This is a genomic window from Microlunatus speluncae (genome assembly GCF_009299835.1).
Lineage (GTDB): Bacteria > Actinomycetota > Actinomycetes > Propionibacteriales > Propionibacteriaceae > Microlunatus > Microlunatus speluncae.
The window spans coordinates 1-115343 of sequence record NZ_VKCZ01000010.1 but is presented as its reverse complement, the minus strand read 5'-3'; the positions used below and the strand labels follow the sequence as shown (position 1 = coordinate 115343).

The window sequence follows — 115343 nt, the reverse complement described above, 5'->3', positions numbered from 1 at the left end:
TTGACGATCTCCCGGATCGTCGGCACCGAGTTCTTGTGCTGGGTCAGCCCCATCGCCCAGCAGACGATGATCGACTTCGCGTTCAGCACCAGCTCCGCGGCGTCGCGAAGCTGATCACGGGTGAGGCCGGTGGCTCGCTCCACCTGGGCCCAGTCCAGGTCGTCCAGCGCCGCCGCGTACGCCTCGAACCCGTCGGTATGGCGCTCGATGAAGTCATGATCGACGACCTTGCGGCCGGATCGTTCGGCCTCCAGCACCAGTTTGCCCAGCGCCTGGAAGAAGGCGAGGTCGCCGTTCAGCCGGATCTGCGCGAAGTGGTCGGCGAGCTGGGTGCCGCGTCCGATCACCCCGCTGGGCCGCTGCGGGTTCTTGAACCGGAGCAGGCCGGCCTCGGGCAGCGGGTTGATCGCCATGATCGTCGTGCCGTCCCGTTTGGCCTGCTCCAGCGCGGTCAGCATCCGCGGATGGTTGGTGCCCGGGTTCTGGCCGGCGATGATGATCAGGTCGGCCTGACCAAGATCATCGAGCGTGACCGTGCCCTTGCCGATGCCGATGGTCTGGCCCAGCGCCGAGCCGCTCGACTCGTGGCACATGTTGGAGCAGTCCGGCAGGTTGTTGGTGCCGTAGCTGCGGACGAACAGCTGATAGCAGAACGCGGCCTCGTTGCTGGTCCGGCCCGAGGTGTAGAAGATCGCCTGGTCCGGGTCATCCAGCCCACGCAGCCGGTCGGCGATCAGGTCCAGTGCGCCCTCGTACGAGATCGGCCGGTAGTGATCGGCGTCGGCCGGCTTGTACATCGGCGTGGTCAGCCGGCCCTGCGCACCGAGCCAATGATCGGATCGCCCGGCCAGGTCGGGAATCGAATGCGCGGCGAAGAACTCCGGCGTGACCCGGCGCAGCGTCGCCTCCTCCGCCACCGCCTTGGCCCCGTTCTCGCAGAACTCGACCTGGTGCGTGTGGTGCGGCTCGGGCCAGGCACAACCCGGGCAGTCGAACCCGTCCGGCTGGTTCACCCGGAGCAGGGTCAGCGCACTGCGCCGGATCCCCATCTCCTGCTGGCTCATCCGCAGCGCCGCGACGACGCCGGGCACCCCGGCGGCCCAGGTCTTGGGTTTCTTGATCGTCAGATCCGCGTCGCCGGGATCGGAGGCCGGGGCCTTCTTCACCATGGCTTCACGCTACTTCGCCCCGGCTAGCAGGTCACGTCCAGCCCGTCGCCGCCGAACACCGCCAGCCGGCGTTCCTTGTACGCGGCGCGTTCCTCCCGGGACCGCCAGATCGCCTCGGCCGGCGCGTAGTGGAACTGCAGCGCCCACCGCCGCCGGTCCGACGCGTTGCGCGGCGTGCCGTGATGCAGCAGGCCGTCGAAGATCAGGCAGCCGGCCGGCTGGAGCGGCACCGCGATCACCCGCCGCCGGTCCACGTCGGTGTCGCAGAGCTGGAAGTCGCGCCGATTGAAGTGCGGCACCGGACCGGCCCGATGACTGCCCGGGATCACGTGCATGCAGCCGTTGTCGGGATCGGTGCCGTCCAGCGCGATCCACAACCCGACCACCGGGGCGCCCGGCCGGACGTCGAAGTAGGCCACGTCCTGGTGCCACGGCTTCTCCCGGCCGATCCCCGGTGGCTTCAGCAGCGCCTGGTCGGCGAACAGCTCCGGCTCCGCGCCGAGCAGCTCCGCGGCCAGGCCGAGGATCGCCGGATCGTGCGCGATCGCGTGCAGCCGCGGTTCATGATCAACGTAGTAGACCAGCTTGCGCACCGAGCGGCGCCGCTGCTCGAGATCCAGCTCGGGCAGCCGGGCCCGGACACTGCCCTCCCACTGGATCCCGCGGAAGCCCGGTGCTCCACCGCTGATCAACCGATCGATCCCGGCGACCGCCCCCGTCACCCGGTCCTCGCTGATCAAGGTGTCGACGGCGAGGAACCCGTCCGCGCCGTACTGCCGGCGAAGCTCGGCCGACACCGAGGTCAGCGGCCCGGCCACGGTCTCCGCCGACCCCTCCGGCCGATACAGCTCCGGGTCGTAGTCGCCACCATGGGGATCGATCTGCTCCGCGAGCTCCGCGACCATCGTCTGCTCCTTGATCGGGTTCGACCGCCAGTCTCCCCTGATTCCGTACCGCGGTCGACCCGTGCCAGCTGATGAATCACAGTTATTGGTGTCCGTTCCCTGAGCTTGTCGAAGGGCAAGGTGATTGGGCCTGCCCTTCGACGGGCTCAGGGAACGGGACGAACTAGCTGTGCAGGGGTAGCGAGGTCAGGCCGCGGAGGACGAAGGTCGGGCGGCGGCGGGGCTCACCGGCCGGGCGGAGGTCACCCAACCGCTCCAGCAGCAGCCGGAACATGATCTCCGCCTCCAACCGGGCCAGCGCGGCGCCGAGGCAGTGGTGCGGGCCGGCCGCGAAGGACAGGTGCTTGCGGGCGTTGGCTCGGGTGACGTCGAGCCGGTCGGGGTCGGTGAAGACCTCCGGATCCCGGTTGGCGCCGGCCAGCATCAGCGAGACCGGCCGGCCGGCCGGCAGCACGGTGCCGTCGATCTCGATGTCGATGGTCGGCACCCGTGAGCTGAGCTGGATCGGCGGATCGAACCGGAGCAGTTCCTCGACCGCCCCCGGGATCAACTCATGATCATCCCGGAGCAGTCGAAGCTGATCTTGGTTCTGGATCAGGGCCAGGGCACCGTTGCCGATCAGGTTGACCGTGGTCTCGAATCCGGCGAACAGCAGCAGCATGCAGGTGGCCAGCAGCTCATTGGTGGTCAGCCGCTCACCCTCCTCCTCGACCGCGATCAGGCCCGACACCAGGTCATCGCCGGGGCTCTGACGGCGGGCCGCGACCAGGTCGACGAAGTAGCCCTGCAAAGCCTCGAGCGACGCGTTCGCCGCCCGCTGCCGAGCGGCCGGCGCCATCGCGTCCAGGTCGGCGGCAAGATCACTGCCCCACTGCCGGAACCGTTCGTGATCAGGCTGCGGAATGGCCAGGATCTCGCAGATCGCCAGCACCGGGAAGACCCCGGCGACGTCGCGCATCAGGTCGAACGAGTCCGCGGTGCGGGCCCGGTCGACCAGCCCGGCGGCGATCTCGGTCAGCCGCGGTCGCAGCGCGCCGATCGAGGCCGGGGTGAACACCTTGCTCACCAGCTTCCGCAACCGGGTGTGATCGGGCGGGTTCTTGCTGATCATGGAATCCGGCCCGGTCGGATCGACCAGCCCGTCCCGCGAGGGGCTGCCGAACAACCACTGCTGGACCTTTCCGGTCCCGGCGGTGATCTCGCGCCGCATGCTGGTGCCGGTCACCGTCGACGGATGGCGGAGCAGCGGGCCGCAGATCGCGTACCGCAGACTGATCGCTCCCATCGCGGTCTCGACCACGGGCCCCTGCTCGCGCAGCCGGCGATAGGTCGGGTACGGATCGGTGATCATCTTCGGGCTCATCAGCTGGCCGAGCACGTCGCCCCGAGCGCGTAGCCCCGCCATCGCCGCGGCCCGGACCGCGTCCCGCACGCCACCCTCGACCGTCTGCCGGACCGACATGATGATCACTCCCTCGCGCCGCGACCCAACTGATCAGGACCCATCCTCAGTATCGCTGGAGCGGCGTCGCCGGGTGGACCGGGGGGTTGTGGTTGGCTGGAGTTCGACCTGCGTGAGAGGAGAAGTGATGGCCGACTTCATCGCCGCCATCGACCAGGGCACCACTAGCACCCGGTGCATGGTCTTCGACCGCGACGGCCACGAGGCGGGGCGGCACCAGCTCGAGCACGAGCAGCTCCTGCCCCGGGCCGGTTGGGTCGAGCACGACCCGGTGGAGATCTGGCAGCGGACCGGCGAGGTGGTGCAGGGCGCGTTGCGGGCGGCCGGGATCGAGGCGGCCGACGTCGCCGCGCTGGGCCTGACCAACCAGCGCGAGACCACCGTGCTGTGGAATCGGAGCACCGGCCGGCCGGTCCACAACGCGATCGTCTGGCAGGACACCCGGACCGACCGGATCGCGGCGGCGCTGGAGCAGGACGGTCGCGGCGAGACCATCCGGCGCAAGGCCGGCATCCCGCCCGCCACCTACTTCGCCGCCGGCAAGGCCCAGTGGATCCTGGAGAACGTCGACGGCGTGCGGGCGGACGCCGAGGCGGGCGAGGTGCTGTTCGGCACCATCGACACCTGGCTGTTGTGGAATCTCACCGGCGGAACCGACGGCGGTGTCCACGTCACCGACGTCACCAACGCCAGCCGGACCATGCTGATGGACCTGGAGACGCTGGACTGGGACGACGAACTCCTCTCCTTCTTCGACATCCCGCGGAGCATGCTGCCGGCGATCGCCTCGTCCTCGCCCTCGGAGCCGTACGGCAGCACCCGCGCCGACGGCCCGTTCGGCGCCGAGATCGAGATCCGCGGCATCCTCGGTGATCAACAGGCGGCGATGGTCGGCCAGGTCTGCCTGGAGGCGGGTGAGGCCAAGAACACGTACGGCACCGGCAACTTCCTGCTGCTGAACACCGGCGAGGAGCTGGTCCGCTCCGAGAGCGGCCTGCTGTCCACGGTCTGTTATCGGTTCGGCGAGGACAAGCCGGTGTACGCGCTGGAGGGCTCGATCGCCGTCACCGGCTCGGCCGTGCAGTGGCTGCGTGATCAACTCGGCCTGATCTCCTCGGCCGAGGAGAGCGAGACGCTGGCCCGGCAGGTGCCGGACAACGGCGGGGTCTACTTCGTGCCGGCCTTCTCCGGGCTGTTCGCCCCCTACTGGCGCTCCGACGCCCGCGGCGCGATCGTCGGGCTGTCCCGGTTCAACACCCGGGCGCATATCGCGCGGGCGGCGCTGGAGGCGATCTGTTATCAGAGCCGCGACGTGGTCGAAGCGATGGAGGCCGACTCCGGCGTCCACCTCGACGTGCTCAAGGTGGACGGCGGGATCACCGCCAACGAGCTGTGCATGCAGTTGCAGGCCGACATCCTCGGCGTCGAGGTGAGCAAGCCGGTGGTGGCCGAGACCACCGCCCTCGGCGCGGCGTACGCGGCCGGGCTGAGCTCCGGCTTCTGGTCCGGCACCGACGAACTGCGCGAGCAGTGGCGGGAGGACAGGCGCTGGCGGCCCGAGCAGGCCGAGGACGATCGCCAGGCCGGCTACGCCACCTGGAAGAAGGCGGTCGACCGCACCCTGGACTGGGTCGATCTCTCATGATCACGCCGGACCTGACCGACGGCCTGGTGCCGCGGGTGATCATTCCGCCCGACCCCGATCGCAGCCTCGCGCTGGAACTGGTCCGGGCGACCGAGGCGGCGGCGATCGCTTCGGCCCGGTGGATGGGCCGAGACGACGAGCACCGGGTCGACCGGGCCGCCGTGGACGCGATCCGGCCGGTGCTGGACTCGGTCCGGATGAACGGCGTGGTGGTGATCGGCGAGGGCGAGAAGGATGCCTCGCCGCGGCTGCACAGCGGCGAACGGGTCGGCGACGGCACCGGGCCCGAGGTGGACATCGCCGTCGATCCGATCGACGGCAGCATGCTCACGGCCAAGAGCCTTCCCGATGCGATCAGTGCCCTGGCGGTGGCGCCGCGGGGCGCCCTGTTCGACCCGGGACCGGCGGTCTACATGCAGAAACTGGTGGTGCCGGCCGCCGCCGCCGGCCAGGTCGACCTGGACGCGCCGATCGCCGACACCCTGGCCACCGTCGCCGCGGCCCTCGGCCGGGACATCGCCGAGCTCACCGTCGCCGTGCTCGACCGGCCCCGACACGAGAAGTTGATCACCGAGATCCGGCAGGCCGGGGCCCGGATCCGGTTCCTGCTCGACGGCGACGTGGCCGCCGCGATCATGGCGGTCTCCCCCGGCTGCGGGGTCGACCTGCTGGTCGGCACCGGCGGCACGCCGGAGGGTGTTCTCGCCGCCTGCGCGCTGCGCTGCCTCGGCGGCCAGTTGCTCGGCCGGCTGGTGGCCCGCGACGCCAAGGAGAAGAAGGCGCTGCGGAAGGCCGGCCACGACCTCGACGCGATCCTCGACACCGAGACCCTGGTCCGCGGCGGCAACGTGTTCTTCGCCGCCACCGGCGTGACCGACGGCCCGCTGCTCGACGGCGTCCGGTACGACGACAACCGGGTGATCACCCAATCGCTGTCGATGCGATCCCGGTCCGGCACGGTCCGACTGATCGAGGGCCGGCACGACCCGGCCCGCTCCGCCCTGATCAACAATTAGCATGATCAACAACCGATCGGAGTACAGGTGACCTCGGTGACGGCACCGCTCAATCCGGAGACCCGGCGTGAGTCGCTGGCCCGGCTGGCGACCGACGAGTTGGACGTGCTGGTGATCGGTGCCGGAGTGACCGGGGCCGGCACCGCGCTGGACGCGGTCACCCGCGGGCTGCGGGTCGGGCTGGTCGAGGCCCGCGACTTCGCGGCGGGCACGTCGAGCCGCTCCAGCAAGCTCTTCCACGGCGGGCTGCGCTATCTGGAGCAGCTGAACTTCGGGCTGGTGTTCGAGGCCCTGAAGGAGCGGTCGCTGGCGCTGAACCGGCTGGCCCCGCACCTGGCCAAGCCGGTCAAGTTCATCTATCCCTTGCAGAAGAAGGTGGTCGACCGCGGCTACGCCGGGCTCGGCATCGGCGTCTACGACCTGATGGGTGCCGGCCGGGGCGTGCCGCACCATCTGCGGCACCTGTCCCGGCGGAAGACGCTGGAGCTGTTCCCGTCGGCCGACCGGGAGGCGCTGGTCGGCTCGATCTCGTTCTACGAGGGCCAGGTCGACGACGCCCGGCACACGATGATGCTGGCCCGGACGGCCGCGCACTACGGCGCCCTGGTCGCCAGCAGCACCCGGGTGATCGGCTTCCTCCGGGAGGAGGACCGGGTGGCCGGGGTCAAGGTTCGTGATCTTGAGGGCGGCGAGACGTTCGAGATCCGGGCCCGGCAGACGATCAACGCGGCCGGGGTCTGGATCGACGAGATCCAGCAGCTGCTCGGCGGCCGCGGCCAGTTCCAGGTCCGGGCCTCCAAGGGCGTGCATCTGGTCGTGCCGCGGAACCGGATCAACTCGGCCACCGGATTGATCACCCGGACCGAGAAGAGCCTGCTGTTCATCATCCCGTGGGGCGGGCACTGGATCATCGGCACCACCGACACCGACTGGGACCTGGACAAGGCGCACCCGGCGGCCAGCCAGGCCGACATCGACTACCTGCTGGAGCACGCCAACACGCTGCTGGCCGACAAGCTGGTCCGCGACGACGTGGTCGGCGTCTACGCCGGGCTGCGGCCGCTGCTGGCCGGCGAATCGGACTCCACCAGCAAGCTGTCCCGCGAGCATGCGGTGGCGTCCCCGGTGCGCGGATTGATCATGGTCGCCGGCGGCAAGTACACCACCTATCGGATCATGGCCAAGGACGCGGTCGACGCCGCCGTTCATGATCTTGTCCCGCCCGGCAGCAACAGCACGGTGCCCAAGTCCTGCACCGAGAACGTACCGCTGCTCGGCGCCGACGGGTTCGCCGCGCTCTGGAACGGCCGGGCGATCCTGGCTGAGCGGGCCAAGCTGCGCGTCGGCCAACTGGAGCACCTGTTGAACCGGTACGGGTCGCTGGTCGGCGAACTGACCGACCTGATCGAGAAGAATCCCGAGCTGGGCCGGCCGCTGGAGCACGCGCCGGACTATCTCAAGGCCGAGGTGGTCTACGCCGCCTCGCACGAGGGCGCCCTGCACCTGGACGACATCCTGGCCCGGCGGACCCGGATCTCGATCGAGACCTGGGACCGCGGCGACGCGGCCGCCGCCGAGGTGGCCGACCTGGTCGCCCACGTCCTCGGCTGGGACCGCGCCATCATCGACCGCGAAGTTGATCACTACCGCAAGCGGGTCGCCGCCGAACGCGAATCCCAGCACCAGCCCGACGACCTCTCCGCCGACGCCGCCCGCCTCGGCGCCCCCGACGTCCGCCTCGGCGGCACCCCCTGAACACCCCGACTTGTCAGACTCTGACCACGCTATGACGTGGTGAGAGTCTGACAAGTCGGGGTTGGTTCAGTAGCGTCGGGGGTATGGGACGGCAGCCGGTGGGTTTGAGGGCAGCTCGTGACTTTCTGATTCAGCATCGGGAGGACTACGCGACCGCGTACGGCGGGTTCAGTTGGCCGGACCTGCCCGTCTTCAACTTCGCCACCGACTGGTTCGACGGGCTGGCCGAGGAGAACCCGGACGGCACCGCGCTGTGGGTGATCGACGGTGATCGGGAGCGGCGGTTGAGCTTCGCCGAGCTGGCCGATCGCTCGGTCGCGGTGGCCCACCTGCTGGCCGAGCTCGGGCTGCGGCGCGGTGATCGACTGCTGCTGGTGCTGGGCAACGTGGCACCGCTGTGGGAGATCATGCTCGGCGCGATCCGGCTCGGCGCGGTGATCATCCCGGCGGCCCAGCAACTGTCCGCGACCGACCTGGCCGACCGGATCGACCGCGGCGGCGCGCGACTGCTGGTCGCCCAGGCCGCGGACGCCGAGCGACTCGAGGGGCTGAACCCGGAGTTGGGCCGGATCCTGGTCGACGGCCCCGGTCCCGAGGGTGCCGCCGACGGCTGGATCGATTACGCCCGGGCCGAGGAGTCCCGCGGCGCCGACCGGCAGCTGCCCGGCGCCAGCAAGAGCGGCGATCCGCTGCTGCTCTACTTCACCTCCGGCACCACGGCCCAGCCCAAGCTGGTCCAGCACACTCAGCTGTCGTACCCGGTCGGGCATCTGTCGACCATGTTCTGGATCGGCCTCAAGCCGGGCGACGTGCACCTCAACGCCGCCTCGCCCGGCTGGGCCAAGCACGCCTGGAGCAGCCTGTTCGCGCCGTGGCTGGCCGGTGCCACGATCGTTGTCTACAACTACGCCCGGTTCGATCCGGACGATCTGATGCGGGTGCTGGAACGGACCCGGGCCAGCACCCTGTGCGCGCCGCCGACCGTGTGGCGGATGCTGGTCCAGGCCGATCTCGCCTCGGCCCGGCACGAGCTGCGGGAGTGCGTCTCCGCCGGCGAACCACTGAACCCCGAGGTGATCGAGAAGGTCCGGCAGGCCTGGCACCTCACCATCCGCGACGGCTACGGCCAGACCGAGACCACGGCCCAGGTCGGCAACTCCCCCGGCCAGCCGCTGAAGCCGGGATCGATGGGCCGGCCGCTGCCCGGCTACACGATCCGGCTGGTCGACCCGGTCAGCGGCGAGGCGAACGACCGCGAGGGCGAGCTGTGCCTGGAGTTGACCGGCACCGCCCGCAGCGGCTGCGACCGGGATCCAGGGCCGGCGCCGGAACGGCCGCTGCCACTGATGACCGGCTATCAGCACCGGGCCGGCGAATACGACCCTGAGCTGAACGACGGAGCCTTCGCCGGCGGCGTCTATCACACCGGCGACGTGGTCGAGCGGGACGAGGACGGCTACCTCACCTTCATCGGCCGGGCCGACGACGTGTTCAAGGCCAGCGGCTACCGGATCAGCCCGTTCGAGTTGGAGTCGGTGCTGATCGAGCACCCGGCCGTCGTCGAGGCGGCGGTGGTCCCGTCCCCCGATCCGGTCCGGGGCGCCGTCCCGAAGGCGTACGTCAGCCTGGCCGCCGGCCAGCAGCCGGACGCCGACACCGCCCGCTCGATCCTGGCCCACGTGCGCGACCACGCGGCGCCGTACCAGCGGATCCGCAAACTCGAGTTCGCCGAACTGCCGAAGACGATCAGCGGCAAGATCCGTCGGGTCGAGCTGCGCACCGCCGAGGAGCGGCAGTCCGAGCGGCCCGCCGGCGAGTTCCGCGACTCCGACTTCGTCTTCTGAGTCGTCGATACTGTTCGGATGGCCGACCACGACACCGCCGGCTCAGTGCTCACGGGGTATCTCGGGGAGCAGTGCGACCGGGTGATCACGCTGACCACTGCCGGGCTCGCCGATGCCGAGACCGTGCACGACACCCGGATCGCGCTGCGCCGGCTGCGGAGCACGCTGCGCAGCTTCGCCGACCTGTTCGTGACCGAGGAAGCGGCCAAGCTCGACCGGGAGGCGCAGTGGCTCGCCGGCCTGTTGGGCGAGTTGCGTGATCGCGACGTCCTGGCGGACCGGATCGCCGACCACGCCGACCTGGCACCCGAGCTGTCGGCCAAGCAGGTGCGGCCGGTGCTGCGGGAGCTGGCCGACCAGCGCGACGCCGCCCGCCGGACCGCGATCGAGGCGTTGCGCTCCGACCGCTACGCCGACCTGATCGCGGTGATCACCTGGTGGCGCGACCGGCCGCCGCTGACCGCCGAGGCCGATCAGCCCGCCGGTGTGATCGCCGACCGGGTGCGCCGGGCCGGCCGCCAGGAACGCCGCCGGGTCCGCCAGGCGATCAAGACCGGGGCCCACGACGAGGACCTGCACCGGGCCCGGAAGGCGGCGAAACGCCACCGCTACGCGCTCGAGCTCGAGGCCTTGGCCGGAACGGCCAAGGGCGAGCGGTCGAAGAAGAAGCGCCAGAAACGGAAGCGGCGGGCCAAGCGCAGCAGGAAGCTGCAGCGCTTGCTCGGCCGGCATCAGGACGCCGTGGTGGCCGCCCGGTTCCTGGTCTCGGGCCTGACCGCCGACCCCGGCGCCAAGCAGGCCGAGGCCCGCCGGCGGCTGCTCCGCCGGGAACGCGCCATCGCCGAGAAGCTCCGTCCCCGGCTGCGCGCCGACCACGGCTGACCCCGGCCGTTCCCCGGCCCGAGCCGATCACCTGTTCGTATTTGCGTGCCGGTCCCCGGCGCCGACGACCCGACCGGGCAGAATGCACGGTGGATGACTTTCCGCCCCGCCCGCCCAGCAGCAAGGACCTCGAACAGCCCCATGGCCCGCAAGACCACAGCCCCGCCCGACGACGACTTCACCGAACGGATCGTCGACATCGACGTCTCCCGGGAGATGCAGAACAGCTTCCTGGAGTACGCGTACTCGGTGATCTATGCCCGGGCGCTGCCGGACGCGCGGGACGGGCTGAAACCGGTGCAGCGGCGGACTCTGTACGCGATGGACGAGATGCGGGTCCGACCGGATCGGCCGCACGTGAAGTGTGCCCGGGTGGTCGGCGAGGTGATGGGTAAGTACCACCCACACGGCGACACGGCGATCTACGACTCGCTGGTCCGCACCGCCCAACCGTGGAACATGCGGCTGCCGCTGACCGACGGGCACGGCAACTTCGGCTCGCTGGACGCCGGGCCGGCGGCGATGCGTTACACCGAGTGCCGGATGGCGCCGGCGGCGCTGGCCATGACCATCGGGTTGGACGAGGAAACGGTCGACTTCAAGCCCAACTACGACGGCAAGGACGTCGAGCCGTCGGTGTTGCCGGCCGCCTTCCCCAACCTGTTGGTCAACGGGTCCACCGGGATCGCGGTCGGGATGGCGACCAACATCCCGCCGCACAATCTGATCGAGGTGGTGCAGGCGCTGCGGCACCTGATCAAGCACCCGGACGCCGACCTGGACGCGCTGATGCGCTTCATCCCCGGCCCCGATCTGCCGTCCGGTGGCAAGATCATCGGGCTGGACGGGATCCGCGACGCGTACGCGACCGGGAAGGGGCCGTTCCGGATCCGGGCCACCGCCCGGGTGGAGCAGGTGCATCCGCGGCGCAAGGGCATCGTGATCACCGAGTTGCCGTACCTGATCGGCCCGGAGAAGATCATCGAGCAGATCAAGCAGCTGGTCACCAGCAAGCGGCTGCAGGGCATCGCCGACGTGATCGACCTGTCCGACATGGACAATCCGACCCGGCTGGTGATCGAGGTCAAGAACGGATTCAACCCGGACGCGGTGCTGGAGAAGCTGTACAAGCTGACCAAGCTCGAGGACTCGTACTCGATCAACGCCGTGGCGCTGGTCGATGGGCAGCCCCGGACGATGCCGCTGCGGGATCTGCTGACCGTCTATCTGGATCACCGGTTCGACGTCGTCCGGCGCCGCACCCGATATCGGCTGAATGAGGCCAACGACCGGCTGCACCTGGTCCAAGGCCTGTTGACGGCGATCCTCGACATCGACGACGTGATCGCGATCATCCGGGCGGCCGACGACGCGGCGGCGGCGCGAGTCCGGTTGATGGAGGTCTTCGAGCTCTCCGAGATCCAGGCCAACTACATCCTGGACATGCCGCTGCGGCGGCTGACCAAGTTCTCCCGGATCGAGCTGGAGAGCCAACGCGACGAGCTGCAGCAGACCATCACCGAGCTGACCGCCATCCTGGAGAACGAAGATCAACTCCGGAGCCTGGTCGGCAACGAGCTGGCCGAGGTCGCCAAGCAGCACGGCACCCCGCGGCGGACGATCCTGCTGGCCTCCGACGGGGTCGCGGCGACCGCGACCACCGAGCCGCTCGAGGTGGCCGACGACCCGTGCTGGATCCTGCTCTCCTCGGCCGGGCTGCTGGCCCGGACCGATCATGCCGATCCGCTCCCCTGGGCCACGGCGCGGGCCAACCACGACGTGATCACCTCGCGGATCACCACCACGGCCCGCAGCGAGTTCGGCGTGATCACCTCGACCGGCCGGTTGATCAAGCTGAACGCGCTCGACCTGCCCACCGTCCCGACCACCGCCACCGCGCCCAATCTGCAGGGCGGCGTGCCGTTGACCGCCCTGATCACGCTGGCCGACGGCGAGACCGTGCTCGGCCTGACCACGCTGGCCGAGGACTCGCTCGGGCTGGCGCTCGGCACCGCGCGCGGGGTGGTGAAACGGGTCAACCCGGAGGTGCTGGCCAGGGACTCCTGGGAGGTGATCCGGCTCGAGCCGGGCGACCGGGTGATCGGCGCGCTGGAACTGACCAGCAACGAGGTCGAGCTGACCTTCATCACCGCCGACGCACAGTTGCTGCACTTCCCCGCGAGTTCGGTCCGGCCGCAGGGACGGTCCGGCGGCGGCATCGCCGGGGTCAAGCTCGCCCTGGGCGTCAACGCGGTGTACTTCGGCGCCGTGCCGGGCGGCGATGCCGTGGTGGTCACCGTCGCCGGCAGTTCCGGGGCGCTGCCCGGCACCGACGCGGGCACGCTCAAGGTCACCCCGTTCAGCGAGTATCCGGGCAAGGGCCGCGCCACCGGCGGCGTCCGTTGCCATCGGTTCCTGAAGGGTGAGGACGCGCTGCTGTTGGGTTGGGCCGGGCCGGCCCCGGCGATCGCCGCGGCGGCCAGCGGGTCGCCGATCGACCTGCCGGAGGCGGACGGCCGGCGGGACGGCTCCGGCGCTCCGGCCGGCCAGCCGATCATCGCGGTCGCCCCGGCCGGGCGCTGATCCGCCGGCCGGCGGCCTTGCCAGCCGCCGACCGCGGGGATTCAATGACCTGAGAAGGTCCACGACTCCGGGGGACAGAGCGTCGATCCACCAGGAGGCAGCGATGAGCACCGAGTCGATCGAAACCCAGGTCTCCAGCTCACCGCCCCGCCTCGGCGGCTGGGCGATCGTCCTCGGGGCGCTGACCGTGTTGCTCGGCATCCTGGTGCTGGTCTGGCCCGGGCAGACGCTGCTGATCGTGGCCCTGCTGTTCGGCCTGCAACTGCTGTTCGTCGGCGGGTTCCGGGTCATGGTGGCCGTGACCGCGCGGTCCGCACCGGGCTGGTGGCGCTGGGTGATCGGCGTCCTGGGCGGCCTGACCGCGCTGGCCGGGCTGCTGTGCTTCTTCCGGCCCGGCACGTCGCTGCTGGTGATCGCGATCCTGATCGCGGTCGGCTGGCTGGCCGACGGGATCACGTCGATCGTCTCCGGCGTGGTCGACCAGTGGACGCGGACGCACCGGTTCGCCCAGATCGCGCTCGGCGTGATCAGTGTCGCGGCCGCCGTCGTCGTGCTGATCTGGCCGGGCAGCAGCCTGCTGCTGATGGCCGCGGTCGGCGGCATCATCCTGATCGTGCTCGGCGTCGCCATCCTCGCCGTCGCGCTGTTGGTGCGATTCGCCGCGAACCGAGCCCGGACCGATGAATCGGCCGGCTGAATCCAGCCACCGGTCCCCCGCCGGATCCGTCCGGTCCGGGCCGTACAGTGCAGCTGTGGACCATCGCTTCGACGACCTGCTCCGGGCCAACGCCGAGTTCCAACGCCAGTTCGCCGACGGCGGCTTCGACGGCATCGCGCAGGCCGGCGTGCTGATGATCACCTGCATGGATTCCCGGATCATCCCGCTGCAGATGATCGGGCTGCGGATCGGCGACGCCAAGATCCTGCGCACCCCCGGCGCCCACCTGACCGCGGACGCCCTGATCGGCGTCATCGTCGGCGTGCACCAGCTCCAGGTCCGCCGGATCCTGATCGTCCCGCACACCCGCTGCGCCATGGCCAGCGGCACCGACGCCGACATCGCCGCCAAGATCAAGGCCGACTCCGGCGTGGACGTCGGCGACCTCAAGATCGGCGCCACCCCGGATCAGGAGGGCAAGCTGATCGAGGACGTCAACCAGCTCCGCGACCATCCCCTGATCACCGGCCGCGCCGACGTCGGCGGCTTCCTCTACGACGTGGACACCGGCGCCCTCAAACAACTCCTCTAACCCGGAGTTGTCAGAACTAGAGCACGCTATAGCGTTCCCTAGTTCTGACAACTCGGGGGTGAGCCCCTCCCCAGTCCCGGGTGTGCTGTCTCGGTAGATGTGAGACACAGGTGTCTAGGTTGTTGTGAGACACGGTAGGGCCCACCGGGATGCTCTGGCGCTCAGGGGGTATCGGTTGACGTCGGGGTCGCCACCCAGCCCTGTCCTCGCCGGGGCGAGGACAGGTTGATGATGGTGTTCTCCATCGGGTTTGCCGTTCGGTGAAGGGGTTAGGCTGCGGCGGGGATGATCTTGACTTGGCCGTGGTGGGTGAGGTGTTGGTGTCCCAGGGGTTGCCCGGTGGCTGCGTAGATGGTGGCGTGGGTGCCGTCGATGAGAGCGGTGACGATTTCACCGGCTCGGCCGCGGCCGATGCTGATCTTGGTGATCCCGATCGTGATGCGGCCGTTCTCGCTGATCTTGAGGACACGGACGTCGGCGTCTTGTTGAACGGGAAGCCGGCCGGGGCCGCCGTGGTCGCATAAGTCGAGCCAGGTCTGCCATGGTGGCTGGTTCCAGGCGCTGTGGCGGCGTTGGGTGTTGTAGTAGAGCTGGTAGCGGTCACACAGGGCTTGCAGCTCGGCCTGGGTGGCCGGCAGGGGCTGGTCGGCGAGCCAGTCTTTGAAGGTGCGGTGGTGGCGTTCGACCTTGCCACAGGTCTGTGGATGGTAAGGACTGGAATGGATCAGTCGGGCACCCGCCTCGGTCACGGTCCGGGTGAAGCGAGAGATGCCGCCGCGGCGATGCCGCTGGGTGAACGCGGAACCGTTATCGGACAACACCAACCCGGGCACGCCGTAGTCGCTGAACGCTCGCCCGATCGCTACGACCGCGCCGGCCGCGGTCTCGGCATCAGTGACATGGCTGGCGACCAGCAGCCGGGAGCAGTCGTCAAGGACCTCAAACACTGTCGCTTCTCGATCGCCGGCTAGATGCACGATCGTGGCGTCGATCTGGTAGCAGTCCCGGGGACGTGCGTAGACGAACCGGCGAAACGACGATTTCGGCCGTTTCTGGGGCTGCGGCTCGATCAGCTCGTTCCGGGTCAGGATTGTGTTGATCGTGGCCCGTGACGGCACCCGCCAACCCCGCGCGGCCCAGTCCAGCTCGGCGGCAACCCGGCCCAGTTCGTAACCGATCATCTCCGCCCCGGCCGTCGGATCAGCCCTACGAAGCCGGACCACCTCGGCCTCGACCTCGGCCGGGGTCTGATGCGGACACGAGTCCGGTCGCCGTGACCTGGCCGTCCAGCGACCCTCCACCTCGATCCGCTTCTTATGCCGATAGGCCGTCGCACGAGGAATCTTGTTGATCTTGCACCACCGCTGGAAATCACCGCCGAACACGTCAGCGTCGCTGGTCAGGGCCGCAATCAACGCAGCGTCCAGAAGCTTCATCCGAGCATCCGATCTCGCCATGGATCAAATCCACGACGCAGTCAGGTGCCCACACTCCGAAGCCCAGCGGCGTGTCTCACATCTGGCTAGACATCCCGTGTCTCAGATGTCCCCAGACTGGACATCCCCAGTCCCGGGCGGGATGCTCCCCACTAAAGCTTGTGATCAGGCGTCGATAGTGGCTGCGTCCAGAGCGTAGGCCCCGTCGATGATGAACTCCTTGCGCGGCGCCACGTCGTTGCCCATCAGCATCTCGAAGGTCGTCTCGGCCAGGATGGCGTCGTCCACGGTGATCCGGCGCAGGGTCCGGTGCCGCGGGCTCATCGTCGTCTCGGACAGCTGGCTGGCGTCCATCTCCCCCAGGCCCTTGTAGCGCTGCGGCTCGCCGAACCGGATGCCCTTCTTGGTCAGCTCGGCGGCCTTGCGCTGATATTCCGCGTCGGAGTACGTGTAGATGTACTTCTCCTGGCCCTTCTTCGGATTGCTCAGCTCGAACCGGTGCAACGGCGGGACCGCGGTGTAGACCCGGCCCGCGTCGATCATCGGCCGCATGTAGCGGAAGAACAGGGTGGCCAGCAGGCAGCGGATGTGAGCGCCGTCGGCGTCCGCGTCGGCCATGAAGATGATCTTGCCGTAGCGAGCCGCCTCGGGGTCGAAGTTGCGGCCGGAGCCGGCGCCGACCACCTGGATGATCGAGGCGCACTCGGTGTTCTTCAGCATGTCGCCGACCGAGGCCTTCTGCACGTTGAGGATCTTGCCCCGGATCGGCAGCAGCGCCTGGGTGTCGCCGTTCCGGGCCCGCTGCGCCGTGCCCAGCGCGGAATCACCCTCGACGATGAACAGCTCGGTCCCGTCGACGTCGTTGCTGCGGCAGTCCTTCAGCTTCGGCGGCAGCGTCGAGGACTCCAGCGCGTTCTTCCGCCGCTGCGCCTCCCGGTGCTGCCGTGCCGCGACCCGGGACCGGGACGACGAGACAACCTTCTCCAGCACCGCCCGCGACTGCGCCTTGGCCTCCCGCTTGGTCGAGGTGAGGAACTCCTTCAGCTCGGCGGCGACCGTCTTGGCGGCCAGCGCGGTGACCGGCGGGGTGCCCAGCACCTCCTTGGTCTGGCCCTCGAACTGCGGCTCGGCCAGCCGCACCGTGACGACCGCGGTCATCCCCTCCAGCACGTCGTCCTTGACGATCTCGTCGCCGTTCTTCAGCAGCCGGGTGCCGCGCAGCACCTCGCTGAAGGTCTTGGTCAGCGCCCGCTCGAAGCCGGCCACGTGAGTGCCGCCCTTGGGCGTGTGGATGATGTTGACGTACGACTGCAAGACCGTCGAGTAGCCCTCGCCCCAGCGGACGGCGACGTCGATGTCGAGGTCTCGTTCGACATCGGTCGGGGTCATCGCACCGTCGTCGTCGAGCATCGGCACGGTCTCGGTGAACCGGCTCTGCCCCTGCAACCGGACCACGTCGGTGATCGCCCGGTCCGGCGCCAGGAACTCGCAGAACTCGGTGATCCCGCCGTCGTGCTTGAACTTTTCCACCGCGGCCTCGCCACTGCGGGCGTCGGTGACGGTGAGCGACAGGCCGGGCACCAGGAAGCTGGTCTGCCGGGCCCGCGCGTGCAGGTCGTCGATCGACAGTTGCGCGTCCTTGAGGAAGATCGTCCGATCCGGCCAGTACGTCACCCGGGTGCCGGTGGCCCCCCGCTTCGCCTTGCCGATCTTCGTCAGTCCGCCGCCGGGCGTGAACTTCGCGTCCGGGCCCGGCCCGTCGAAGCTGCCCGGCACCCCGCGCCGGAAGGACATCCCCCAGACCGCCGAGCTGCGATCGACCTCGACGTCGAGCCGGCTGGACAGCGCGTTGACCACCGAGGAGCCGACGCCGTGCAGGCCACCGGTCGCGTTGTACGAGCCGCCGCCGAACTTGCCACCGGCGTGCAGCTTGGTGAACACCACCTCGACCCCGGACAAACCGGTCCGCGGCTCGATGTCGACCGGGATGCCGGCCCCGCGATCGGCGACGAACACACTGCCGTCGGCGCCCAATGTGACCGAGATCTCGGTCCCGGATCCGGCCAGGGCCTCGTCGACGGAGTTGTCGATGATCTCCCAGACGCAGTGCATCAGCCCGCGGGTATCGGTCGAACCGATGTACATCGCGGGCCGCTTCCGGACCGCCTCCAGACCCTCCAGCACCAGCAGGTGTCGGGCCTCGTAATCACGGCTTTCCGTTGCAGACTTGGCGGAAGTGGGCTTTGCGGCTGCTGACACGTGGTGAGCTTACCGGCGCCCACCGACGGTTCCCGGGAGGCGCCAGCGGAGTCCCCCGATCCGGCCCCGGCGAGGGGTTCCTGCGCGTCGCTTAGGCCGATCCTGAGGGGATCGTTACTCGACTTTCACGATCATGAGACGAAATGGGGAACATTCCACCCCCGGAAGGATGTTCACTAGATATCGACGCCCGTACTGGTCGACTCGGGATGGCCTGCCACCTGGGGGAACCGGATTTGTTGAGAAAGAGAGGCCATCGTGACCACTTCCGTGATCGAGGACCAAGCCCTCAACGCTGCAGACCGCTGCGACCGCTGCGGCGCCCAGGCCTACGTCCGTGTGACCATGGCAGGAGGCTTTGACCTCCTGTTCTGCAATCACCACAGCAAGGAGCACGCGGACAAGCTGAAGCAGGTCGCCTTGCAGATCCACGACGAGTCGGAGCGCCTCACGTAAGCGGCCGGCGACAGACCCCACGACGGCGAACGGCCCCCGATCCTCAGATCGGGGGCCGTTCCGTCTGATCCGGTCGGATCAGTCGAGATAGTCGCGGAGCACCTGGGACCGGGACGGGTGCCGCAGCTTGCTCATCGTCTTGGACTCGATCTGCCGGATCCGCTCCCGGGTCACCCCGTAGACCTTGCCGATCTCGTCCAGCGTCTTCGGCTGGCCGTCGGTCAGGCCGAAGCGCATCGACACCACGCCGGCCTCCCGCTCGCTCAGCGTGTCCAGCACGTCGTGCAACTGCTCCTGCAGCAGGGTGAAGCTGACCGCGTCGGCCGGGACGACCGCCTCGGAGTCCTCGATCAGGTCACCGAACTCGGAGTCGCCGTCCTCGCCCAGCGGAGTGTGCAGGGAGATCGGCTCGCGGCCGTACTTCTGGACCTCGACGACCTTCTCCGGCGTCATGTCCAGCTCGGCGGCCAACTCTTCCGGGGTGGGCTCGCGGCCGAGGTCCTGCAGCATCTGCCGCTGCACCCGGGCCAGCTTGTTGATCACTTCCACCATGTGGACCGGGATCCGGATGGTCCGGGCCTGGTCGGCCATGGCGCGGGTGATCGCCTGCCGGATCCACCAGGTGGCGTACGTGGAGAACTTGTAGCCCTTGGTGTAGTCGAACTTCTCGACGGCCCGGATCAGGCCGAGGTTGCCTTCCTGGATCAGGTCCAGGAACAGCATGCCGCGGCCGGTGTACCGCTTGGCCAGCGAGACGACCAGCCGCAGGTTGGCCTCGAGCAGGTGGTTCTTGGCGCGGCGGCCGTCCTCGCCGATCCACTCCATGTCGTCCCGCTGCGCCGGCTTGACCTTGGCCGCGGTGTCGTTGATCTTCTCGTCGGCGAACAGGCCGGCCTCGATCCGCTTCGCGAGCTCGACCTCCTGCTCGGCGTTCAGCAGCGCGACCTTGCCGATCTGCTTCAGGTAGTCCTTGACCGGGTCCGCGGTGGCCCCGGCCGTGACGACCTGCTGCTCCGGCTCGTCCGCGTCGTCGGCGTCGGAGAGGCTGAAGCCCTGGTCCTCGGTCAGTTCCTTCTCCAGGGTCGCCTCCTTACGCGGCTCGAAGGTGGACTCGTCGACCTGGTCCAGGGCCCGGCGCTTGTCGTCGACCGTGAGCTTCTTGCCCACCGTCAACACGACGTCGTCGCCGTCGACCTCGACCAGCAGGTCGGCCGCGAGCTCCTCCTCGGAGACCTCGGAGTCGTCATCGTCGTCGTCCGAATTCTTGGCCGACCCCTTCTTGGCGGTGGTCTTCGCCGGTGCCTTCTTCGCCGCCTTCTTGGCAGCGGAACTGGCGTCGGAATCGTCGTCCGGCTCGTCGGAGACGGCCTTCAGCTTCGCCTTCTTGGCTGCGGCCTTCTTCGCCGGCGGCCGACCGGGGCCCCGCTTGGCGGGCTCCTCGGCCTTGGCCACCGCAGCGGAGACCTGACTCGCCCGTGACGTCCCGGCAGCGGCGACGCTGGGGGACGACTGAAGGGGAGCTTCGGCGGTGCTGGATTCGGACGGGATTCCCAAGGACCCTGCGTTGGGAGACACAGCGTTGGGAGTTGAAGAGGATGACACTAAGAACCTCTCGGGCGTACCGGATCGTATCTAGGGCAGGCGCGGCCCGTCGGAAGTCAAGAGCCGTTCCTGAACGTATTCTTACACGCTCACCCAAAAACGCTGAATCGCCCACGGCGGTGATCACGATCGCGGGCGCGTGATCATGCCCCGAAGTCGATCACCGCGCGGACCGGGCTCAGCTGTCGCGGCCGATGGGCTCGGCCTTCACCGCCAGCACCGGGCAGGACGCATCCAGCAGCACCCGCTGGGCGTTGCTGCCGAGCAACAGTTTGCCGACCGGAGAGCGGCGGCGCAGCCCGATCACGATGAAGTCGGCCTTCGACGACTCGGCGGCGCTGATCACCTCGTCCGCCGGGTCGAGCTCGTCCGGAGCCTGCCGGATCTCGTACGGCAGCGCGGCCGCGTCCAACTCCTCGGTGAGCGTCGCGAGCTCTTCCGCCGGCGAGGTGTGCACGACGATCAGCCGCGCGTCCCGCCGTCGGGCCTCGACGATCGCGGTCCGCAGGGCGGCCATCCCCTCGGGCTTCGCCGAATAGCCGACCACGATCGTCGACGCCGCAGCGTCCCCCGCCTGAGCTTCGGTGTCGTTCATCCGCTCACTGCCTCCCAGGTGTGGACCGGTTCGTTGCTGTGCATCAGTTCGAGGTATCGGGCGAGCATCGTGCGCAGGGCCGTTTCCCGATCGCTACCGGACGCTTCCAGCCCGGCCACCTCCGCAGTCTGCCACGTCGCGCCATTGGCCGCACGGACGCACCGCCGCTCGATCACCTGGAGCAGCCGATCGGTCTCGTCGTCGTTCACCCGCCACAGCCGCAACCCCTCCTCGGCCAGCGGCAGCAGCTTGCGCAGCACCAGTTCGACCACCGAGACCCGGCCGATGCCGGGCCAGTAGACCTCGGCCTCGATCCCTCCCCGCACCCCGGCGGCGAAGTTCTCCCGCGCCGCCTGGAACGACATCGCCGACCAGACCGGCCGGTCGGCGTCGGCCAGGGCCCGGACCAGGCCCGCGAAGAAGGCGGCGTTGGCCATGGTGTCCAGCACGGTCGGGCCGGCCGGCAGCACCCGGTTCTCCACCCGCAGGTGCGGCACTCCGCCGGCGATGTCGTACACCGGGCGGTTCCAGCGATAGACGGTGCCGTTGTGCAGCCTGAGCTCCTCCAGCTTCGGCACTCCCCCGGCCGCCAGCACCTCGGCCGCGTCCTCGTCGCTGCAGATCGGCAGCAGCGCCGGGAAATAGCGGGTGTTCTCCTCGAACAGGTCGAAGATCGAGGTGATCCAGCGCTCGCCGAACCAGACCCGGGGCCGGACGCCCTGGGCCTTGAGCTCGTCGCTGCGGGTGTCGGTGCTCTGTTCGAACAGCGGGATCCGCGACTCGGCCACCAGCCGGCGGCCGAACAGGAACGGAGAGTTCGCACCGACCGCGACCTGGATCCCGGCGATCGCCTGGGCCGCGTTCCAGTACGCGGCGAAGTCCTCCGGGCTGACCTGCAGGTGCACCTGGGTCGAGGTGCACGCGGCCTCCGGCATGATCGTGTCGGAATACATCCGGAGCCGTTCCGCCCCGTCGATGTCGATCTCCATGTCCTCGCCCCGGGCCGCGAGGATCTCCTCCTCCAGCAGCGAATAGCGCGGGTTCTCGCTCAGGTTCTCCCGGGTCGCGTGCTCCGGCCGCAGCGTCGGCAGGATGCCGATCATCGCCAGCCCCATGCCGGCCGCGTTCGCCTCCGACTGGGCGTGGTTCAGGGCGGCCCGGACCGAGTCCTCGAACGAGGTCAGCCCGCGCCCGGTCAGCTGCCGCGGCGGCACGTTGATCTCGATGTTGAACCGGCCCAGCTCGGTCTGGAACTGTTCGTCGGCGATCGCCGCCAGCGCGTCGGCGTTGCGCATCGCCGGGTCCAGCTCGCCGTCGACCAGGTTGAGCTCGATCTCCAGCCCGGCCATCGGCTGGTCTGCCTCGAACCGAGCCTCGGTCAGCATCCGGGCCAGCACGTCGAGCCCGGTCCGCACCCGGGTGCGATACCGGGTCCGGTCCGCGCGGGTGAACTCGCGCCGCTCGACCTCCTCGCCCATGGCTCAATCGTCACCCACCCGGGCGCCGATGTCAGCCCTGCCACGCTCCTTGGCCCTACGGTGGGCAACTGTGACGAACGCCTATTACCTCGACCTCGGCGACGGCCGCTACCGGCCGACCGGGCACACCCAGGGCGCCTGGCGTGACGACGAGCAGCACATGGCCCCGGTGTCCGGGCTGCTGGCGCACGTGATCGAGACGCACGCGCCGCGGCCGGACCTGCAGCTGTGCCGGCTGACGTACGAGATCCTCGGGGTGATCGGCGCCGCGGAGTTCCAGACCGAGGTCCGGGTGATCAGGCCCGGCCGCACCATCGAGCTGGTCGAGGCGACGCTGACCGTCGGCGGCCGGACCGCGGTCCGGGCGACCGCGTGGCGACTGGCCGTCTCCGACACCGCCGACGTCGCCGGCGGCGAGCCCGACCCGCTGCCCGGCCCGGACGGGATCCCGGAGTGGGACGCGGCGACGCGGTGGAACGGCGGGTTCATCGACGGCCTGGAGTTCCGGGTGCTGCCCGGTTCCGAGCCCGGTCGGGCCCGGGCCTGGCTGCACACCGGCACCGCCCTGGTCGACGGCGTCGAGGTCTCTCAGCTGGCCGGGTTCATCGGGCTGCTGGACACCGCCAACGGCATCGCCGGCCGGCTGCCGCCGACGGAGTGGCTGTATCCGAACACCGACCTCAGCATCCATCTGTTCCGGACGCCGCGGTTCACCGCCGGCGACGGCTGGGTCGGCTTCGACGCGCAGGCGGTGACCGGCGCGACCGGGATCGGCCTCACCACCGCCACCGTGTACGACCTCGACGGCCCGGTCGGCCGGACCGAGCAGATCCTCACCGTGCGGCGACTGGCCCGCTGACTCCGAGGGCCGCGGCGTACTCCGCGCCACGACGCCGCTCGGCGCCCTCGGTGAGCCGCCACAGCCGGACCCACGCCGACCAGCGGGCCGGCCGCTCGACCCGACCGGTGGCGGCCAGCTCGGCCCGGTCCAGCAGGTCCTCGAGGACCGCGTCGTGCAGCGCCTCGACGCAGAGCGGGAACAGGATCCGCATCAGCCCGCGCGGCTCGGCCAGCACGACGTGCCGGATCCGGCAGCGGTCGGCGCCGAGGGGCTCGACGGTGAACTCGTGCCAGCCGTCGAACCCGACGCCGGGCCGGAACTCGAACCGGACCCGCTGCCCCGGCTGGTGCTCGATCACCCGGTAGCGGACCGATCCGTGACCGCCGTCGGCGCCGACCTGCAGCGGCCGGTCCAAGATCATCGGCGCCCATTCCGGCCCCGGCCAGAGCCGATCGTCCGGCCCGCCCAGCCGATCCAGCAGCGCCCCCACCTCGGTGGCTGAGGCGTTGATCGTGCGTTCGTGCACATTGCTGGCCATGTTCTCTCCGTACGGTTGCGTATGTTTGTCCATACGGTAGCGTACGGACGTGACCGAACGGAAGTCGCGGACCGCGACGGAGAGCAAGCCCCGGCTGACCGCCGACGACTGGGCCGAGGCCGCGCTGGAGGTGATGGCCGCGGGCGGGCTGGACGCCGTTGCCGTCGAGCCGCTGGCCCAGCGGCTGGGCACGACCAAGGGCAGCTTCTACTGGCACTTCGCCAACCGGAAGGCGCTGCTGGTCGCCGCGCTGGAGGCGTGGGAGCGGCTGCACACGGCCGCCGTGATCACCGCGGTCGAGGCCGAGGCCGAGCCGGCCCAGCGGCTGCGCCGGCTGTTCCGGCTGGTGCTACTGGACAGCCGGGAGGACCGGATCGAGATCGCCCTGCTGGCCTCGGCCCGGGATCCGCTGGTCGCGCCGGTGATGCAGCGGGTGACCCGGGCCCGGGTCGGCTACGTGGCCGAGCAGTACCGGGCCCTGGGTTGCCCGGACGAGGAGGCGGAGCAACGCGCGCTGCTGGCGGTCGGCGTCTATCTGGGCCATCTGCAGCTGGAGCACGCGGCCCCCGGGATCCTGCCGGCCGAGGAGGGCGCCTGGCAGCGCCACCTGGCGCGGGTCGAGACCGCCCTCGGGCTCGACCGCACGAGTGGCGGTGGCGAACAGTAGGGTCGGCGGTTATGACCGACCAGCTCGCCCGCGCCGCCACCGCCCCCGTCGCCGCCCCTCGCCCGATCATCCGTTCGCATCACGGCGACGACTTCGCCGATCCGTACGAATGGCTGCGGGACAAGGAGAATCCCGAGGTGATCTCCTACCTCGAGGCGGAGAACGAATACACCGAATCGCGGACCGAGCACCTGGCCGAGCTGCGCGAGGCGATCTTCACCGACATCAAGTCGCGGACCAAGGAGACCGACCTCAGCGTCCCGTCGCTGCGCCGGCACACCGACGGCACCGGGCAGGTCTCGGGCTACTGGTACTACACCCGCACCGTCGAGGGCTCCGAGTACGCGATCCACTGCCGGGTCGCGGCCGTCGATCCGGCCACCCCGCCGGACCCGGAGCGGCCGATCGACGGCGAGCAGGTGCTGCTGGACGGCAACCTCGAAGCGGGCGACGCCGAGTTCTTCTCGGTCGGCGCCTTCTCGGTCTCCCCCGACGGCACGCTGCTGGCGTACTCCACCGACCTCAGCGGTGACGAGCGGTTCACGATCAAGATCAAGAATCTGACCACCGGCGAGTTGCTGGCCGACCAGATCGAGGACACGGTCTACGGCGTCCGCTGGGCCGGCGCGGAGCATCTCTTCTACACCAAGGCCGATGCGGCCTGGCGGCCGTACCTGGTCCGCCGGCACCGGCTCGGCACCGACCCGGCCGCCGACGTCGACGTGTTCAGCGAGCCGGACGAGAAGTACTGGGTGGGGGTCGAGTCCAGCCGGGACGACCGGTGGATCCTGATCGGCGTCGGCAGCAAGCTGACCACCGAATACCTGATCCTCGACGCCACCACTCCGGAGGCCACACCGCGCTCGCTCGCGCCGCGGCGGCAGGGCGTGGAATACAACGTCGAGGTCGCCGGCGACCGGCTGCTGATCCTGCACAACGACCCCGAGCGCGACGGCGGCGCCGACTTCGCCCTGGCCGAGGCCCCGCTGGACGCGACCGAGCCGGGCCAGTGGCGGACGGTGCTGGCGCACGAGCCGGGCGTCCGGCTGACCGACGTGTCGGCCTATGCCGGCCACGTCGTGCTCGGGCTGCGCCGGGACGGGCTGACCGGGCTGCGGCTGCTCCCCCGCGACGACTCCGGCGCGCTCGGCGCCGGCTCCGACATCGAGCTGGACGAGCCGCTCTACACCATCGACCACGTGCCCGGCCGCGATTACGACACGGCCACCGTGCGCTACACGTTCACCTCGCTGGTCACCCCGGACTCGGTGGTCGACCTCGACGTCGCCAGCGGCGAGCGGACGCTGCGGAAGCGGGTCGAGGTGCTGGACCACCCCGAGCACGGCCGCTACCGGTCCGAGGACTACGTCCAGGTCCGCGAATGGGCGACCGCCGCGGACGGCACCGAGATCCCGATCTCGATCGTGCACAGGGCCGGGCTGGAGCTGGACGGCTCGGCCCCGGCGCTGATCTACGGCTACGGCTCGTACGAGATCTCGATCGACCCGTCGTTCCGGGTCTCCCAGCTGTCCCTGCTGGAGCGCGGCTTCGTCTACGCGATCGCCCACGTCCGCGGCGGCGGCGAGCTCGGCCGGGCCTGGTACGAGAACGGCAAGGAGCTGACCAAGAAGAACACCTTCACCGATTTCGTCGCCTGCGCCGAACACCTGATCAGCCGCGGCTACACCAGCCCGGAGCGGCTCGCCGCCCGCGGTGGCAGCGCCGGTGGCCTGCTGATGGGCGCGGTGGCCAACCTCGCGCCGCGGACGTTCCGGGCCATCCACGCCGCGGTCCCGTTCGTCGACGCGCTGACCACGATCCTCGATCCGGAACTGCCGCTGACCGTGACCGAGTGGGAGGAGTGGGGCGACCCGCTGCACGACCCCGAGGTCTACGCCTACATGCGCTCCTACAGTCCGTACGAGAACGTCAGCGCCCAGGCCTACCCGGCGATCCTGGCCACCACCAGCCTGAACGACACCCGGGTCTTCTACGTCGAGCCGGCCAAATGGGTCGCGGCACTGCGCCGGGTGGCCGGCAACGCCGCCGACCGGCCGATCCTGCTGAAGACGGAGATGACCGCCGGCCACGGCGGGGTCAGCGGCCGCTACAACTCCTGGCGCGAGCTGGCTTTCGAATACGCCTGGCTGATCGATCAGGTCTCGTAAGAATTACTGCGGTATCGGGGTTTCACCGGTACCGGTCTCAGGGGATCTTCAGGGCTCCCGAGGAATCCTTTCGCCCCTCCATGGCGTTGAGTCCTGTGTACGGCTGTAAGTGACGCCGGCCCGGACTTAAGAAAGGGGCCACTGTGGTAGCTCAAGCAAACCGATCCCGTGTTTCCGAAGGCATCGATGGCAAGGACGCGGTCGGACTGTATCTGGATGGAATCGCCAAGACCCCGCTGTTGACCGCCGAAGAGGAGGTGCAGCTGGCGAAGTCCATCGAGCTCGGTCTCTACGCCGAGCGGATCCTTTCCGGCGACGTGACCGACTCCGAACGCGGCAAGAAGCGCGCCAAGGCCTCGACCGAGGAGCTGGAATTCCTCGTCGAGGAAGGACGACGCGCCCTGCAGCGCTTCATCACCGCCAACCTCCGGCTGGTGGTTTCGGTGGCCCGCAAGTACGGCCGATCCCAGATGCCGCTGCTTGACCTGGTCCAGGAGGGCAACACCGGCCTGATCCGCGCGGTGGAGAAGTTCGACTACACCAAGGGCTTCAAGTTCTCCACCTACGGCACCTGGTGGGTGCGGCAGTCGATCAGCCGCGGCATCGCCCAGCAGGGCCGGATCGTCCGCCTCCCGGTGCACGTCGCCGAACAGGTCAACCAGGTCGGCGCGGTGCGCCGCACGCTGGAGCGCCGGCTCGGCCGGGATCCGGAGATCGTGGAGATCGCCGACGAGATGGGCATCGACCCGGACCGGGTGGTCGACCTGATGCGGTACGGCCGCGAGCACGTCAGCCTCGACGCCCCGGTCGAAGAGGGCGGCGACACCGCTCTCGGTGACCTGATCGCCCGCGAGCCGATGCCCGGCCCGGACGAGGTCTATCTGGATGCCGAGGAGCATGCCCGGCTGGAGGCGCTGCTCGACCAGCTGGACGATCGCTCCGCCGACGTGGTCCGTCGTCGTTACGGTCTGCTCGACGGCCGCCAGGCCAAGCTCGCCGACATCGGCGCGGTCTGGGGCATCACCGCCGAACGGGTCCGCCAGATCGAACGGCACGCGATCGCCAAGCTGCGCGGAAAGTCCGTGCTAGCCGCCTGACCTGCTCTCCCTGCCCCACGAGCGAACGGCCCCCGACCGCCAGGTCGGGGGCCGTTCGCCGTTATCCACACCCCACTCCACCAAGTTGTCAGAACTGAGAAGCCCTATAGCGCAACTGGGTTCTGACAAGTCGGCGGAAAGGTCAGCGGGCGGGGCGGATGAGGCCTTCCTGGGCCACGTTGGCGACCAGTTGGCCGTCCTGGAACAGGCGGCCGGTGGAGAGACCACGGGCGTTCGACGCCGAGGGTGAGATCTGGTCGTAGAGCAGCCATTGGTCGGCCCGCAGGGCGCGCAGGAACCACATCGCGTGGTCGAGCGAGGCCGCCTGCACCTGCGGCCCGCCGATGAAGACGTCGTGCGGCACGGTCGCGGCGGCCAGCAGGGTCAGATCGCTGGCGTACGCGAGCGCGGCCTGATGGATCCGCGGATCGTCCGGCAGCCGGCCGTCGACCCGGACCCAGACCCGGGCCCGCGCCGGGTGCCGCGGATCGGACAGCGCCCCGCCCGGCCGGGAGTCGCCGGCAAACCGGACGTCCAGGGCGCCGTATTCACGCTGCCAGATCGCCGGCTCCCGCCCGGTCAGCCCGGCCAGGATGTCGACGTAGCGCGGGCAGTCGTCCGGAGCGGGTACGTCCTCCGGCGTCGGGTCCTGATGGTCGAAGCCGTCCTCGGTGATCTGGTACGACGCCGAGAGGTAGAAGATCGTCTTCCCACCCTGCCGGGCGACCACCCGGCGGGAGGAGAAGGAGCGACCGTCCCGGACCTGCTCGACGTCGTACACGATCGGGATGTCGGTCCGCCCCGGTACCAGGAAGTAGCCGTGCATCGAGTGCAGCGTCCGCGTGGCCTCGACCGTCCGGGCCGCCGCACTCAACGCCTGGGCCAGCACCTGACCGCCGAACGCGCGCTGCATCAGGGTGTCCGGCTGCCGGGCCCGATACAGCCCGATCTCGATCTCCTCGAGCTCCAGCAGCTCGACCAACTCACCTATCGACTTCGGCACCCCTGCACCCTAATTCCGCCGACCCGTCACTAATGCACGCGGTTCAGCGGCGTGTCGGTGCAGAACTGACGTCTCGGCGAAACAGGCCGGTGGCGATCACGGCGGCTGCGACCAGCACCCCGGCGACCGGGAAGACCAAAGCGGCGCGATAGCCGGCCAGCTGGGCCGCCGGTTCGGTCGGATGGATCCCGGCGACGGCGATGCTGATCATGGTCGCGGCCGCGACACCGAGAGCGGCGCCGAACTGGAACGACGTGTTCACCAGTCCGCCGGCCAACCCCTGCTCCCGTTCGGCGACGTCATCGGTGGCCAGGATCGTCAGCGGCCCGTACGCGAACGAGAACGAGACCGCCAGCAGCAGCAACGCCGGGATCATGGTGCCGTAGCTGCGGTCGAACTCCAGCGGCAGCAGCAACCCGTAGCCGACCGCGCCGAGCAACAGGCCGGTGATGATCACCGGCGGATGACCGAACCGGGCCACCAGCCGCGGCGTCACGAGCGGCGCGATCAGTGCGTCCAGGCCGAGCACAACCAGGGCCAGCCCGGTCTGCAGCGGCGACCAGTCCCGCAGTTCCTGCAGGTAGAGCACGAAGACGAACTGGAACGCGGTGAACGAGGCCAGCATCAGCAACGCCGCCACGTTGGACCGCAGCACCGTCGCCGATCGCAGGATGCCGAATCTGATCAAGGGGGCCCGGGTCCGGCGTTCGATGATCACGAAGGCGACCCCGAGCGCCGCGGCCAGGCCGAAGGTGAGCAGGCTGGTGGCGGCGTCGACCTCGTGGATCCGGACCAGGCCGAAGATCACGATCACCATGGTGCCGGTCAGCGTCGCGGCGCCGGGCAGGTCGAAGGTGCGCAGCCCGGCGCCGGCCGGGCCGGCGTCCTGCCGCGGGATCGCCCGCACGGCGACGACGAGCAGCAGGGCGGTCATGATCACCGGCGCGAAGAAGACCCAGCGCCAGTGCACGGCGGTGAGCACTCCGCCGACCACCATGCCCAGCGAGAAGCCCGCGGCCGCCATTCCCGCGTAGACCAGCAGGGCCTGGTTGCGCCGCGGCCCCTGCTCGAAGGTCGTGGTGATGATCGACAACCCGGCCGGCGTCATGAACGCCGCGGCGACCCCGGTGACGAACCGGGCCAGGATCAGCATCCAGCCCTCGGTGGCGATGCCGCCCAGGCCGGAGAAGATCAGGAACACCGTCGTCCAGAGCAGAAACATCCGCCGCCGGCCGAACAGGTCCGCGGCCCGGCCGCCGAGCAGCACGAAGCCGGCGTAGCCGACGACGAAGGCACTGACCACCCACTGCAGAGCGGAGGTGGACAGGCCGAGGTCGGCCCTGATCGAGGGCAGGGCGACGCCCATCATCGACAGGTCCAGGCCCTCGAGGAAGATCGATCCGGACAGGACGAGGACGACGGCCCGGCCGGCGCCGGTGGCCGGAGCCGCCGTCCGGGTCGGGGGTGACATGGTCAAAGCAGACTCCTGGGAGGGTGGTGTCAGAACGGGTCGGTTACCTCTTGTTACCGACCCAACGATCCGTCACTATTGGGACTTGTGGAAGTAGGCACTGTGAAGTCACCGAGTGACGCCGGAGATACCGAGGAGTGCGGCGACCCGTTCCAGTGGGACACCCGGGAGGACTGCGACGTCCGGCAGATCCTCGATCGGATCGCCGACAAGTGGTCGCTGCTGGTGATCGCGCTGCTGGACGGCCGGACGCTGCGGTTCACCGAACTGAAGCGCACCATCGACGGCGTCAGCCAGCGGATGCTGACGGTCACCCTGCGCCAGCTGGAGCGCGACGGGTTGGTCAAGCGGACCGTGCATCCGGTGGTGCCACCCCGGGTGGACTACGAGCTGACCCCGCTCGGGATGTCGCTGCACGACACCATCCAGGCCCTGGTCACCTGGACCGAGACCCATCAGAGCGAGGTGGCCGCGGCCCGGACCTCCTATGACGCGCGGGCGGACTCCGAGCTCACCAACGCGCCCTGAGACGGCCCGATCGACCCGTCACAACTGCTGCGACACGCCGCCAAAACGGCCGCGGATGTGACGGGTCGGCGGTTATTCGGAGTTCTTGTCCCGCTCGGCGAGGAAGCGCTCGAACTCGGCGGCGATCTCGTCCGCGGTCGGCACCTGGTCGATGCCCTGGGCGGTGAGGGTGTCGTACTGCTGTTCGAGGTTGGCGACCAGTTCCTGCACCTCGGTCGAGCCGGCGACCTCCTCGGCGATGTCGGTCATCGTCGATGCCGAAGCCGTCTCCAGCTCCTCGGTCGGCACGGCGAGCCCGGTCACCTGGTTCACCGACCGGGCCAGCGCGACCGCGGCGCCGGGGAAGGCGGACTGGGCCAGGTAGTGCGGCACGTGGGCGGCGAAGCCCATCGCCTTCTTGTCCCGCTGCCCCAGCCGGAACTCGAGCAGCCCGGTGAAACTGGCCGGCACCTCGACCCGGTCGATCCAACTGCGGTAGCCGGTGACCAGTTCCGGGTCGGTGGCGTGGGCGGTCATCGTGATCGGCCGGGTGTGCGGCACCGCCATCGGGATGCCGTGCAGAGACACCGTGAGCCGGACGTCGAACTGGTCGATCAGTCCGACCACGGCCGCGGCCAGCCGTTCCCACTGCACGTCCGGCTCCGGGCCGGACAGCAGCAGGAAGACCTCACCCTGCTCGTCGATCACCCGATACAGCTTCAGCTCCACGTCGGCGTACGACTTCCAGGTGTTGGTGTCGAACACCATCGCCGGCCGCCGGCTCCGGTAGTCGTGCAGTTGATCATGATCGAACTCGGCCAGCAGCTCATGATCGAGTTGCTCCAGCAGGTGGGCCGAATAGAGCCGGCCGGCCTGGCCGGCGTCGACGAAACCGTCCAGTTGATGGATCAGCACCGGCCGGTGCCCGGCGAGCTTGGCCACCACGTCATCGGTGAGGGTGTACAGCTCCCGTGGATCCATCATGCGGCCCAATCTACCCGTGGGCCGCCCGTCGCCGATCAGCCGCTCACCGGCTGTCGCAACGCGTCGCCCGCGCGCTCGATCGCGCGCTGAATCCGCTTCGCCGACACCGTGCCGGCGGTGCCCAACCGCTGGGCGAACAGGCTGACCCGGAGCTCCTCCAGCTGCCAGCCGATCTCGGCGATCTCCTCCGGCAGCGGGCCCGGCGGCGCGGCGGCGCAGAGCGCGGCGTAGGCGTCCTCGCAGTCCAGGATGGTCGCCAGCCCGGCAACATCTCGGCCCGGGTTCGCGAGCACGCCCTCGATCCGCAGACCGGCCGCCCGCAGGTAGCGCGGCAGTTGCACCAGGTGCCGGTACGGGGTCGCGGCCAGGAACCCGGCGAAGATCAGGTTCTGCAGCTGCTCGGTCAGGTCGTCCGCGGCGGCCGGGCTGACCCGCCGGACCCGGTCCAGCCCGGCCCTGGCCTGCTGCCAGAGCCGGATGCTCTCCGCCGCGCCGGCGACCACGTCCCGGGTCAGCTCCGCGGTGTCGACCCGGACCAGGTCGCACAGGGTCTGGAAGGCGGCCGGCGTCCGGGTGTCGGCGCCGTTCAGGCGATCGATCAGCTCCCCCACCGCGGCCAGCCGGGCATCGACCAACAGGTCCGGCACCCCGGCGTACGGGCCGGCGCCGAGGGCCAGCTTGTCGGCGTTGGACAGCTGGCCGACCACCCAGCGGGTCTGGTCGGGGAGGTTCAGCAGCACCAGCCGGCGCAGCCCGGACCGGTGGCTGTGCCGTTGCCGCAGCGGCGTGTCCAACACGGTCACCGCCACGGCGTCGCCGGCGTCGGCCAGGGCCGGATAGCCGACCGCGCCGGAGCCGCCGACCTGCAGCCGGGTCGGGATGTCGCCGAAGGCCCAGGTCGTCGCCGGCGGGCTGAGCTGGTCCGCCGCCGCCTGGCGCAGGGTCTTGGTCACCTGGCCGACCAGGCGATCCCGCAGCTCGGCCAGCTCCTTCCCCTCGGCCACGGTACGGTCACCGTCGATGATCAGGAACGTCACCTCGACGTGACCGGGCACCGGGCCGGTGCGCCAGTCGCCGGGCTTGATCAACTCGCCGGTCAGGCCGCGAATGGCCCGCGCCAGCGCGTCGGTCAAGGAGCCGGTGCGCTCGTCGGGATGGACGTCGAGCCAGGCCAGCGCCCGGTCGGCGTACTCCCGGGCCGGCACCAGGGTGCGCCGTACCGCCTTCGGCAGTGACCGGAGCAGCTCGGTCGCCAGCTCGGCCCGGACGCCGGGCACCTGCCAGCTGAACGGGGCCGGGTCGGCCTGGTTCAGCAGCGCCAGCGGGATCTCGACCGTCACCCCGTCCCGGTCCGCACCGGGCTCGAAGCGATAGCGGACGGCGAATTCATGATCACCCACCGGCCAGACGTCCGGGAACGCGTCCGGATCGGTGCCGCGGTCGTCCATGATCAGATCCGTCAGGGTGAGCGTCAGCAGCTCCGGGGTCTCGGACTGGGCGTCGCGCCACCAGCGGTCGAAGTGCGCGCCGGAGACGACCTCGGCCGGGATCCGCGCGTCGTAGAAGTCGAAGATCACCTGGTCGTCGACGACGATGTCGCGGCGCCGGGTCCGCTCCTCCAGTTCCTCGGCCTCGCCCCGGGTCGCCGCGTTGTCGGCGAAGAACCGGTGCCGGGTCCGCCAGTCCCCCTCGACCAGCGCCGACCGGATGAAGATCTCCCGCGCCTCGATCGGATTGATCTTGCCGTAGCCGACCGGCCGGCCGGCGATGATCGGGATCCCGTACAGGCTGACGGTCTCGGCCGCGACCACCGAGCCGGCCCGGGCCGACCAGTGCGGCTCGGCGTAGCTCCGTTTGAGCAGGTGCTCGCCGACCTCCTCGACCAGCTCGGCGGTGATCGGCGCGACGGTCCGGGCCCAGAGCCGGGTGGTCTCGACGATCTCGGCCGCCATCACCAGCGGCGGCTGGACCTTGGCCACGCTGGAGCCGGGGTTGATGGCGAACCGGGTGCCGCGGGCGCCGAGATACTCCCGCGGTCCGCGCTGTCGGCGCGCTCGGCCGCGCTCGGGCTGGCCCCGGGACGGCTTGACGTCCGGCTCGGCCAGGCCGACGTGGGACAGCAGCCCGGACAGCACCGCGGTGTGGATCGTGTCGACCGAGGCAGGGCCGGAGCTGCGACCGAGGTCGAGATCGCGGACGATCTGGCGCAGCTGGCCGTGCAGGTCCTGCCATTCCCGGATCCGCAGGAAGTGCAGATACTCGTCCCGGCAGAGCCGCCGGAACGCGTTGCCGGACAGCTCTTTCTGCCGGTCCTTGAGGTAGTCCCAGAGCCGCAGGTACGCCACGAAGTCGCTGCCGTCCGGCTGGTTCTCGGCGTCCTCGGCCGCTGTCTCCAGCGGGGCCCAGAACCGGCGGTGCAGCGCGGCCGCCTTCTCCTGCGCGTCGGCCGGCCGTTCCCGCGGATCCTGGATCGACAGCCCAGCGACGATGATCAACATCTCGGTCAGGCAGCCGTACCGTTCGCCGGCCAGCAGCATCCGGCCCATCCGCGGGTCCAGCGGCACCGCGGCCAGCCGGCGGCCGATCTTGGTCAGCCGCGGCCGGTCCTGGGATCCCTTGCCGGACAGGGCTCCCAGCTCGTCCAGCAGCCGGATCCCGTCGGTGATCTGGGCCGCGTCCGGCGGTTCGACGAAGGGGAAGGAGCGGATCTCGCCGAGGTCGGCCGCGGTCAGCTGCAAGATCACCGAGGCCAGGTTGGTGCGCAGGATCTCGGGCTCGGTGAACTCCGGCCGGCCGAGGTAGTCCTCCTCCTCGTACAGCCGGATGCAGATGCCGGGCGCGACCCGGCCGCAGCGGCCGGCCCGCTGATCGGCCGAGGCGCGGGAGATCGGCTCGATCGGCAGCCGCTGCACCTTGGTCCGGGCCGAATAGCGCGAGATCCGGGCCAGGCCGGTGTCGATCACGTACCGGATCCCGGGCACGGTCAGCGACGTCTCCGCCACGTTGGTGGCGAGCACGATCCGGCGGCCGGTGTGGGAAGAGAAGACCTTGTGCTGTTCGGCTGCCGACAGCCTGGCGTACAAGGGCAGCACCTCGGTGAACCGCAGCCCGAGCCCGTTGATCGACTCGGCCGCGTCGCGGATCTCCCGCTCGCCGGAGAAGAAGATCAAGATGTCGCCGCTGCCCTCGGCGGACAGTTCCTTGACCGCGGTGGCGACGGCCGACGACTGGTCGACATCGGGGTCCTCCAGCAGCGGCCGGTAGCGGACCTCGACCGGATAGGTGCGGCCGGACACCTCGACGATCGGCGCCGGATTTCCTTGTCCGTCAGCGAAGTGGGCGGCGAACCGCTCGGTGTCGATGGTCGCCGAGGTGATGATCACCTTCAGCTCCGGCCGCTTCGGCAGCAGCGTCTTCAGGTAGCCGAGCAGGAAGTCGATGTTGAGGCTGCGCTCGTGCGCCTCGTCGATGATGATCGTGTCGTACTTGCGCAGTTGGCGATCATGGGCGATCTCGGCCAGCAGCACGCCGTCGGTCATCACCTTGATCCGGGTGTCCCTGGATGCCTTGCGGGTGAACCGGACCTGGTAGCCGACCAGTTCGCCGAGCTCGACCTGAAGCTCTTCGGCGATCCGTTCCGCGACCGTACGGGCGGCGATCCGGCGCGGCTGGGTGTGCCCGATCTGCCGACGGCCGAGCCGCAGGCAGATCTTCGGCAACTGGGTCGTCTTGCCCGATCCGGTCTCCCCCGCGACGACCACGACCTGGTGATCGCGGACGGCGGCGGCGATCTCGTCGACCCGGTCGCTGATCGGGAGTTCCGGCGGGAACTCGATCCGCGGGTCGCACATTCCGGCCATCCTAATGTTCCCGGTCCGGGCCGACGAACCGGTTTTCGCGCTGGCCCGGGCCGGGGTCAGTCCGCCGCCATCCAGCCCACGGCGTCGACGCGGAGCCCGGACGGGACGACCACCCGCAGCGCCGACTCCAGTGCGGCCACCCGGTCCTCGCCCAGCGACTCGGCCCACTCCGCCCGCAACTCGTCGAAGATCACCGCCGAGCGGCGCAGCAGGTCGAGGCCGAGCGGGGTGAGCCGGACGACCTTGGCCCGGGCGTCGGATTCATCGGCCGCCCGTTCGACGTACCCGAGGCCCGCCAGCCGGTCCACCGTCTTGCCGGCGGCCTGCTTGGACACTCCGAGCCGCCGCCCCAGCTCCGACGCGGTCACCCCACCGGTCCCGATCGCCTGCAGGGCGAACCCGTGGGACGGCCGCGCCTCCGGATGTCCCTGCCGGGCCAGCTCCTCGTGCAACCGGTCGATCAGCGTGCGGAAGCCGCCGAACAGCAGCAGCGGCAGCTCGTAGCCGGGGTTCATGGTCCTCATTGTCAAACTAGACAACTTGATTTACGGTTTGGTCAATCACGTTGTCTATCTTAGGGGATCCGCATGTTCGCCGATCACACGACCGAAACCGCACCCGAAGCCGCCCGTCGCAGCATGGCCGCGACCGAGAAACATCTCGGCTACCTGCCGGCCGCGGTGGCCCGGTTCGCCACCGCCCCCCAACTCCTGAACGGATTCCTCCAGCTCAGCGGGATGTTCGAGGCCACCAGCCTGGATCCGCTGGCGCGCGAAACCTTGATCATGACGATGGCGACCCGCAACCGCTGCCACCTCTGCGTGGCCATGCACACGGCCAAGCTGGTCCAGCTCGGCGCGGACCCGGCCCTGGTCACCGCCCTGCGCACCGACGAGCCGCTGCCGGACGGCCGGCTGGCCGCCCTGCGGGAGTTCACGATCACCGTGCTGGAGACCGCGGGCGACGTGCCGGACGAAGCCCTGGACGCCTTCGTGGCCGCCGGCTTCACCGCGCAGCAGGCACTCGAAGTGGTGCTCGGGATCGGGGCCTACACGATGTCCACGCTGGCGAACCGGCTGACCAAAGCGCCGGTCGACGACTCCCTGGCCGCGCACGCCTGGACGCCGGCCGGGTGATCGGCGATCAGCCGCAGACGGAGTCCACCGAGCGGGCCAGGGCCCGAGCGTGCAGGGCATCCAGGTCGCGCTCGTGGCTGACCCGCAGGTCGGCCAGCAGCAGGCCGACGCCGCAGAGCAGGGAACCGCGTTCGGCCTCGGCGCGGGCGATCGAGGAGACGATGCCGACGTTGAGCCGGTTGATCTCCTCCCGGATCACGTTCAGGTCCGGCCGTTCGGTCGGTGCCCGGTCCGGATGGGCGTCCCAGTAGCGGAACAGGCCGCGCTGGACCACCTTGCTGGCCTCGATCTGATCCTTGAAGATCGCCACCACCTCCGCCGGGTCGGCACCGTATTCACGGGCCAGGTCGGCGGCCGCGTCGAGCACCACCTGCTCCCGCGCCGGATCGTCGATCGGCTTGTCCGTGCCGTACTTCGAGGCGGCGACCAGATCGCCGACCAGCACCCGCTGCGCGGACAGATCGACGATCGCCCGCAGGCCCGTCGCGATCTTGGTCGCTGACTCGGTACGGGCCGGCGGCTCGGTCGGCTGGGCCTGGGCGGGGGCCGCGGTGACCAGCGACGCGGCGAGCACGGTGGCCGCCGCCACCCCCGCCGCGGTAAGGCGTCGAAGCACGATTTCCTCCTGCAGCTGAGATTCGGATCGCCCGCCATGCTTCCACGCGGCTGCCCCGACCCCGCGACGCGTTGGCGAGTATTCGCCAGTGCACCAACCCGCGAAGGGTCAGCCAGCTCGGAGCCGGCACTTCGGTCGTACGATCACTGCATGGGCAGCGCCGGCCGCTGGATCGCGGGGGCGCTGCTGGCCGAGGTCATGACGGTCGGCCTGCTGGCGGCCGGATCCGTCGGACAGTGCAACGACCCGCCGGCGGGCGGGATCGCAACGGCCGCCTGCACCGGCCGGACCAAACCGGCGGCCGCCTACGACGTCGCGGTCGTCCTGCTCGGGCTCGCGATCCTCACCTACTGCATTGTCCGGGCCGTGCGCTCGAGTCGCGACGACCGCCCCGACCCTTGATCATCCCGCGACTCCGGGCCGGCGAGGTCCGGACGCAGGAAGCCGACGGCGGCCGCGACGACCGCGGGATCGCGCAGGATCCGGTGATGCCCCAGGCCTTCGGTGCCGATCAGTTCCGTGGCCGGCCACTGCTCGGCAAACCGGCGACCCTCGACGAAGGGGGTCTCCCGGTCGTCGCGGTCGTGAATGATCAAGGTCGGCGGCCGCGGCACCCAGGCCGGCACGGTCAGCCCGTTCAGATCGGTCAGCGGCCGGCCGGCCAGCCGGTGCAGCTGGACCAGGAACGAGACCGCGGAACGCCGTCCGAGCCCGAGCTGCTGCCGGAACCGGTCGACGACCAGCATCGGATCGGAGTTCGGCGCGATCAGCACCAGCCGGTCGGCCGAGAGGCCGTCACGCAGCGCGAGCACGGTGGTGGCACTGCCGAGGGAGTGGGCGATGATTCCCGCCGCCGGGCCGTGCTCCGCGATCACCGCCCGGAGCGCCTCGGCGAACTCGATCGCGCTGGCCTGGTTCCGCCCCAGCTGCCCCGGGCCGGACCCCCCGTGGGCCGGCGCGTCGAAGCCGATCACCCGGAAGCCGGCCGCCAGCAGCGGCTCGACGAAGGCCCCCAGTTGCCCGCGCCAGCCGCCCCACCCGTGCACCAGATAGATCGTCGGGGCGGCCTCGGCTCCGTCGGGCGAGCCGGGCGGCGACCAGGTCTCGACCCGGATCCGGTGTCCCGGCGTCGGAGTCACCTCGGACTCCACGCCGGGCCCCGGGCGGTTGTCCTGCTTCCGGCCGGCGTCACTCGGCGGTGTGCACCAGAGCCGCAACGCGAAGCGACCCGCGGCCCGGGGCGCCACCCGTTCCCCCAACCGCAGTGCCTTCCGGATCACCCGAAGCCGGGCCGGGTCCTTTATTCGTACGATCGTGCTTTTTTCTGGTGATGCTGCGGTCATGGTCCTGACTCACTTCCTGGATTGGTTACGCCGGCGGCGCGGCGTCGGCGAGTAGACGTTCGAAGGCGTGGTCGGCGCGCGGCCGGGCGGCCGGATCGGCGAGCAGTTGGGCACCGAGGTAGAGGGCGAGCATGATGCCGTACAGGTCGGTGGCGATCTGCTCGGGATCGACCCCGGATCCGAAATGCCCCTCGGCGATCGCGGTCCGGGCGATCTGGGCGATGGTGTCCTGGAGGTCGCGGTGCGCCTGCACCAGCTCGTCCCGGACGATCCCTTCCTGCTGGTCGAACTCGTTGGCCGCCTTGACGAACAGGCAGCACCCGGGCCGGCCCTCGCTGCCCCACGTCGACCAGTGCTCGAACAGGACGCGGAGCCGTGGGATCCCCCGTGGTGAGGTCAGTGCCGGCCGGACCACGGTCGCGATGAAGTCGGTCCGAGCCTCGTCCAGCACGGCCAACTGCAGCGCTTCCTTGGACCGGAAGTGCGCATACAGGCCGCTCTTCGACAGCCCGGTGATCGTCGCCAGGCTGCCGATGGTCAGCCCACCGAGACCGATCCGGTACGCGGTCTCCACGCCGCGCCGAAGGATCAGTCGACGAGTCTCATCACCCTTCGCCATGGCCATAATCTAGCACGGTCGTGCTATCCGGCAACTGGCGAACCTGGCTGGCCCTTCGACAGGCTCAGGGAACGATGCCGATCAGAAGCGGGCGGGCTCGGAGTAGCTGCCCCAGACCTCGCGCAGCACGCCGCAGATCTCGCCCAGGGTGGCCTCGGCACGGGCGGCGGCGAGCATGGGCTCGATCAGGTTGCCGGTGCCGGCGGCCTGTCGCTTCAGCTCGGCCAGGGTCTCGGTCACCCGGGCGGCGTCGCGGGCGGCGCGGCGTTGGGCCAGCACCAGCCGCTGCTGTTCCTCCACCTCGTGGCCGACGCGGAGCACGTCCACGGCACCGGTCACGGATTCGAGGTGGCTGTTCACACCGACGATCTTCTTGTCCCCCTTCTCCACCGCGGACTGGTACTGGAACGACGACTCGGCGATCTCGCCGGTGAACCAGCCGTCCTCGATGCCCCGCAGCAGCCCGGCGGTGACGGCGCCGATCGGGTGATCCTTGGGCCCGCGGCCGAGCTCGATGATCCGCTCGAAGATCTGCTCGGCCTCGGCCTCCATCCGGTCGGTCAGCGCCTCGACGTACCAGGAGCCGCCGAGCGGGTCGACCACGTTGGTGACCCCGATCTCCTCGGCCAGCACCTGCTGGGTCCGCAGCGCGATCTCGGCCGACTGCTCGGTCGGCAGCGCCAGCGTCTCGTCCAGCGCGTTGGTGTGCAGCGAGTTGGTCCCGCCGAGCACCGCGGCCAGCGCCTCGACGGCGGTCCGGACCACGTTGTTGTACGGCTGCTGCGCAGTCAGCGACACCCCGGCGGTCTGGGTGTGGAACCGCAGCCACTGGGCCTTGGCCGTCGTCGCGCCGTAGCGGTCGCGCAGCCAGCGGGCCCAGATCCGGCGGGCGGCGCGGAACTTCGCGATCTCCTCGAAGAAGTCCAGGTGGGCGTCGAAGAAGAAGCTCAGGCCCGGCGCGAACAGGTCGATGTCGAGACCGCGGGACAGCCCGAGCTCGACGTAGCCGAAGCCGTCGGCCAGCGTGAACGCCAGCTCCTGCACGGCCGTCGAGCCGGCCTCCCGGATGTGGTAGCCGGACACGCTGAGCGGCTTGTACGCCGGCATCCCGGCCGAGGTGTATTCGAGCAGATCGCCGATCAGCCGCAGATGTGGCTCCGGCGAGAACAGCCACTCCTTCTGCGCGATGTACTCCTTGAAGATGTCGGTCTGCAGCGTGCCGTCCAGCACCGCCGGGTCGACCCCCTGCCGCTCCGCGGCGACCACATACATGCAGAAGATCGGCACGGCCGGCCCGGAGATCGTCATCGACGTCGTCACCGCACCGAGGTCGATCCCGTCGAACAGCACCTCGAGGTCGGCGGCGGAGTCGATCGCCACGCCGCAGTGGCCGACCTCGCCGAGACTCTCCGGCTCGTCGGAGTCGCGGCCCATCAGGGTCGGCATGTCGAAGGCCACACTCAGCCCGCCGCCGCCCCGGGCCAAGATCATCTTGTACCGCTCGTTGGTCTGCCGGGCCGTGCCGAAACCGGCGAACTGACGGATCGTCCACGGCCGGCCGCGATAGCCGGTCGGATACAGCCCGCGGGTGTACGGGAACTCCCCCGGCCAGCCGATCCGGTCCAGCCGGTCGTCGCCGGCCTCGTCCTCGGGCCCGTACACCGGATCGACCTCGGCCCCGGACAGGGTGCTGAAGTCGGCGTCGCGCACCCGGCCGGCGCGCTCGGCCTCGGCGTAGGCCTCCCGCCAACGCTGGTATCCGGGACGCTGCTCCGCTGTGCTCATGATCGGATACTAGGACGCCCTACTAAATTCCACCACCGACCCGGCCGGTCGCTCCGCCACCCACCGTTCGTACGACAGCCACTCGGAGTTAACCGTCGCGACGGTTAACTCTCCTAGCGTCCCGGCACGTGGCCGACACCTCGATGATCGAGAACCCGGAATCCGCGACGCCGCGAGTCGTCGCGATCATCCCCGCCCGTGGCGGTTCCAAGGGGGTGCCGGGCAAGAACCTGCGCCGCGTCGGCGGCGTTCCGCTGGTCGCCCGCGCGGTCACCGCCTGCCGGCGGTCCCGGTTGATCGACGCCGTCTTCGTCAGCACCGACGACCCGGAGATCGCCGAGATCAGCCGGGCGGCCGGGGCCCAGGTGATCGAGCGGCCGCCGACCATCGCCGGCGACCTGGCCAGCTCGGAGTCGGCGCTGCTGCACGCGATCGAGGAGCTCTCGGCCACGGGCCACGCGCCCGAGGTGCTGGTCTTCGTCCAGTGCACCAGCCCGTTCATCCAGCCCGAGGACCTCGACGACGGCGTCTCGCTGGTGCTGGACGACGTCTGCGACAGCGCGTTCTCCGGCGTCGCCACCTACGACTTCATCTGGCGCGACGGCGAGCCGGCGGGGCGGCCCGGCGGCGGCGCGATGGTCGGCCAGAACCACGACGCCGCGGTCCGGCCGCGGCGCCAGGACCGGCGCCCGGACTTCCGGGAGACCGGCGCGTTCTACATCATGCGGGTGTCCGGCTTCCGCGCCCACCAGCACCGCTTCTTCGGCCGCACCCAGGTGGTCGAGGTGCCGGAGCTGACCGCGATGGAGATCGACACCCCGCAGGAGTTGATCATGGCCGAGTCGCTGGCCAGTCTGGTCGATCCGCCGACCACGGAGCTGGTCGGCGTGCGGGCGTTGATCACCGACTTCGACGGCGTCCACACCGCTGACACCGCCTACGTCGACCAGGACGGCCACGAGACCGTCCGGGTCAGCCGCAGCGACGGCTACGGAGTGGCCGAATTGCGCCGGATCGGCCTACCGTTCCTGATCTTGTCCAAGGAGCGCAATCCGGTGGTCGCGGCGCGGGCGGCCAAGCTCGGCGTGGAACACCTGCAGGGCATCGACGACAAGATCGGCGCTCTGACGACCTGGCTGGCCGAGCACGGCATCGACAGCCGCGACGTCGTCTATCTCGGCAACGACGTCAACGATCTAGGTCCGATGTCCCTGGTCGGCTGGCCGGCCGCGGTCGCCGACGCGCACCCACAGGTCCGGGCGGCGGCGAGGGTGATCTTGAACCGCTCCGGCGGCAACGGAGCGGTTCGCGAGCTGTGCGACCGGATCCTGGCCGGCCGGGCGATGCACGACCTCATCAACGACGAACTGATCAGCGGCGACGGTGCCGGACGCGGGCCAGCCGGCGCACCCGGCGGATCACCGGCCAGGTCCGGGCAGGCAGTTCCAGCCGGAGCCGCCGCTTCAGCCGGGACGAACGGGAACCGACCGGCATAGACACCGACTGGGCCAGGCCGTGCAGTTCGCGGATGGCCAGCAGGTCGTCCAGCCGGTCCAGCCAGTCGGACTCGGCCTCGGGATGGAAGTAGTTCTCCATCAGCCATTCCTTGTTCGGCGTCCGGAAGTCGCCCCGCACCAGGTCGTCCAGCGTGCCCAGGCAACCCGACTCGGCGTAGACGATGTTGATCATGGCGTGGTTGACGCCGAAGTCGTTCAAGATCAACACCCCGACCCCGGCGGCCATCGCCTCCAGCGCCGCCGTCGAGGAGACGGTGACCAGCCCGCCGGCCTGCTCCAGCGCGGCCCGCATCGACCCCTGGTTGAACTTCACCCGGCCCTTCGCCAGCTGGCCGGACTTGACCAACTGCTTCCACAAGGTCGGATACGGGAACTGTTCGTTGTGGGTCTGCTGCTCGCCGGCGGCCGCCCGGAGCTTGACCACCGGGCGGACCTCGCCCGGCACCTCGGCCAGCGCCCGCAGGATCCGCCGCCGCTGCTCCGCCTTCTGCGGCACGATCGCCTGCCCGGCGAAGATCACCGGGCCCTCGGCCGCCGCCTCGTCGACGGGCTCGGCCGACGGCTCGGCGTCGACCAGGAACGGCAGCCGGGTCAGCGCCACCCGGAGGCCGGGGGCCATGGTCTGCGCCAGCACGCTGAACTCGCGCCGCTCCCGCCGGGAGTGCACGATCATCAGGTCGCAGCCGGCCCGGTAGCGCACCGCCCGGGCGCTCGGCGGGATGCTGATCCCCGGCAGCCCGGTGATCAACACCGGGCGGCGGCGGGATTCCGACAGGCTGCGCTGCGCCGACAGCTGACCGACGGTCGGCCCGGTGCAGCCGAGCAGCAACGCGTCGGGGTGCTCGTAGGCGATCTTGGCGATCAGCTCCCGGCGGGACATCACCGCGACCGGCTGATCGGTCACCGTCGAGATCTGCTTGGCCGACGGCTGGGCCGGATTACGAACGACGACCGTCTCGCAGATCCAGCCGGCCGGCATCCGGCTGGTCGTGGCGTGCGTCCATTTCAGGTACGAATCGGAGTCGGCAACCGCAATCATCCGCGGCATGGCGCCTCAGAAATCTCCGGCCGCCGCGCGCGGCGACGTCAGCAGCTCGGTCAGTTGGTCACACTCGGACTCCGACATCGCGCCGAGGGCGAACCGCGCCCCGACGATCGCGTCGGTGGCCCGCTGCAGCACGTCCCGACCCGCCGGGGTGATCGCGGCCAGCACGGCCCGGCCGTCCTCCGGATGCCGGTTCCGGGTGATGAAGCCCGAGTTCTCCAGCCGCTTCACCAGCGGCGTGACGGAAGTGGCGTGCACCTGCAGCCGCTCGCCGATCTTGCCCAGCGGCAACGCGCCGCGCCGGGAGAAGGCCAACAGCACCAGCACCTCGTACCGGGCGAAGGTCAGGTTCAGCGGTCGCAGCAACTCGTCCAACTCGGTCAGCACCAACTGGTGCACCCGCATCAACGACGTGACGGCGCGCATCCGGTGCGTCTCGTCCCAACGCCGCGACCACTGATCGGCCGCGGCCTTGATCGGATCGAAGGGCAGCCGGTGCCGGTCCCCGCGGTCGCCGTCCGGGACCGGTGCGGCGACCAACCGGGGCCGCCCGGCGAGCTCGGGGTGCGCCGGCCCGCTCGGACTGTGGGCCCCGGGATCCTCGTCCGCGCCGGCCCGGCGATCATCGCCGGCCGGAGCGGCCTTCGGAGCCTGGGTCACGTCTCGTCCTCCGTGCTCGTCTGCATGCTGGCCCGCAGACCGGACCGCTGGATCACGGTTTGGATCGTAGCGTCCCGCTCGTCCGGACGTCCCACCCACCGGATGTCCCGCAGTCCCTGGTCCTGGGCCGCCGACTCGAAGACGAGATGTCCGTAGCCGAAGATCCGGCCGATCACCGGTTTCTCCACCGTGATGTCCAGGATTCGGGCCATCGGCATGGTGGCCCGGTTCTGCGTGAACACACCGTGCACCCGGAACACCCGCATCGTGGTGATCACGAACCGGTCCATGTGGGCACAGAGGATCCGCCAGCCCGCCTGGACCGCGATCACCAGCGCCACGATCATCAGTAAGGCACCGACCATCGGCCCGGTGAAGATGGAGATGCAGGCCAGGATGACGGCGATCAGCACCCGCACCACCGGAAAGGCCACCGCCATCCAGTGCCGCCGAACTTCGTCGACGATCTGCTCCCCGTCGGCAACCAGCAGGTATCGCTCGACGTGCGGGTCGATCAGCCGACTGAGGGCTCCGAACACTAAGTCACCCGGCGAGTGCGCTGAAGAACGTGAAGAAGGAGTTCACCGCGTTGGCCACGGCATCGATCCCGCCCCGCACCGCCGAGGCCGCATCGTTCGGCCGGCCGATCAGGTAGAACGCGACGAACGCGACGACCATGACCAGCAGAATTCGCTTGATCCACTTCATACAGACCAACACCTTTGCGTCGACGCGGGGTCCCACTCATTTCAGGACATGGTCCCCACCCATTGTTACCTCAGTCGCCCCGAAACGCAGCCCTGCCGCGCCGACTTTCCTGCCGCCGAGACCGCCTCGGACACGCCTGCCTGGCCGCACCCAGCGTCGGTCACTTCCGCGCAGCCAACAGTTTATCCGCCGCAGCGTACGGGTCCAGTCTTCCGTCTCGTACGCTAGCCGCCAGTTCCGACAATCGGTCCGATCCGTCATCGCCCGGCCGGCCCAACCGGCCCCGCAAAGTCGCCAGGGCCAGGGCCGACACCTCGGCCGCGGCCCGCCGCAACCGATGCCCGGACCAACGGCCGGTGCGCTCCGCCTCGGCCCGGAACCGGTCCAGCTCACCGAGCAACTCCGCGGTTCCCGCACCCGAGGTCGCGACAGTCCGCACGATCGGCGGCTTCCAGTCGTCCGGTCCGGGCTCGGCCAAGGCGATCATCGACCGCAACTCCCGGGTGACCGCCTGAGCGCCGTCCCGATCGGCCTTGTTGACCACGAAGATGTCGCCGATCTCCAGCACGCCGGCCTTGGCCGCCTGCACTCCGTCGCCCATCCCCGGTGCCAGCAGGACCAGGCAGACATCGGCGATCTCGGCCACCTCGACCTCGGACTGGCCGACCCCGACCGTCTCGACCAGCACGGTGTCGTAGCCCGCGGCGTCGTAGGCCCGCAGCGCCTGCGGGGCCGCGGCCGAGAGCCCGCCGAGGTGACCGCGGCTGGCCATCGACCGGATGAACACGTCCGGGTCGAGCGCATGGCGTTGCATCCGGACCCGGTCGCCGAGCAGCGCGCCGCCGGAGAACGGCGACGACGGGTCAACGGCCAGCACGCCGACCCGGTCACCGCGGTCCCGCAGTGCGCCGATCAGCTCGGTGGTGACCGACGACTTGCCGACCCCGGGCGGCCCGGTCAGCCCGATCACGTACGCGTGCCCGGTGGCCGGGGCCAACGCCGCGGCCAGCCGCGGCAGCTCCGGATCGCCGTCCTCGACGGCCGACAAGATCCGCGCCAGCAACCGCCGGTCGCCGCTCCGCAGCCGCTCCAGGATGGTCCCCGGATCGATCACCCGGGGACCGTGAGCAGCAGGGCGTCGCCCTGGCCGCCGCCACCGCAGAGTCCGGCGGCGCCGGTGCCGCCGCCGCGGCGGGCCAGCTCCAGCATCAGATGCAGCACCAGCCGGGCGCCGGAGGCACCGATCGGATGGCCCAGCGCGATCGCACCGCCGTTGACGTTGAGCCGCTCCTCGATCCGGGAGTCGGTCAGCCCGAGGTCGCGGGCGCTGGCCACGGCGACCGCGGCGAAGGCCTCGTTGATCTCCATCAGATCCAGCGTGGCCGGGTCGATGCCCTGCCGGTCGCAGGCGCGGCGGATCGCGTTCGCCGGCTGCAGTTGTAAGGAGGAGTCGGGCCCGGCCACCTGCCCGTACGCGCCGATCTCGGCCAGCACCCGCCAGCCGTGCTGTCGGGCCAGCTCGGCATCGGCGACGACCACCGCGGCGGCACCGTCGGAGATCTGGCTCGAACTGCCGGCGGTGATCGTCCCGTCGGCCCCGAAGGCCGGCGGCAACGCGGCCAGGGACTCCGCCGTCACGCCCTCGCGGATCCCCTCGTCGGCCGCGATCAGGGCCGGCGCGCCACGGCGCTGCGGCACCTCGAACGGGGCGATCTCCTCGGCCAGCACGCCGGACTTCGTCGCGGTCAGCGCCCGCTGATGGGACCGCGCCGCGAACGCGTCCTGATCGGCCCGGCTGACCAGGGCCGAGCCCGTGTTGCAGGACTCGGTCAGCGCACCCATGGCCTGGTCGGTGAACGCGTCCCACAGCCCGTCGTGCGCCATGTGGTCGAGCAGGGTCGCGGAGCCGTACTTCACGCCGGTCCGCGACGTCGGCAGCAGGTGCGGGGCACGAGACATCGACTCCATGCCACCGGCGACCACCACCTTGCTCTCGCCGGATCTGATCATCAGGTCGGCCAACGCGATCGCGTTCAGCCCGGACAGGCAGACCTTGTTGACGGTCAGGGCCGGCACGTCCATCGCGATGCCGCCGGCGACGGCCGCCTGCCGGGCCCCGATCTGGCCGACCCCGGCCTGCAGCACCTGGCCGAAGATCACCGAGTCGACGAGGGCCGGCTCGACGCCGGCCCGCCGCAGCGCGGCGGCGATCGCGTGCCCGCCGAGTGCCGTCGCGGGCTGATCCCGCAGTCCGCCGAGCAGGCGCCCGATCGGTGTACGTGCCCCGCCAACGATCACCGAACCCACGACCGGCCTCCCGCCCGACTCCGCTGTAGCCCCAAGGCTCTGCCGAGATTCAGTCTGGCACTGTTGTCGCCATGTCGGGCAATTCTCTCCCCCGCGGTCCGATCGCGGACCTGCTGCTGGCCGTCGACCATGTCGGGATCGCCGTACCGGATCTCGAGGCGGGGATCGCCTTCTATCGCGACACGCTGGGCCTCGAGCTGCGGCATCGCGAGGACAATACGGAGCAGCGGGTGACCGAGGTGATGCTCGCGCCCGCCGGCCGGCCCGACTCCACCCAGCTGCAGTTGCTGGCGCCGCTCGGTGACGACTCGCCGATCGCCAAGTTCCTCGACCGGGCCGGGCCGGGGCTGCAACACCTGGCCCTGCGGGTCACCGACGCGCGTACCGCCGGCGATCGGCTGCGCACCGCGGGACTGCGGCTGCTCTACGACCTGCCCCGCCGCGGCACCGCCGATTCCTTGATCAACTTTGTTCATCCGCGGGACACCGGCGGGGTGTTGATCGAGCTCGTGCAGCCCGTCGGACAGAACTGAACGGACGGCGCGGCCGCCGGTCGTCTTGGGCGTGACCGCCGATGAGGCTACGGTAATGGTCACGCACTTGTGTCCGCGGGACATTTGGGCGCCCCACATCAGCATGCACGGAGAGGATCCGATGTGGCCTCGGAAGAAACCGGCCTGAATCTGTTCGACGATACGGCTAGTGCGGTCGGCAACTTTCCATCTGCCATTCGCGGCTACGACCGGACCGCGGTCGACGATTACGTACGCACGCTCGAAGCGACCGTCGTCAACGCGCGTCGTCAGGCTCGGGACCTCGAGGATCAGGTCGCGGCGATGGGCGACCAGCTGTCCGAGGCGAACAACCGGCCGGCTGCGGACAACGTCGACTACGCCAACCTCGGCGGGCGGGCGACCGACATCCTGCGGCTGGCCGAAGAGCAGTCGCGCGAGATGGTCGATCGCGCCGGCATCGACGCCGACCGGATCCGTGAGGTGGCCCGGCGCGAGGCGGACGGGATCCGGCAGACCGCCGCCCGCGAGGGCAGCAATCTCAAGACCACCGGCAAGTCGGAGATCGAGCAGTTGCGGACCCGGGGCCGGGAGGAAGCCAAGTCGCAGGTCGACAAGGCCGCCGCCGAGGCCGCCAACATCGTCGCCGCCGCCCGCCGGGAGGCCGAGGCGCATCGGCGCCAGGCCGACCAGGAGGCGCAGACCGTCCGGCAGAAGGCGTATCTGGACACCGAGACGCTGCGCCGTCAGGCCGAGCGCGAGGTGGCCGAGACCCGGCAGCAGATCGCGACCGAGCGGGAAGCCGCGATCAACCAGCTGAAGAGCACCCACGAGGAGCACGTCGGCAAGACCACGTCGCTGCTCGCCGAGGCCACCGAGCACAACAAGGAGGCCACGGCCCGGCTGGAGAAGGACATCCGCGAGGCGGAACGGATCCGGTCCGCGGCCCTGGCCGAGGCCGAGCGGCTCCGGGTGGAGGCCGTCGCCAACGCCGAGGAGCGGATCGAGGCGGCGAAGAAGCAGGCCGCGGCGATCAACGAGCGCACCCAGCAGGAGTTCTCCTGGCGGAAACAGCAGTTGAAGCGGGAGACCGACCTGCTCGGCCAGCGCAAGCAGGCCGTGCTGAACCAGTTGGCCAGCCTGTCCGCCCTGGCGGAGCAGACAGCGCAGACGTTCCCGGACCTGGAGGAGCTCGAGGGATTCGAGGCCGAGCACGGCGACACCACGCTGCTGCGGCCGTCGAACCTGCCGCCGTCGCTGCCCGGCGAGGCGGGTCACGAGGACGACGACAACACCATCGACGGTTCCGTGGCCGAGACACCGGCGGACCGGTCCGGTTCCGACCCGGCGGGCCCGGGTCGGAGGCAGGAGCTCGACACCGAGACCACGCTGGTCCAGGCAGCGATCCGCGATGACGCCCCGGCCGGCTCGCCGGCCTCCGCCACGGGTTCGGCTTCGTCCGCCCCGGCCGCATCGGCGGGTTCGCCGGCCGCCTCTCCGGAGCAGTCCGCCGGATCGGCCACCTCGCCCAGCCGGCCGGAGGGTGAGAGCACGCTGATCCGGGAGGAGCGGGCCCGATCGGCCAGCTCCGGATCCGAGCCGGCGAACGGCAACAACTCGGGCCAGCAGGGCCAGCAGGGACGTCCGGGCGGCGCGCCGCAGGGCGGCCAGCAGCCGGGCCGGCCGCAGCAGCACGGTCAGCAGGGTGGACAGCAACGCGGTCCGCAGGGCGGCCAGCAGGGTGGCGGCTATCAGGGTGGCCAGCAGGGCCGGCCGCAGGGTGGACCGCAGAACCGGCCCCAGGGTGGGCAGCAGGGTGGCCAGGCGCCGCAGGGTGGTGGTCACCAGGGTGATCACACCGTGCTCGCCCCGCCGCCGGCGCGGCCCGCGGGCACCGAGCATCTGCCGCAGCAGTCCCAGCCGGGTGCGGGCGCCTACCCCGAACAGACAGGCGGGAGCGGCCAGTCGCCGCAACCGTACCGTGGCTGATACCGACGACTCACCGCCTGCCGAACCATCGAAACCGCCCCGGCGTCCAGCCTCCGCTGACGCGCCGGCGGCGGCTTCGGCTTCCGTGACGGCCGAGGCGTCGGTCGGGCCCGACCCGATCGCCGAACCGCAACGCCGGTTCCTGTTCCAGATGCCGCCGTTCTGGATCGGCTTCTCCGGCACGCTCGGGGCGCTGATCGCGTTCGCGCTGGCCAACATCGTGCTCCAGGCGCGGTCGGTGTTGATCTTGATCGTGGTGGCGATGTTCATCGCCCTCGGCCTGAACCCGATCGTCGAGCTGCTCCGCCGCCGGGTGCAGCGGCGCTGGGTGGCCGTCCTGATCGTGGTCGTCGGGCTGTTGATCGTGCTCGGCCTGGCCGGCTTCGCGATCGTGCCGGTCTTCACCCAGCAGTTGACCAACCTGGTCGTCCAGGCTCCGACGATCTTGAGCGACCTGTTGCGGAATCCGCAGATCGCCGCCTTCGACGCGCAGTTCCAGTTGATCTCCAACCTGACCCAGTTCCTCAGCTCCGGGGCCTGGATCAACCAGCTCTTCGGCGGCATCCTCGGCGCCGGTCAGATCGTGGTCGGCGCGGTGTTCTCCGGCTTCACGTTGTTGATCTTGACGCTGTGGTTCCTGGCCTCGCTGCCGGCGATCAAGGCCGGCATCTACCGGCTCGCCCCGGCGTCGAAGCGGGACCGGGTGGCCGAGCTCGGCGACATGGTGTCGGACCGGATCGGCTCGTACCTGTCGGGACTGTTCGTCGTCGTCAGTTGCGCCGGGATCAGCTCCTTCGTCTTCCTCTGGATCGTCGGCATCTGGGTGCCCGAGCTGCGCAACTTCGCGCTGGCGCTGGCCGTGCTGGTCGCGCTGTTCGACTTCATCCCGATGGTCGGGGCGCCGATCGCCGCCGTGATCGTCTGCGTGATCGCGTTCGTCCAGTCGCCGATCAGCGGGATCGCCGCGGTGATCTACTACTTGATCTATCTGCAGTTCGAGAGCTACGTGCTGCAGCCGCGGGTGATGAAACGGTCGGTGAACGTGCCCGGCGCGTTGGTGGTGATCGCGGCGCTCGTCGGCGGTACGCTGCTCGGCGTGGTCGGAGCGTTGATCGCGGTGCCGACGGCGGCCGCAATCCTGTTGCTGCTGCACGAGGTCGCCCAGCCGCGGCTCGACACGTCCTGACCCACAGCCACACCCCCACCGACTTCCCCACCCAGGTTTCCCCACCCGCTCAGCAGGTCCACCGACAGCCCACCGGCGTCGGGAGGGGCTTTTCGTACCGATTCCGGGCCAACGTCGGCCGAATCGAGACGAAATCGCAAGAAAAAGGCCGCAGAGACTCGTCAGATCGGCGAAGGCTCCGTAGCATAAGGCGGGCTCGGGGAAATTAGCGCCACTTTGGCGTACGTCCATTTAGGAACCACAAGCCCCGAGGATTCGAGTGAGTGCATTCGCCCAAACCACCACTACCCCGCAGTTCCCGCTCGTGCGCAAGGGATACGACCCGGCGGCGGTGTCGAGTCAGCTAGAGAAGCTGCAGGCCAAGATCGAGGAACTGTCCGGATCTTCCGATCGGCTCAGCCAGCAGGTCACCGACCTCACCGAGGAGAACGGCCAGCTCCGCAAGGCGCTGGACGAGACCTCGCGCGGCGGGGAGGCCAACTTCACCAACCTCGGCGGTCGCGCCGGTGACATCCTGCGCATTGCCGAGGAGCAGGCCAAGGACGTCACCGAGCGGGCCACCCAGGAGTCCGAGGATTCCCTGCAGAAGGCTCGGGCCGAGATCGAGATGCTGAATCAGCATGCGGCCGAGGAGCGCGCCGAGCTGAAGGCGTCCGGGACCGCGGAGATCGAGCGGTTGCGGCAGCAGGCCGCGTCCGACGCGGACAAGCTGTTGAGCAAGACCCGCGGCGAGACCGAGCAGCTGATGACGGCCGCCCGGTTGCAGGCCGAAGCGGTGACCACCGAGGCCGATCGCAAGTCGCGCGCCCTGGTGCAGTCCTCGGAGATCAAGGCGAAGTCCATCGTCGCCTCGGCCGAGAAGGAGGTCGCGGATCTGCGGCAGGAGGTCGCCGGTGAGCGCGACAATCTGCTGACCGAGCTGCGCACCACCCAGCAGGAGTCGGAGTCGAAGCTCTCGAAGCTGCTCTCCGAAGCCACCGAGCACCACCGCGCCTCGTCGGAGCACCTGGCTGCCGAGGCCGAGAACGCCGCCAAGATCCGGTCCGACTCGCTGTCCGAGGCGGAGCAGATCAAGGTCGCGGCCGTGGCCGAGGCCGACCAGCTGGTCGCCCAGGCTCAGCACCAGGCCGCAACGATCGACGAGCGCGCCCGGCAGGAGTTCGCCTGGCGGAAGCGTCAGATGCGGAGCGAGTACGAGCTGCTCGGCCGCCGCAAGCAGGAGATGCTCAGCCAGCTGGCCTCGCTCAGCGCCCTCGCGCTGGAGACGGCCGAGAAGCTGCCTGAGGTGCCCGAGCTCGACTTCACCGACTTGGAGCGTTCGGAGTCCAAGACGGCGGACCTGTCGTGAGCCCGGTCAACTTCTGACCCTTTGATCCGTCCGGCCCCGGGTTCACCCCTGGGGCCGGGCGGATCAAGTCTGTCCGGGGGCGGCGGCTCAGAAGAGCCGCTCGGTCGGGTCGTCCAGGCCGCGCAGCAGGTCGTAGTCGACGGTGACGCAGCCGATGCCACGATCGGTGGCGACGACCTTGGCCTGGGGCTTGATCAACTGCGCTGCGAACACGCCGCGGACATCGCCCAGCAGTGGGTCCCGGCGGAGCAACTCGAGATAGCGGGTCAACTGCTCGACCCCGTCGATCTCCCCGCGGCGCTTGACCTCGACCGCGACGTAACCGCCGTCGGCATCGCGGCAGAGCAGGTCGACCGGCCCGATCGCCGTCGGGTATTCCCGCCGGACCAGGGTCCACCCCGCACCGAAGGTCTCCGGGTGTTCCGCCAGCAGTGCCTGCAGGTGGGCCTCCACCCCGTCCTTCTGCAGCCCGGGATCCACGCCCAGCTCATGACTGGAGTCGTGCAGCACCTCGGCCAGCGCGATCCGCAGGGTCTCGCCGTCGCCGCTCTTCACCTCCCAGATCGCCGCCAGCGACTCCAGGCCCGGCACCGCCTCGTCCCCGTCGTCCGCGGACGTGCCGGGGAGTTCGGTCAGACTGCACGGCGGACTCATCCAGTTCAGCGGCTTGTAGGCCCGGTCGTCGGCGTGGATGGACACCGAGCCGTCCGCTTTGACCAAGATCAGCCGGGTGGCCATCGGCAGATGGGCCGTCAACCGGCCCGCGTAGTCGACCTGGCACCGCGCAATCACCAAACGCACCCGGACACCGTACCGGCGGGGACGCCTGCCGACGCAGACGCACCGCCGTGGCCGCATGATCATCCCGGCGCCGGGCCGGGATCAGCTCGGCGTCGCCGTCGGAGTGGGCAGGCTCAGGACGGACGCCTCCGCCACGCCGGCGAGTTCGCGGACCGCCGCGGCCGCCGAGTCGGCCTCGGCCCGATCGAAGAACCGGGCCCGGAACGTGTCCGCCATGTCGTCGGGGCTGACGCCCTCGAGCAGGTCCGGCCGGTCCCGGTAGAGCTCACGGAACCGCTGGTAGTTCTGCTCCCGGGTCGCGAAGGTCACCGGGCCGACTCCGGGGGCCGTCTGCAGTCGCTCCTCGATCGCGTCCCGGCCCGCCTCCGTCAGGTCATCGTCGAGCTGCACCAGGACGTCGTTCGGCAGCGGCGGCGGCGAGGTCGGCACCGGTTGTGGTGGGCCGGAGCAACCAGCCACGGCCAGGACCGTGGCCAGCAGCACAACGAGCAGGAGTCGTCGCATGGTGCCGGAGTATAGGACTGCGGTCGACACGGTCCCGGCCGGCGGCGGCCGGTCTGGCAGACTTCAGAGGTGCGGTCGTCCACCCTTCCCAAGCCTGCTTCGCCCGGCGTTTGACCATGGCCCGACGACCCAGCAAACATCTGCGACCGGCCCGGCCGCTGAGCAGCCAGCATGCGCAGGCCGAACACAAGGGCGACGGCCGGTGGATCGTCCGGACGATCGCCGGCGGCCAGGCGACCAAGCCCTACCGCTGCCCCGGCTGTGATCAGCTGATCCCGCCCGGCACCGCGCATCTGGTGGTCTGGCCGGACGATGCCGGCTGGCTCGCCGAGTCGCCGCTGGAGGCCCGGCGGCACTGGCACACCAGCTGCTGGCGGCGACGCCGATGACCGCGGAACTGAACGCCCTCGTCGTCGGCGCGAACGGACCGCCGGTCGTCTTCTGTCACGGCCTGTTCGGCCAGGGCAAGAACTGGACCTCGGTGGCCAGGGCGCTCGCCGGTGATCATCGCTGCCTGCTGCTCGACATGCCGAACCACGGCCGGTCCCCGTGGACCGACCGGATCGGCTATCCCGATCTCGCCGACCAGGTCGCCGACCGGATCGCCGGCCTCACCGGCGACGAGCCCGTCACCGTCGTCGGGCACTCGATGGGCGGCAAGATCGCGATGATGCTGGCGCTGCGGCATCCGGACCTGGTGCGCCGGCTCTGCGTCGTCGACGTCTCCCCCGCGCCGGTGCGGCTGGACGGCGAAAGCCCGTTCGCCCAGTACGTCCGCGGCATGCGCTCGCTCGACCTCGACCGGCTGCCGGATCGCGCCGCGGCCGATCGCGGGCTGGAACCGTACGTCTCCGATCCGGTGATCCGCGGCTTCCTGCTGCAGAATCTGCGCCGGGACGGCGACGCCTGGCGCTGGCAGATGAACCTGCACGTGCTCGGCGACCGGCTCGACCAGGTCGGCTCCTGGCCCACCCCGTCGGAGCCGCCCTACCGTGGGCCGGTGCTCTGGCTGGCCGGGGAACGGTCGGACTACATCACCGATGCCGATCGGGAGCCGATGCGCGCGCTCTTCCCGGCGGTGCGCAAGGTGGTGATCAAGAACGCCGGCCACTGGGTGCACTCGGAGCAGCCGGAAGCGTTCCTGTCCACCCTGCGCGTCTTCCTCGCCGCATCCTGACCACCCGGCGATGATGGTCCGATGAACCTCATCCCCCTGGACGTCGCACCGCAGCCCCAGGTCCAACTCGGTCCGATCGTGATCATCATCGTGCTCGCGGTGATCGCCGCCGTCGTGGCCCTGCTGCTGGTCCGTTACCTCCGCCGCCGGTGATCAGGCCGAGCCGGCGAGCAGATCCATGATCAGCCGCAACACCACCATGCCGGCCAGCACCGAGAGCGCGTTCGCGCCCAGCGACACCAGCCAGGCCCACTCCGGCCGGGCCCGGCTGCCCGGGCGCTGCGGCCCGAGTCGCCGCCGGATCAACAGGGCGACGACCAGACCCTCGACGGCCACGACGGCGAGCTCGAAGATCACCAGCAGGCCCGGCGCCGCCCCGCTCGCCAGCCACAGCAGCGGATGGGTGATCAGGTTCAGCAGGAACACCAGGCCGATCGCCGGCACCGGTCGCAACGCGGCCCGGGCACCCCGGCGCAGCCAGCCCAGTGATGCCCAGCCGAGCAGGTAGGCGGGCAGTTCGATGAGGAAGGTCAGCACGAACGCGGGCAGGAACCAGCCCCACCAGGCCAGCACCGACTCCCAGTCCACGGCCGTCCCCTTTCTCGGGTCCCCCGCTCTGTCCCACAGTGTGCCGGACGCCGGCTCGCCGGAGGCGCCCGCCGGGCGGGCCCCGAACGGATTTCTGCTGGCCGGTCTGATGGTGCTGGCCGCGGCGGGCGCGCTGACCCTGGCGGTCCGAGCGCCGCTGTCGGTGACCGTGCTCGGGTTGATCGCGTTCGGCGTGCTGCACAACGTGCTGGAGCTCCGCTACGTGGCCGGCCGGTTCGCCGCGATCCTGACCGGCCGGTTCCTGATCCTGCTGTTGATCTTGATCAGCGGCATCGTCGCCTGCCGGCTGCTGGCCGGCTATCTGCCGGTGATCGCCAAGTACGCCGAGGTCGGGCTCGGCTATCTGGTCCTCGGCGTCGGCTGCTGGTACGGGCTCCGTGGCTGGCGACTGGCGGTTGCCCTGCTGGTCCTGGCGATGGCCGCGGTCGGATCGTTCGGCTGGCCCGCGTACCACTTCGTGATGCTCACCCACCTGCACAACCTGGTGCCGCTGGTGTTCCTCTGGGAGTGGGCCCGGCGCCTCCCCCGGCCGGCGGCGCGCAGCTTCTTCCGGGCGTCACAGGTGCTCTGGATCATCGTGCTGCCCGGGCTGATCCTGGCCGGCGCCGCCGATCTGGTGATCAACAACGACCCGGGCGTGGTGGCCGCGTTCGTCGGCGACGGCCGGCAGGTGATCGCGGCCAGCGCGCCGCCGGACGTGTCGATCATGGTCGGGCTGCGGTTGCTGGTCGTGTTCGCCTTCCTGCAGACCATGCACTACGTGGTCTGGGTCGGCTTCTTGCCCCGGTTCGCGCCGGACGCCGCCGCGGCCTTCGACTCCCGGGTGCCGTGGCTGCGTGGCTGGCGTACCTGGGCCATCGGCGCGGCCGGCGGCGCGTTCCTGGCCGTGCTGTTCCTCTCCGACTACTTCACCGGCAAGGCCCTTTACGGCGCGCTGGCCAGCTATCACGCCTACCTGGAGTTCCCGGTGTTGCTGGCTCTCCTGATGACCCCTCGCAAAGTGTCTTGATGTCAAGATAGTCTGTCCGCATGCTGCATCACGTCCTGCTGGCCAGCCCGCCCGGATCCGAGGCCGCCTCGCGCGCGTACTTCGGCGACCTGCTCGGGCTGACCGAGATTCCCAAGCCTCCCGCCCTCGCCGCCCGCGGCGGCTGCTGGTTCCGCGGCGCCGGCTACGAGCTGCACCTCGGCATCGAGGAGGACTTCCGGCCGGCCCGCAAGGCCCACCCGGCGATCCGGGTCGGCGACCTGGACGCGGTCGCCGCGCGATTGCACGAGGCCGGTCATCCGGTCCGGATCGACGATGAGTTGCCCGGTTTCCAACGGTTCTACGCCGACGACCCGCACGGCAACCGGCTCGAGTTCGTCCAGCCGGACGAGCCGGCCGGGGAGCTCGGCGACGGCGTGACCGTGCGCCGGGCCCGCGCCGCTGACGTGCCGGCGGTGATCGAGTTGCTCCGCGACGACCCGCTCGGCCGGCAACGCGAGACCGGCACTCCGGACGCCTACCGCGCCGCCTTCGCCGCGATCGACGCCGATCCCAACCAACTGCTCGCCGTGGTCGAGGCGGAGGGCATGATCATCGGCACCTGCCAGCTCACCTTCATCGCCGGGCTGTCCCGGCACGGCACGCTGCGGATGATCATCGAGGCGGTCCGGATCGCCGCCGGGCAACGGAGTCGCGGCCTCGGCGGCCGGCTGCTCGGCTGGACCCTCGACCGGGCCCGGGAGCGCGGCGCCGGCCTGGTCCAGCTGACCACCGACAAGTCACGGACCGACGCGCACCGGTTCTACGCCCGGCACGGTTTCGTCGCCAGCCACGAGGGGATGAAGCTCGTCCTGGAACCGGCGCCGGTCAGTCCTTGACCTTGATCACCCGCGAGATCGCGGCCGGGTTGTTCGGCTTCCCGCCGCCGTACGGATTGGTCCCGTCCTGCCCCTCGGCCGCGATCCGCTGCACCACCGCGACCGAGGCCGGATCCATCCGGCCGAAGATCGTGTACTTCTGCGGCAGCGCGTCCAGGCCGGTCGAATCGTTGAAGACCAGGAAGAACTGGGAGCCGTTGGTGTTCGGGCCACCGTTCGCCATCGCCACCACGCCGCTGACGTAGGACTCGGTGCCGTCGGTCTCGTCGGCGAACTCGTACCCGGGGCTGCCGTTGCCGGAGCCGGTCGGGTCGCCGCACTGCAGCACGTAGATCCCGGAGTCGACCAGGCGCGGGCACGACGTGCCGTTGAAGAATCCCTGCAGGGCCAGCGATTCGAACGAGTTCACGGTGCACGGAGCCTTGGCCCGGTCGAGCGTCAGGTTCACCTCGCCCTCGTTGGTGGCGATCGAGAACACCGGCTGACCGGCGTTGGCGATCCCGGTGCTCTTCGGTGGCTGCACCGGCTTGGAGGGTTGGCCGCTCGCCGTGTATTCACACGTCTCCGGCCCCTGCGGCACCGTCGTCACTCCGGTGCCGGGCGGCCGCGGCCCGGGCTGGGTCGGCGCGGCCGACGGCGGCGCCGATCCCGAACCGGTGGGGACCGGGCTGGACGGCGGGTTCGGGCCGACCGGCGCCGAGCTCGACGGCGCCGGCGTGGACGGAGCGGGACTGGCCGACGCCGATCCCGAGGGAGTCGCCGGGCCGGCAGGCGTATCCACCGGCGGCGCGGCGGTGTCGGTGCTGAGCGGATCGTCGACCGGGATGGTGCCGCAGCCGGCCAGCAGCAGCACCGCGACCGCCAGCACGATCCGGCGCAGGACGGGATTCACGTGCATACCTTGCCATGCCCACCTGTGGTCGCCGAGACCGACGCGCACCGGTCGCGCCTCGGCGAGACGATGGAGGAGGATGCGGCCATGCCCCGGGTCCGCCTGCTCGACACCGAACTCCCCCTCGTGGCCGCCCCGATGGCCGGCGGCGCCGGCACCCCGGCCCTGGCCACGACCGTCGCCGAGGCCGGCGCGTTCCCGTTCCTGGCCGCCGGCTACCGGACCGCGGCGGACGTCCGGGAGGAGGTCGCCGCGACGCGTATCCGGACCTGCACCAACTGACCCGCGAGCTCCGCCGCGCCGCCGCCCGGGCCGGCGACACCGACCGGCTGCACCTGTGGGCCGGCACCGGCTTCCGGAGCGCCCGGACCGGACCGGCCGCCGACCTCGTCCGGGAACTGGTCAGCGGGCTATGACCCGGCCCGTGGACCCGCACGTGCGCGACCGGCCCCGTCCTCGTAGGGTTTGATCATGGATCAGACGCTGTCGAAGACGACGGGGTGGAGGATGGCGCGATCATGGTCCGGCTGACCCGGATCTACACCCGGACCGGCGACGGCGGGCAGACCCGCCTGGTCGACTTCTCCGAGACCGCCAAGACCGATCTCCGGGTGGCCGCCTATGGCGACGTCGACGAGGCCAACTCGGCCATCGGCGTGGCCCTGGCCGGCGGCGACCTGCCGGCCCGGGCGGTCGAGGTGCTCGGCCTGATCCAGAACGAACTGTTCGACGTCGGCGCCGACCTGGCCAACCCGGTGCCGCCGCCGGGCGCCACCCTCGGGCCGGGTCAGCATCATCCGCTGCGGATCACCCAGGAGTCCGTGGACCGGCTGGAGGCCTGGTGCGACGAGTTCGCCGCCGCCTCGCCGAAGCTGGAGTCGTTCGTGCTGCCCGGCGGCAAGCTGGGCGCCGCCTACCTGCATGTGGCCCGGACGGTGACCCGGCGGGCCGAGCGGACCGGCTGGGCCGCCCGCGAGAGTGAGGGCGAGCGGTTGAACCCGCTGCCGCTGACGTACCTGAACCGGCTGTCCGACCTGTTGTTCATCCTCACCCGCTACATCAACGGCGCCGAGCACGAGGTGCTCTGGGTCCCCGGCTCGGGCCGCCCTCGACCAACCGAGTCGGACCATGATCAACCGAATCCTCAAGATCAGGAGTGACGACGATGACCGCATCCACTCTGCGTGAAGCGACCGGCAAGGCGACGCCGAAGCAGTCCCGGCCGGTGACCCTCTTCACCGGGCAGTGGGCCGACGTCCCGTTCGACGAGATGTGCCGGCTGGCTTCGGAATGGGGCTACGACGGGCTCGAGCTCGCCTGTTGGGGTGAGCATCTCGATGTCGGGAAGGCGGCCGAGGACGACGCGTACCTGAAGTCGATCAAGGACACCCTGGAGCAGTACGGCCTCGGCTGTTGGGCGATCTCCAACCACCTCAACGGCCAGGCGGTCTGCGAGGCGATCATCGATGATCGCCACCAGGCGACAGTCAACCCACGGGTCTGGGTCGACGGCGATCCGGAAGGGGTCCGGCAGCGTGCCGCCGAGGAGATGAAGCTCACCGCGCGGGCCGCCGCCCGGCTGGGTGTGGAAACCGTGATCGGCTTCACCGGCTCGTCGATCTGGCACTACGTGGCGATGTTTCCTCCGGTCGGCGACGACGTGATCAAGGCCGGCTACCGCGACTTCGCCGACCGCTGGAATCCGATCCTGGACGTCTTCGACGAGCAGGGCGTCCGGTTCGCGCACGAGGTGCACCCGTCGGAGATCGCCTACGACTACTGGTCGACCGTCGCCACGTTGGAGGCGATCGGTCACCGGCCCGCCTTCGGGCTCAACTTCGACCCGTCGCACATGATCTGGCAGGGACTGGACTACGTCGCCTTCCTCTGGGACTTCAAGGACCGGATCTATCACTTCCACTGCAAGGACGCGAAGGTCCGCCAGACCGACGGCCGCAACGGCATCCTCGGCTCGCACCTGCCCTGGGCCGATCAGCGGCGCGGCTGGGACTTCATCTCCACCGGCCGCGGCGACGCCCGGTGGGAGGACATCTTCCGGATGCTCAACACGATCGGCTACGACCGTTCGGTTTCGATCGAGTGGGAGGACGCCGGGATGGACCGGCTCGCCGGTGCCCCGGAAGCCCTGACCTTCATCCGCGGGCTGAACGCGATCACGCCGCCGACCGCCGCCTTCGACGCCGCGTTCACCTCCGGGAGCGACGCGACCTGAGCTCCGGTTCGCCGGCCGGCGGTGAGCCGATCATGGTGGCCGGATCGATGGACAGCCGCGGTGTTCCGGGACACACTGTGCCCAGGTGAATTTTCGACCTGTCCGCTCGATCTCAAGGAGGAATCGTGCCCGGACGCACCCGCATCCTCGGCCGGCTGAGTGCCCTCGCCCTCGCCGCCCTACTCACCCTGTCCCTCGGCTCCGGTCCGGCCGCCGCCGCGCCCGACGAGCGACCGGCCGGTCCGGCGGCCGGCTGCACGGTCGATCCCACGCGACCGAAGCACGACTTCCGGGCGATGTGGATCGCCTCGGTGGTCAACATCGACTGGCCGTCGAAGACCGGCCTCTCCCCCGCGGCCCAGCAGCAGGAACTGATCGACTGGTTCGACCTCGCGGTCCGCTCCCGGCACAACGCGGTGATCCTGCAGGTCCGGCCCACCGCGGACGCCTTCTGGCCCGGCGCGAAGGAGCCGTGGTCGCGCTACCTCACCGGCACCCAGGGCGGTGATCCCGGCTACGACCCGCTGGCCTTCGCCGTCACCGAGGCGCACCGCCGCGGCCTGCAGTTGCATGCCTGGTTCAATCCGTACCGGATCAGCATGGACACCAAGATCGATGATCTTGCTCCGACCCACCCGGCCCGGCTGCATCCCGACTGGGTGGTGCCGTACGGCGGCAAGCTCTACTACAACCCGGGCATCCCGGCGGCCCGGAAGTTCTCGGTCGACGCGATCATGGACGCGGTCAGCCGCTATGACATCGACGGCGTGCACTTCGACGACTACTTCTATCCGTATCCGGTGGCCGGTCAGACCTTCGACGACGCCGCCGAATACGCCGAGCACGGCAACGGGCTGAGCCTGGCCGACTGGCGCCGCAGCAACATCGATTCCTTGATCACCGAGCTCGGCGCGGCGATCAAGCGGGCCAAGCCGTGGGTCGCGTTCGGCGTCTCACCGTTCGCGATCTGGCGCAACGCCAGCACTGATCCTGAAGGGTCCGACACCGCCGGCGGCGTGCAGACCTACGACGACCTCTATGCCGACACCCGGCGCTGGGTGCGGGAGGAATGGATCGACTACGTGGTGCCGCAGGTCTACTGGTCCCGCGGCTTCACCGTCGCCGACTACGAGAAGGTCACCTCCTGGTGGGCCGATCAGGTCCGCGGCACGACGACCAACCTCTACATCGGGCAGGCCACCTACAAGGTCGCCCTGAACGCCGACCCGAACTGGGCCAAGCCGGGCGAGCTGTCCAGCCACCTGCAGTTCAACACCGATCACCCCGAGGTGAAGGGCAACATCTACTTCTCGGCCAAGGACGTGAAGGCCGACCGCCTCGGCGGCACCACGCTGCTGAACCAGACCTGGTATTCCCGACCGGCGCTGGTGCCGGAATCGCCGTCGCTGAAGGTCCGCCCGGCCCTGCCGGTGCGCTCGCTCGAGGCCGGACCGGTCGCGGGCGGGGTCGAGCTCAGCTGGTCCTCGACCCGCGCGCACCAGTTCGCGATCTACCGGTTCGACGCCGGGACGGTGCCGGACCGCTGTGCCCTGGCCGACGCCGAGCACCTGGTTGCCGTGATCCAGGCCGACGGGACATCTGACCATCGCTGGACCGATCCGGACGGCACGGCCGGCGCCACCTACCTGGTGTCGGCGGTCAATCGGGCCGGCGACGAGTCACCGGCCCGTCGCACGATCGGCTGACGCTGGCGGCGAGCTCGAGGGCCTTAACACGCTGTTCACAGAGGAGGAACGGGCCCGCAACAGCCGGTTGACACTGTCGACACCGGCCGCCAGAACAACCTGGGTGGCCGACCCGAGGGGGCAGACGGTTGACCTACAAGGCCGAATACATCTGGATCGACGGCACCGAGCCGAGCGCGCGGCTTCGGTCGAAGACGAAGGTCCTCGCCGACGGCGCCGAGCCGCCGGAGTGGGGCTTCGACGGTTCGAGCACCAACCAGGCGCCCGGTGACAACTCCGACTGCGTGCTCAGACCGGTCTTCTCGTGTCCCGACCCGATCCGCGGCGGCGACCACGTCCTCGTGTTGTGCGAGGTCTACCTCGTCGACGGCACGCCGCACCCGACCAACAACCGGGCGAAGCTCCGTCCGGTCGCCGAACGCCACGCCGAGCAGGATTCCTGGTTCGGCATCGAGCAGGAGTACACGTTCTTCCAGGAGGGTCGCCCGCTCGGCTTCCCGGCCGTCGGTTTCCCCGCTCCGCAGGGCCCGTACTACTGCGGCGTCGGCGCCGACGAGGTCTTCGGTCGCGAGATCGTCGAGAAGCATCTCGACGCCTGCATCGAGGCCGGGCTGACCATCTCCGGCATCAACGCCGAGGTCATGCCCGGCCAGTGGGAATTCCAGATCGGCCCGGCGGGACCGGTCGAGGTCGCCGACCACCTGTGGCTGGCCCGCTGGCTGCTCTACCGGATCGCCGAGGAGTACGACGTCGCCGCAACCCTGGACGCCAAGCCCGCCAAGGGCGACTGGAACGGCGCCGGTGCGCACACCAACTTCTCCACCCGGGCGATGCGCGAGGGCTACGACGCGATCATCACCGCCTGCGAGTCCCTCGGCGCCCCGGGCAAGGTCGAGGAGCACATCGCCGGCTACGGTCACGGCATCGAGGAGCGCCTGACCGGTGATCACGAGACCGCCCCGCACGACGTCTACAGTTACGGCGTCTCCGACCGTGGCGCTTCGGTCCGCATCCCCTGGCAGGTGGAGGTCGACAAGTTGGGCTACATCGAGGACCGCCGGCCCAACGCCAACATCGATCCCTACAACGTCACCCGCCTGCTGGTGAACACCTGCTGCACCGCCCTGGAACGAGCCGGTCAGGTCTGACCACTCGGCCCGAGCCGCGCCGGTCGGCTCCGGTACTGGGCGCGGCCGCGTCAGTACTGTGACCGGATGACCAAGGCGATAGCGGACCCGGCGCACGGCGAGGCGGCGCCGGATCGTCCGCCCAAGCCGCTCGGGGTGCGCGGGGCCATCGGCCGCGCGCATCGCACCACCTGGCGGGATCCGCTGTTCTATCTGCTGACCCTGCTCGCGATCGAGGGCTTGGTCGTCGTGGTCGCGATCCCGATCCTCCGGCTGATCTACGGCCTGGTGCTCGTGCAGACCGGGCTCGGCAGCATCGCCTACGACGAGTTCGCCACTGTGATCCGCAATCCGCTCGCCGACCTGACCCTGCTGCTGGTCGCGGTGATCGCGACGGCCGTCGTCCTGATCGGGTTCGCCGTGATCTTCATCCTGGCCGACCACCATCAGGCGGGACGGTCGATCACGCCGCGGCAGCTGTTGCTCCGGCTCCGGGCCACCGGCCGGAAACTCCTGCACCCACAGGGTTTCCTGGTCGTGGTCTATCTGCTGCTCGTCCTTCCCCTGGGCCAGTTCGGCCTCACCGCCACGCTGACGGGCAAGATCGGCGTGCCGCCGTTCGTCAGCGAGGAGCTGTCCAAGACACCGTCGGGCAGCCTGCTCTACTCGGCCGTGATGTTGATCTTCTTCTATCTCGCGGTCCGGCTGTTGTTCGTGCTGCCGGTCCTGTGCACGACCGAGGCGAGCGTCTGGGGGTCCTTCGCGACCAGCTGGCGCCTCACTCGGTGGCGGAGTCTGCGGTTGGTCCTGCTGATCGGGCTGATCTCGGTGCCGTCGACCGTGCTGCTGCTGATCTTGGCCGGATTGGTGACCGTGCCGACGCTGATCACCGACGAGGCGGCGCCCGATCTGTCGCCGATCATGGCCGGCACCGGACTGTCCGTCTGGCAGATCGGTCTGTTCGTCGTGACCTCGCTGGTGGCCGTCATGGTCGCGCAGTGCCTGACCGCCCTGAAACGGGACTGGCTGCCGCGGCTGGCCGACCGACTCCGGCCCGACGACTTCGAGGACGGAGCCACCGGCACCCCGCGCCGCAGGCGGGTGCTGTGGGGTCTCGCCGCGGCGGTCACCGTGATCGCCCTGTTGATCACCACGGTGATCAACATCGGCACGCTGACCGCGTTCGACGCCGCCAAGGTGACCCAGGTCCTGGCCCATCGCGGGTGGGTCGACGGCGGAGTGGAGAACACGCTGCCGGCGCTGCGGGCGGCAAAGCGCTCCGGCGCCGACCGGGTCGAGTTCGACGTCCTGCAGACCAAGGACGGCCGGTTCGTGGTCATGCACGACACGAATCTGCGCCGACTCGCCGGGATCGACCGGGAGGTCAAGGATCTGACCCAGGACGAGTTGACCCGGATCACCGTGCGGCACGGTGATCAGGAAGCCAAGATTCCCTCGCTGGAGCAGTGGATCGAGACCTCGAAGGAGCTCGAGTTGCCGCAGTTGCTCGAGGTCAAGCTGCACGGAGCCGAGACCCCCGACCTGGTGCCGCGGCTGCTCGCGGTGCTCGACGCCTATCGGGTGACCGACTGGTACACGTACCACTCGATCAGCCGTGACGTGGTGACCCGACTCGAGGCGGCCCGGCCGACGCTGGTCGTCGGCTTCATCGTGCCGATCAACTTCGGCGGGATCCCCAAGGTCAAATGCGACTTCATCGTCATCGAGGAGGCGTCCTACGACGAGGACTTCCTGCACCAGGCCCAGGACGCGGGCTACAAGATCCTGGTCTGGACCGTCGAGTCGGAGGACAAGATGCGCACCTACCTGATCGACGGCGTCGACGGCATCATCACCGACCACCCCGACCTCGGCGCCGAGCAGGAGCGGGACATCGCCGATGACCGCGGCCTCGCCCTGAGACTGCTGGACCGGGTGCAACGAGGCCTCGGCAGCGTCTGAATGCTGGTTCGTCCCCTGAGCTGAGCCGGGCTGGGTCGGGCCGGGCGCAGTCGACGAGGCCGTTCGTTCCCTGAGCCGGTCGAAGGGCAAGCCAGACGGTGCCACACCGGCTCCGGCCCGACCGCCGAACGACGGGCCAAGGACGGGCGCGTCTTGGCGTTGCCTGGGGCTCCGGCCAACGCACCAAGTGCCGACCTCAAGATCGCAGACCGCTCCGGACTGGACAGCTCTCCGCCTGCGGCGCCAACGACACGACCCGGACTGGCCCGTTTCTCCACCTGTGGCGACAAACGACCAGCCGACCCTGCCCCGACTGGACTAATTCTCTACCTGTGACGACTTCCGCACCCCCGACCCGCACCCGCAGGAAGCACCCGTCTCGCTCATCCGAACCTCCGCAGCGCGTTCGCCGGGCAGGGTCAGAGCGGGATGAAGTGGCCGTCCTCGACCAGGGCACGGTAGTTCCACTCATTGCGTTCCTCGGCGGTGTAGTTCCAGAAGGTCCAGGCGACGGCGCCGGCGTAGCCCTGCTGCTGGGCCTCGGCGTAGTCGCGGCGTAGGGCCGTGATCTGGTCCGGGCCGAGGCCGGCGATGGTCCGGCCGGGGAGGGCGACGCTCCACTCCCCCACGATCACCGGATGCCGGCGGCTCAGCCACTTGATCAACTTCGCCCGGCTGTGCCGGGCCTTGCGCAGATGGTGCGGGATCGAGTTGCGCTGATCCCAGGGGTAGAAGCACTGGTAGAGGTGGCAGTCCATGATCACCGGGTAGTCCGGCACCGGTCGGATGGCGCCACGGGTGAGCCAGGGCACGAAGCCGTCGGAGAAGATGATCCGGGTGCCCGGCCGCAGGATCGTGATCAAGCTGGCGTAGGCCCGCCGGTAGAACTTGATCAAGGTCCAGAGTCGCGGGTCCATCGGCTCGTTGAGCAGCTCGATCCCCCACAGGTGATCGGCCGCGGCGTAGCGCCGGGCCAACCGCTCCAACACGTCGACGGTACGATCCCGGAAGTCCTGCCGGGCATACCAGTTCCGCTTGCCGCTGAGCCCACTGTGATCACGACCGTTCTGCGAGCCCGGGGCGCCGTGCAGGTCGAGCAGCACCAGCAGCCCGTACTTGGCCGCCATCTCCATCGCCCAGTCGAGTTCCTTGATCGCCCCGAGCAGCTCCGGCTCGTCGGCCGACCGGTCCTCCTCGCCGAACACCCAGTGGCCGACCGGGATCCGGACCAGGTCCAGGCCGTGCTCCGCGATCCAGGCGAAGTCCGCTTCCTTCAGGAACTCGGCCCGGTGCCGGCGCAGCTTCTCCGCCGCTCCCGGGGTGCGCATGAACCCGTACTCGTCCTCGGCGTCGGTGCCGGCGAACAGCGACGGCGTCAGCCATTTCTCCAACAACAACCAGCCGCCGAGGTTCACCCCGCGCAAGGGACCATCTGCCATGGGATCACCGTAGATCACTAGGCTTGGGCAGATGCAGCCGCTCACCGTCGTCAGCTACAACCTGCGCACCAGCCGGGCCTTCGATGATCATCCGTGGTCGGTCCGGCGCGAGCCGCTGGCCACGTTGATCCGGGAGCTGGCGCCGACCGTGCTCGGCACCCAGGAGGCCGATCCGGAGACGCTGGACGATCTGGCCGGGCTGCTGCCGCGCAACTACCGCTACCTGGCCGAGGGCCGGCAGGGCCGGATGTCGGACGAGACCAGCGCGATCTTCTACGACAGCGCCCGGCTGACCGTGCTCGACGTCGCGCACCGCTGGCTGTCCGACACCCCGGAGGTGCCGGGCTCGGCCAGCTGGGGCAACGAGCTGACCCGGATGATCACCCGGGCCCGATTCGTCGACTCGGTCCTCGGCGTGACCTTCGTGATGATCAACGTCCATCTCGATCACCGCAGCGAGGAGTCCCGGGTCAAGTCCGCCTACTGGCTGGCGGAGCAGCTCACGGCGATCACCGAGCCGGTCATCCTGACCGGCGACTTCAACGTCGGCACGGCGACCCCGGCCTACCAGGTGCTGATCAACAGCGGGCTGCGGGACGCGATCGGTGAGGTCCAGGTCGGCGGACCGGCGATCGGCACCTTCGGCAACTACCGGCGGCCGGAGCCGGGCAGCGCGCAGATCGACTGGATCCTGGTCGGGCCGGGAGTCGGCGTCGTCGACGCCGAGATCGTCGACCGCACCGTCAACGACCGCTACCCGTCGGACCATCTCCCGATCCGCGCCGCCCTCACCCTCTAAAACCCCGAGTTGTCAGAACTGAGAAGCCCCCTGGCACAACTCACTTCTGACAAGTCGGTTAATACATGGCGGTGCCGGGCGGGGCGGCTTCGAGCCAGGAGAGGAAGCCGGTCAGCGAGCCGGAACTCATCGCCAGCTCCCACACCTCGGCCGAGTCATGGGCGCCGACGGCGACCCGGACGACGCGCTGCCCGTCGTAGAGGGCGACGGACTCGGCCGGCTCCGGGTCGCGAGTGTCGATCACCCGGGAGTCGGCGCGGCGGAAGGTCATCCGCGGCAGCGGCGAGAACGAGAAGAAGCGGAACCACTCGACCCGATCGTGGTTGTAGCGAGCGACTCCGAGCACCCAGTTGGAGCTCGGAGTCTGCTCGGCGATCGGGCGGAGCCGCATGCTGCATTCGAAGGCTCCGCCCTGGCGCGTCACGACCCGCTGCCGGAGGGCCAGGGTGACCAACGGAACGACCACGGCCAACAAGATCACGAGTGCGACGACGACGACGCCGATCCAGCCTGCCATCGTCGTCTAGGGGCCCTGTCTCTCGTGATCCGATCCGGCAACCCCACGCCCGGTTTAGTTGAACCGGGCACGATCGGGGCGGAAGTCCTCAGCGTACCTTGTGCGCGGCCCTGACCTGGGCGCTGGCCCGCATGACGTGCTGACGTACTTCCTCGGTGTCTTCGCCGGCGTCCAACCGAGCCTGAGCATCGGCCAGCTCACGCTCGGCCTGGTCGATGCTGATCTCGTCGGCCATCCGGGCGTACTCGCTGAGGATCGACACCCGGCCCTGGGCGACGGACAGGAATCCGCCGTCCACGGCCACGACCTCACGGCTGGCATCCTCGGTGACGATCTCGACGCCGCCCGGCGCCAGGACGGCCAGCACCGGCGCATGGCCCGGCAGGATGCCCATGTCGCCGTCCACCGTCTTGGCGATGATCAGCGTGCTGGTCCCGGACCAGACCACCTCGTCGGCCGAGACGACCTCGACCTGGAGCGGTTCGGCCATGATCAGTTGTCTTCCTTCTGCAGCTCGGACCAGCGGCGCTCGACATCTTCCATGCCACCGACGTTGAAGAACGCCTGCTCGGCGATGTGGTCGACGTCGCCGTTGCAGATCATCTGGAACGACTCGATGATCTCGTTCAGCGGCACGGTGGAGCCCGGCACGTTGGTGAACTTCTCAGCCATGTAGGTGTTCTGGCTGAGGAACTGCTGGATCCGGCGGGCCCGGGCGACGACGATCTTGTCCTCCTCGGACAACTCGTCGACACCCATGATCGCGATGATGTCCTGCAGTTCCTTGTTGCGCTGCAGGATCTGCTTCACCTGGGTGGCCACGTCGTAGTGCGTCTGGCCGACGTACTGCGGATCCAGGATCCGGCTGGTCGACGTCAGCGGATCGATCGCCGGGTACAGACCGCGGGCCGCGATCTCCCGGGACAGCTCCGTGGTCGCGTCGAGGTGCGCGAAGGTGGTGGCCGGCGCCGGGTCGGTGTAATCGTCCGCGGGGACGTAGATCGCCTGCATCGAGGTGATCGAGTGGCCCCGGGTCGAGGTGATCCGCTCCTGCAGCTGGCCCATCTCGTCGGCCAGGTTGGGCTGGTAGCCCACCGCGGACGGCATCCGGCCGAGCAGCGTCGACACCTCGGAGCCGGCCTGGGTGAACCGGAAGATGTTGTCGATGAAGAGCAACACGTCCTGGTTCTGCACGTCCCGGAAGTATTCGGCCATGGTCAGCGCCGACAGCGCGACCCGCAGCCGGGTGCCAGGCGGCTCGTCCATCTGGCCGAAGACGAGGGCGGTGTCCTTGAAGACCCCCATCTCCTCCATCTCGTTGATCAGGTCGTTGCCCTCACGGGTCCGCTCCCCGACCCCGGCGAACACCGAGGTGCCGGAGTGCAGCTGCGCGATCCGGTAGATCATCTCCTGGATCATGACGGTCTTGCCCACGCCCGCGCCGCCGAACAGGCCGATCTTGCCGCCCTGCACGTACGGGGTCAGCAGGTCGATCGACTTGATGCCGGTCTCCAGCATCTCGGTCTTCGACTCGAGCTGATCGAACTTCGGCGCGGACCGGTGGATCGGCCAGCGCTCGGTGATCTCCAGCGAGGCCGGATCGACGTCCAGCACCTCGCCGGTCACGTTCCAGACGTGGCCCTTGGTGACCTCGCCGACCGGCACCGAGATCGGGGCGCCGGTGTCGCGCACCTCGGCACCCCGCTGCATGCCGTCGGTCGGCTTCAGCGCGATGGCCCGGACCAGGTTGTCGCCGATGTGCAGCGCGACCTCGAGGGTCATCGTCCGGGTCTCGTTGTTGACCGTGGTGTCGACCAACAGGGCGTTGTAGATGTCCGGCATCTGGTCGGCTGGGAACTCCACGTCCACCACCGCACCGATCACCCGGGCGACGCGCCCGACGCCGGCCGGGGCGGATTCCTTCTTTTCCTCAACTGTGGCGGTCATGCCTACCTCGATCTGCTCGTCTCACTGAGATTCTTGTTCAGGGTCTGGGATGTTCGGGCTGGTCAGTCGGCTTCGGCGTTCGCGTCGGCCAAGGCGCCGGCACCGCCGACGATTTCGCTGATCTCCTGGGTGATGCCGGCCTGGCGGGCCTGGTTGGCCTCCCGGGTGAACCGCTCGATCAGGTCCTCGGCGTTGTCGGTCGCCGCCTTCATCGCCCGCTGGCGACTGGCCAGCTCGGAAGCGGCCGACTGCAGCAGGCAGTACTGGATCCGGCTCGCCACGTACAGCGGCAGCAACTCGTCCAGCACGGTCTCGGCGTTCGGCTCGAACTCGTACAGCGGCAGCAGTTCCTCCGACGACGGTGGCTCCTCGCCTTCCACCACCTCGAGCGGCAGCATCCGGATCACCTCCGGCCGCTGCGTCACCATCGAGACGAACCGGGTGTAGACGACATGGATCTCGTCCACCCCACCCTCCTCGTACGGCGTGAGGAAGGAGCCGATCAGCGTATCCGCGATCGCCCGCGCGTCGGAGTAGCTGGGCGCCTCGGAGAACCCGGTCCACTGCTCCGCGACCTCGCGCCGCCGGAAGCCGTAGTAGGCGGCCGCCTTGCGCCCGGTCAGGTACGGCACGACCTCGCGCCCCTCGTCGGTGAGCAGCCGGGTCAGCGACTCGCCCTCCCGAATGGCGTTGGTCGAGTAGGCGCCGGCCTGACCGCGGTCGGCGGTGATCAACAGCATCGCCGCCCGGCGCGGATTGTCCGACTCGGTGGTGAGCGGGTGATCGTTGTTGGAGAAGGTCGCCACCGCCGACACGGCCCGGGTCAGCTCCCGGGCGTACGGCGCCGCCGACTGGGCCCGCTGCCGGGCCTTGATGATCCGCGACGCGGCGATCAACTCCATCGCCTTGGTGATCTTCTTGATGTTCGACACCGAGGCGCGGCGCTGGCGCAGTTCGCGCAGGCTAGCTGGCATCGATGATCACCTCTTCTGCTTGACGATCTGCTCTTGCTCGACCTCGTCCTCTTCGAGCGCTTCGTGCTCCTCGCGGCCGGCCAACAGCTTGCCGTCGGAGGTCTGGAAGCCCTGCTTGAAGTCGTCGATCGACTTGGTCAGCGCGGCCGCGGTGTCGTCGTCGAAGAGCTTCGTCTCGCGGATCGTGCCGAGCGTGTCGGAGTTGTGCCGCAGGTGCTCCAGCAGCTCCTGCTCGAACCGCAGCACGTCGTCGACCGGGACCTCGTCGAACTTGCCGGTGGTGCCGGCCCAGACGCTGACCACCTGCTCCTCCACCGGGTACGGGCTGAACTGCGGCTGCCGCAGCAGCTCGGTCAGCCGCTCACCGCGGGCCAGCTGGCGCCGGGTGGTGGCATCGAGGTCGGAGGCGAACATGGCGAACGCCTGCATGTCGCGGAACTGGGCCAGGTCGACCTTGATCGAACCGGACACGGTCTTCATCGCCTTGACCATGGCGGCCGTGCCGACGCGGGACACCGAGATGCCGACGTCGATGGCCGGGCGCTGGTTCGCGTTGAACAGGTCGGACTGCAGGAAGATCTGTCCGTCGGTGATCGAGATGACGTTGGTCGGGATGTAGGCCGACACGTCGTTGGCCTTGGTCTCGATGATCGGCAGGCCGGTCATCGAGCCGCCACCGAGCTCGTCGGACAGCTTCGCGCAGCGCTCCAGCAGCCGGGAGTGCAGGTAGAAGACGTCACCGGGGTACGCCTCGCGGCCCGGCGGGCGACGCAGCAGCAGCGACATGGCGCGGTACGCCTCGGCCTGCTTGGTCAGGTCGTCGAAGACGATCAGCACGTGCTTGCCGGCATACATCCAGTGCTGGCCGATGGCCGAGCCGGTGTACGGGGCGATGTACTTGAAGCCGGCCGGGTCGGACGCCGGCGCGGACACGATGGTCGTGTATTCCAGCGCGCCGGCCTCTTCCAGCTGGGCCCGGATCGCGGCCACGGTCGAAGCCTTCTGGCCGATCGCGACGTAGATGCAGCGGACCTGGGCCTGCGGGTCTCCGCTGGTCCAGTTGTCCTTCTGGTTGATGATCGTGTCGATCGCGATGGCGGTCTTGCCGGTCTTCCGGTCGCCGATGATCAACTGCCGCTGGCCACGGCCGATCGGGGTCAGCGCGTCGATCGCCTTCAGCCCGGTCTGCAGCGGCTGACGGACCTCCTGGCGGTGCATCACGCCGGCCGCCTGCAGCTCCAGCGGACGCCGCTCGTCCAGGTCGGTGAGCTCGCCGAGACCGTCGATCGGGTTGCCCAGCGCGTCGACGACGCGGCCCAGGTAGCCGTCACCGACCGGCACGGAGAGGATGTTGCCAGTGCGCTTGACCGGCTGGCCCTCCTCGATGCCCTCGGAGTCACCCATCACCACGACGCCGATCTCGCGCACGTCGAGGTTCAGTGCGATGCCCAGCGTGCCGTTCTCGAACTCGAGCAGTTCGTTGGCCATCGCCGAGGGCAGCCCCTCGACCCGGGCGATTCCGTCACCGGAGGTGGCCACGGTGCCGACCTCTTCGCGGCTCGCGGTCTCGGGCTGGTAGTCGCGGACGTAGCGGTCCAGCGCGTCCCGGATCTCCTCCGGGCGAATCGTGAGTTCTGCCATCGTTCCTGCTCTCGTTGAGATCTCTAGCCTGTATCAGTGATCTTGGTCCGCCGCGATCAGCCGCACGGGTTCAGTCAGCGTCAATCAATCGAAAAGCCGTCGAGCCTGGTCGAGCCGGCCGGCCACGGTGCCCTCGATCACTTCGTCGCCGAGTTCCACCCGGAGACCGCCGAGTACGTCGGCGTCGACGATGACCTGGACCGAGATCTCCCGACCCACCTGCCGGCTCAGAGCCTGCCGCAGCCGCTCCAGTTGCTCCGGTTCGAGTGGCCGGGCCACCCGGACCGTCGCGAGCAGCCGGCTGCGTTCTGCTGCCGCCAAGGATATGTAGCCGGCGATCGTGTTGGCGAACGTACGCTGCCGCGCCGCGACCGCCCGCCGGGCCAAGGCGACGGACGCGTCGTTGGCCTTGCCGGACAACAAGTCGGAGACCAGTTGTTGCCGGCGATCCAGCGGCACCGAACGGTCGGACAGGGTCGCCCGCAGCTCGCCGTTGGAGTCGACCAGCCGGCCGAACCGGAACAACTCGTCCTCGGTCTCTTCCAGGCCCGAGGCGCCGATCGCGCGCAGCTGCGCCCGGACGGCCTGCCGCTCCACCGCCGCGGTGAACGTCCGGCCGCCGGCCCAGCGGAACCGCACCGCGGCCGCCAGCATCTCGACCGCGCCCGGCCCGATCTTGCCTTCGAACAGGGCCCGGACGATCCCGGCCCGGGCCTCCGCCGCGGTGCCCGGATCGGTCAGCGCCCGCCGCAACGCCGGCTGCGCGTCCAGCGCATCCACCGCCGCGAACAGGTCGGGGCCGACCGCTCCGTCCAGCTCGATCCCGTTCAGGGCCGAGTCGAGCGCACCCAGTCGATCCTCGGCGCGAGAACTCATCGCGATGCTCCGGTCTCCGTCGGTTGTCCGTCCTGCTGCTCCAGGTCGGTCAGGAACCGCTCGACGGTCCGCCGAGCGCGGTCGTCGTCCTCAAGCGATTCGCCGACGATCCGGCCGGCCAGGGTGGTGGCCAGACCGCCGACCTCACGCCGCAGCTCGCCCAGCAACTGGGTCCGCTCCGCCGCGAGCTGTGCCTCGGCCGTGGTCTTGATCCGGGCAGCTTCGGCCTGGGCCTGCTCCCGCATCTCGGCCAGGATCTGGGCACCCTGCGTCTTGGCGTCCTCGCGGATCTTCGCGGCTTCGCCCCGGGCCTCGGTCAGTTGGGCCTGGTACTTCTCCAGTGCGGCCTGGGCCTCGGCCTGAGCCTTCTCCGCCTTCTCGATGCCGCCCTGGATGGCCTCGGTCCGTTCGGCGAAGGTCGCCTCGAACCGCGGCACCACGAACTTGGCGATGATGAAGGTCAGGATCCCGGCGAAGACGACGGCGGCGATGATCTCAGAGAGGTGCGGCGCCAGCGGGCTCGGCGTCGTCTCCAGCGGAGCGAGCACCACTGAGATGGTCGGCACCATCGGGATCACAGTCCGCCGAAGACGAACGCGAGCGCGATGCCGATGATGGCCAGAGCCTCGGTCACGGCGAAGCCGATCCAGGCGGTGCTCATCATGGCGCCACGGGCCTCAGGCTGGCGGGCGATGCCGGAGATCACGGCGGCGAAGATCAATCCCACGCCGATGCCCGGGCCGATCGCCCCGAGCCCGTAACCGACCACGCCGAGCGAGCCGGTGAGTTCCATTGGGGTCATTGAACTGCTTCCTTTCGGTATCTCTGCTACTGCAGAGTTTCGGGTCAGTGCTCCTCGGCCGTGGCCGAGGAGATGTACTGGGCGGTCAAGACGGTGAAGATGAAGGCCTGCAGGGCCTGGACGAACAGCTCCAGGCCGAAGATCGCCATGCTGAAGATCAGCGAGACGCCACCGGCGATCTTGTTCACGATCGGTCCGGCCTCGAGCAGCAGGTACTCACCGCCCAGGACGAACACCATCACCAACAGGTGACCGGCGAACATGTTGGCGAACAAACGCAGAGACAGCGTGATCGGCCGGATGATGATGTTGGACAAGAACTCCAACGGAATGATCAACGGCCACATGAACCACGGCACGCCGGACGGCAACACGGTGTTCTTGAAGTAGCGCACCGGACCGTGCTTCATGATCCCGACGGTGTTGTACGTGATCCAGACCAAACCGGCCAGACCGTACGCCCAGCCGACGTGCGCCGTGGTCGGCATCAGGGTCAGCGGGAAGACGCCGAACAGGTTGTTCACCAGCAGGAAGGAGAACAACGCGATCAGGAACGGCAGGTACTTCTTGAAGTCGTGGCCGATCATGTCGCGGGCGATGCCGTTGCGGACGAAGTTGTAGACCCATTCGCCGACGAACTGGCCCTTGGTCGGAACGATCTTGTTCTTCCGGGCCATCACGATCCAGAAGATCGCGATCGCGATCACCGCGATGATCGCCTGGAGCATGAACTTGTCCAGCAGCGGGAAGCCGTTGAAGATCGGAGGCAGGTTGAAGTCTGCCGGCCCGGGCGCGTGGTAACCCTCTGTCGCGGCGCCGGTGTCCAGCGGGATCCAGACCGGTACTAGTCCGCCCACCGGTCCTCCTTTCCTGTCCTGGGGAGTCTGTTCAGTTCGGGTCGCGCGAGGTCTCGGCCGCGTCCGGGCGATCCGGCCCGGGGTCGCGCGAGTCCTCGCTCGCTGGCGGATCGATCCGTCCGTACTTCCGGATGATCACGTAGACGCCGAGGGCGGCACCGAGAATGATGCCGATCGGCAGCAGGAAGTTGGTCTTCAACAGGTAGTCGCCCAGCCAGCCGAGCCCGCCCCACACCACGACGCCCGAGATCAGGTACGACAGCACCCGCATCGCCTGATCCATGCCGCGCATGTCGGCCGGCGTCGGCCGCAGCGCCTCGCGGCGTCGCGAGACCGCGTCCCGGGCCCGGTCGGACCCCGATTCCGGTGGATTTTGGGCAGGCATGGCGGCTCACACGGTAGCAGTGGGGGCGGTGGCGGCTCACTTGTCCTCCCCGCTCGGCTCGGGCGCCTGGTACTCGGTGTCGTACGCGGTGATCCGGAGCCGGGAGAAGACGAAGATCTCGACCGCCAGCCAGCCCGCGACGACGGCGATCGTGGTGACGAAGAAGGCCATCGGGCTGAGCGAGGGCCAGTTCTCGCGGTTGTTGCTGTAGGACATCAGGATCAGCCCGAGGACGATCACTCGGGTGCTGTAGCTGACCAGCGACACGATCATCAGGATCTTGGCCGCGGTGTCGGCGAACATCACCATCACGAACTGGCCGGCGGCGTAGAAGAACAGCACGATCGCCGCGGCGATGAGAGCGGTCAGCAGCCCTCGGCCCTGCTCGGTGATGCCGAAGATGATCAAGCAGATGACGGCCGCACTGACGCCGCCGATCAGGCCGCCGATCAGGAGTTTGCGCGCTCGGACAACGTGAATGCTCGGCCCGGTGCCCACAGCCGAGTCGGCTGTCGAGGGAGAGTGTTCAGTCGTCATATCGGCGGCTGTCCTAATCTGCGGCCCACAGCCATCCGCTGGGGCCTTAGTCGGGCGATCTCCGGGCCTGGAGTGCTACTCCGGCCGGCCGATCGTCTCGGCGTTTCACTGCTTGTGAAAAATAGCACAAGGTCTCCTCCGACCTCCAATCGGGGGCCGGTCAATTGGCGACGCGACGGCCCTTCACCGGCCGGCCCAAAGTGGCCAGCAGGAGCACCAGCGCCAGGCCGACCAGGCCCACGGCGACCAGCACCGAAATCCGGTCCTGGACCAGGCCCAGCCCGATCATCCCGAAAGAAACCAGGGCTGACCAGCCGTACATCAGCATCACCGCGCCGCGCTGGCTGTGACCGCGCTCCAGCAGCCGGTGATGCAGGTGCTGCTTGTCGGCGGCGAACCACCACTTCCCGTTATACGTCCGGCGGACGTAGGCCAGCACCAGGTCGAGCAGTGGTAACGCCAGGATCGCCACCGGCAGCACCAGCGGCAGCACGGTCGGCAGCAGGCCGCGATCGCTCGCCATCTGCGACGGGTCGATCTGGCCTGTCAGGCTGACCGTCGAGGTGGCCAGCAGCAGCCCGAGCAGCAGCGCCCCGGAGTCGCCCATGAACATCTTGGCCGGGAAGAAGTTGTGCGGCAGGAAGCCCAGGCAGGCCCCGGCGACGGCGACCGTGATCAGGCTCGCCGTGGTCGCCCGGGTCAGCTCCTGGTTCACGGTCAGCAGATAGCAGTACGCGAAGAAGGCGAACGCGCCGATGCCGACCACGCCGGTGGCCAGGCCGTCCAGGCCGTCGACGAAGTTGACCGCGTTGGAGCAGAGCACGATGAAGAAGACGGTGATCGCGATCGAGGCCGAGCTGTCCAGCGCGATCGTCTGACCGGGCAGCGGGATCCAGAGCATCTTCACACCGAGCGCGACCACCACCCCGGCGGCGACGATCTGGCCGGCGAACTTGGCCAGCGCGGACAGCTCGAACACGTCGTCCAGCACGCCGACCAGGCAGATGATCGCGGCCGCGATCAAGATCGCGCGGGAGTCCTGGATGACCAGCTCCTGAGCGCCCAGGAACGGCAACTGCCAGGCCACCACGACCGCGACGACGAGCCCGATCAGCATGGCCAGACCGCCGAAGTACGGCATCTCGATCGTGTGCACATCCCGGTCGCGCACCTTGGCCAGCGCGCCCAGCCGCAGCGCGAGCTTGCGGCACAGGCCGCTGACCAGATAGGTCGAGGCGGCCGCGATCAGCAGCACCAACAGGTATTCGCGCACCCGGCGCCCCGCTCAGGGCTGTCGGTCGGGATCGGCAGGCTTGGGATCCACGGGATTCACGGGCTCGGGATCCGTCGGTACGGGATCCGCGGGCTCCGGATCTGTCGGCTCGGGATCCGTCGGTACGGGTCCCGTCGGCTCGGGTTCCGTCGGCTCGGGAGCGACCTCGTCCTCGATCAGCCGTTCCACGTCGTCGCTGGTCTCCGGGACGTCGGTCTCCGCCGCGGCGGCCGGATCCTCGCCGAGGTTCAAACCGTCGGGCTCCGCTCCCGCACCCTCGGTCTCGTCGGCCGCCGCCTCCTCCGGGGCGGCGGTCAGGTCGACCAGGTCCGGGCAGGTCTCGCGCAGCACCTCCACGCTGAGCGCCCCCAGCCGGAGCAGCTCACCATGATCATTCTGGGAGAAGTCGACCATCGACGAGGGCGCACCGTCGGCGTTCCGCACCGGGCCGCCGTCCAGGTAGACCGAGACCCGGTTGCCGAAGTATTCGATCGCCTCGTCACAGGTCAGCGCCGCCGACCGGCCACTCAGGTTGGCGGAGCTGACCGCCATCGGACCGGTCTGCCGGAGCAGCTCGCGGGTCAGTTCGTAGTCCGGCACCCGGAGCCCGATCGTCCCGTTGGTCTCGCCCAGATCGATCCGCAGTGATTCGCGGGCCTTGACGATCACCGTCAACGGTCCTGGCCAGTGCTTCTCGGTCAGTTGGCCGGCCGACTCCGGTACGTCCTCGGCCAGGGCCCGGATCAGCGCCGGATCGCCGATCAGCACCGGCGGCGGCATGTCCCGGCCTCGCTCCTTGGTGTCCAGCAGTCGCTGCACCGCGTCCGCCTCGAAGGCGTCGGCTCCGATCCCGTACACCGTGTCGGTGGGCAGCACGATGCATTCGCCGTTCTCGATCGCGGTCCGGGCCGCTTCGGCCGCCTCGGCCAGCACCGCCGGATCCGAGCCGGTGATGTCGAACCGCTGGTACGCGGGCAGAGCCTCGACCTTGTCGGCGTCGGCGTCGGCGTCGTCCGCACCGCCGTCCGTCTCGGAGCTGTCCGATTCGACGTTGTCCGGCTCCGCCTTGCCCGTCTCAGCGCTGTCCGTCTCCGCGTTGTCCGTCTCGGCGCTGACCGTCTCGGTCCCGGCCGTCTCGGTCCCGGCCGTCTCGGTCCCGGCCGTCTCGGTGTCGCCGGCTCCGCCGTCAGTCGAGTCGGTGACCGGCACCGTGTCCTCGCCCCGAGCCGCCTCGTCGGCCGTCGCGGTCGCCTCGGCATCCGTGTCGCCGGTCGCCGTGCCGGACCGCTCCGTCACGGCCGCCTTCCCCGCCAGCTGCTCCCGGATCCAGTTCTCGGTCTCGGCCCGCTGCTCGTCCTCGGTCGGCCCGGTTGCCGCGGATCCGGCGGTCTCGTTGGGCTCCCGGCTGGTCAGCGGCTCATCTGCCGCCACATCGGCGCCCTGCTGACGGCGTACCTCGTTCACTCGGACCATCCTGCCAGAGGGGTGTCGGTCGACCGGCTGCGCACGGCCGTTGTGAAGCGCGACCGTCCGGTGAGGTCACGATGATCGCGGACGGCGTCGAAATCGCCGCGGCCGGCGAAGAGCCGGACCACCGCGTCGCCCTGCAGATCGGAGTGTTCGGTGGCGACCCGGCCGCCGGGCCGGAGCAGCCGCGCCGCGGTGGTGGCGACGACCCGGATCGCGTCCAGTCCGTCGGCGCCGGAGAACAGCGCCAGCTCCGGATCATGATCACGAGCCTCCGGCTCGACCGACTCGTAGGCGTCCAACGGGATGTACGGCGGGTTGCTGATCACCAGGTCGCAGCGGCCGTCCCAGTCCCCCGGCAGAGACCCCATGTCACCCTCGATCAGCTCGACCCCGGTGCCGGCCAGATTGCCGGCCGCCCACTCGGCGGCCCGATGATCACGTTCGATCGCGATCATGGTGCAGCCCGGGGCCTCGCCGGCGATCGCCTTCGAGATCGCTCCTGATCCCGTACCCAGCTCGATCACCAACGGCATTTGACCGTCGGCCAGCAAGGTCCGCAGGCCGTCGATCGCCCAGCCGGTCATCACCTCGGTCTCCGGCCGCGGCACGAAGACTCCGGGACCCACGGCCAGCTCGACGTGCCGGAAGTAGGCCCGGCCGGTGAGGTGCTGCAGCGGCGTCCGCTGTGCCCGGCGCCGGACCAGCTCGGTGAACGCGCTGACGTGATCATCATCGAGTTGATCAAGGAGCGGCAGCCGGCTCGGCTCGACGCCGACCGCATGGGCGAGCAGCTGCCGGGCGTCCGCGTCCGGGCTGCCGACGCCGGCCTGCCGCAACCGGGCGACCGCCTCGATGATCAACTCCCGGACCCCGGCTCCCATGATCACGTTGCCGCTCATTCTGTCCCGACGGCGGCCAGCCGCTCGGCCGTGTCGGCCTCCTGCAGCGCCGTGATCACCGGCTCCAGAGCGCCGTTCAGCACCTGGTCGAGGTTGTAGGCCTTGAAGCCGATCCGGTGATCGGCGATCCGGTTCTCCGGGAAGTTGTAGGTGCGGATCCGCTCCGACCGGTCGACCGTGCGGACCTGGCTGCGCCGGGCCGCGGAGGCGGCGTTGGCGGCCTGTTCCTCGGCCAGCGCGATCAGCCGGGCCCGGAGCATCCGCATCGCCTGTTCCCGGTTCTGCAGTTGGGATCGCTCGTTCTGGCAGGAGACCACGGTGCCGGTGGGCAGGTGGGTGATCCGGACCGCCGAGTCGGTGGTGTTGACCCCTTGGCCGCCGGGGCCGGACGAGCGGTAGACGTCGATCCGAAGATCATCATCGTTGATCTCGATCTCGGTCTCCTCCACCTCCGGCATCACCAGCACACCGGCGGCCGAGGTGTGCACCCGGCCCTGCGATTCGGTCACCGGGACCCGCTGCACCCGGTGCACGCCACCCTCGAACTTCAGCACGCCGTACGGCATCTCGTCGGGCGAGCCGGCCTTCGCCGCCTTCACCGCAACGGTCACCGACTTGTAGCCGCCGAGGGCGGTCTCCTGGCTGTCCAGCACCTCGACCTTCCAGCCGCGCACCTCTGCGTACCGGCTGTACATCTTGAGCAGGTCGCCGGCGAACAACGCCGATTCGTCGCCGCCCTCGCCGGACTTGATCTCGATCAAGGCGTCGGCGGAATCGTTGGGATCGCGCGGCGCCAGCAGCCGGGTCAGTCGTTCGGTCAGCCCCGTCAACCGACCCTCGAGTTCCTCGGCCTCGGCCGCGAAGGCACTGTCGTCGCCGGCGAGCTCCAGGGCCGCCTCGCGATCCGCCGTCAGCCGGTCGTGCTCGGCCAGCGCCCCGACGATCGGCATCAGTTCGGCGTAGCGCCGGCCGAGCCGGCGGGCCAGGGCCGCGTCGGAGTGGGTCGCCGGGTCGCCCAGTTGTGCCTCGAGCTCGGCGAACTCCTGCCGCAACGGCTGGGCTGACTCGAACATCACGGGCACCTTCTGCGAGACGACGGCGGGCGGACAGACAACGGGCGCCGGAAAGCGGGGATCTCCCCCGCCTCCCGGCGCCCGGCTGTCGCTACTTGGACTTCTTGGCGTACCGCTTCTCGAACCGGGCCACGCGGCCACCGGTGTCGAGGATCTTCTGCTTGCCCGTGTAGAACGGGTGGCAGGCCGAGCAGACCTCGGCGCGCAGCACGCCTTCCGGCGCGGTGCTTCGGGTGGTGAACGTATTGCCGCAGGTACAGGTGACCTGGGTCTCGCCGTAGGCGGGGTGAATGTCAGCCTTCATGTCTCTCCTCGGATTCGCGGGCACCGGGTCGCCACGCGAAATCTGGGCGTGAACCGGCACCACCGGGCAAGTCTGCCGCAACTCATACGGCCGACCAAATTTGGTACGCCCCTTCAAGGCGCCCGACCACCGGGATATTCCCGCGGTCAACTTTCGTGGAATCACTCCGACACTAATTCACTGGCGGCCGGTCGGTGCCCTTCCCTAGACTCGCACCCGTTGCAAGAAGGAGGTGCACCCAACCCATGTCGATCAAGGACCTTCCATCGACTCGCTGGTCGGCCGTTCCCGGCTGCCCCGCGCCGGTTCATCCCGGCGCTGCCGCGGGTGCCTCCGCCGGATCCGGCTGTTGATTCCGCCGGGCTGCTGACAGCCCACCGCGGGGTCGCGATCCACCTTCGCTGATCCGGCTCGATCACCATCCCCCGGTCTGCGGACCTCGCGCGCGCTCGCCGGCGCCACCCCGATCCCGCACCACCTCACTCTGCCCTGCCCACAACGCAGGGCCGCGACAGACCTGCCCTCGAAAGGAGGACGACATGAACAGGTACGACAACGACCCCCGCGAAGCTGCGATCTGGATCCCCGGATCGATGGTGATCTCGCGCCCCGAGTCGGGTCACCCGGTCGGCTTCGCGGCCGAACAGCTGCTCATCCTGCACACCCTGGAGGAGGTCCGGCGGAAGCGCCGGCGCCGGACCGGCATCCTCGGCCGGCTCAAGCTGATCACCCGGAACGCGTGACGATCGCACCCCGGATCGACCCCGGCCGACGGAAGCAGAAAATTTCCGCGGCCGGCCGGAATAGTCGCTGCGGTTCCTTCGTTGGCCAGATTGGAGTCGGACCGAGGTCCGACCGGGCGACGGGACTCAACCGTCGTCGGCCCGAGACGATCGCCGGTTAAGGCCGGGCGAGCGAGCGGGGCCCACCACCCAAGATCACATTGCTGTGACCGGACCAGCCTGTCCGGGAGCGCCGCCCTGCGGCTCTGCCCTCAGGCACCGGTCCGGACCGCCATGCCTAGACCCCTCGAAGGGAGGGAATCACGATGAGTTTGTCCCAGTACGATCCGCGAGACGTCGCGCTCTGGACCCCCGGCTCGGTCACGGTCACGCGACCGGGTCTCGGCCGGTTCGGTCGCCCCAGTGAGGAGCAGCTGCTGCTCCAGTCGCTGGAAGGTCGCCGGGCGACCCGTCGGCGCCGGCCCCGGCCGCTCGCTCGGCTGCGGCTGAGCGCGAAGAGCGCCTGACCGAACACCTGAGAAACGCACTCGATCCCCGGCCCACGGCCGGGGATCGAGTCGTTTTCGCTTGCTTGGTTGGAGCCTGACGGATCAGTCGTCGTCCGAACCGGCGGTGACGGCGTTGCGGCCGCCGGCGCCGGGCACGGTCCGGGTGATCGCGACCAGGAACTCCTGGTTGCTCGCCGTCTTGCGCATCCGGTCGAGCAGCGTCTCCAGACCCTGCACACCTTCCAGGCCGGACAGGGCTCGGCGGAGCCGCCAGATCACGTTCAGCTCCTCCTTGCTCATCAGCAACTCTTCGCGACGGGTGCTGGAGGCGTCGACGTCGATCGCGGGGAAGATCCGCTTGTCGGCGAACTCCCGGCGCAGCCGGAGCTCCATGTTGCCGGTGCCCTTGAACTCCTCGAAGATCACCTCGTCCATCTTCGACCCGGTCTCGATCAGGGCCGTGGCGAGGATGGTCAGCGAGCCGCCGTTCTCGATGTTGCGGGCGGCACCGAAGAACCGCTTCGGCGGGTAGAGCGCGTTGGAGTCGATACCACCGGACAGGATGCGTCCGGAGGCCGGCGCCGCGGTGTTGTAGGCGCGGCCCAGGCGGGTGATGCCGTCCAGCAGGATCACCACGTCCTTGCCGAGCTCGACCAACCGCTTGGCCCGCTCGACCGCGAGCTCCGCGACGGTGGTGTGATCATCGGCCGGCCGGTCGAACGTGGACGAGATCACCTCACCCTGAACGGTCCGCTCGAAGTCGGTGACCTCCTCCGGACGCTCGTCCACCAGCACCACCATCAGGTGCACTTCCGGGTTGTTGGTGGAGATCGCGTTGGCGATGGCCTGCATGATCAAGGTCTTGCCGGCCTTGGGCGGCGAGACGATCAAGCCACGCTGGCCCTTGCCGATCGGCGAGACGATGTCGATCAACCGGGTGCTCAGCTTCGTCCCGGTGGTCTCCAGCCGCAGTCGGTCCTGCGGATAGAGCGGGGTCAGCTTGCTGAACTCGACCCGGTTCTTCGACTCCTCCGGATCAGCGCCGTTGACCGTGGACAGCTTCACCAGCGGGTTGAACTTCTCCTTCCGCTCCCCATCCTTCGGGGTACGGATCTCGCCGGTGATGATGTCGCCCTTACGCAGCCCGAAGCGCTTCACCATGGAGAGCGAGACGTAGGCGTCGTCGGGCCCGGGCAGGTAGCCCGTGGTCCGGACGAAGGCATAGTTGTCGAGCACGTCGAGGATGCCCTTGGCCTCGACCAGGACGTCGTCCTCGGACACGACCGGCTCGTCGAACCGCTCCGTCCCGAGCTGGCCGGTGCGACGCCGGCCCTGACGATCCCGGCTGCGCCGGCGGCGACCGCGCCGGCCGCCGTTCTCGTCGTCGAAGTCGTTGCCGCGCTGCTGCTGCTGGTTGTTGTTGTTGTTCTGACGCCGGCCGCGGCGACCCTCGTCACCGTCGGAGCGGTCGTTGTCGCCGTCGGAGCCGCGCTGCCGGGATTCCGACTCGCCGTCGCGTCGCGCGGACGCGTCCCGGCGCTCGGAGCCATTGCGTCGTTCGGATCCGTCGCGGCGGTCGGTGGATTCGCCACCGTCCCGCTCATCGGAGCCGTCACGCTGGGCCCGGCGCTCGACCTGGGCCTTGATCTCCTGCTGCACCCGGGCCTGGACCTCGGGATCGACGGCCGGCCGGTCCGCGGCTTCCGCGGCGCGGGTGCCGTTGCTGCTGGGGGCCTCGACGGCCGCGTCGAGCGTCGGCTGGGCCGACTCGGCCGGACGTTCCGGCGCCCGACCGGCATCGGCCCGCACCGAATCGGTGCGCACCGCATCGGCCCGGTTCTCGCGACGGCCGGAGGTCCGCGGCTGCTCCGCCCGGGCCTGGGTCGCGCCGGCCGGGCCCGTCTGGGCGGCCTTGATCGCGTCGATCAACTGGCCCTTGCGCATCGCGCCGAGGCCCTTGATTCCGAGTGATCCAGCAAGCTGCTTCAGCTCCGGGAGGACCATCGCCTCCAGACCGGATCCCTTGCGCTTGCGAGGAGCCTCGCCCGTGTCGGGCGCGCTCGTCACTTCGGCAGTATCTGTCACGTGATTCCTTTCGGAACGGGTGTTCGCCACCCACATGTGCCTCCGCAGGATGCACCTGGAGAGGAACGTTTCTTGATAGCCCTCCGCTCACCGCCTATGACAGGCCGTGGACGCGGGCTTTGTTAACTGGGTCTTTGGTCGGCAATCAGGTCGAAAACGTCGACCTCAAGGTGATTACCTTGCGCCCGACCCGGGGGCGCTATCGGGGAAGAAACCCGCAAGCCAAACCGCGTGCTCTCTTCACCGTCGGTACCTTCAGGCTAGCACTTACCCGGTGGAATCTGTCACTTTCCGCCGAACCACGCCGAACGTCGTGTACGTCACACCACGGCGATCCGGCTCGTCTCGCGTCAGCGCGGTCCCGGCTCGACCCGTGCTCCGGTGCCGATCCGCAGGGCCAGTCGCCGGAACCCGGACCGATCCGGCAGAGCGGCCAGCTCGGCGACCCGGCCGAGCACCAGCACGGACGGCCCGGCGCCACTGATCACCGCCGCGAATCCCTTGTCTCGCAGGGATTCCAGCAGATCGTAGGAGGCCGGCATGGCCACTCGGCGATAGCTTTGATGGAGCCGGTCGGCGGTCCCGGCGAGCAGCAGTTCCGGCGATCGGGACAGCGCCTCGACCAGCAGCGCGGCCCGGCCCGCGTTGGCCGCGGCATCACCGTGCGGAACGGTCGCCGGCAGCAGGCCACGAGCCTCGGCGGTCGACACGGGCGTGTCCGGCAGATACACGACGGCGCCCACCTCCGGATGCACGCCGACCCGGGCCACCCCGAACCCCGGGTCGCCGGTGCCCGCGGATTCGGGATAGGCGATCACCAATCCCCCGTGCAGGGCGGCGGCGACGTTGTCGGCGTGGCCCTCGATCTCGACCGCCCGGCGGAGCACCCGGGCCGGTTCCGCCTCGACTCCGGCCAGCGCGGCGGCGGCCATGATCCCGGCGACGATCGCGGCCGCCGAAGAGCCGAGGCCACGGCCGTGGGGAATCACGTTGTCGGCGGTCAGGGCGAGCCCCGGCACCGTCAGCCCGAGGTCGGCCAGCGCGGCCAGCGCCGAACGAATGATCAGATGCGATCCGTCCCGCGGCACGGTGTCCGCGCCCTCGCCGGTCACCTCGGCGACCGAGGCGGAGTCGATCACCCGCAGGGTGGCCTGCTGCCGCAGTTCGTAAGCCAGCCCGAGATGATCGAAGCCGGGACCGAGGTTGGCACTCGTCGCCGGTGCGGAGACGGTGACGGTCCGGCCGATCAGCTCGCCGGCCGGCACGGCTTCCGGCCTCAGCTCAGCCCGCAGACGTCGGCGATCGCGGTCAGCTCGGCCGGGACCACCGGGCCGCCGCCGACGTCGTGCCCGGACAGTGCGGTGTCGATGTCCTTCAGCCCGTGCCCGGTCACCGTGATCACGATCCGGAGATCATGATCAAGTTCTTTCCGCTCGGCCTTGGCCAGCAGTCCGGCCACGCCGACGGCCGACGCGGGCTCGACGAAGACGCCCTCCTTGGCGGCCAGGAACTGTTGTGCAGCAAGGATCTGCTCGTCCGGCACCGCCTCGAACAGGCCGCCGGACTCCTCCCGCGCGGCCAGCGCCAGCGCGGTCGAGGCCGGGTTGCCGACCCGGATCGCGGTGGCCTTGGTCTCCGGGTTGAGCACCGGGTGGCCGAGCACCAGCGGTGCCGCGCCGGCGGCCTGGAAGCCCCACATCCGCGGCCGGCGGGTGGTCTTGCCGGCGTCGGCGTACTGCACGTAGCCGCGCCAGTAGGCCGGCAGGTTGCCGCCGTTGCCGACCGGCATCACGTGCACGTCCGGCGCGTCGCCGAGCGTGTCGACGACCTCGAACGCGGCCGTCTTCTGGCCCTCGAGCCGGATCCGGTTGACCGAGTTGACCAGCGACACCGGATAGTCGTCGGCGAGCTTGCGGGCCAGCTCCAGGCAGGTGTCGAAGTTGCCCTCGACCTGGACCACGCGGGCGCCGTGCACCACCGCCTGGGCCAGCTTGCCGGCGGCGATCCGGCCGGCCGGCAGCAGCACGATCGGCAGCAGCCCGCCCCGCGCGGCGTAGGCCGCCGCCGAGGCCGAGGTGTTGCCGGTCGAGGCGCAGACCACCGCCGTGGCGCCCTCGTGCGCGGCGACGGTCACCGCGACGGTCATCCCGCGGTCCTTGAACGATCCGGTCGGGTTGGCGCCCTCGACCTTGAGCCAGACCCGGCAGCCCAGCCGGTCGGACAGGGTGTCGGCGGGCACCAACGGCGTGTTGCCCTCACCCAGGGTGATCACCCGCGCGTCCTTCGCCACCGGCAGCCAGTCGCCGTAGCGGGCGATGATGCCCGACCCGGTGGACCCGGCGCCGAGGAACCCGGCGGCGTCGGCCGCATCAGCAAGCACGGTCATTCACCCTCAACTCTCATCACGCTGGTCACCTCACACACGACGTCCAACTCCCGCAACGATTCCACGGTGGCGCTCAGCGCCGCATCCGGGGCGGGGTGGGTGACGATCACCAGTTGGGCGTTCGCGTCCCGGCCCTGCTGCCGTACGGTCTGGATCGAGACGCTGTGCTCGGCGAAGCAGTGCGCGATCGTGGCCAGCACGCCCGGCGCCTCGGTCACCTCGAGCGACAGGTGGTAGCGGGTGACGACGGTGTCGATCGACGAGATCGGCCGCGCCGCATAGCTCGACTCCCCCGGCCCGGAGGCGCCGCGGAGCCGGTTCCGGGCCACTGTCACCAGGTCGCCGAGGACGGCGCTCGCGGTCGGCGCCCCACCGGCGCCCGGCCCGTAGAACATCAGCCGGCCGGCCGATTTCGACTCGACGAACACCGCGTTGTACGCGCCGCCGACCGAGGCCAGCGGGTGGTTGCGCGGGATCATCGCCGGGTGGGTGCGGACCGAGACCGCTTGCTCGCCGTTCGGCCCGGGCGCGGTCAGCTGACAGATCGCGACCGCCTTGACCACGCAGCCCATCGCCTTGGCCGAGGCGATGTCGGTGGAGCTGACCTCGGTGATCCCCTCGCGGTAGACGTCGGCGCTGGTGACCCGGGTGTGGAAGGCCAGACTGGACAGGATCGCGGCCTTGGCGGCGGCGTCGAAGCCCTCGATGTCGGCCGTCGGATCCGGCTCGGCGTAGCCGAGATCCTGCGCCTCGGTCAGGGTTTCGGCGAACCCGGCGCCGGTGGTGTCCATCTTGTCCAGGATGAAGTTCGTGGTGCCGTTGACGATGCCGATCACGGCGGTGATCTCGTCGCCGACCAGGGATTCCCGCAGCGGGCGGATGATCGGGATCGCGCCGGCGACCGCGGCCTCGAAATAGAGATCCACTCCGGCCTGCTCGGCGGCGGCGAACAGCGTCGCGCCGTCCTGGGCCAGCAGCGCCTTGTTGGCGGTGACGACCGAGGCACCGTTCTCCATCGCGGTCAGGATCAGCGAGCGAGCCGGCTCAATGCCGCCGATCACCTCGATCACCAGGTCGATGTCGCCGGAGCCGACCAAGGCCTGCGGATCGGTGGTCAGCAGGTCCGGATCGATGCCGGGACGGTTCCGGCCGGGCCGCCGGACGGCGATGCCGGCGACCTGCAGCGGCCGGCCGATCCGGGCCCGCAGGTCATCGGCCGAGTCGGTGAGCAGCCGTACCACCTCGGTGCCGACGGTGCCGCAACCCAGGACCGCCACCCGCAGCGGGGTCTCGGCGGAGGCCAGGTGGGTGCGCTCCGCGGCGACCCCGGCTACCGGTTGGGCTGTGCTCATTGCTGACCTCATGATTTCTGGTGGGCTCCTCGGACGGCGCCGATCCGACTCGGCCGGCCGATCCTGCCGGCCGTTCATTCTGTCCTATTGCACTCTGACCTACCGCACCGCCGGGATCGTCACCCGACGTCGAGTCGCAGCAGGTCCTCGATAGTCTCCCGCCGCACCACCGTGGTCAGTTGCCCGTCCCGGACCGCGACCACCGGCGGCCGCGGGACGTGGTTGTAGTTGCTGGCCATCGACCGGCTGTACGCACCGGCCGCCGGGACCGCGATCAGATCGCCGGGCGCGACGTCGCCCGGCAGGAACTCGTCCCGGACCAGGATGTCGCCGCCCTCGCAGTGCACCCCGACCACTCGGGCCAGCACCGGATCGGCGTCGGACCGCCGCGATGCCAGCGTGGCCGAGTAGTCGGCGCCGTACAGCGCGGTCCTGATGTTGTCGCTCATCCCGCCGTCGACCGAGACGTAGAGCCGGGTGTGGCCGCCGTCGAGCTCGACCGGCTTCACCGTGCCGACCCGGTAGAGGGCGAACGTCGTCGGGCCGCTGATCGCCCGGCCGGGCTCGATCGACAGGTGCGGCACGCTCGCGTCGAGCGCCTCGCACTCGGACCGGATGATCTCCCCCATCGCGTCGGCCAGCTGCTTCGGCGAGGACGGCGAATCCGCTGTGGTGTAAGCGATTCCGAATCCACCACCAAGATCAAGTTCGGGCAGCTCGACCCCGGTGATCTTGGCCAGCTCGGCCCGCAGCCGGAGGGTACGCCGCGCCGCCACCTCGAACCCGTCCGCGTCGAAGATCTGCGATCCGATGTGCGAATGGATACCGATCAACTCGAGCCGCGGATGATCATGACAGGCCTGCAGCGCCCGCAGCGCCGCGCCGCCGGCGATGGAGAAGCCGAACTTCTGATCTTCGTGCGCGGTCGCGATGTATTCGTGGGTGTGCGCCTCGACGCCGGTGGTCACCCGGACCATCACCCGGGGCGTCCGGTCCAGCTCCTCGGCCAGCTCACCGAGCCGGGCGATCTCGTCGAAGGAGTCGACGATGATCCGGCCCACGCCGGCTTCCAAGGCCGACCGCAACTCGGTCACGCTCTTGTTGTTGCCGTGCAACCCGATGGTGGCCGGATCGACGCCGGCTCGCAGTGCCACGGCCAGCTCACCGCCGGTGCAGACATCGACGCCGAGCCCTTCCTCGCTGACCCAGCGGGCGACCGCCGTACAGAGGAAGGACTTGCCGGCGTAGTAGACGGCCCAGCCGTCGAACGCGGTCCGGAAGGCCTTGGCCCGGTCCCGCAGGTCGTCCTCGTCGAGCAGGTAGGCCGGCGTGCCGACCTGCTCGGCGATCTCGGTCACGGTCAGCCCGGCGAGTGTCAGCACGCCCTGCTCGTTCTTGGCCGTCTCGCGGCTCCACAACTCGGGCAGCAACGCGTTGACGTCCTCGGGCACCTCCAGCCAGCGAGGCTGCGGCGCGCCGGCATCGGCATGAATCGATCCGGCGACGTGGGACGGGGTCATCGAACGACTCCGGTGGGACGGGTGATCACGGCGGAACTCTGCCAGACCCGAGACCCCGGCCGCCGACCCTTTCAACCCGTGGACCCCGCCAACCCGTGGACCGCCCGGGCGGAACCGAGTGCGCATCCCCGGTCGATCACTGATACATTTCTCTTCGGCCAACCGGCCCCCGTAGCTCAGGGGATAGAGCACCGCCCTCCGGAGGCGGGTGCGCAGGTTCGAATCCTGCCGGGGGCGCCCAGTTCTTGGCGCCGATCAGATCGAGGCCCTACGGAACCCGTAGGGCCTCTCTCTCATTCCAGGAAGATCGCACGGCCGATTCCGGCTACGTATCCTGAAGTTGCGTCAGGAACGTGTCAGGAGATCCATGAAACTCAACAGCAAGGGCCAGGTCACCATCCCGGCCGAGTTGCGGCATCGGCACGGCTTCCTCGAGGGCGACGAGGTCGACGTTGTGGAGGACGGCGACACCCTGCGAATCGTCCACCGGCGGTCCGGCGAGAGCCGCGGCGCCAGGTTGATGCAGCGGATGCGGGGTCGGGCGACGACGCACCGGACGACCGACGAGTTGATGGACCTGCTGCGTGGCGAGTGACTTCGGCCGGGGCTGTACCAGGACAGGACGGACGGCACGGACAGGTCACAGTCGAGGTCCGGCGTAGCTCTCCAACCACGCAATGGCACGAGTGGCTGCTTCCTGATAGCGATCCGGAACGCCCTGAAGGCGGCTCGCGATCAACTCTGTGTCCACGAGATCGGCTTCAAGGAGAGCAGCGACGAAGTTGCGGTCCTTCTCGCGAAAGGCACACAACTTCGCGGCACAGAGATCCTCCTTGTCGAGACACCACCCCGTGAACTGAGGTTCACCGGACGGTGCGGCGGTATTGGCATTCTGTACTTTGACCACACGGGCTCGCCAACCATCCGCGAGCGCAGAGGTGTCCAGGTCAACGCCGTCGATGCTGAACCCGTGCAGTTCCTCGAATGGTGAGAACTCGCCTGCGACGCCTTCAATGAGGTCGGCGAGGCGGGCGGTCTCGTTGTTGTCGGCGGCGATCGGGAGAATGTCGATCTCGACGGACATCGTTGCGTCGGCAGGCAGGTCGTCTTCGTCGAATGAACCCAGTATTGACTGAGATCCGACCACGATGACTTCCGTATGGCCGATGATCTGGCACGCAGCTCGAATTGCATGCTCCAACTGATCGCGACGCATCAGCCGGCGATCTGCAGGACATCCGAGCGCTCGGCTTGCGACAGCAAACCGCGCATAGGTGTCACCTCGCGCATCTCGATCGAGTCGCGATCCAGGCCGGTGAGGACACGGTGCATGCCCGTCAGGTCCCCGCTCTGCACGAGGGACGTCCAGCGGTCGAGGTTGCGGAGATGAGGCTGACCCCGGAGATCTCGTTGCAGTCGGTCGAGATTCCGTTCGATTGTGGGTCGCCACCGCTGGAAGCTCGACTGCGTGAGCTTGCTCGACAGTTGGCGGTGCAGTCTCCACGAGCGCCACTCAGAGCGAGTGAGGTCGGCCCTGACCGATCGGCGGGTCACCTCCAAGCGGTAGCCCATGCACGACAGCAGCCGGTCGAGTTGCTCGTCACTCAGTTCGACCTTGCCGGAAAGGAACTGGCTGATGCTGGGCTGACGCACTCCGCTCACCCGAGACAGCTCCGACTGGGTGATGCTCACTTCACGCATCACCTCTTGGAGCAGTTGCCCTCGTCCCGACATAAGCTCACTATAGCAACATTTGCTATAGCCACCGAGGTCTGGTGCGGGCGTACAAGCCGGCCGCCGGCAGCGGATCAGTCCCCGTCACCTGGCCTCCCTGACCGGCCGGTCCCGACACCGACCAGGTTCAGGTCGGCACTGAAGTGGCACGCGGCTCGGTGGGTCCCGTCGACGGCCCGTAGGTCCGGCCGCTCGGTGGAGCAGCGGTCTTGGGCATAGTGGCAGCGGGTGTGGAAGAAGCAGCCGGGTGGTGGGGCGGCAGGGTCGGGGAAGTCGTCTGAGAGGCGGATCCGGCGGGTCTGGTCGCGCAGTCGCGGATCCGGGCGCGGGACGGCCGACAGCAGGGCTTCGGTGTACGGGTGCCGCGGCCGACGATAGAGCTCACCGGTGTCGGCCAGCTCGACGATCTTGCCCAGATACATCACCGCGACCCGGTTGCAGATGCTCTCCACCACGGAAAGATCATGGGAGATGAACAGGTAGGTCAGGTCGAACTCGTCCTGCAGATCCCTGAGCAGGTTGAGGATCTGGGCCCGGATCGACACGTCCAGCGCTGACACGGCCTCGTCGGTGATCACCAGCCGCGGCTCGGTGATCAGGGCGCGGGCGATGTTGACCCGCTGCCGTTCGCCGCCGGAGAACGCGTGCGGATAGCGGCGCATGTGGGCCGGCGACAGGCCGACCTTGCGGAGCATGATCGCGACCCGCTCCTCCAGCTCACTGCCGGTGGCGAGGTCGTACGCCCGCAACGGATCGCCGACGATCTGGAGCAGATTCATCCGCGGATTGAGCGAGGAGAACGGGTCCTGGAAGACGACCCTGATCTCGGACTGGTACGGCCGCAGCTCCCGTCGGTCGAGCCCGGCCAGATCGACCACCCGGCCGTCCGCCCCGGTGTATTCCACCCGACCCTCGGTGGGCTTCTCGGACCGGGCGATGCAGCGGCCGAGGGTGGTCTTGCCGCAACCGGATTCGCCGACCAGGCCGAGCACCTCGCCCGGCCGGATGGTCAGGTCGACCCCGTTCACGGCGTGGACGTGGCCGGTGGTCCGGGCGAACAGGCCGCGCCGCCGGATCGGGAACCTCATGCTCAGGTCCTCGATCCGGAGCAGGGCCGGGTCGGCCTCGGCCGGAGTTCCGGCGGCGGAGGGAGCGGCGGCGGTCATGACAGCTCCTTGCCGGCCGAGACCAGTTCGGGGTCGTGCAGGACACAGCGGGACAGGCTGTTGCCGGCCCGCAGGTAGGGCGGGTCAACGGTGTCGCAGAGGCCGGCGATCGCCTGATCGCAGCGCGGGTGGAACGGGCAGCCGGGCGGCCGGTTCAACGGGTGCGGCACCTGACCCTGGATCGACCGCAGCCGCTGCCGGGTGCCGGCGCCCATGGTCGGGATCGAGTCCAGCAACGCCCGCGTGTACGGATGCTGCGGCGCGTGGAAGATGTCGTCGACGCTGCCCTGCTCGACCACGGTGCCGAGATACATCACCACCACCTCGTCGGCCAGTTCGGCCACCACCCCGAGATCGTGGGTGATGAACAACATCGACATCTCCGTCTCGTCCTGCAGTTCGCGCAACAGGTCGAGGATCCGGGCCTGGGTGGTCACGTCCAGCGCCGTGGTCGGTTCGTCGGCGATCAACAGGCTCGGCCCGCAGGCCAACGCGATCGCGATCATCACCCGCTGGCACATGCCGCCGGACAGCTGGAACGGGTAGGCGTCCAGCCGCTGCTCCGGCCGCGGAATGCCGACCCGGCGGAGCAGCCCGACGCCCTGCTCCCGGGCCTCCTTCTTGCTCACCGGGCGATGCAGCCGGATCGTCTCCACCAGATAGTCGCCAACCGTGTACATCGGCGACAGCGACGCCATCGGCTCCTGGAACACCATCGAGATCTCGTTGCCGCGGATCCGGCGCAACTGCTCGCCGCGCTGATCCAGGGCCGCCAGGTCGACTCCCCCGGCCGCCGCGGCTTCGCCCCCTGGTCCTCGATCGCCACCGTGCCACCAGACCGAGCCTTCGACGATCCGGCCGGGCGCGTCGACCAGGCCGAGCACGCTGCGGGCGGTGACCGACTTGCCGCAGCCGGACTCGCCGACCAGGCAGACGGTCTTGCCCCGCGGCACGGTCAGGTCGACCCCGTCCACCGAGCGCACGGTCCCCTCGTCGAGGAAGAAGTGCGTCTTCAGGCCCTCGATCCGCAACAGTGCGTCGGACATCCGGTCCTTCCCTTCGGTGATCATCGGCTACCGCTTGTACGGGTCCGCGGCGTCCCGCAGCCCGTCACCGACGAAGTTGAGCGCCAGCACCGCGATGATCACGCCCAGCCCGGGGATCATCAGCCACGGCGCGGTGGCCAGGGTGCGGACGTTCTGCGCCTCCTGCAGCAGCACGCCCCAGCTGACCACCGGCGCCTGCAATCCGAGGCCGAGGAAGGACAGCGAGGTCTCGGCCAAGATCATCCCCGGCACGGACAGGGTCAGCGAGGCGACGAGGTGGCTGGTGAACGACGGCAGCATGTGCCGGAAGATCACCGCGCGCTGGCTGTTGCCGTCCAGATGCGCCGAGGTGACGAACTCCTCCGACCGCAGCGACAGGAACCGGCCGCGGGTGACCCGGGCCAGGTCGGTCCAGGCGATGATCGCCAAGATCACGGTGATCGCGAAGTAGCGTTGGATCGGCCCCCAGTCCCCCGGCAGCGCCGCCGCCAGCCCCAACCACAGCGGCAGGGTGGGGATCGACATGAAGAACTCGACCACCCGTTGGATCAGGATGTCGATCTTGCCGCCGAAGTAGCCGGAGATCCCGCCCAACACGACCCCGAGGGCGAACGCGAGCGCGACGCCGATCAGCCCGATCGTCATCGACACCCGGGTGCCGTGGATGATCCGGGAGAACAGATCCCGGCCGTTCCGGTCGGCACCGAGCAGATACATCGGGTCGGCCGGGTCGACCGGCCCGATCAGGTGCCGGTCGCCGGGGATCAACCCCCACAGCCGGTATTCGTCGCCGCGGACGAACAGCCCGATCGGGACCCGCCGGCTCTCGTCGACGGTATAGCTCACGGCCAGGGTCTCGTTGTCCATCACGGAGGTGTAGCCGTTGACGTAGAGCCCGAAGCCCTCAGCACCGCGGTCGCCGACCTGGATCAGCTGCGGCGGGGCGTAACTGTAGTCCGCGTCGAACCGCCCGGTGTCGAACGGTGCCAGGAACTCCGCGAACAGCGCCACCAGATAGATCAACAGCACCGCGATCAACCCGACCACGGCCAGCCGGTGCTTCCGGAACGCCCACCAGATCAGCCGGGACTGCTTGGCTGCCGCGACCTCCTCGGCGCCGTGGCCGAGGCCGGTGCCGGTCCCGGCCGGCGCGGCGGGCGGCGCCGTCTGCTGCGTCATGGGTCGGTCCTCACTTCGTCCGCAGCCGGACCCGCGGATCCAGCCAGGCCAGGGCGATGTCGGACAACAGGGTGCCGATCACGGTCAGCACCGACACAATCAGGATGATCGATCCGGCCAGATACATGTCCTGGCTGGTCAAGGCACTCAGCAGCAGCGGTCCGGTGGTCGGCAGCGACAGGACCTGGGAGACGATGATCTCGCCCGAGACCAGGGCCGGCAGGATCCAGCCGACCGTGGAGATGAACGGGTTGAGCGCGACCCGCAGCGGATACTTGATCAACAACCGCCGCTCCGGCATCCCCCGGGCCCGGGCCGCCACCACGTACGGTTTGCGCAGCTCGTCCAGCAGGTTGGCCCGCAGGATCCTGATCAGCCCGGCGGTGCCGGCGGTGCCGAGCACGATCATCGGCACCCAGAGGTGGCCGATCAGGTCCAGCAGCTTGCCCAGGTTCCAACCCGAGTCGACGAACTGCGGCGAGAACAACCCGCCGACGCTCAACCCGAACAATCGGAACCCCAGATACATCAACGCCAACGCGATCATGAAGTTCGGGATCGCCAGGCCGAGAAAGCCCACCGTGGTCGCCACGTAGTCGCCGGGCGAATACTGCTTGACCGCGGAATAGACGCCGATCGGGAACGCGATCACCCAGGTCAGCAGCAGGGTCGAGAGGGCGAGCACGACGGTCAGCCCGATCCGCTGCGACAACAGGTCGGCGACCGGCCGGCCCCACTCGAAGGACTGGCCGAAGTCGCCCTCCAGCAGGATCGCCGAGATCCACTTCGTGTATTGCACGAAGACCGACTCGCCGAGCCCGTAGCGCTGCTTCAGCGCCTCGAGCTGGCCCGCCTCGATGGTCTCGCCCTGGGCGCTCAACTGGGCCACCAGCGTGGTCAGGTAGTCGCCGGGCGGCAGCTGGATGATCACGAACGAGACGATCGAGATCAAGATCAACGTCGGCACCATGAAGGCGAGCCGCCGGGCGATGTAGCTCAGCATGGGCGGATCCGCTCAGACGTCCTGGATGAAGTACTGCTCGGGGTTGGTCGGGCCGGGATTGAGGAACACGGCCGACACCGGGATCACCGCCGGCACGTTGTGGAAGTTGTTCTTGACCACGCCGTAGCCGGGCCCCGGCAGGCTGATCCCGATCAACGGGAACAGCTCGGTGTTCAGCTCGAGGATCTGCCGCATCAGCGCGTCCTGACCGGCCTCCTCCGGAGTCACCTTGACCTGGTCATACAGCTCCATCATCTTGCGGATCGGCTCCGGCGGCCGCTCGCCCTCCTTGCCCTGCGAGTGATACCACTCCCGCCACGGCGGCCCCGGGGTGATCGTGCCGTCCATGTGGACGAACCACATCGGCCGGATCACCGTGTCATGATCACCGCCGCATTCGCCGGCCCAGAGGGAGGCGTCGAAGTCGTTGGCGTCGGAACGTTCCAGCCAGAGCGAGCGGTCCATCGAGGTCGGGTTGATGCCGATCCCGACCTCGCCCCAATAGCCCTTCAACAGTTCGGCGACGTCGGCCCACTCCGGGCTCCAGGAGGTGACGAAGCCGAGGGTGAACGTGATCGGCTTGCCGTTCGGGCCGAGCCGCGCGCCGCCGGACCCGCGCCGGAACCCGGCCTTGTCCAGGTGCTCGTTGGCCAGGTCCACGTCGTATTCGATGAACTGCTTGGCCATCTTCTCGTTGTGGAACTTCGATTCGGGCCGCGGCGCGATCTGCCACGGCTCGCCCTGCCGTTGGAAGACGAGCTCGATGATCTCGGCCCGGTTGATCGCGTGCGACAGCCCGATCCGGAAATCCTTCGAGTTGAAGATCTCCCTCTTGATCTTGTCCTTGTGGGTCAGGTTGAGGGTGATCCCGGTCGTGTTCATCTCGGTCGGGTTGGAGGCGAAGAAGTCGTAACCGCCCGACTCGCGATTGGACGCCAGCACCGGCTTGTTCTGCGGCGTGCCGATATTGCGGTCCTGCATCTCGATCTCGCCGTTCATCGCCTTCAGCAACATCACCTGGGAGTCGTTGACCACGTCGAACGTGACCCGGTCCAGGTAGGGCAACTGCCGGCCGTCCGGGTCGACCTTCCAGTAGTACGGATTGCGTTCCACCACGATCCGGGTCGACTCGCCGGCGGGCTTGATCGTCCGCCACGGATACAGCGTCGGCAGGTCCGGGTTCTGCCAGTGCGCGCTCGCTCCGCCCACCATGCCGGCCTTGATCTCGAACAGGCTGACCCAGTCCTTGGCGTCTTCCTCCTTGACCACCGCGGCGAGGTCGGGGTTGTACTTCTTGTGGTACTTCTTCAGGTAGTGGAAGGGCCGCCGGATGATGTCCCGGTCGTTGGCCTGGTTCTTGATGAACAGGCCGTCCGGCCGCTCGAAGCGGATCCGGAACGCGTACTCCTCGAGGACCTCGACCACGGCCGGGTTGGCCGGCTCGGACGGCGTCAGCTCCCGGTTGTTGACCACGTCATTGCGCCCGAAGGCGACGTCCTCCGCGGTGAACGGCTCGCCGTCGGACCAGCGGATTCCCTTGCGCAGTTGGAAGACGAAGGCCCGGCCGCCGTCCTCGACCTGATATTCGGTGGCGACATTGGGGATCACCTCGACGAAGTCCGGCGTCCAGCGCAACAGACTCTCGGCGCCGACCGTGCGCGACATCCAGACCGCGTCGGCCAGACCGAGCAGCGAGGTCCGCCACTCCCCGCCGTAGACGCCGGCCCGCTCCACCGGCTGCACCACCAGCGGCTGCTCCGGCAGCCGCTCGGCCAGCGGCGGCAGCTTGCCCTGAGCGACCTGCTCGGCCAGTTGCGGCGCCTCCTTGGCACCCGCGTCCCCGCCGGGCCCCTTCTGGTCGGTGGGCGCGGTGGAGAGCAGATCGCAGCCGGCCAGCGAGACGGTGGTCAGACCGGCCCCGCCCAGTGCGAGCAGATCACGGCGGGTCAGTCGGCCCAGTCCTTGTCGATCATGGACTTGTCGGCGCTGAGCGAATCGATCTTGCATCCGTCCGGCCTTTCGTTCCAGGGAGCAACGGCAGCCAGACCAGGCAGCGGTGCCCGAAATTTCCGGAGTAGTAGAAAACGATTTCGTCTACTGGACAGTCATTCTGGCGATCAACAATCAAGCCCTCCATAGCCAATCGGCACGAATTGGCTGCCGCGTCAGCGCGCCCTCAGCAGGGTCCGGCCGGCCGCCCGTCGCCGCGGCTCCGTCCGGTGCGCCAGCGCCACCAGACCCAGCGCCAGCACCGCGAGCAGCGCGCCGGTCACGGCCACGAAGGAATACCCGGCGCCGGCTTCCAGCACCCGGCCGCCGAGATAGGGGCCGAGGGTGATGCCCAGGTTGAAGGCCGAGATGTTGAAGGCCGCCGCCAGGGTCGGCGCCCGGCCGGCCAGACCGAACACCCGGGCGTTGATCGCGGGGTTGCTGGCGAACCCGAAGGCGCCGAGCAGCACGATCGCCGGGATCGCGATCACCATCGATCCGGTCATGATCGCCAAGGCGGCCGACCACACAGCCACGCCCGCGATGGCGATCGCGAGCGTGGCGAACGGCCGGCGGTCCGCGAACCGGCCACCGACGGCGATCCCGATCACCGAGCCGACACCGTAGAGACCGAGAATCAGCGGCACCCAGCTCGCGGGCACGCCGGTGGCCTCGATCAACAACGGCGCGAGATAGCTGAACGTCGCCAGCAGCGCCGCGGTGGACACCGCGGTGATCGCGTACGCCAGCCAGAGCCGTGGATTGCGGATCGCGGTCAGCTCGTCCCGCAGCGACCCGGTCTCGGCGGGCCGGCCGCCGGGAATGGACCGCACGATCATGATCATGGCTGCGGCCGAGAGGACCGCGACCGCCCAGAAGGCCGCTCGCCAGCCGAGGTGCTGGGCCAGGGCCGTGCCCGCCGGCAGCCCGACCACGGTGGCGACGGTGAGCCCACCGGCGACGATGCTCATCGCGCGGCCGCGGGCGGCCGGCCCGGCGAGGCCGACCGCGGCTACCGAGGCGACCGTCCAGAATCCCGCGTAGACGAAGGCCGCGACAACCCGGGTGGCGAGTAGCACGCCGTAGTCCGAGGTCAACGCGGCGACCAGGTGGGCCAGCACGAAGATCGCCAGCAAGATCAACAGCGTCGCCTGCCGGGATCGTCGCGCGGTCAGCACGGCCAGCAGCGGAGCACCGACCAACATGCCCAGAGCGAACGCGGAGATCAGCAGCCCCGCGGCCGGGATGGAGACCCCGAGATCGGTCGAGAGCTCGGGCAGCAGCCCGGCCAGCATCAACTCGGACGTGCCCTGCGCGAAGATGGCCAGTCCGAGGACGTACACGGCTCGGGGCATCGGAGATCTCCCTTGTTTTGGATCAATCAGTTCAGAATGTGGTCAGCCCAACGCTGGCCCGAACGAAGGTGCAGGTCAGATCGCCGTCAACGCGGTCTCCGCGATGGCCGCGCGGGTACGGCGCGGGGCACCGGCCCGGGCGGCGACCCGAATCCCGCCGAGCACGGCATGGACGTATTCGGCCAGCGCACCGGGATCGGCGCCCGGCTCGATCTCGCCGGCCGCCTGGGCCGTGACGAAGGCCGTGCGCAGGCCGGCCACCCAGCGGCGCCGATCACGCCGGAGCAGCCGCGCAATGCCCGGATCCGATGGGCCGAGCTCGACCGCCGTGTTGACCACCAGGCAGCCCGGCGGCCGGCCCGGAGCCGGATCGACGGCCCCCAGCAGCAGGTCCCGCACCTTCTCCCTGATCGGCCGGTCACCGTCGAACAGCTCCAGTGCGGCTCCGGTCGCCTGGTCGGCGTACCGGTCGAGAGCCTTCTCGAACAACTCCCGTTTGCTGCCGAACGTGTTGTACAGGCTGCTCCGGCCGAGACCGGTCGCCGCACAGAGGTGCTCGGTCGAGGTGGCCTCGAAGCCGGCGGTCCAGAACGCAATCATGGCGGCCTCGACGGCTTGGTCCTCGGCGAAGGTGCGCGGTCGAGCCATGGGCCGAGCCTACAGTTTTAGACCGTTCAGTTCAAAACCTCTGACGGCGCCTCAGTCCGGCAACGGAAGATCGACGGTCTGCCCCGGCGAGGTGCGGCGGTAGGCGTCGAACAGGTGCATGATCGACAACGACTGATCGAGGGTGCCCTTGACCGGCGCCGTCCCGTTCTGCACCGCTTCGCAGAAGTGCAGGATCTCGGCGACGTAGCCGAGGTAGAACAGGTTCTTGTTGTACAGCTGACCGAGCGAGTGCTCCGGCTGCCAAATCAGCGGCGCCACGTCGTCGTCGACGATATAGCTGCCGGAACGGCCGTAGCCGAGCTTGGCGCCGGGCCGGTAGTAGGTCAGCCGGACCCCGTCCTCGATCACCAGGTTGGCACCACGGCCGACCACCTCGACCCGCTCCAGCGGGCTGGTCGAAGCCGCGCCGCCGGCCAGATGCAGCGATCCGATCGCGCCCGACTCGAACCGCAGGGTCGACACCGAGCCGCCGGCCACCGGATCCTGCTCGTAGCTGAAGCGGGTGGCCTTGCCGCCGAGGTAGGTCAGCACCGCGCCCGGATGGTAGATGTGATCAAGAAAGCCGATCAGCCGACGCGGATCCTGCTTCGCCTCCTGGTCGGGCAGCGACTGCGGATACCGCACGGTGATCGACGTGATGCCGCCGAACTCCTCGGACTCGGTGATCGACTTCGCCTTGGTCATCGCCGGCGTGAAGATCTTCTTCAGCCCGGTCATCACGACCCGGTCGTTCGACTCGGCCGCCGCCTGCAGCTGCCGGATCTCGGCGACCGAGGCCGCGGTCGGCTTCTCCATCCAGACATGGACTCCGGCGGCCAGGCAGTCCAGCGCCAGGTCGGTCGCCTGGACCCGGCCGTCCTCGTCATAGGAGGTGACAATAAAGACGGCGTCCGGGCGCTCCTGCTCCAGCATCTTGTGATGATCATCGTAGGAGTTGCCGCCGCCGAACATCCGGGCGTACGTCGCGGCCCGATCCGCCTGCTGGTCACAGACCGCGACCAGGTCGATCGGCGCGTACTGGAAGCTCGGATAGACATTGCGGTACGAGTGCCCGCCGGCGCCGATGAAGGCGCAGCGGAGCCGTGACTCGTACTCGAACTGGTAAGTGATCTGACTCATCGCGCTCCCCTGCCACCGGTGCCGTCTGCGAGCACCAGCCTGACAGTCATGATCACCACGGCCCAGTGCCAACGGCCCGATATTGGCTACGAGTTGCGGATTGGCTACGAGTTGCGGGCGCCGGCCTTGGCCGCGCGCTCGAGCGCCTTGGCGATCGCCTCGTGCTCCTTCTGGACGGTGTCGCGCACCTTCGTCTCGGCATCGCGCCGCTTCGCCTCCGCCTCGCGCCGCTTGGCCGCGGCCGCCCGGACCCCCTTGTCCCGCCGCACCTCGTCCCGGGCGAAGTCGGGGATCTCGGGTGGCACCGGCTCCGGCCGCGGCTCCTCGGTGGTGCGGTCGCCCTGCTGCTCCAGATATCGGGCGAACCCGTCCAGCAGGCGATCCAGACCGAACCGGAAGTCGACGTCCTCCAGCTCCGGCTCGGAGGTACCGAAGTAGGCGCCCGACTCGATCAGCGGTTGGAGGTCGGGGAACCGTTCCGCGGTCACCAGCTCGCGCAGCGCCCCGGCCTGCGAGTCGGCGGCCCAGGCGTCCTTGGCCAGCTCGATGTATTCGGCGGCGACCTCCTGCTCCAGCTCGCAGAAGCTCCGCACGTACATGCTGACGACCATGATCAACGAGAGTTTATCGGGCCGGCCGAGCGCCGCCGGTCGCAGCGCCCGCAGGCCGAGGTCGACGATCGCCATGGTCTTCGGGGTCATCAACATCGTCGGCGTGCGGCTGATCTCCAGCAGCCACGAGTGGTCGCGATAGACACCGCGGACCAGGGTGGCCCAGTCCCAGACGTTGCCGCGCCAGTCCGGCCCCCAGTCGTCCTCCGGGTGGGAGACCTCGGATGCGGCGTCGGCCATCAGCACCAGCAGGTCGTCCTTGCTGGTGACGTAGCGGTAGAGGGACATGGTGGTGAAGCCGAGCGACGACGCGACCTTGCTCATGGTCACCGCGGCCAGCCCTTCGGCATCGGCGATCCCGATCGCGGCCTCGACGATCAGTTCGTGGCTCAGCTCGCGCTTCGGCCCGCGTTGCGGGTTGGCCGCGATGCCCCAGGCCATCGCCACGGCCCGCGGCAGTCCCTGCTCCACCGGATCGGTCATCCAGCCTCCTCCGCCAACTCCCTGATCGGCCCCGACTCCGGGTCATCGTAGCGTCCGGTCGATCGACTGTGTGTGTCGCATACTGTTTATATGGTACGCTGCGTACGTCATACACAGTTAGGAGTACCGCGATGACCACTGCCGTGCAGATCTCCGGCCTCACCAAGTCCTACGGCAAGCAACAGGTGCTGGCCGGGATCGACCTGACCGTGCCGACTGGCACGATCTTCGCCCTGCTCGGCCCCAACGGCGCCGGCAAGACGACCTTGATCAACATCCTGAGCACCCTGATCCCGCCGAGCGGCGGCCGGGCGACGATCCTCGGTCACGACGTCGTGGCCGACGCGGCCATGGTGCGCCGGTCGATCAGCCTGACCGGCCAGTACGCGGCCGTGGACGAGCTGCTCACCGGGACCGAGAACCTGGTGCTGATGAGCCGGCTCTCCGGCCTGAGTGCCGCCGACGCCCGGCGCCGGGCGGCCGAACTGCTGGCCGATTTCGACCTGTCGGACGCCGGCCGGCGGCGGGTGAAGACCTACTCCGGCGGCATGCGCCGCCGGCTGGACCTGGCCCTCAGCCTGATCACCGCGCCGCCGGTGCTGTTCCTGGACGAGCCGACCACCGGCCTGGACACCCGGAGCCGGCAGTCGCTCTGGCAGTCCATCCGGGATCTGGTCGGCGTCGGCACGACGATCTTCCTGACCACCCAGTATCTGGAGGAGGCCGACCAGTTGGCCGACCGGATCGCGGTGATCAACGACGGCCTGGTGGTCGCCGAGGGGTCGGCCGCCGAGCTCAAAGCGCAGATCGGCACCGAGCTGGTCGAGCTGCGCGATCCGTCCGGCCGGCTGCTCGCCGAGCATCCCACCGACGGCACCATCGACGACCTGCAGACGGTGCTGGCCGGCCTCGACCGCTCCGCGTACCCGGAGGCTCAGGTGATCATCCGCAAACCCACCCTGGACGACGTCTTCCTCGCCCTGACCGGGCCGGCCGAGACGTCCGACCATGATCGAATGGAGCTGGCCCGATGACGACCATCCCGATGTCCTCCGGCCTGACCGTGCCGCCCCCGCGGGCCGTGCCGACCGCGCTGACCACCAACCTGGCCTTCATCGGTCGCAGCGTGAAGCACTCGCTGCGCGAGGTGGACGCGCTGCTGATGGCGATCGCCCTGCCGGTGATCCTGATGTTGATGTTCACCTTCGTCTTCGGCGGGGCGATCCAGACCGGCGGCGACTACGTCAACTACGTGGTGCCCGGGATCATCCTCACCTGTGCCGGCTTCGGCGCCAGCAGCACCGCGGTCAGCGTCACCACCGACATGACCGAGGGCATCATCAACCGGTTCCGCACCATGCCGCTCCGCGCCTCGGCGGTGATCACCGGGCACGCGATCGCCAGCCTGCTGCGCAACCTGGTCGCCACCTTGGTGGTCTTCGCCGTCGCGCTGCTGATCGGCTTCCGGCCGGCGGCCGACCCGATCGGATGGCTCGCCGCCTTCGGCCTGATCGCCTTCTACATCCTGGCGATCACCTGGATCTTCGCCGTGCTCGGCCTGCTCGCCCGGACCCCCGGCGCCGCCAGCGGCTACGGCTTCGGGCTGCTCTTCCTGCCGTACGTCTCCAGCGCGTTCGTCCCGGTCGAGACGATGCCGGTCTGGCTCCGGGCCTTCGCCGAGAACCAGCCGCTGACCCCGATCATCGAGACCATCCGCGGTCTGCTGATGGGCACCGAGCTCGGCGCCCAACCCTGGTGGGCCCTCGGCTGGTGCCTGGTGATCTTGCTCGGCGGCTACCTCTGGGGCCGCTGGCTCTTCCCCCGCCGCGTCTCCCACTAACCAACCCCAACTCCAACCCCAACTTGTCAGAACGAGGGACCGCTATAGCGTCCCCTCGTTCTGACAACTCGGGGTTTGGGGGTTCTCAGGGGAGGTAGAGGAGGGCGTCGCCTACGGCGCGTTCGGCGGAGCCGGCGACGGTGTTGATCACCGCGCCGTCGACCACCATGGTCGAGGAGCCGCCGCCGTCGAGGTTGATCGAGTTCCACAGGCCGAGCGACTTGGCCACGGCGGCGGTCTCGTCCAGGGTGCTGCCGACGCTGGTCACCCGGCGACCGTCGATCACGCCGAGCACCAGCTCACCGGACCGCTTCGACCCGATGAAGGTGCGCGGGTTGCGGGCGAAGAAGGAGTTGTTCACCGGCGGCACCACCGAGACGCCGTCGCGGAGCAGCCGCTGCCGGCCGTTGACCGCCTGGCTGTCGGCGCCGAGCCGCACCTTCTTCCCGGCCTCGTCGCGCAGCTCGCTGGCCACCTCGACGCAGCCCGAGACCCGGCGCAGCGCGGTGACGTCGGCACCGGTGGCCTGCAGCGCCAGCTCGCCCTTGCCGAGGGCGACGCCCCGCTGGTCGTCGGAGCGGTGCCGGACGCAGCCCTTGGCATCGAGGACCAGCTCGGTGCCCGGACCGGTCGGCGTCGTGGCCCGGAACTCCGGGGTGATCACGACCGTGTCACCGTCGGCCGGGCAGGCGGCCTGGTCGGCCAGTTGCTCACAGCCGACCGGGACGACCGGCGGATGGTTGATCGCCTCCAACCCGACCCGCAGCCCGCGCGCCTGGACGTGCCCGGCCCAGCTGAACGCGCCGTACTGCGCCCGCAGCCGGCCGGCGTCGAGCAGCACCCCGACCTCCCCCGGGTCGAGGGTCGGCTCGCTGAGCAACTTGCCGTCGTAGACGCCGAGCCCGACCGGGTCGCCCGGATATTCCACCGAGGCCGAGAACGTGAAGAAACTGGCGTTGACCGCCGCCAGCGCGCCGTACTGGGCGGCCAGCACCGACGTCTTCTCGACCCGGGCCAGATCAGGCCCAGTGACGGCGCGCAGCTCACCCGTGGCCCGCCGCGGATCGATGGTGAGCAGGCTGACCTGCCAGGGCCCGCGCGGCGTGGTCAGGATCTCGTCCGGATCGGCCGGTTCGGTGCCGCGCACGATGGTGGTCAGCCTGACCCCCGGCGCGATCGTCCGCTCCGTCCGCGTCTCCACCAGATCGCTGTCGCCGAGCGGCAGCGATCCGGCCGGCCGGGCCGCCGCCGACTGCGCGCCGAGCACCAGCGCGAGGGCCAGGCAGACCACGAAGGTAAGAAAGGTACGTCCCCGAGTGATGACCATGGTTGATTCTCACATGATCATTGACGGTACGGGAGGGGCGAAGATGAAACGCAGGCGAAGAATCGGTGTCGGACGACCGGTCGTCGATCACTCCCGGACCGCTCGCCCCTGGTAGATTCGCGCCGTTCCTCTTCACCGCCGACCGTCGCCGGCGGGAGCCCGTACGCCAGCTGGGAGAGCTCACGCCGTGCCCGAACCCGCCCCTGTCACCGACCCGCAGCCCGTGACCGGAAAGGATCGGCTGTCATCGATCGCGCTGGCCGCGTTCTGGCTGGGCAGCCGGGTGCTGCTGATCTGGATCTGGCTGGTCGCCGAGTTCATCGCCACCGGCGACGTCCGCTACTACTTCTCCAAGATCGCGAACCTGGGCAACGTCGGCCTGAGCGAGACCTTCTACGAGTATCCGACGCCGGTCACCTGGATCCTGTCGATCCCCTACCTGCTCTCCGGTGGCAACGAGATCGGCTATGTGGTCGCCTACATCGGCTTCATGATCATCATCGATGCGGCCTTCACCATCGCGCTGTGGCGGGCCGGCGGTGACCGGCCCGGCCGGGCGGTCTACTTCTGGCTGATCTTCGTCGTCTGTGTCGGCCCGCTGACCTACCTGCGATTCGACCTGATCCCGGCCGTGCTGGCCGGCGGCGCCCTGCTGGCGCTGCGCCGGGTGCCGGCCCTGGCCGGCGTGCTGACCGGGATCGGGGCCGCGATCAAGCTCTGGCCGGCACTGCTGATCGCCGCCTTGGCCGCGCCGAAGGCGGGCCGCCGACCGGCGCTGATCGGCTTCGCCGCGGCCGGCTTCGGGCTGGCCCTGATCAGTCTGGTCGCCGGCGGCTGGCAGCGGCTGATCTCACCGCTCGGCTGGCAGTCCGGCCGTGGCCTGCAGATCGAGGCGGTCTGGGCCACGCCGCTGATGCTGGCCCGGCTGGCCGACCCGACCACCTGGACCATCGAGATGTCGAAGTTCCAGGCGTTCGAGGTGTTCGGCCCCGGCAACGAGATCATGATCATCGTCAGCAACGTCGCGACCGTGCTCGGCCTGGCGGTGATCATCGCCCTCTGTGTCCGGGCCTTCCGGGTGGCCGAGCCGAGCCTGCTGGGGATCGGGCTGCTGTTGATCGCGATCGTCGCGATCATGATCGTCACCAACAAGACCTTCAGCCCGCAGTACCTGCTCTGGCTCGGCGGCCCGGTGGCGGCGCTCGGCGTGCTGCACCGGGGTGATCAGCCACTGCTGGACCGGCTCGGCGTCTCCGTGCTGGCCCTGGCGGTGCTGACCCACCTGATCTACCCGGTGCTGTACTACCAGGGGATGCTCGACCCGCAGACCTCACCGGGCATGATCGCCGGCACCGTGGTGCTGGCGATCCGCAACGTCGCGATCCTGATCTTCACGATCGCCGTCTGCCGCCGGGCCTGGGTTGCCCTCAGGACTGCCGGGTGAACTTCTTCACCTTCGGATCGGAAGCCACCTCGTCGGCCGCCTTCTGCATCGCCGCGCAGTACTGATCCGGAGTCGACCGGCCGTTGATCAGGTTGGCCATCTCCCGCTTCCGGGCGTCCAGCAGCGCCGAATACCAGACGGCGAAGTTCAGGCTGAAGATGTTCTCCCCGGCCGCCTTCGTCGCCTCGGCCACCGACTGCAGCGCCGTGGTCGGGTTGGTCAGGTTGGAGCTCGCCGTCTTGGTCGCGATCAGCGATCCGGTCAGCTCGGCGAACTTGGCGCCGGCCTCGTTGCTCAGCATCAGCCGGAGATACTGCATCCCGCCGAGCTTGTTCTTCGAGTTCTCGCCGATGATGAAGTTCTCGCCCGGACCGCCGTAGATCGCTTCGTACGGCAGCTGATCGGACGTGGTCAGCGACGGCACCGGCTGCATCACCATGTCGAAGCCGGCCGTGACCTGCTTGCGCATCTCGTTCTCCAGCCAGGAGCCACAGGGGATGATCGCCGCCCGTCCCTGCAGCCACTGCGCCTGCGAGGTGGTGTGGTCCAGGCCCTCGGACCCGTCCATGATGAAACCCTCGTCGTGCAACTGCCGGACCGCCGTCGCCGCCGCCAGCACCGACTCGTTGTCCCAGCCGTCCGGCCGCAGGTTGTCCATGTTGAGCATGACGTCGACGCCGCCGTGCTTGATCGCCAGCGTGTCCAGGATCGTGTCCATGTACTGCGTGTGCACCCCGGTGTGCACGAACGGGGCCAGCCCGGTGGACTTGATCGTGTCGCAGAGGGCGAGGAAGTCGCTCCAGGTCTTGGCCGGCGTCCAGCCCTTCTCCTTGAACAGCGGCCCGCTGTACCAGAAACCCCAGCCCGCGAAGACGTACGGCAGCTGCCGCATCACCCCGTCGTAGGACCCGTTGACGATCGCGGCCGGCATCAGCAGGTCGCGGATCTTCAGGTTCGGGTCGTCCACCGACGGCGAATCCAGCAGCGGCGTCAGGTCGGCCAGCTGGTTGTCCGCGACCAGGGTGGCGGTCGGCATCGCGTCAGCGCCGGCGTTGTCGATCACCTCCGGCGGATTGCCGCCGGCGAACCGGGTCTGCAACGTGCTGGCGATCTTGACCGTCGACGACATCTTGCCGACCTCGCCGCCGGCCCAGGTGTTGTAGAGCCCGATGTGCTCCTTGCCGTACTGATCACCGTAGCCACCGTTGAAGATCACCACCTCGAGCGGCAGCTTCTTGTCCGCGCCGAGCGGGTTGTCCGCGGTCTGGTCCCCCGCCGATGCCGAGCCGCCGGGCGCGGGCGTCCCACCGCTGGCCACACAGGCGGTCAGCGCTCCGGTGCCGGCCAGGGCCGCACCGGCGGCGGCGGTCCTGATCAACGACCGCCGGGTGATCGGCGGGACGTGCTTGTCGAACTCGGGTGCCATGATCGGATTCCCTTCGGGGGGTCGGAGACTATTTCAGCGCGCCGGCGGTCATCCCGGCCTGGATCTGCTTCTGGAAGATCACGTACAGGATCAGCACCGGAGCCATGCTGATCACCAGGCCCGCGAACAGACCGGAGAAGTCCGATCCGTACTGCGAATCCCCGGCCAGCTTGGCCAGGCCCTGGGTCACCACGTAGAGCCCCGGATTGTCGTTGTTCAGGAACAGCGGCAGCAGGTACTGGTTCCACAGACCGACCGCGTTGAAGATCGTGATGCTGACGATGCCCGGCCGGGCCAGCGGCAGCATCACGAAGAAGTAGGTCTTGAAGTGACCGCAGCCGTCGATGAACGCGGCCTCGCTCAGTTCATTGGGCAGGCTGGCGAAGAACCCGGTCAGGAAGAACACCGTGAACGGCATCGCGTAGGCGACGTAGACCGCGATCAGTCCGTGATAGGTGCCGAGCACCCCGAACGGCAGCCCGGCGGCCTGCAGGCTGGTGCCGAGCTGCTTCATCACGCCGAACAACGGGATCACGGCCAGGAAGACCGGCAACGCCATCGCTCCGACGAACGCCAGGTTCAGCGCCCGCCGGCCGACGAACTGGTAGCGGGCCAGCACGTAGGACACCATCGCGCCGAGGATCATCACGATCGCCGTCGACAGGCCGACGACGATCAGCGAGTTGAAGAAGTAGCTGCCGAACTGGGCCTCGTTCCAGGCCCGGCCGTAGTTCTCGAACTGCAGCGCCAGCGGCGGCCGCCAGGAGTCGACGAAGATCTCGGCGTCGGTCTTCACCGACGACATCAGCACCCAGATGATCGGCAGGCCGATGATCAGCGACCAGGCGATCAGGATCACGTGGGTGGTGATCGTCAGCCCGCGCTCACCCTTGATCTTCGGCGCGGTCTCGGTCCGGAACTCGACCCCCGATCCGGAGGTCGCGGTCTTCAGGCTCATAGGTCGCCCTGCTCTCGGCGGGTGATCCGAAGGGTCAACGCGGCCAGCACCATGGTGATCAGGAACAGCACCACGCCTTGGGCCGTGGCATAGCCGAACTGACCCTGCTCCTTGAAGCTCTTGTAGATCGACAGAGCCATCACCGTGGTCGTCTCGTTGGGCCCGCCCGGCCCGATGGTCATCAACTGCACGATCGCGAACGCGTCCAGGCAGAGCACGCCGAGATAGATGTAGGCGACGATGATCGACGACCGCAGCAGCGGCAGGGTGATCCGGAGGAAGGTCTGGAAGCGACTCGCCTTGTCGATGGCCGCCGCCTCCAGCAGTTCCCGCGGGATGTTCGCCATCGCGGCGGAGAAGTAGACCATGTAGAAGCCGACGTTCATCCAGACCATGACGATGACCACCGTCAACAGGGCCGTGTTCGGATCGGCCAGCCAGGACGGCGGATCGGCCACTCCGACCAATCGCAACAGGGAGTTCAGCAGTCCGCCCGGATGGAACACCTGCTGGAACATGATCGCCAGCGCGGCGATCGAGATCACCTGCGGGACGAAGAACAGCACCCGGTAGAAGGTCGACCCGGCGACGCCACGCAGCTGGCCGGCCTTGGTGCTGCCGGAGAAGTTGAGCATGGAGGCGAAGAACAGGGCGATCGCGATCGAGATCGCGGGGACGACCAGCAGCAGGATCAGGTTGTTGCGCAGCCCGGCCCAGAACACCCGGTCCGGGTTGAAGTCGCCGAGCCCGAGCAGCGCGGCGAAGTTCTGCAGCCCGACGAACTCGAAGGTCGGCGAGTAGCCGGTCCAGTTGGTCAACGCCAGATAGAAAGCCTGCAGATACGGCGACACGACGAAGATCAAGAAGATGATCATCGGCACGATCAGGAACGAGACCACGAAGACGTACTTCTGCACCAGTTGCCGGCGCCGCTGCCGGGCCCGCGCGGTCGGGTCGGCGACGGGCGGCGTCGGGCGCGCGGCAGGCGCCGTGTGGTCGGCTGTCACCGCCACCGCGTCGCCACCTTCGGCCATCGATATCCCCTGCCCGTCCCGCCTGAGAGGTGAGTTTCTCGCTCACCTAAGCACAATCACCGAAGAGTTTCCCCGATCCGGGAAGGAAAGTTACCCAAGCGCGCCGTCCCTGTCAGCACAGGCGCGCCGGAGCCCGCCGCACGCGTTCCGGAACCGACCCCGGTGAGCGCCGTCACGGCGGCGTCGGCCAGGATCGTGCCCCATGACCGGGGTGATCATCGGAGCCGATGTCGGCGGGACCTCGACCCGCGTCGGCGTCGCCGACCTGACCGGACGGTTCCTGGCCGTGGCCCAGGGCGGCCCGGCCAATCCGAACGCCGTCGGGCACGAGCCGGCCATCGCCGAGATCCGGCGGGTGACGGCCGAGGCGTTGAGCTCGGCGGCGACCGCGGCCGGCGAGCCGCTGGCGATCACCGGCGTGGTGATCGGCCTGGCCGGGATCACCGGCCTGGCCGACCCGATCGGTTTCGGCCGGTCGGCGCTGCCGCCGATCGAGCCGGCCGACCCGCCGCTCGCGGTCGTCACCGACCTCGCGGTCGCGTACGCGTCGGCAACGCCGGATCCCGACGGGTACGCGCTGATCGCGGGCACCGGAGCCTTCGCCGGCAGGATCAGCTCGGGCGTCCAGGTCGAACGGCGGGACGGCTGGGGCTGGCTGCTCGGCGACGACGGGTCCGGCTTCTGGCTCGGCCGCGAGGCGGTCCGGGCCACGCTGACCCAGCTCGAGCACGGGCGGCCGCTCAGCCCGCTGGCCCGGGCGGTGCTCGGCGGCGCCGTACCGGATGCCGAGGTCCCCGCGGACGCCTTGATCCGGAACAGTTATGCCCGGCCGCCGCGCGAGCTGTCCCACTATGCGCCGCTGGTGACCGGCCTGGCCGGGCACGACCCGGTCGCGGCCGAGATCGCCGACCGCGCCGCCGAGCTGCTGGCCGGGACCCTCGGTGCCCTCGATCCGGTGCCGGGCCGACCGGTCGTGCTGGCCGGGTCGGTCCTGCTGGCCCGGTCCATGAAACGGCCATCGCCGATCGGCACCCGATTGCGGGCGCTGCTCGCCGATCGCCTGGACAATCCCCTGTTCGACGCCGGTCCGGGCGTCGTCGGCGCCGCCTGGCTGGCCGTTCCGGGCACCGCCGCGGCCGATCGGGAGCGGCATGCCCGGCTGCTGGCGTCGGTCGCCACCTGGTCCGGCTAGTTCGTTCCCTGAGCCTGTCGAAGGGCAAGCCCGATGGATCTCCCATGATCGGGGCGAATCAACCGGGCGCACCTGACCTGCCCTTCGACAGGCTCAGGGAACGAAACAAGCGGCAATCCCGCCCCGAACGACGGGCCTGGAAACGGCACGGCAACACAGCCCCTACCACCAGGCCCGGTGGTCCGCATTCTTCGGTAGCCTGGGAGGCGACACCGCGGTGACATCGGCCGCGGGTGAGCGTGCAACGGAAGAAGGCGACAGTGGCCACGAGGCCAGACCAAACATCCCCCGGATCGCCCGCTGCGGGCGGCTCCAACCGCAGCAAATCAGCAGATCTCAGCCCCGGTCAGACCGGCGATGGCGGGATCGCCGCCGATGTCGGAGCCAACGATTGGCTGCTGGAGGAGATGTACGAGCAGTATCAGGAAGATCCGAACTCCGTCGCCCCGAGTTGGAAAGAGTATTTCTCGTCCCGCAACGGGCATGAGGTGACGAACAAGCCCGCGGCCAAGCCCGCCGCGGCACCCTCCCCGAGTTCGACCCCGGCCGCCGGCAGCGCCGGCGCGGCGACGACCGAGCGAGCCGCCCCGGCCAAGCAGACCACTGCGGCCGACAGCCAGCCCGCGCCGGCTGCGGCGCCGCGCGCGCGGGCCGCCCAGGTGGAGCCGCCGAATCAGGTGAAGGAGGTCCGGCCGAACAAGCCGGGCAGCCAGGGCGGACTGCCGGCCGACCCGCCGAACCCGTCGAACCGGCCCGACGTCGCCGACACCGAGCCGACCCGGACCACGCTGCGCGGCGCCCCGGCCCGGACCGCGAAGAACATGGACCTGTCCCTGGCCGTGCCGACCGCGACCAGCGTCCGCTCGCTGCCGGTCAAGCTGCTGATCGACCAGCGGGTCGTGATCAACAATCATCTGCGGCGGGCCCGTGGTGGCAAGGTCTCGTACACCCATCTGATCGGGTACGCGATCGTCCGCGCGCTGCAGGACGTCGCGTCGCTGAACAACGCCTACGACGAGATCGACGGCAAGCCGACCCTGGTGGTGCCGGCGCACGTCAACCTCGGCCTGGCGATCGACATGCCGAAGCCGGACGGCACCCGGCAGCTGCTGGTGCCGAGCATCAAGAACTGCGAGAACCTCGACTTCGCCCAGTTCTGGGCGGCCTATGAGGAAGTGGTCAAGAAGGCGCGGTCCAACTCGCTGACGGTCGAGGACTTCGCCGGCACGACGATCACGCTGACCAACCCGGGCACGCTCGGCACCAACAACTCCGTGCCGCGGCTGATGCGCGGCCAGGGCGCCATCATCGGCGTCGGCTCGATGGACTATCCGCCGGAGTTCCAGGGCGCCGACCCGGAGCGGCTGAACGAGACGGCCGTGTCCAAGGTGATGACCCTCACCTCGACGTACGACCACCGGGTGATCCAGGGTGCACAGTCCGGCGAGTTCCTGGGCCGGATGCACGCCCTGTTGCTCGGCGAGGACGACTTCTACGACGACATCTTCCGGGCGCTGCGGATCCCGTACGCCCCGATCCGGTGGGCCAACGATGTCAGCACCGAGCACGAGGATCAGGTCTCCAAGCAGGCCCGGATCCTGGAGATGATCAACGCCTACCGGGTCCGCGGCCACCTGATGGCCGACACCGATCCGCTCGAGTACCGGCTGCGGATGCATCATGATCTTGATGTCCAGAGCCACAACCTGACGCTGTGGGACCTTGATCGCGAGTTCGCCACCGGTTCGTTCGGCGGTGGTCGCGGTCGGCTGAAGATGCGCAAGATCCTCGGCATCCTGCGGGACGCGTACTGCCGCACCATCGGTATCGAATACATGCACATCCAGGAGCCGACCCAGCGCAGCTGGGTCCAGGAGCGGGTGGAGCGGCCGCACGAGTCGCTGCCGCGCGAGGAACACCTGCGGATCCTGGACAAGCTCAACGAGGCCGAGATCTTCGAGACGTTCCTGCAGACCAAGTTCGTCGGGCAGAAGCGGTTCAGCCTCGAGGGCGGCGAGTCCACGATCGCGCTGATGGACGAGGTCTGTGAGCAGGCCGCCAACCACGGCCTGGCCGAGGTCTGCGTCGGCATGCCGCACCGCGGCCGGCTGAACGTGCTGGCCAACGTGGTCGGCAAGTCGTACGCGCAGATCTTCCGCGAGTTCGAGGGCAACATCGATCCGCGGACCGTGCAGGGCTCGGGCGACGTGAAATACCACCTGGGCGCCGAGGGCGAGTTCACCGCGCTGTCCGGAGCCAAGATCAAGACCTCGGTCGCCGCGAACCCGTCCCACCTGGAGGCCGTGAACCCTGTCCTGGAAGGGATCGCGCGGGCCAAGCAGGACATCCTCGACCGCGGCAGCGAGTTCCCGGTGTTGCCGGTGCTGCTGCACGGTGACGCCGCGTTCGCCGGGCAGGGCGTGGTTGCCGAGACGCTGAACCTGTCCCAGCTGCGTGGCTACCGCACCGGCGGCACGATCCACATCATCGTGAACAACCAGGTCGGCTTCACCACCTCGCCGACCGAGTCCCGGTCGTCGATGTACTGCACCGATGTGGCCCGGATGATCCAGGCACCGATCTTCCACGTGAACGGCGACGATCCCGAGGCCTGCATCCGGGTCGCCCGGCTGGCGTTCGAATTCCGGCAGGAGTTCAACAAGGACGTCGTGATCGACCTGATCTGCTACCGCCGGCGCGGGCACAACGAGGGCGACGACCCGAGCTTCACCCAGCCGAAGATGTATGACCTGATCGAGAAGAAGCGTTCGGTGCGCAAGCTCTACACCGAGGCCCTGATCGGTCGCGGCGACATCTCCGTCGAGGACGCCGAGCAGGTGATGACCCGGTTCCAGGAGCGGCTGGAGAGCGTCTTCGCCGAGGTCCGCAACGCCGGCGCCGACGCCCCGCACGACAAGCCGTACCGCCGGGTGCCGGTGTATCCGAACAAGTCGGCGGCCAAGCACGGCACCGCGATCACGATGGAGTCGCTGAAGAAGATCGCCGACGCGCACACCAACGTGCCCGACAACTTCACCGTGCATCCGAAGGTGCTGCCGCAGTTGCAGCGCCGCGCGGCCGCGATCACGCAGGGCCCGATCGACTGGGCGACCGGCGAGATCCTCGCCCTCGGCTCGCTGCTGCTGGAGGGTCGGCCGGTGCGGCTGACCGGTCAGGATTCGCGGCGCGGCACCTTCGTGCAGCGGTTCGCCGCGGTGATCGACCGGAAGACCGGCGAGTCCTGGGTGCCGCTGCGCAACCTGGACGATGATCAAGGAAAGTTCGCCGTCTTCGACTCCCTGCTCAGCGAATACGCTTCGATGGGCTTCGAGTACGGCTACTCCGTGGCCCGCCCCGAGGCGCTGGTGCTCTGGGAGGCGCAGTTCGGCGACTTCGCCAACGGCGCGCAGACGATCATCGACGAGTTCATCACCGCCGGTCAGGCCAAGTGGACCCAGAAGTCGGGCGTGGTGCTGCTGCTGCCGCACGGCTACGAAGGTCAGGGGCCGGACCACTCCTCCGCCCGGATCGAGCGGTTCCTGCAACTGGCGGCCGAGGACGCGATCACCGTCGCCTATCCGTCGTCGCCGGCCAGCTACTTCCACCTGCTCCGGCAGCAGGCGCTGAGCGAGCGGCACCGTCCGCTGGTCGTCTTCACCCCGAAGCGGATGCTCCGGATGAAGTCGGCCACCTCGGCGCCGGAGGACTTCACCACCGGCACCTTCCAGCCGGTGCTGACCGACCCGACGATCAGCGACGCCGCAGCCGTGAAGACCGTGCTGCTGTGCTCGGGCCGGCTGCGCTGGGAACTGATGGCGGAGCGGGACAAGCGCGGCCTGTCCGACTCGGTGGCCGTGGTCTCGGTGGAGCGGTTCTACCCGCTGCCCGGTGACGAGGTCGCCCGAGCCCTGGCCGGCTACGGCAACGCGAACGACATTCGCTGGGTCCAGGAGGAGCCGGAGAACCAGGGCGCCTGGTTCTACATGGCCATGAACCTCCCCCGGGCCCTGGCCGACGCCACGCCGGATCGCCCGGTCCGGCTCACCTCCGTGGCCCGGCCCTCCTCGTCGGCGCCGTCGGTGGGGTCGGCGAAGGAGCATGACGTACAGCAGAAGACCCTGTTCGACTCCGCGCTGTCCGTCTCGCACTGAAGATTTCTCTTCTGACCGTGCCCTGAGCCCATTCCTGGGCTTGGGGCACGGTCTTCTTTTTGTTCCTGAGGGATTGAAGGTGGCTGCCGCGGTGGGGGCTGGGGGTCTGTGCGCTGGCTACCATCCGCA

The 115343-nt window shown here is 69.4% G+C and carries 104 protein-coding genes, 1 tRNA gene and 2 pseudogenes (1 of these 107 running past the window's edge); 42 read left to right on the top strand and 65 right to left on the bottom strand.

Features of this window, described 5'->3' with window-relative positions; genetic code table 11:
- The 3 genes from FNH24_RS14260 to FNH24_RS14250 form a co-directional block, all read right to left on the bottom strand.
- Positions 1-1169 carry the 5' portion of an FdhF/YdeP family oxidoreductase gene (locus FNH24_RS14260; protein WP_152362859.1) on the bottom strand. Its footprint begins 1132 nt before the window's first position, so the window shows 1169 of its 2301 coding nt (coding positions 1-1169); it begins with the start codon at positions 1167-1169; the stop codon falls past the left edge of the window.
- Between the two features lie 23 nt (positions 1170-1192).
- Positions 1193-2074, bottom strand: coding sequence for a phytanoyl-CoA dioxygenase family protein (locus FNH24_RS14255; RefSeq protein WP_152362858.1), 882 nt, complete (start codon positions 2072-2074; stop codon positions 1193-1195).
- A gap of 163 nt (positions 2075-2237) precedes the next feature.
- Entirely contained in the window at positions 2238-3536 is a 1299-nt protein-coding gene (locus FNH24_RS14250) for a cytochrome P450 (protein WP_246186897.1), read from the bottom strand.
- 127 nt (positions 3537-3663) lie between these two features.
- Between FNH24_RS14250 and glpK the strand changes: the two genes are divergently transcribed.
- The 8 genes from glpK (at position 3664) to FNH24_RS14210 (ending at position 14511) form a co-directional block, all read left to right on the top strand.
- Positions 3664-5181 carry a glycerol kinase GlpK gene (gene glpK, locus FNH24_RS14245; protein ID WP_152362856.1) on the top strand — a complete coding sequence of 506 codons (1518 nt, stop codon included), beginning with the start codon at positions 3664-3666 and terminating at the stop codon, positions 5179-5181.
- The gene (glpX, locus tag FNH24_RS14240; RefSeq protein WP_152362855.1) at positions 5178-6197 is read left to right on the top strand and encodes a class II fructose-bisphosphatase; all 1020 of its coding nucleotides are present in this window, start codon (positions 5178-5180) and stop codon (positions 6195-6197) included. The genes glpK and glpX overlap by 4 nt, the downstream gene beginning before the upstream one ends.
- Before the next feature lie 36 nt (positions 6198-6233).
- Positions 6234-7952, top strand: a complete 1719-nt coding sequence (locus tag FNH24_RS14235; RefSeq protein WP_217428224.1) for a glycerol-3-phosphate dehydrogenase/oxidase — start codon at positions 6234-6236, stop codon at positions 7950-7952.
- An 83-nt stretch (positions 7953-8035) separates the two neighbouring features.
- A complete protein-coding gene (locus FNH24_RS14230) occupies positions 8036-9796 on the top strand; it encodes an AMP-binding protein (RefSeq protein WP_152362853.1) in 1761 nt (586 codons plus the stop codon).
- An 18-nt stretch (positions 9797-9814) separates the two neighbouring features.
- Positions 9815-10678, top strand: a complete 864-nt coding sequence (locus FNH24_RS14225) for a CHAD domain-containing protein (RefSeq protein WP_152362852.1) — start codon at positions 9815-9817, stop codon at positions 10676-10678.
- A gap of 141 nt (positions 10679-10819) precedes the next feature.
- Positions 10820-13261, top strand: a complete 2442-nt coding sequence (locus FNH24_RS14220; protein ID WP_152362851.1) for a DNA gyrase/topoisomerase IV subunit A — start codon at positions 10820-10822, stop codon at positions 13259-13261.
- 103 nt (positions 13262-13364) lie between these two features.
- Entirely contained in the window at positions 13365-13958 is a 594-nt protein-coding gene (locus FNH24_RS14215) for an HdeD family acid-resistance protein (protein ID WP_152362850.1), read from the top strand.
- Positions 13959-14013: 55 nt separating this feature from the next.
- On the top strand, positions 14014-14511 hold the full coding sequence (locus tag FNH24_RS14210) for a beta-class carbonic anhydrase (RefSeq protein WP_246186892.1): 498 nt from the start codon (positions 14014-14016) through the stop codon (positions 14509-14511).
- Positions 14512-14780: 269 nt separating this feature from the next.
- On the opposite strand, the gene FNH24_RS14205 is transcribed toward FNH24_RS14210, so the two are convergent.
- Together FNH24_RS14205 and FNH24_RS14200 are read right to left on the bottom strand one after the other, a co-directional pair.
- Positions 14781-15947 (bottom strand): integrase core domain-containing protein, encoded by a 1167-nt coding sequence (locus FNH24_RS14205; RefSeq protein ID WP_217428223.1) that lies wholly within the window; start codon positions 15945-15947, stop codon positions 14781-14783.
- Positions 15948-16112: 165 nt separating this feature from the next.
- Positions 16113-18206, bottom strand: coding sequence for a DNA gyrase/topoisomerase IV subunit B (locus tag FNH24_RS14200; RefSeq protein ID WP_152362847.1), 2094 nt, complete (start codon positions 18204-18206; stop codon positions 16113-16115).
- Between the two features lie 258 nt (positions 18207-18464).
- On the opposite strand from FNH24_RS14200, the gene FNH24_RS14195 reads away from it, so the two are divergent.
- Entirely contained in the window at positions 18465-18662 is a 198-nt protein-coding gene (locus FNH24_RS14195) for a DUF7455 domain-containing protein (RefSeq protein WP_152362846.1), read from the top strand.
- Positions 18663-18740: 78 nt separating this feature from the next.
- On the opposite strand, the pseudogene FNH24_RS14190 reads toward FNH24_RS14195, so the two are convergent.
- From FNH24_RS14190 to FNH24_RS14180, 3 genes and pseudogenes are all read right to left on the bottom strand, one after another.
- A pseudogene (locus tag FNH24_RS14190) lies at positions 18741-20204 on the bottom strand (RNA polymerase sigma factor); the annotation flags it as partial.
- Between the two features lie 238 nt (positions 20205-20442).
- Positions 20443-20859, bottom strand: a complete 417-nt coding sequence (locus FNH24_RS14185) for a universal stress protein (RefSeq protein WP_152362844.1) — start codon at positions 20857-20859, stop codon at positions 20443-20445.
- A complete protein-coding gene (locus tag FNH24_RS14180; RefSeq protein ID WP_152362843.1) occupies positions 20856-22337 on the bottom strand; it encodes a glutamate-cysteine ligase family protein in 1482 nt (493 codons plus the stop codon). The genes FNH24_RS14185 and FNH24_RS14180 overlap by 4 nt, the downstream gene beginning before the upstream one ends.
- 70 nt (positions 22338-22407) lie before the next feature.
- Here FNH24_RS14180 and FNH24_RS14175 point away from each other — a divergent pair, with 70 nt between their 5' ends.
- A complete protein-coding gene (locus FNH24_RS14175; protein ID WP_217428222.1) occupies positions 22408-23196 on the top strand; it encodes a thioesterase family protein in 789 nt (262 codons plus the stop codon).
- Here the strand turns inward: FNH24_RS14175 and FNH24_RS14170 are convergent.
- On the bottom strand, positions 23171-23716 hold the full coding sequence (locus tag FNH24_RS14170; RefSeq protein WP_217428221.1) for an SRPBCC family protein: 546 nt from the start codon (positions 23714-23716) through the stop codon (positions 23171-23173). The two genes, FNH24_RS14175 and FNH24_RS14170, sit on opposite strands and share 26 nt — an antisense overlap.
- 49 nt (positions 23717-23765) lie before the next feature.
- Here FNH24_RS14170 and FNH24_RS14165 point away from each other — a divergent pair, with 49 nt between their 5' ends.
- From FNH24_RS14165 to FNH24_RS14155, 3 genes are all read left to right on the top strand, one after another.
- Positions 23766-24383, top strand: a complete 618-nt coding sequence (locus tag FNH24_RS14165) for a TetR/AcrR family transcriptional regulator (RefSeq protein WP_217428220.1) — start codon at positions 23766-23768, stop codon at positions 24381-24383.
- An 11-nt stretch (positions 24384-24394) separates the two neighbouring features.
- Positions 24395-26551 carry a S9 family peptidase gene (locus FNH24_RS14160; protein ID WP_152362841.1) on the top strand — a complete coding sequence of 719 codons (2157 nt, stop codon included), beginning with the start codon at positions 24395-24397 and terminating at the stop codon, positions 26549-26551.
- 143 nt (positions 26552-26694) lie between these two features.
- Positions 26695-27648, top strand: a complete 954-nt coding sequence (locus FNH24_RS14155; protein ID WP_152362840.1) for a sigma-70 family RNA polymerase sigma factor — start codon at positions 26695-26697, stop codon at positions 27646-27648.
- Between the two features lie 142 nt (positions 27649-27790).
- Here FNH24_RS14155 and FNH24_RS14150 read toward each other — a convergent pair whose 3' ends face one another.
- Complete coding sequence (locus FNH24_RS14150) at positions 27791-28651, bottom strand: acyl-CoA thioesterase (protein WP_152362839.1); 861 nt, start codon at positions 28649-28651, stop codon at positions 27791-27793.
- Between the two features lie 43 nt (positions 28652-28694).
- Complete coding sequence (locus FNH24_RS14145) at positions 28695-30122, bottom strand: MFS transporter (protein WP_152362913.1); 1428 nt, start codon at positions 30120-30122, stop codon at positions 28695-28697.
- 102 nt (positions 30123-30224) lie between these two features.
- Between FNH24_RS14145 and FNH24_RS14140 the strand changes: the two genes are divergently transcribed.
- Positions 30225-30650, top strand: coding sequence for a winged helix-turn-helix transcriptional regulator (locus tag FNH24_RS14140; RefSeq protein ID WP_343031792.1), 426 nt, complete (start codon positions 30225-30227; stop codon positions 30648-30650).
- Between the two features lie 72 nt (positions 30651-30722).
- On the opposite strand, the gene FNH24_RS14135 is transcribed toward FNH24_RS14140, so the two are convergent.
- The 3 genes from FNH24_RS14135 to FNH24_RS14125 form a co-directional block, all read right to left on the bottom strand.
- A complete protein-coding gene (locus FNH24_RS14135) occupies positions 30723-31613 on the bottom strand; it encodes a proteasome assembly chaperone family protein (protein ID WP_152362837.1) in 891 nt (296 codons plus the stop codon).
- Between the two features lie 35 nt (positions 31614-31648).
- A complete protein-coding gene (hrpA, locus tag FNH24_RS14130) occupies positions 31649-35464 on the bottom strand; it encodes an ATP-dependent RNA helicase HrpA (protein ID WP_152362836.1) in 3816 nt (1271 codons plus the stop codon).
- A gap of 65 nt (positions 35465-35529) precedes the next feature.
- Entirely contained in the window at positions 35530-35988 is a 459-nt protein-coding gene (locus tag FNH24_RS14125) for a MarR family winged helix-turn-helix transcriptional regulator (protein WP_152362835.1), read from the bottom strand.
- 72 nt (positions 35989-36060) lie between these two features.
- Between FNH24_RS14125 and FNH24_RS14120 the strand changes: the two genes are divergently transcribed.
- Positions 36061-36609 (top strand): carboxymuconolactone decarboxylase family protein, encoded by a 549-nt coding sequence (locus FNH24_RS14120; protein ID WP_152362834.1) that lies wholly within the window; start codon positions 36061-36063, stop codon positions 36607-36609.
- Positions 36610-36616: 7 nt separating this feature from the next.
- Here FNH24_RS14120 and aroQ read toward each other — a convergent pair whose 3' ends face one another.
- Positions 36617-37225, bottom strand: a complete 609-nt coding sequence (aroQ, locus tag FNH24_RS14115; protein WP_217428218.1) for a gamma subclass chorismate mutase AroQ — start codon at positions 37223-37225, stop codon at positions 36617-36619.
- Between the two features lie 150 nt (positions 37226-37375).
- Between aroQ and FNH24_RS14110 the strand changes: the two genes are divergently transcribed.
- Positions 37376-37627, top strand: coding sequence for a hypothetical protein (locus tag FNH24_RS14110; RefSeq protein ID WP_152362833.1), 252 nt, complete (start codon positions 37376-37378; stop codon positions 37625-37627).
- Here the strand turns inward: FNH24_RS14110 and FNH24_RS14105 are convergent.
- The 3 genes from FNH24_RS14105 to icmA form a co-directional block, all read right to left on the bottom strand.
- Entirely contained in the window at positions 37573-38505 is a 933-nt protein-coding gene (locus FNH24_RS14105) for an alpha/beta fold hydrolase (protein WP_161606131.1), read from the bottom strand. The genes FNH24_RS14110 and FNH24_RS14105 overlap by 55 nt on opposite strands.
- A gap of 88 nt (positions 38506-38593) precedes the next feature.
- Positions 38594-39187 carry a TetR/AcrR family transcriptional regulator gene (locus tag FNH24_RS14100; protein ID WP_152362831.1) on the bottom strand — a complete coding sequence of 198 codons (594 nt, stop codon included), beginning with the start codon at positions 39185-39187 and terminating at the stop codon, positions 38594-38596.
- Positions 39188-39268: 81 nt separating this feature from the next.
- Positions 39269-40972 (bottom strand): coenzyme B12-dependent isobutyryl-CoA mutase large subunit, encoded by a 1704-nt coding sequence (icmA, locus tag FNH24_RS14095; protein WP_152362830.1) that lies wholly within the window; start codon positions 40970-40972, stop codon positions 39269-39271.
- A 128-nt stretch (positions 40973-41100) separates the two neighbouring features.
- On the opposite strand from icmA, the gene FNH24_RS14090 reads away from it, so the two are divergent.
- Complete coding sequence (locus tag FNH24_RS14090) at positions 41101-42468, top strand: acylneuraminate cytidylyltransferase (RefSeq protein WP_246186891.1); 1368 nt, start codon at positions 41101-41103, stop codon at positions 42466-42468.
- 52 nt (positions 42469-42520) lie between these two features.
- Here FNH24_RS14090 and FNH24_RS32580 read toward each other — a convergent pair.
- The 6 genes and pseudogenes from FNH24_RS32580 to FNH24_RS14070 form a co-directional block, all read right to left on the bottom strand.
- A pseudogene (locus FNH24_RS32580) lies at positions 42521-43528 on the bottom strand (DUF6716 putative glycosyltransferase); the annotation flags it as partial.
- Between the two features lie 15 nt (positions 43529-43543).
- Positions 43544-44194 (bottom strand): MarR family winged helix-turn-helix transcriptional regulator, encoded by a 651-nt coding sequence (locus FNH24_RS32235; RefSeq protein ID WP_246186890.1) that lies wholly within the window; start codon positions 44192-44194, stop codon positions 43544-43546.
- A complete protein-coding gene (locus tag FNH24_RS14080) occupies positions 44191-44733 on the bottom strand; it encodes a PH domain-containing protein (protein WP_152362829.1) in 543 nt (180 codons plus the stop codon). The genes FNH24_RS32235 and FNH24_RS14080 overlap by 4 nt, the downstream gene beginning before the upstream one ends.
- A 4-nt stretch (positions 44734-44737) precedes the next feature.
- Positions 44738-44902 carry a hypothetical protein gene (locus FNH24_RS31715; protein ID WP_170304501.1) on the bottom strand — a complete coding sequence of 55 codons (165 nt, stop codon included), beginning with the start codon at positions 44900-44902 and terminating at the stop codon, positions 44738-44740.
- A 160-nt stretch (positions 44903-45062) separates the two neighbouring features.
- Entirely contained in the window at positions 45063-46016 is a 954-nt protein-coding gene (gene meaB / locus FNH24_RS14075) for a methylmalonyl Co-A mutase-associated GTPase MeaB (protein WP_152362828.1), read from the bottom strand.
- Positions 46013-47209 carry an acetyl-CoA C-acyltransferase gene (locus tag FNH24_RS14070; RefSeq protein WP_152362827.1) on the bottom strand — a complete coding sequence of 399 codons (1197 nt, stop codon included), beginning with the start codon at positions 47207-47209 and terminating at the stop codon, positions 46013-46015. Before FNH24_RS14070 ends, meaB begins: the two co-directional genes overlap by 4 nt.
- Before the next feature lie 71 nt (positions 47210-47280).
- Between FNH24_RS14070 and mce the strand changes: the two genes are divergently transcribed.
- The 4 genes from mce to FNH24_RS14050 all read left to right on the top strand — a co-directional run bounded on the left by mce (position 47281) and on the right by FNH24_RS14050 (position 52244).
- Positions 47281-47742 carry a methylmalonyl-CoA epimerase gene (gene mce, locus FNH24_RS14065; protein ID WP_152362826.1) on the top strand — a complete coding sequence of 154 codons (462 nt, stop codon included), beginning with the start codon at positions 47281-47283 and terminating at the stop codon, positions 47740-47742.
- Positions 47743-47865: 123 nt separating this feature from the next.
- Positions 47866-49710: a hypothetical protein gene (locus tag FNH24_RS14060; RefSeq protein ID WP_152362825.1), complete on the top strand. Its 1845-nt coding sequence runs from the start codon at positions 47866-47868 to the stop codon at positions 49708-49710.
- 85 nt (positions 49711-49795) lie between these two features.
- Positions 49796-50896: an AI-2E family transporter gene (locus FNH24_RS14055; protein ID WP_152362824.1), complete on the top strand. Its 1101-nt coding sequence runs from the start codon at positions 49796-49798 to the stop codon at positions 50894-50896.
- Between the two features lie 331 nt (positions 50897-51227).
- Positions 51228-52244, top strand: a complete 1017-nt coding sequence (locus tag FNH24_RS14050) for a coiled-coil domain-containing protein (RefSeq protein WP_152362823.1) — start codon at positions 51228-51230, stop codon at positions 52242-52244.
- A gap of 87 nt (positions 52245-52331) precedes the next feature.
- Here the strand turns inward: FNH24_RS14050 and nucS are convergent, their stop codons facing one another.
- Together nucS and FNH24_RS14040 are read right to left on the bottom strand one after the other, a co-directional pair.
- Entirely contained in the window at positions 52332-53045 is a 714-nt protein-coding gene (nucS, locus tag FNH24_RS14045) for an endonuclease NucS (RefSeq protein WP_152362822.1), read from the bottom strand.
- 81 nt (positions 53046-53126) lie between these two features.
- The gene (locus tag FNH24_RS14040; RefSeq protein WP_152362821.1) at positions 53127-53549 is read right to left on the bottom strand and encodes a permease-like cell division protein FtsX; all 423 of its coding nucleotides are present in this window, start codon (positions 53547-53549) and stop codon (positions 53127-53129) included.
- A 116-nt stretch (positions 53550-53665) separates the two neighbouring features.
- Here FNH24_RS14040 and FNH24_RS14035 point away from each other — a divergent pair, with 116 nt between their 5' ends.
- The 3 genes from FNH24_RS14035 to FNH24_RS32450 are packed head-to-tail and all read left to right on the top strand — an operon-like array spanning position 53666 to position 54879.
- A complete protein-coding gene (locus tag FNH24_RS14035) occupies positions 53666-53938 on the top strand; it encodes a hypothetical protein (protein ID WP_152362820.1) in 273 nt (90 codons plus the stop codon).
- Positions 53935-54726, top strand: coding sequence for an alpha/beta fold hydrolase (locus tag FNH24_RS14030; RefSeq protein WP_152362819.1), 792 nt, complete (start codon positions 53935-53937; stop codon positions 54724-54726). Before FNH24_RS14035 ends, FNH24_RS14030 begins: the two co-directional genes overlap by 4 nt.
- A 21-nt stretch (positions 54727-54747) precedes the next feature.
- Positions 54748-54879: a hypothetical protein gene (locus FNH24_RS32450; RefSeq protein ID WP_281351032.1), complete on the top strand. Its 132-nt coding sequence runs from the start codon at positions 54748-54750 to the stop codon at positions 54877-54879.
- Here FNH24_RS32450 and FNH24_RS14025 read toward each other — a convergent pair whose 3' ends face one another.
- A complete protein-coding gene (locus tag FNH24_RS14025; protein WP_152362818.1) occupies positions 54880-55314 on the bottom strand; it encodes a hypothetical protein in 435 nt (144 codons plus the stop codon). It lies immediately after the preceding gene.
- 40 nt (positions 55315-55354) lie between these two features.
- On the opposite strand from FNH24_RS14025, the gene FNH24_RS14020 reads away from it, so the two are divergent.
- The gene (locus tag FNH24_RS14020) at positions 55355-56344 is read left to right on the top strand and encodes a hypothetical protein (RefSeq protein WP_152362817.1); all 990 of its coding nucleotides are present in this window, start codon (positions 55355-55357) and stop codon (positions 56342-56344) included.
- Between the two features lie 20 nt (positions 56345-56364).
- Positions 56365-57201 (top strand): GNAT family N-acetyltransferase, encoded by an 837-nt coding sequence (locus tag FNH24_RS14010; protein ID WP_246186889.1) that lies wholly within the window; start codon positions 56365-56367, stop codon positions 57199-57201.
- Here FNH24_RS14010 and FNH24_RS14005 read toward each other — a convergent pair.
- A complete protein-coding gene (locus FNH24_RS14005) occupies positions 57191-58099 on the bottom strand; it encodes a peptidylprolyl isomerase (protein ID WP_217428217.1) in 909 nt (302 codons plus the stop codon). The two genes, FNH24_RS14010 and FNH24_RS14005, sit on opposite strands and share 11 nt — an antisense overlap.
- Here FNH24_RS14005 and FNH24_RS14000 point away from each other — a divergent pair.
- The 6 genes from FNH24_RS14000 to FNH24_RS13970 all read left to right on the top strand — a co-directional run bounded on the left by FNH24_RS14000 (position 58094) and on the right by FNH24_RS13970 (position 65121).
- Positions 58094-58375 (top strand): nitronate monooxygenase, encoded by a 282-nt coding sequence (locus tag FNH24_RS14000; protein ID WP_246186887.1) that lies wholly within the window; start codon positions 58094-58096, stop codon positions 58373-58375. The two genes, FNH24_RS14005 and FNH24_RS14000, sit on opposite strands and share 6 nt — an antisense overlap.
- Before the next feature lie 236 nt (positions 58376-58611).
- Positions 58612-59253, top strand: coding sequence for a cob(I)yrinic acid a,c-diamide adenosyltransferase (locus tag FNH24_RS13990; protein ID WP_152362906.1), 642 nt, complete (start codon positions 58612-58614; stop codon positions 59251-59253).
- 5 nt (positions 59254-59258) lie between these two features.
- Complete coding sequence (locus tag FNH24_RS13985; protein WP_152362816.1) at positions 59259-60326, top strand: sugar phosphate isomerase/epimerase family protein; 1068 nt, start codon at positions 59259-59261, stop codon at positions 60324-60326.
- Positions 60327-60451: 125 nt separating this feature from the next.
- Positions 60452-62032, top strand: a complete 1581-nt coding sequence (locus FNH24_RS13980; RefSeq protein WP_246186886.1) for a glycoside hydrolase family 10-like protein — start codon at positions 60452-60454, stop codon at positions 62030-62032.
- Positions 62033-62160: 128 nt separating this feature from the next.
- Positions 62161-63180, top strand: coding sequence for a glutamine synthetase GlnII (gene glnII, locus FNH24_RS13975; protein WP_152362815.1), 1020 nt, complete (start codon positions 62161-62163; stop codon positions 63178-63180).
- A 66-nt stretch (positions 63181-63246) separates the two neighbouring features.
- A complete protein-coding gene (locus FNH24_RS13970; RefSeq protein WP_152362814.1) occupies positions 63247-65121 on the top strand; it encodes a glycerophosphoryl diester phosphodiesterase membrane domain-containing protein in 1875 nt (624 codons plus the stop codon).
- Positions 65122-65540: 419 nt separating this feature from the next.
- On the opposite strand, the gene FNH24_RS13965 is transcribed toward FNH24_RS13970, so the two are convergent.
- Complete coding sequence (locus tag FNH24_RS13965; protein WP_152362813.1) at positions 65541-66560, bottom strand: glycoside hydrolase family 5 protein; 1020 nt, start codon at positions 66558-66560, stop codon at positions 65541-65543.
- 31 nt (positions 66561-66591) lie between these two features.
- Here FNH24_RS13965 and FNH24_RS13960 point away from each other — a divergent pair, with 31 nt between their 5' ends.
- Positions 66592-67359 carry an endonuclease/exonuclease/phosphatase family protein gene (locus FNH24_RS13960; RefSeq protein ID WP_152362812.1) on the top strand — a complete coding sequence of 256 codons (768 nt, stop codon included), beginning with the start codon at positions 66592-66594 and terminating at the stop codon, positions 67357-67359.
- 58 nt (positions 67360-67417) lie between these two features.
- Here the strand turns inward: FNH24_RS13960 and FNH24_RS13955 are convergent, their stop codons facing one another.
- From FNH24_RS13955 to rpmE, 16 genes are all read right to left on the bottom strand, one after another.
- A complete protein-coding gene (locus FNH24_RS13955; RefSeq protein ID WP_152362811.1) occupies positions 67418-67876 on the bottom strand; it encodes a DUF2550 domain-containing protein in 459 nt (152 codons plus the stop codon).
- An 88-nt stretch (positions 67877-67964) separates the two neighbouring features.
- A complete protein-coding gene (locus tag FNH24_RS13950) occupies positions 67965-68366 on the bottom strand; it encodes a F0F1 ATP synthase subunit epsilon (protein ID WP_152362810.1) in 402 nt (133 codons plus the stop codon).
- Between the two features lie 2 nt (positions 68367-68368).
- The gene (atpD, locus tag FNH24_RS13945; RefSeq protein ID WP_152362809.1) at positions 68369-69823 is read right to left on the bottom strand and encodes a F0F1 ATP synthase subunit beta; all 1455 of its coding nucleotides are present in this window, start codon (positions 69821-69823) and stop codon (positions 68369-68371) included.
- Positions 69824-69885: 62 nt separating this feature from the next.
- On the bottom strand, positions 69886-70797 hold the full coding sequence (locus tag FNH24_RS13940) for a F0F1 ATP synthase subunit gamma (protein ID WP_152362808.1): 912 nt from the start codon (positions 70795-70797) through the stop codon (positions 69886-69888).
- Between the two features lie 6 nt (positions 70798-70803).
- Positions 70804-72438: a F0F1 ATP synthase subunit alpha gene (gene atpA / locus FNH24_RS13935; protein ID WP_152362807.1), complete on the bottom strand. Its 1635-nt coding sequence runs from the start codon at positions 72436-72438 to the stop codon at positions 70804-70806.
- 84 nt (positions 72439-72522) lie between these two features.
- Positions 72523-73314 (bottom strand): F0F1 ATP synthase subunit delta, encoded by a 792-nt coding sequence (locus tag FNH24_RS13930; protein ID WP_152362806.1) that lies wholly within the window; start codon positions 73312-73314, stop codon positions 72523-72525.
- Positions 73311-73883, bottom strand: coding sequence for a F0F1 ATP synthase subunit B (locus tag FNH24_RS13925; protein WP_152362805.1), 573 nt, complete (start codon positions 73881-73883; stop codon positions 73311-73313). The genes FNH24_RS13930 and FNH24_RS13925 overlap by 4 nt, the downstream gene beginning before the upstream one ends.
- 5 nt (positions 73884-73888) lie before the next feature.
- Complete coding sequence (locus tag FNH24_RS13920) at positions 73889-74116, bottom strand: ATP synthase subunit c family protein (RefSeq protein WP_152362804.1); 228 nt, start codon at positions 74114-74116, stop codon at positions 73889-73891.
- Positions 74117-74160: 44 nt separating this feature from the next.
- Entirely contained in the window at positions 74161-74943 is a 783-nt protein-coding gene (gene atpB, locus FNH24_RS13915) for a F0F1 ATP synthase subunit A (RefSeq protein ID WP_152362904.1), read from the bottom strand.
- A gap of 61 nt (positions 74944-75004) precedes the next feature.
- Complete coding sequence (locus FNH24_RS13910; RefSeq protein ID WP_246186884.1) at positions 75005-75358, bottom strand: AtpZ/AtpI family protein; 354 nt, start codon at positions 75356-75358, stop codon at positions 75005-75007.
- Between the two features lie 36 nt (positions 75359-75394).
- Entirely contained in the window at positions 75395-75895 is a 501-nt protein-coding gene (locus FNH24_RS13905) for a Cg1360 family ATP-synthase-associated protein (protein ID WP_152362803.1), read from the bottom strand.
- Positions 75896-76055: 160 nt separating this feature from the next.
- On the bottom strand, positions 76056-77168 hold the full coding sequence (locus FNH24_RS13900; RefSeq protein ID WP_152362802.1) for a glycosyltransferase family 4 protein: 1113 nt from the start codon (positions 77166-77168) through the stop codon (positions 76056-76058).
- A 12-nt stretch (positions 77169-77180) separates the two neighbouring features.
- On the bottom strand, positions 77181-78632 hold the full coding sequence (locus FNH24_RS31960) for an L-threonylcarbamoyladenylate synthase (protein ID WP_217428216.1): 1452 nt from the start codon (positions 78630-78632) through the stop codon (positions 77181-77183).
- Positions 78629-79519, bottom strand: a complete 891-nt coding sequence (prmC, locus tag FNH24_RS13885; protein WP_152362901.1) for a peptide chain release factor N(5)-glutamine methyltransferase — start codon at positions 79517-79519, stop codon at positions 78629-78631. Before prmC ends, FNH24_RS31960 begins: the two co-directional genes overlap by 4 nt.
- A gap of 14 nt (positions 79520-79533) precedes the next feature.
- On the bottom strand, positions 79534-80610 hold the full coding sequence (gene prfA, locus FNH24_RS13880) for a peptide chain release factor 1 (protein WP_152362801.1): 1077 nt from the start codon (positions 80608-80610) through the stop codon (positions 79534-79536).
- A gap of 91 nt (positions 80611-80701) precedes the next feature.
- A complete protein-coding gene (gene rpmE / locus FNH24_RS13875; protein ID WP_152362800.1) occupies positions 80702-80914 on the bottom strand; it encodes a 50S ribosomal protein L31 in 213 nt (70 codons plus the stop codon).
- A 539-nt stretch (positions 80915-81453) separates the two neighbouring features.
- Between rpmE and FNH24_RS13870 the strand changes: the two genes are divergently transcribed.
- Both FNH24_RS13870 and FNH24_RS13865 read left to right on the top strand, forming a co-directional pair.
- A complete protein-coding gene (locus FNH24_RS13870; protein ID WP_152362799.1) occupies positions 81454-81657 on the top strand; it encodes a hypothetical protein in 204 nt (67 codons plus the stop codon).
- A gap of 305 nt (positions 81658-81962) precedes the next feature.
- A complete protein-coding gene (locus tag FNH24_RS13865) occupies positions 81963-82163 on the top strand; it encodes a hypothetical protein (RefSeq protein WP_152362798.1) in 201 nt (66 codons plus the stop codon).
- 84 nt (positions 82164-82247) lie between these two features.
- On the opposite strand, the gene rho is transcribed toward FNH24_RS13865, so the two are convergent.
- The 5 genes from rho to lysA form a co-directional block, all read right to left on the bottom strand.
- On the bottom strand, positions 82248-84266 hold the full coding sequence (gene rho / locus FNH24_RS13860) for a transcription termination factor Rho (protein WP_152362797.1): 2019 nt from the start codon (positions 84264-84266) through the stop codon (positions 82248-82250).
- Between the two features lie 314 nt (positions 84267-84580).
- Positions 84581-85495: a homoserine kinase gene (gene thrB, locus FNH24_RS13855; RefSeq protein ID WP_152362796.1), complete on the bottom strand. Its 915-nt coding sequence runs from the start codon at positions 85493-85495 to the stop codon at positions 84581-84583.
- An 11-nt stretch (positions 85496-85506) separates the two neighbouring features.
- On the bottom strand, positions 85507-86616 hold the full coding sequence (gene thrC, locus FNH24_RS13850; protein WP_152362795.1) for a threonine synthase: 1110 nt from the start codon (positions 86614-86616) through the stop codon (positions 85507-85509).
- Positions 86613-87968, bottom strand: a complete 1356-nt coding sequence (locus FNH24_RS13845) for a homoserine dehydrogenase (RefSeq protein ID WP_152362794.1) — start codon at positions 87966-87968, stop codon at positions 86613-86615. Before FNH24_RS13845 ends, thrC begins: the two co-directional genes overlap by 4 nt.
- Positions 87969-88087: 119 nt before the next feature.
- Entirely contained in the window at positions 88088-89488 is a 1401-nt protein-coding gene (gene lysA / locus FNH24_RS13840) for a diaminopimelate decarboxylase (protein ID WP_152362793.1), read from the bottom strand.
- Positions 89489-89653: 165 nt separating this feature from the next.
- Here lysA and FNH24_RS13835 point away from each other — a divergent pair.
- A tRNA-Arg gene (locus FNH24_RS13835) sits at positions 89654-89725 on the top strand.
- Between the two features lie 130 nt (positions 89726-89855).
- Positions 89856-90083: an AbrB/MazE/SpoVT family DNA-binding domain-containing protein gene (locus tag FNH24_RS13830; protein ID WP_152362792.1), complete on the top strand. Its 228-nt coding sequence runs from the start codon at positions 89856-89858 to the stop codon at positions 90081-90083.
- 45 nt (positions 90084-90128) lie between these two features.
- Here the strand turns inward: FNH24_RS13830 and FNH24_RS13825 are convergent, their stop codons facing one another.
- The 11 genes from FNH24_RS13825 to FNH24_RS13775 form a co-directional block, all read right to left on the bottom strand.
- Positions 90129-90704 carry a DUF6036 family nucleotidyltransferase gene (locus tag FNH24_RS13825; RefSeq protein WP_152362791.1) on the bottom strand — a complete coding sequence of 192 codons (576 nt, stop codon included), beginning with the start codon at positions 90702-90704 and terminating at the stop codon, positions 90129-90131.
- Positions 90704-91222, bottom strand: coding sequence for a helix-turn-helix domain-containing protein (locus FNH24_RS13820; protein ID WP_152362790.1), 519 nt, complete (start codon positions 91220-91222; stop codon positions 90704-90706). Before FNH24_RS13820 ends, FNH24_RS13825 begins: the two co-directional genes overlap by 1 nt.
- 74 nt (positions 91223-91296) lie before the next feature.
- The gene (locus FNH24_RS13815; protein ID WP_152362789.1) at positions 91297-92388 is read right to left on the bottom strand and encodes an ABC transporter ATP-binding protein; all 1092 of its coding nucleotides are present in this window, start codon (positions 92386-92388) and stop codon (positions 91297-91299) included.
- A complete protein-coding gene (locus FNH24_RS13810) occupies positions 92385-93458 on the bottom strand; it encodes an ABC transporter ATP-binding protein (protein ID WP_246186883.1) in 1074 nt (357 codons plus the stop codon). Before FNH24_RS13810 ends, FNH24_RS13815 begins: the two co-directional genes overlap by 4 nt.
- Before the next feature lie 3 nt (positions 93459-93461).
- On the bottom strand, positions 93462-94613 hold the full coding sequence (locus tag FNH24_RS13805; protein WP_152362788.1) for an ABC transporter permease: 1152 nt from the start codon (positions 94611-94613) through the stop codon (positions 93462-93464).
- Between the two features lie 10 nt (positions 94614-94623).
- A complete protein-coding gene (locus FNH24_RS13800; protein WP_152362787.1) occupies positions 94624-95616 on the bottom strand; it encodes an ABC transporter permease in 993 nt (330 codons plus the stop codon).
- Positions 95617-95628: 12 nt separating this feature from the next.
- Positions 95629-97623, bottom strand: a complete 1995-nt coding sequence (locus FNH24_RS13795; RefSeq protein ID WP_152362786.1) for an ABC transporter substrate-binding protein — start codon at positions 97621-97623, stop codon at positions 95629-95631.
- 158 nt (positions 97624-97781) lie between these two features.
- Positions 97782-98960, bottom strand: coding sequence for a Cmx/CmrA family chloramphenicol efflux MFS transporter (locus tag FNH24_RS13790; protein WP_152362785.1), 1179 nt, complete (start codon positions 98958-98960; stop codon positions 97782-97784).
- Positions 98961-99035: 75 nt separating this feature from the next.
- Positions 99036-99608 (bottom strand): TetR/AcrR family transcriptional regulator, encoded by a 573-nt coding sequence (locus tag FNH24_RS13785; protein ID WP_152362784.1) that lies wholly within the window; start codon positions 99606-99608, stop codon positions 99036-99038.
- Between the two features lie 51 nt (positions 99609-99659).
- Positions 99660-100748: a Gfo/Idh/MocA family protein gene (locus FNH24_RS13780; RefSeq protein ID WP_152362783.1), complete on the bottom strand. Its 1089-nt coding sequence runs from the start codon at positions 100746-100748 to the stop codon at positions 99660-99662.
- A gap of 104 nt (positions 100749-100852) precedes the next feature.
- A complete protein-coding gene (locus tag FNH24_RS13775) occupies positions 100853-101842 on the bottom strand; it encodes a TetR/AcrR family transcriptional regulator (protein WP_152362782.1) in 990 nt (329 codons plus the stop codon).
- Positions 101843-101973: 131 nt separating this feature from the next.
- Here FNH24_RS13775 and FNH24_RS13770 point away from each other — a divergent pair, with 131 nt between their 5' ends.
- Complete coding sequence (locus tag FNH24_RS13770; protein WP_152362781.1) at positions 101974-102876, top strand: ATP-binding cassette domain-containing protein; 903 nt, start codon at positions 101974-101976, stop codon at positions 102874-102876.
- Complete coding sequence (locus tag FNH24_RS13765) at positions 102873-103682, top strand: ABC transporter permease (RefSeq protein WP_152362780.1); 810 nt, start codon at positions 102873-102875, stop codon at positions 103680-103682. The genes FNH24_RS13770 and FNH24_RS13765 overlap by 4 nt, the downstream gene beginning before the upstream one ends.
- 85 nt (positions 103683-103767) lie before the next feature.
- Here the strand turns inward: FNH24_RS13765 and FNH24_RS13760 are convergent, their stop codons facing one another.
- Positions 103768-105009, bottom strand: a complete 1242-nt coding sequence (locus FNH24_RS13760; RefSeq protein WP_152362779.1) for a phosphodiester glycosidase family protein — start codon at positions 105007-105009, stop codon at positions 103768-103770.
- A gap of 223 nt (positions 105010-105232) precedes the next feature.
- On the opposite strand from FNH24_RS13760, the gene FNH24_RS13755 reads away from it, so the two are divergent.
- Entirely contained in the window at positions 105233-106453 is a 1221-nt protein-coding gene (locus FNH24_RS13755; RefSeq protein WP_152362778.1) for a glycosyltransferase 87 family protein, read from the top strand.
- Here FNH24_RS13755 and ngcE read toward each other — a convergent pair.
- The 3 genes from ngcE to FNH24_RS13740 are packed head-to-tail and all read right to left on the bottom strand — an operon-like array spanning position 106437 to position 109871.
- Positions 106437-107879, bottom strand: a complete 1443-nt coding sequence (gene ngcE / locus FNH24_RS13750) for an N-acetylglucosamine/diacetylchitobiose ABC transporter substrate-binding protein (RefSeq protein WP_152362777.1) — start codon at positions 107877-107879, stop codon at positions 106437-106439. The two genes, FNH24_RS13755 and ngcE, sit on opposite strands and share 17 nt — an antisense overlap.
- A gap of 28 nt (positions 107880-107907) precedes the next feature.
- On the bottom strand, positions 107908-108837 hold the full coding sequence (locus FNH24_RS13745; protein ID WP_152362776.1) for a carbohydrate ABC transporter permease: 930 nt from the start codon (positions 108835-108837) through the stop codon (positions 107908-107910).
- The gene (locus FNH24_RS13740; protein WP_217428215.1) at positions 108834-109871 is read right to left on the bottom strand and encodes a carbohydrate ABC transporter permease; all 1038 of its coding nucleotides are present in this window, start codon (positions 109869-109871) and stop codon (positions 108834-108836) included. The genes FNH24_RS13745 and FNH24_RS13740 overlap by 4 nt, the downstream gene beginning before the upstream one ends.
- Before the next feature lie 202 nt (positions 109872-110073).
- Here FNH24_RS13740 and FNH24_RS13735 point away from each other — a divergent pair, with 202 nt between their 5' ends.
- A complete protein-coding gene (locus FNH24_RS13735; RefSeq protein ID WP_152362775.1) occupies positions 110074-111063 on the top strand; it encodes an N-acetylglucosamine kinase in 990 nt (329 codons plus the stop codon).
- A gap of 365 nt (positions 111064-111428) precedes the next feature.
- On the top strand, positions 111429-115214 hold the full coding sequence (locus FNH24_RS13730; RefSeq protein ID WP_246186894.1) for a multifunctional oxoglutarate decarboxylase/oxoglutarate dehydrogenase thiamine pyrophosphate-binding subunit/dihydrolipoyllysine-residue succinyltransferase subunit: 3786 nt from the start codon (positions 111429-111431) through the stop codon (positions 115212-115214).
- The last annotated feature ends 129 nt before the right edge of the window (positions 115215-115343 follow it).

Excerpts from the sequence above, each read along its gene's own strand:
- FNH24_RS13785 (WP_152362784.1), bottom strand. The coding sequence starts at position 99,608 with ATGGCTCGACCGCGCACCTTCGCCGAGGACCAAGCCGTCGAGGCCGCC.
- FNH24_RS14110 (WP_152362833.1), top strand. The coding sequence starts at position 37,376 with ATGGGCAGCGCCGGCCGCTGGATCGCGGGGGCGCTGCTGGCCGAGGTC.
- FNH24_RS13965 (WP_152362813.1), bottom strand. The coding sequence starts at position 66,560 with ATGGCAGATGGTCCCTTGCGCGGGGTGAACCTCGGCGGCTGGTTGTTG.
- FNH24_RS13830 (WP_152362792.1), top strand. The coding sequence starts at position 89,856 with ATGAAACTCAACAGCAAGGGCCAGGTCACCATCCCGGCCGAGTTGCGG.
- FNH24_RS13795 (WP_152362786.1), bottom strand. The coding sequence starts at position 97,623 with ATGCAAGATCGATTCGCTCAGCGCCGACAAGTCCATGATCGACAAGGA.
- FNH24_RS14005 (WP_217428217.1), bottom strand. The coding sequence starts at position 58,099 with ATGCACGTGAATCCCGTCCTGCGCCGGATCGTGCTGGCGGTCGCGGTG.
- FNH24_RS14255 (WP_152362858.1), bottom strand. The coding sequence starts at position 2,074 with ATGGTCGCGGAGCTCGCGGAGCAGATCGATCCCCATGGTGGCGACTAC.
- prfA (WP_152362801.1), bottom strand. The coding sequence starts at position 80,610 with ATGTTCGAGTCAGCCCAGCCGTTGCGGCAGGAGTTCGCCGAGCTCGAG.
- FNH24_RS13920 (WP_152362804.1), bottom strand. The coding sequence starts at position 74,116 with ATGACCCCAATGGAACTCACCGGCTCGCTCGGCGTGGTCGGTTACGGG.
- glpX (WP_152362855.1), top strand. The coding sequence starts at position 5,178 with ATGATCACGCCGGACCTGACCGACGGCCTGGTGCCGCGGGTGATCATT.
- FNH24_RS13765 (WP_152362780.1), top strand. The coding sequence starts at position 102,873 with ATGACGACCATCCCGATGTCCTCCGGCCTGACCGTGCCGCCCCCGCGG.
- FNH24_RS14205 (WP_217428223.1), bottom strand. The coding sequence starts at position 15,947 with ATGAAGCTTCTGGACGCTGCGTTGATTGCGGCCCTGACCAGCGACGCT.
- mce (WP_152362826.1), top strand. The coding sequence starts at position 47,281 with ATGTCGGGCAATTCTCTCCCCCGCGGTCCGATCGCGGACCTGCTGCTG.
- FNH24_RS13740 (WP_217428215.1), bottom strand. The coding sequence starts at position 109,871 with ATGGCCGAAGGTGGCGACGCGGTGGCGGTGACAGCCGACCACACGGCG.
- rpmE (WP_152362800.1), bottom strand. The coding sequence starts at position 80,914 with ATGAAGGCTGACATTCACCCCGCCTACGGCGAGACCCAGGTCACCTGT.
- FNH24_RS13800 (WP_152362787.1), bottom strand. The coding sequence starts at position 95,616 with ATGCTGAGCTACATCGCCCGGCGGCTCGCCTTCATGGTGCCGACGTTG.
- FNH24_RS13810 (WP_246186883.1), bottom strand. The coding sequence starts at position 93,458 with ATGATCACCGAAGGGAAGGACCGGATGTCCGACGCACTGTTGCGGATC.
- thrC (WP_152362795.1), bottom strand. The coding sequence starts at position 86,616 with ATGACCGTGCTTGCTGATGCGGCCGACGCCGCCGGGTTCCTCGGCGCC.
- FNH24_RS14030 (WP_152362819.1), top strand. The coding sequence starts at position 53,935 with ATGACCGCGGAACTGAACGCCCTCGTCGTCGGCGCGAACGGACCGCCG.
- prmC (WP_152362901.1), bottom strand. The coding sequence starts at position 79,519 with ATGGGAGCCGGGGTCCGGGAGTTGATCATCGAGGCGGTCGCCCGGTTG.
- FNH24_RS14135 (WP_152362837.1), bottom strand. The coding sequence starts at position 31,613 with ATGATGGATCCACGGGAGCTGTACACCCTCACCGATGACGTGGTGGCC.
- FNH24_RS14230 (WP_152362853.1), top strand. The coding sequence starts at position 8,036 with ATGGGACGGCAGCCGGTGGGTTTGAGGGCAGCTCGTGACTTTCTGATT.
- FNH24_RS13955 (WP_152362811.1), bottom strand. The coding sequence starts at position 67,876 with ATGGCAGGCTGGATCGGCGTCGTCGTCGTCGCACTCGTGATCTTGTTG.
- FNH24_RS14220 (WP_152362851.1), top strand. The coding sequence starts at position 10,820 with ATGGCCCGCAAGACCACAGCCCCGCCCGACGACGACTTCACCGAACGG.
- FNH24_RS13870 (WP_152362799.1), top strand. The coding sequence starts at position 81,454 with ATGAACAGGTACGACAACGACCCCCGCGAAGCTGCGATCTGGATCCCC.
- atpD (WP_152362809.1), bottom strand. The coding sequence starts at position 69,823 with ATGACCGCCACAGTTGAGGAAAAGAAGGAATCCGCCCCGGCCGGCGTC.
- FNH24_RS13925 (WP_152362805.1), bottom strand. The coding sequence starts at position 73,883 with ATGGTGCCGACCATCTCAGTGGTGCTCGCTCCGCTGGAGACGACGCCG.
- FNH24_RS13760 (WP_152362779.1), bottom strand. The coding sequence starts at position 105,009 with ATGGTCATCACTCGGGGACGTACCTTTCTTACCTTCGTGGTCTGCCTG.
- FNH24_RS13780 (WP_152362783.1), bottom strand. The coding sequence starts at position 100,748 with ATGAGTCAGATCACTTACCAGTTCGAGTACGAGTCACGGCTCCGCTGC.
- lysA (WP_152362793.1), bottom strand. The coding sequence starts at position 89,488 with ATGACCCCGTCCCACGTCGCCGGATCGATTCATGCCGATGCCGGCGCG.
- FNH24_RS13910 (WP_246186884.1), bottom strand. The coding sequence starts at position 75,358 with ATGCCTGCCCAAAATCCACCGGAATCGGGGTCCGACCGGGCCCGGGAC.
- hrpA (WP_152362836.1), bottom strand. The coding sequence starts at position 35,464 with ATGTGCGACCCGCGGATCGAGTTCCCGCCGGAACTCCCGATCAGCGAC.
- icmA (WP_152362830.1), bottom strand. The coding sequence starts at position 40,972 with ATGAGCACAGCGGAGCAGCGTCCCGGATACCAGCGTTGGCGGGAGGCC.
- FNH24_RS13960 (WP_152362812.1), top strand. The coding sequence starts at position 66,592 with ATGCAGCCGCTCACCGTCGTCAGCTACAACCTGCGCACCAGCCGGGCC.
- FNH24_RS13745 (WP_152362776.1), bottom strand. The coding sequence starts at position 108,837 with ATGAGCCTGAAGACCGCGACCTCCGGATCGGGGGTCGAGTTCCGGACC.
- FNH24_RS13735 (WP_152362775.1), top strand. The coding sequence starts at position 110,074 with ATGACCGGGGTGATCATCGGAGCCGATGTCGGCGGGACCTCGACCCGC.
- FNH24_RS13790 (WP_152362785.1), bottom strand. The coding sequence starts at position 98,960 with ATGCCCCGAGCCGTGTACGTCCTCGGACTGGCCATCTTCGCGCAGGGC.
- FNH24_RS13845 (WP_152362794.1), bottom strand. The coding sequence starts at position 87,968 with ATGAGCACAGCCCAACCGGTAGCCGGGGTCGCCGCGGAGCGCACCCAC.
- FNH24_RS14185 (WP_152362844.1), bottom strand. The coding sequence starts at position 20,859 with ATGAACGACACCGAAGCTCAGGCGGGGGACGCTGCGGCGTCGACGATC.
- FNH24_RS14035 (WP_152362820.1), top strand. The coding sequence starts at position 53,666 with ATGGCCCGACGACCCAGCAAACATCTGCGACCGGCCCGGCCGCTGAGC.
- ngcE (WP_152362777.1), bottom strand. The coding sequence starts at position 107,879 with ATGGCACCCGAGTTCGACAAGCACGTCCCGCCGATCACCCGGCGGTCG.
- FNH24_RS13825 (WP_152362791.1), bottom strand. The coding sequence starts at position 90,704 with ATGCGTCGCGATCAGTTGGAGCATGCAATTCGAGCTGCGTGCCAGATC.
- glpK (WP_152362856.1), top strand. The coding sequence starts at position 3,664 with ATGGCCGACTTCATCGCCGCCATCGACCAGGGCACCACTAGCACCCGG.
- FNH24_RS31715 (WP_170304501.1), bottom strand. The coding sequence starts at position 44,902 with ATGAAGTGGATCAAGCGAATTCTGCTGGTCATGGTCGTCGCGTTCGTC.
- FNH24_RS14100 (WP_152362831.1), bottom strand. The coding sequence starts at position 39,187 with ATGGCGAAGGGTGATGAGACTCGTCGACTGATCCTTCGGCGCGGCGTG.
- FNH24_RS13805 (WP_152362788.1), bottom strand. The coding sequence starts at position 94,613 with ATGACGCAGCAGACGGCGCCGCCCGCCGCGCCGGCCGGGACCGGCACC.
- FNH24_RS13770 (WP_152362781.1), top strand. The coding sequence starts at position 101,974 with ATGACCACTGCCGTGCAGATCTCCGGCCTCACCAAGTCCTACGGCAAG.
- FNH24_RS14180 (WP_152362843.1), bottom strand. The coding sequence starts at position 22,337 with ATGGGCGAGGAGGTCGAGCGGCGCGAGTTCACCCGCGCGGACCGGACC.
- FNH24_RS13990 (WP_152362906.1), top strand. The coding sequence starts at position 58,612 with ATGGTCCGGCTGACCCGGATCTACACCCGGACCGGCGACGGCGGGCAG.
- FNH24_RS14225 (WP_152362852.1), top strand. The coding sequence starts at position 9,815 with ATGGCCGACCACGACACCGCCGGCTCAGTGCTCACGGGGTATCTCGGG.
- FNH24_RS13905 (WP_152362803.1), bottom strand. The coding sequence starts at position 75,895 with ATGACGACTGAACACTCTCCCTCGACAGCCGACTCGGCTGTGGGCACC.
- FNH24_RS13775 (WP_152362782.1), bottom strand. The coding sequence starts at position 101,842 with ATGACCGATCCGGTGGAGCAGGGACTGCCGCGGGCCGTGGCGATGGCC.
- FNH24_RS13950 (WP_152362810.1), bottom strand. The coding sequence starts at position 68,366 with ATGGCCGAACCGCTCCAGGTCGAGGTCGTCTCGGCCGACGAGGTGGTC.
- FNH24_RS14250 (WP_246186897.1), bottom strand. The coding sequence starts at position 3,536 with ATGTCGGTCCGGCAGACGGTCGAGGGTGGCGTGCGGGACGCGGTCCGG.
- FNH24_RS14120 (WP_152362834.1), top strand. The coding sequence starts at position 36,061 with ATGTTCGCCGATCACACGACCGAAACCGCACCCGAAGCCGCCCGTCGC.
- FNH24_RS14145 (WP_152362913.1), bottom strand. The coding sequence starts at position 30,122 with ATGTCACCCCCGACCCGGACGGCGGCTCCGGCCACCGGCGCCGGCCGG.
- rho (WP_152362797.1), bottom strand. The coding sequence starts at position 84,266 with ATGTGGGTGGCGAACACCCGTTCCGAAAGGAATCACGTGACAGATACT.
- atpA (WP_152362807.1), bottom strand. The coding sequence starts at position 72,438 with ATGGCAGAACTCACGATTCGCCCGGAGGAGATCCGGGACGCGCTGGAC.
- FNH24_RS13985 (WP_152362816.1), top strand. The coding sequence starts at position 59,259 with ATGACCGCATCCACTCTGCGTGAAGCGACCGGCAAGGCGACGCCGAAG.
- FNH24_RS32450 (WP_281351032.1), top strand. The coding sequence starts at position 54,748 with ATGAACCTCATCCCCCTGGACGTCGCACCGCAGCCCCAGGTCCAACTC.
- FNH24_RS13815 (WP_152362789.1), bottom strand. The coding sequence starts at position 92,388 with ATGACCGCCGCCGCTCCCTCCGCCGCCGGAACTCCGGCCGAGGCCGAC.
- FNH24_RS14010 (WP_246186889.1), top strand. The coding sequence starts at position 56,365 with ATGCTGCATCACGTCCTGCTGGCCAGCCCGCCCGGATCCGAGGCCGCC.
- FNH24_RS13930 (WP_152362806.1), bottom strand. The coding sequence starts at position 73,314 with ATGAGTTCTCGCGCCGAGGATCGACTGGGTGCGCTCGACTCGGCCCTG.
- FNH24_RS14215 (WP_152362850.1), top strand. The coding sequence starts at position 13,365 with ATGAGCACCGAGTCGATCGAAACCCAGGTCTCCAGCTCACCGCCCCGC.
- FNH24_RS14040 (WP_152362821.1), bottom strand. The coding sequence starts at position 53,549 with ATGCGACGACTCCTGCTCGTTGTGCTGCTGGCCACGGTCCTGGCCGTG.
- FNH24_RS14125 (WP_152362835.1), bottom strand. The coding sequence starts at position 35,988 with ATGAACCCCGGCTACGAGCTGCCGCTGCTGCTGTTCGGCGGCTTCCGC.
- FNH24_RS14160 (WP_152362841.1), top strand. The coding sequence starts at position 24,395 with ATGACCGACCAGCTCGCCCGCGCCGCCACCGCCCCCGTCGCCGCCCCT.
- FNH24_RS13820 (WP_152362790.1), bottom strand. The coding sequence starts at position 91,222 with ATGTCGGGACGAGGGCAACTGCTCCAAGAGGTGATGCGTGAAGTGAGC.
- FNH24_RS13970 (WP_152362814.1), top strand. The coding sequence starts at position 63,247 with ATGACCAAGGCGATAGCGGACCCGGCGCACGGCGAGGCGGCGCCGGAT.
- FNH24_RS13940 (WP_152362808.1), bottom strand. The coding sequence starts at position 70,797 with ATGCCAGCTAGCCTGCGCGAACTGCGCCAGCGCCGCGCCTCGGTGTCG.
- FNH24_RS14170 (WP_217428221.1), bottom strand. The coding sequence starts at position 23,716 with ATGGCCAGCAATGTGCACGAACGCACGATCAACGCCTCAGCCACCGAG.
- FNH24_RS13865 (WP_152362798.1), top strand. The coding sequence starts at position 81,963 with ATGAGTTTGTCCCAGTACGATCCGCGAGACGTCGCGCTCTGGACCCCC.